This is a genomic window from Flavobacterium frigidum, from assembly GCF_048286795.2.
Window position 1 is genome coordinate 1 of record NZ_JBLVPT020000007.1, and the last position, 115,343, is coordinate 115,343.

At 35.9% G+C, this 115,343-nt stretch carries 91 protein-coding genes (1 of these 91 running past the window's edge); 55 read left to right on the plus strand and 36 right to left on the minus strand.

All coding sequences use genetic code 11. The features are described from left to right. Positions 1–57 precede the first annotated feature (57 nt). Together ACNQGB_RS09010 and ACNQGB_RS09015 are read left to right on the plus strand one after the other, a co-directional pair. The gene (locus tag ACNQGB_RS09010) at positions 58–1,896 is read left to right on the plus strand and encodes a DUF1800 domain-containing protein (RefSeq protein WP_417945329.1); all 1,839 of its coding nucleotides are present in this window, start codon (positions 58–60) and stop codon (positions 1,894–1,896) included. 12 nt (positions 1,897–1,908) lie between these two features. Next, positions 1,909–3,516: a DUF1501 domain-containing protein gene (locus tag ACNQGB_RS09015; protein ID WP_417945327.1), complete on the plus strand. Its 1,608-nt coding sequence runs from the start codon at positions 1,909–1,911 to the stop codon at positions 3,514–3,516. Between the two features lie 120 nt (positions 3,517–3,636). Here the strand turns inward: ACNQGB_RS09015 and ACNQGB_RS09020 are convergent, their stop codons facing one another. Next, positions 3,637–4,176: a DMP19 family protein gene (locus ACNQGB_RS09020; protein WP_417945326.1), complete on the minus strand. Its 540-nt coding sequence runs from the start codon at positions 4,174–4,176 to the stop codon at positions 3,637–3,639. Positions 4,177–4,580: 404 nt separating this feature from the next. Here ACNQGB_RS09020 and ACNQGB_RS09025 point away from each other — a divergent pair, with 404 nt between their 5' ends. Then, positions 4,581–4,910, plus strand: a complete 330-nt coding sequence (locus tag ACNQGB_RS09025; protein ID WP_417945324.1) for a nucleotidyltransferase family protein — start codon at positions 4,581–4,583, stop codon at positions 4,908–4,910. Next, positions 4,879–5,217, plus strand: coding sequence for a HepT-like ribonuclease domain-containing protein (locus tag ACNQGB_RS09030; protein WP_417945322.1), 339 nt, complete (start codon positions 4,879–4,881; stop codon positions 5,215–5,217). Before ACNQGB_RS09025 ends, ACNQGB_RS09030 begins: the two co-directional genes overlap by 32 nt. Positions 5,218–5,319: 102 nt before the next feature. On the opposite strand, the gene ACNQGB_RS09035 is transcribed toward ACNQGB_RS09030, so the two are convergent. Then, positions 5,320–5,490, minus strand: coding sequence for a hypothetical protein (locus ACNQGB_RS09035; RefSeq protein ID WP_417945321.1), 171 nt, complete (start codon positions 5,488–5,490; stop codon positions 5,320–5,322). 211 nt (positions 5,491–5,701) lie between these two features. Between ACNQGB_RS09035 and metG the strand changes: the two genes are divergently transcribed. The 5 genes from metG to ACNQGB_RS09060 all read left to right on the plus strand — a co-directional run bounded on the left by metG (position 5,702) and on the right by ACNQGB_RS09060 (position 11,912). Continuing rightward, a complete protein-coding gene (gene metG / locus ACNQGB_RS09040; protein WP_417945319.1) occupies positions 5,702–7,774 on the plus strand; it encodes a methionine--tRNA ligase in 2,073 nt (690 codons plus the stop codon). Positions 7,775–7,899: 125 nt separating this feature from the next. Continuing rightward, positions 7,900–8,544, plus strand: a complete 645-nt coding sequence (locus ACNQGB_RS09045; RefSeq protein WP_417945331.1) for an HAD family hydrolase — start codon at positions 7,900–7,902, stop codon at positions 8,542–8,544. Between the two features lie 312 nt (positions 8,545–8,856). Further along, a complete protein-coding gene (locus tag ACNQGB_RS09050) occupies positions 8,857–10,125 on the plus strand; it encodes an OmpA family protein (protein ID WP_417945317.1) in 1,269 nt (422 codons plus the stop codon). Positions 10,126–10,302: 177 nt separating this feature from the next. Then, positions 10,303–10,932 carry a CatA-like O-acetyltransferase gene (locus tag ACNQGB_RS09055; protein WP_417945315.1) on the plus strand — a complete coding sequence of 210 codons (630 nt, stop codon included), beginning with the start codon at positions 10,303–10,305 and terminating at the stop codon, positions 10,930–10,932. An 80-nt stretch (positions 10,933–11,012) separates the two neighbouring features. After that, the gene (locus ACNQGB_RS09060) at positions 11,013–11,912 is read left to right on the plus strand and encodes a histone deacetylase family protein (protein WP_417945314.1); all 900 of its coding nucleotides are present in this window, start codon (positions 11,013–11,015) and stop codon (positions 11,910–11,912) included. Between the two features lie 111 nt (positions 11,913–12,023). Here the strand turns inward: ACNQGB_RS09060 and ACNQGB_RS09065 are convergent, their stop codons facing one another. Then, the gene (locus tag ACNQGB_RS09065; RefSeq protein WP_417945312.1) at positions 12,024–12,347 is read right to left on the minus strand and encodes a single-stranded DNA-binding protein; all 324 of its coding nucleotides are present in this window, start codon (positions 12,345–12,347) and stop codon (positions 12,024–12,026) included. Positions 12,348–12,533: 186 nt separating this feature from the next. On the opposite strand from ACNQGB_RS09065, the gene ACNQGB_RS09070 reads away from it, so the two are divergent. Genes ACNQGB_RS09070 through ACNQGB_RS09095 form a run of 6 tightly spaced genes read left to right on the plus strand, consistent with a single transcriptional unit; the run spans position 12,534 to position 20,547 of the window. After that, positions 12,534–14,063 (plus strand): GNAT family N-acetyltransferase, encoded by a 1,530-nt coding sequence (locus ACNQGB_RS09070; RefSeq protein WP_417945311.1) that lies wholly within the window; start codon positions 12,534–12,536, stop codon positions 14,061–14,063. Beyond that, positions 14,060–14,410: a hypothetical protein gene (locus ACNQGB_RS09075; RefSeq protein WP_309757735.1), complete on the plus strand. Its 351-nt coding sequence runs from the start codon at positions 14,060–14,062 to the stop codon at positions 14,408–14,410. Before ACNQGB_RS09070 ends, ACNQGB_RS09075 begins: the two co-directional genes overlap by 4 nt. Before the next feature lie 30 nt (positions 14,411–14,440). Beyond that, positions 14,441–16,831, plus strand: a complete 2,391-nt coding sequence (locus ACNQGB_RS09080; protein WP_417945309.1) for a M28 family peptidase — start codon at positions 14,441–14,443, stop codon at positions 16,829–16,831. A 10-nt stretch (positions 16,832–16,841) separates the two neighbouring features. Continuing rightward, a complete protein-coding gene (locus ACNQGB_RS09085; protein ID WP_417945307.1) occupies positions 16,842–17,645 on the plus strand; it encodes an SDR family oxidoreductase in 804 nt (267 codons plus the stop codon). A gap of 1 nt (position 17,646) precedes the next feature. Then, complete coding sequence (locus ACNQGB_RS09090) at positions 17,647–18,570, plus strand: DMT family transporter (RefSeq protein WP_417945305.1); 924 nt, start codon at positions 17,647–17,649, stop codon at positions 18,568–18,570. 30 nt (positions 18,571–18,600) lie between these two features. Further along, a complete protein-coding gene (locus ACNQGB_RS09095; RefSeq protein WP_417945303.1) occupies positions 18,601–20,547 on the plus strand; it encodes a S9 family peptidase in 1,947 nt (648 codons plus the stop codon). A gap of 105 nt (positions 20,548–20,652) precedes the next feature. Here the strand turns inward: ACNQGB_RS09095 and ACNQGB_RS09100 are convergent, their stop codons facing one another. Then, positions 20,653–22,716 (minus strand): M13 family metallopeptidase, encoded by a 2,064-nt coding sequence (locus tag ACNQGB_RS09100; RefSeq protein ID WP_417945301.1) that lies wholly within the window; start codon positions 22,714–22,716, stop codon positions 20,653–20,655. Positions 22,717–22,944: 228 nt separating this feature from the next. On the opposite strand from ACNQGB_RS09100, the gene ACNQGB_RS09105 reads away from it, so the two are divergent. From ACNQGB_RS09105 to ACNQGB_RS09125, 5 genes are all read left to right on the plus strand, one after another. Then, a complete protein-coding gene (locus ACNQGB_RS09105; protein WP_417945299.1) occupies positions 22,945–23,610 on the plus strand; it encodes an SCO family protein in 666 nt (221 codons plus the stop codon). 168 nt (positions 23,611–23,778) lie between these two features. Continuing rightward, positions 23,779–24,018: a FeoA family protein gene (locus ACNQGB_RS09110; RefSeq protein ID WP_417945297.1), complete on the plus strand. Its 240-nt coding sequence runs from the start codon at positions 23,779–23,781 to the stop codon at positions 24,016–24,018. After that, positions 24,018–26,117, plus strand: coding sequence for a ferrous iron transport protein B (feoB, locus tag ACNQGB_RS09115; protein ID WP_417945295.1), 2,100 nt, complete (start codon positions 24,018–24,020; stop codon positions 26,115–26,117). Before ACNQGB_RS09110 ends, feoB begins: the two co-directional genes overlap by 1 nt. Positions 26,118–26,238: 121 nt before the next feature. After that, entirely contained in the window at positions 26,239–28,497 is a 2,259-nt protein-coding gene (locus tag ACNQGB_RS09120) for a TonB-dependent receptor family protein (RefSeq protein ID WP_417945293.1), read from the plus strand. A gap of 127 nt (positions 28,498–28,624) precedes the next feature. After that, complete coding sequence (locus tag ACNQGB_RS09125; RefSeq protein ID WP_472777100.1) at positions 28,625–28,753, plus strand: FeoB-associated Cys-rich membrane protein; 129 nt, start codon at positions 28,625–28,627, stop codon at positions 28,751–28,753. A gap of 2 nt (positions 28,754–28,755) precedes the next feature. On the opposite strand, the gene ACNQGB_RS09130 is transcribed toward ACNQGB_RS09125, so the two are convergent. From ACNQGB_RS09130 to ACNQGB_RS09145, 4 genes are all read right to left on the minus strand, one after another. After that, the gene (locus tag ACNQGB_RS09130; RefSeq protein WP_417945291.1) at positions 28,756–29,169 is read right to left on the minus strand and encodes a hypothetical protein; all 414 of its coding nucleotides are present in this window, start codon (positions 29,167–29,169) and stop codon (positions 28,756–28,758) included. A gap of 44 nt (positions 29,170–29,213) precedes the next feature. Next, positions 29,214–29,867 (minus strand): metal-dependent transcriptional regulator, encoded by a 654-nt coding sequence (locus ACNQGB_RS09135; protein WP_417945289.1) that lies wholly within the window; start codon positions 29,865–29,867, stop codon positions 29,214–29,216. A 149-nt stretch (positions 29,868–30,016) separates the two neighbouring features. Continuing rightward, a complete protein-coding gene (locus tag ACNQGB_RS09140) occupies positions 30,017–31,888 on the minus strand; it encodes an Nramp family divalent metal transporter (RefSeq protein WP_417945287.1) in 1,872 nt (623 codons plus the stop codon). A gap of 77 nt (positions 31,889–31,965) precedes the next feature. Next, entirely contained in the window at positions 31,966–32,349 is a 384-nt protein-coding gene (locus ACNQGB_RS09145) for a Fur family transcriptional regulator (RefSeq protein WP_309759629.1), read from the minus strand. Between the two features lie 89 nt (positions 32,350–32,438). Between ACNQGB_RS09145 and ACNQGB_RS09150 the strand changes: the two genes are divergently transcribed. The 15 genes from ACNQGB_RS09150 to ACNQGB_RS09220 all read left to right on the plus strand — a co-directional run bounded on the left by ACNQGB_RS09150 (position 32,439) and on the right by ACNQGB_RS09220 (position 50,888). Next, positions 32,439–32,792: a MerC family mercury resistance protein gene (locus tag ACNQGB_RS09150; RefSeq protein WP_417945285.1), complete on the plus strand. Its 354-nt coding sequence runs from the start codon at positions 32,439–32,441 to the stop codon at positions 32,790–32,792. Continuing rightward, entirely contained in the window at positions 32,789–34,024 is a 1,236-nt protein-coding gene (locus ACNQGB_RS09155) for a GTP-binding protein (RefSeq protein ID WP_417945283.1), read from the plus strand. Before ACNQGB_RS09150 ends, ACNQGB_RS09155 begins: the two co-directional genes overlap by 4 nt. Before the next feature lie 146 nt (positions 34,025–34,170). Beyond that, on the plus strand, positions 34,171–36,447 hold the full coding sequence (locus tag ACNQGB_RS09160) for a TonB-dependent receptor (RefSeq protein ID WP_417945281.1): 2,277 nt from the start codon (positions 34,171–34,173) through the stop codon (positions 36,445–36,447). Next, positions 36,447–36,914: a thioredoxin family protein gene (locus ACNQGB_RS09165; RefSeq protein ID WP_417945280.1), complete on the plus strand. Its 468-nt coding sequence runs from the start codon at positions 36,447–36,449 to the stop codon at positions 36,912–36,914. The genes ACNQGB_RS09160 and ACNQGB_RS09165 overlap by 1 nt, the downstream gene beginning before the upstream one ends. A 35-nt stretch (positions 36,915–36,949) precedes the next feature. Continuing rightward, positions 36,950–38,101 carry a lycopene cyclase family protein gene (locus ACNQGB_RS09170; protein ID WP_417945278.1) on the plus strand — a complete coding sequence of 384 codons (1,152 nt, stop codon included), beginning with the start codon at positions 36,950–36,952 and terminating at the stop codon, positions 38,099–38,101. 101 nt (positions 38,102–38,202) lie between these two features. After that, the gene (locus tag ACNQGB_RS09175; RefSeq protein WP_131907898.1) at positions 38,203–38,613 is read left to right on the plus strand and encodes a BrxA/BrxB family bacilliredoxin; all 411 of its coding nucleotides are present in this window, start codon (positions 38,203–38,205) and stop codon (positions 38,611–38,613) included. A 226-nt stretch (positions 38,614–38,839) separates the two neighbouring features. Next, positions 38,840–39,319 (plus strand): hypothetical protein, encoded by a 480-nt coding sequence (locus ACNQGB_RS09180; RefSeq protein ID WP_417945275.1) that lies wholly within the window; start codon positions 38,840–38,842, stop codon positions 39,317–39,319. 722 nt (positions 39,320–40,041) lie between these two features. After that, positions 40,042–40,392: a hypothetical protein gene (locus ACNQGB_RS09185; RefSeq protein ID WP_417945274.1), complete on the plus strand. Its 351-nt coding sequence runs from the start codon at positions 40,042–40,044 to the stop codon at positions 40,390–40,392. Between the two features lie 344 nt (positions 40,393–40,736). Continuing rightward, entirely contained in the window at positions 40,737–42,104 is a 1,368-nt protein-coding gene (trhO, locus tag ACNQGB_RS09190; RefSeq protein WP_417945272.1) for an oxygen-dependent tRNA uridine(34) hydroxylase TrhO, read from the plus strand. 185 nt (positions 42,105–42,289) lie between these two features. Next, positions 42,290–43,555 carry a PSP1 domain-containing protein gene (locus tag ACNQGB_RS09195; protein ID WP_417945270.1) on the plus strand — a complete coding sequence of 422 codons (1,266 nt, stop codon included), beginning with the start codon at positions 42,290–42,292 and terminating at the stop codon, positions 43,553–43,555. Next, positions 43,539–44,018, plus strand: coding sequence for a gliding motility lipoprotein GldH (locus ACNQGB_RS09200; RefSeq protein WP_417945268.1), 480 nt, complete (start codon positions 43,539–43,541; stop codon positions 44,016–44,018). The genes ACNQGB_RS09195 and ACNQGB_RS09200 overlap by 17 nt, the downstream gene beginning before the upstream one ends. Positions 44,019–44,027: 9 nt before the next feature. Beyond that, a complete protein-coding gene (locus tag ACNQGB_RS09205; RefSeq protein ID WP_417945266.1) occupies positions 44,028–46,337 on the plus strand; it encodes a penicillin-binding protein 1A in 2,310 nt (769 codons plus the stop codon). 175 nt (positions 46,338–46,512) lie between these two features. Then, positions 46,513–47,214, plus strand: coding sequence for a CoA transferase subunit A (locus tag ACNQGB_RS09210; protein ID WP_417945264.1), 702 nt, complete (start codon positions 46,513–46,515; stop codon positions 47,212–47,214). Between the two features lie 2 nt (positions 47,215–47,216). Further along, the gene (locus ACNQGB_RS09215; protein WP_417945263.1) at positions 47,217–47,876 is read left to right on the plus strand and encodes a CoA transferase subunit B; all 660 of its coding nucleotides are present in this window, start codon (positions 47,217–47,219) and stop codon (positions 47,874–47,876) included. A 252-nt stretch (positions 47,877–48,128) separates the two neighbouring features. Next, positions 48,129–50,888 (plus strand): M4 family metallopeptidase, encoded by a 2,760-nt coding sequence (locus ACNQGB_RS09220; RefSeq protein ID WP_417945261.1) that lies wholly within the window; start codon positions 48,129–48,131, stop codon positions 50,886–50,888. A 397-nt stretch (positions 50,889–51,285) separates the two neighbouring features. On the opposite strand, the gene ACNQGB_RS09225 is transcribed toward ACNQGB_RS09220, so the two are convergent. From ACNQGB_RS09225 to hemA, 13 genes are all read right to left on the minus strand, one after another. Next, the gene (locus tag ACNQGB_RS09225) at positions 51,286–52,725 is read right to left on the minus strand and encodes a nucleoside recognition domain-containing protein (RefSeq protein ID WP_417945260.1); all 1,440 of its coding nucleotides are present in this window, start codon (positions 52,723–52,725) and stop codon (positions 51,286–51,288) included. Positions 52,726–52,851: 126 nt separating this feature from the next. Next, the gene (locus ACNQGB_RS09230) at positions 52,852–53,565 is read right to left on the minus strand and encodes a 3'-5' exonuclease (RefSeq protein WP_417946381.1); all 714 of its coding nucleotides are present in this window, start codon (positions 53,563–53,565) and stop codon (positions 52,852–52,854) included. A gap of 81 nt (positions 53,566–53,646) precedes the next feature. Beyond that, positions 53,647–54,117: a methylated-DNA--[protein]-cysteine S-methyltransferase gene (locus tag ACNQGB_RS09235; protein ID WP_417946379.1), complete on the minus strand. Its 471-nt coding sequence runs from the start codon at positions 54,115–54,117 to the stop codon at positions 53,647–53,649. Between the two features lie 187 nt (positions 54,118–54,304). Further along, positions 54,305–54,691 (minus strand): c-type cytochrome, encoded by a 387-nt coding sequence (locus ACNQGB_RS09240; RefSeq protein ID WP_417946377.1) that lies wholly within the window; start codon positions 54,689–54,691, stop codon positions 54,305–54,307. Beyond that, a complete protein-coding gene (gene hemB / locus ACNQGB_RS09245) occupies positions 54,691–55,689 on the minus strand; it encodes a porphobilinogen synthase (RefSeq protein ID WP_417946375.1) in 999 nt (332 codons plus the stop codon). The genes ACNQGB_RS09240 and hemB overlap by 1 nt, the downstream gene beginning before the upstream one ends. 95 nt (positions 55,690–55,784) lie before the next feature. Then, the gene (tnpA, locus tag ACNQGB_RS09250; protein WP_417946373.1) at positions 55,785–56,246 is read right to left on the minus strand and encodes an IS200/IS605 family transposase; all 462 of its coding nucleotides are present in this window, start codon (positions 56,244–56,246) and stop codon (positions 55,785–55,787) included. A 292-nt stretch (positions 56,247–56,538) separates the two neighbouring features. After that, on the minus strand, positions 56,539–57,444 hold the full coding sequence (gene hemF / locus ACNQGB_RS09255) for an oxygen-dependent coproporphyrinogen oxidase (RefSeq protein WP_417946371.1): 906 nt from the start codon (positions 57,442–57,444) through the stop codon (positions 56,539–56,541). Beyond that, positions 57,434–57,967, minus strand: a complete 534-nt coding sequence (locus tag ACNQGB_RS09260) for a GNAT family N-acetyltransferase (RefSeq protein WP_417946369.1) — start codon at positions 57,965–57,967, stop codon at positions 57,434–57,436. The genes hemF and ACNQGB_RS09260 overlap by 11 nt, the downstream gene beginning before the upstream one ends. A 1-nt stretch (position 57,968) precedes the next feature. Continuing rightward, entirely contained in the window at positions 57,969–58,994 is a 1,026-nt protein-coding gene (gene hemE / locus ACNQGB_RS09265; RefSeq protein ID WP_417946367.1) for a uroporphyrinogen decarboxylase, read from the minus strand. A 22-nt stretch (positions 58,995–59,016) separates the two neighbouring features. Beyond that, positions 59,017–59,700, minus strand: coding sequence for a uroporphyrinogen-III synthase (locus ACNQGB_RS09270; protein ID WP_417946365.1), 684 nt, complete (start codon positions 59,698–59,700; stop codon positions 59,017–59,019). Beyond that, the gene (gene hemC, locus ACNQGB_RS09275; RefSeq protein ID WP_417946363.1) at positions 59,700–60,620 is read right to left on the minus strand and encodes a hydroxymethylbilane synthase; all 921 of its coding nucleotides are present in this window, start codon (positions 60,618–60,620) and stop codon (positions 59,700–59,702) included. Before hemC ends, ACNQGB_RS09270 begins: the two co-directional genes overlap by 1 nt. A gap of 91 nt (positions 60,621–60,711) precedes the next feature. Continuing rightward, complete coding sequence (locus ACNQGB_RS09280; RefSeq protein WP_417946361.1) at positions 60,712–61,119, minus strand: GxxExxY protein; 408 nt, start codon at positions 61,117–61,119, stop codon at positions 60,712–60,714. Positions 61,120–61,178: 59 nt separating this feature from the next. Beyond that, positions 61,179–62,435: a glutamyl-tRNA reductase gene (hemA, locus tag ACNQGB_RS09285; protein ID WP_417946359.1), complete on the minus strand. Its 1,257-nt coding sequence runs from the start codon at positions 62,433–62,435 to the stop codon at positions 61,179–61,181. 228 nt (positions 62,436–62,663) lie between these two features. Between hemA and ACNQGB_RS09290 the strand changes: the two genes are divergently transcribed. From ACNQGB_RS09290 to ACNQGB_RS09325, 8 genes are all read left to right on the plus strand, one after another. Further along, the gene (locus ACNQGB_RS09290) at positions 62,664–63,539 is read left to right on the plus strand and encodes an AraC family transcriptional regulator (protein WP_417946357.1); all 876 of its coding nucleotides are present in this window, start codon (positions 62,664–62,666) and stop codon (positions 63,537–63,539) included. A 99-nt stretch (positions 63,540–63,638) separates the two neighbouring features. Then, on the plus strand, positions 63,639–64,694 hold the full coding sequence (hemH, locus tag ACNQGB_RS09295; RefSeq protein WP_417946355.1) for a ferrochelatase: 1,056 nt from the start codon (positions 63,639–63,641) through the stop codon (positions 64,692–64,694). Continuing rightward, positions 64,695–66,050, plus strand: coding sequence for an MATE family efflux transporter (locus tag ACNQGB_RS09300; protein WP_417946354.1), 1,356 nt, complete (start codon positions 64,695–64,697; stop codon positions 66,048–66,050). Continuing rightward, entirely contained in the window at positions 66,037–66,591 is a 555-nt protein-coding gene (locus tag ACNQGB_RS09305) for a CopD family protein (RefSeq protein WP_417946353.1), read from the plus strand. The genes ACNQGB_RS09300 and ACNQGB_RS09305 overlap by 14 nt, the downstream gene beginning before the upstream one ends. Position 66,592: 1 nt before the next feature. After that, the gene (locus ACNQGB_RS09310; RefSeq protein ID WP_417946351.1) at positions 66,593–68,065 is read left to right on the plus strand and encodes a sensor histidine kinase; all 1,473 of its coding nucleotides are present in this window, start codon (positions 66,593–66,595) and stop codon (positions 68,063–68,065) included. 10 nt (positions 68,066–68,075) lie between these two features. Next, positions 68,076–68,858, plus strand: a complete 783-nt coding sequence (locus ACNQGB_RS09315) for an enoyl-CoA hydratase/isomerase family protein (protein ID WP_417946349.1) — start codon at positions 68,076–68,078, stop codon at positions 68,856–68,858. 9 nt (positions 68,859–68,867) lie between these two features. Beyond that, complete coding sequence (locus tag ACNQGB_RS09320; RefSeq protein ID WP_417946347.1) at positions 68,868–70,529, plus strand: hypothetical protein; 1,662 nt, start codon at positions 68,868–68,870, stop codon at positions 70,527–70,529. Between the two features lie 69 nt (positions 70,530–70,598). Continuing rightward, a complete protein-coding gene (locus tag ACNQGB_RS09325) occupies positions 70,599–71,003 on the plus strand; it encodes a hypothetical protein (protein ID WP_417946345.1) in 405 nt (134 codons plus the stop codon). Between the two features lie 121 nt (positions 71,004–71,124). On the opposite strand, the gene ACNQGB_RS09330 is transcribed toward ACNQGB_RS09325, so the two are convergent. From ACNQGB_RS09330 to ACNQGB_RS09345, 4 genes are all read right to left on the minus strand, one after another. Beyond that, entirely contained in the window at positions 71,125–71,436 is a 312-nt protein-coding gene (locus tag ACNQGB_RS09330; RefSeq protein WP_417946343.1) for a GIY-YIG nuclease family protein, read from the minus strand. Between the two features lie 301 nt (positions 71,437–71,737). Then, positions 71,738–72,391 (minus strand): HD domain-containing protein, encoded by a 654-nt coding sequence (locus tag ACNQGB_RS09335; protein ID WP_417946341.1) that lies wholly within the window; start codon positions 72,389–72,391, stop codon positions 71,738–71,740. Between the two features lie 90 nt (positions 72,392–72,481). Further along, positions 72,482–73,471 carry an acyl-ACP desaturase gene (locus tag ACNQGB_RS09340; protein WP_417946339.1) on the minus strand — a complete coding sequence of 330 codons (990 nt, stop codon included), beginning with the start codon at positions 73,469–73,471 and terminating at the stop codon, positions 72,482–72,484. 10 nt (positions 73,472–73,481) lie between these two features. After that, positions 73,482–74,216, minus strand: a complete 735-nt coding sequence (locus tag ACNQGB_RS09345; RefSeq protein WP_417946338.1) for a lysophospholipid acyltransferase family protein — start codon at positions 74,214–74,216, stop codon at positions 73,482–73,484. Positions 74,217–74,340: 124 nt separating this feature from the next. Between ACNQGB_RS09345 and ACNQGB_RS09350 the strand changes: the two genes are divergently transcribed. From ACNQGB_RS09350 to ACNQGB_RS09360, 3 genes are read left to right on the plus strand one after another with little or no spacing between them, the layout of a single operon-like run. Beyond that, a complete protein-coding gene (locus ACNQGB_RS09350; protein ID WP_417946336.1) occupies positions 74,341–74,745 on the plus strand; it encodes a ribonuclease P protein component in 405 nt (134 codons plus the stop codon). 42 nt (positions 74,746–74,787) lie between these two features. Continuing rightward, on the plus strand, positions 74,788–75,615 hold the full coding sequence (locus ACNQGB_RS09355; RefSeq protein WP_417946334.1) for a DUF4349 domain-containing protein: 828 nt from the start codon (positions 74,788–74,790) through the stop codon (positions 75,613–75,615). Positions 75,616–75,619: 4 nt separating this feature from the next. Then, entirely contained in the window at positions 75,620–77,257 is a 1,638-nt protein-coding gene (locus ACNQGB_RS09360) for a S41 family peptidase (RefSeq protein ID WP_417946332.1), read from the plus strand. 39 nt (positions 77,258–77,296) lie between these two features. On the opposite strand, the gene ACNQGB_RS09365 is transcribed toward ACNQGB_RS09360, so the two are convergent. From ACNQGB_RS09365 to ACNQGB_RS09410, 10 genes are all read right to left on the minus strand, one after another. Beyond that, entirely contained in the window at positions 77,297–77,740 is a 444-nt protein-coding gene (locus tag ACNQGB_RS09365) for a GNAT family N-acetyltransferase (protein ID WP_417946331.1), read from the minus strand. 45 nt (positions 77,741–77,785) lie between these two features. After that, the gene (locus ACNQGB_RS09370) at positions 77,786–78,763 is read right to left on the minus strand and encodes a DUF4837 family protein (RefSeq protein ID WP_472777101.1); all 978 of its coding nucleotides are present in this window, start codon (positions 78,761–78,763) and stop codon (positions 77,786–77,788) included. Between the two features lie 48 nt (positions 78,764–78,811). Next, entirely contained in the window at positions 78,812–80,872 is a 2,061-nt protein-coding gene (locus tag ACNQGB_RS09375; RefSeq protein WP_417946429.1) for a LysM peptidoglycan-binding domain-containing protein, read from the minus strand. A 301-nt stretch (positions 80,873–81,173) separates the two neighbouring features. Next, positions 81,174–82,361, minus strand: coding sequence for a phosphoglycerate kinase (locus ACNQGB_RS09380; RefSeq protein ID WP_417946427.1), 1,188 nt, complete (start codon positions 82,359–82,361; stop codon positions 81,174–81,176). A 347-nt stretch (positions 82,362–82,708) separates the two neighbouring features. After that, positions 82,709–83,683 carry a PorP/SprF family type IX secretion system membrane protein gene (locus ACNQGB_RS09385; protein WP_417946425.1) on the minus strand — a complete coding sequence of 325 codons (975 nt, stop codon included), beginning with the start codon at positions 83,681–83,683 and terminating at the stop codon, positions 82,709–82,711. 41 nt (positions 83,684–83,724) lie between these two features. Then, positions 83,725–97,929, minus strand: coding sequence for a T9SS type B sorting domain-containing protein (locus ACNQGB_RS09390; RefSeq protein WP_472777102.1), 14,205 nt, complete (start codon positions 97,927–97,929; stop codon positions 83,725–83,727). Between the two features lie 141 nt (positions 97,930–98,070). After that, positions 98,071–101,991 (minus strand): PorP/SprF family type IX secretion system membrane protein, encoded by a 3,921-nt coding sequence (locus ACNQGB_RS09395; RefSeq protein ID WP_417946422.1) that lies wholly within the window; start codon positions 101,989–101,991, stop codon positions 98,071–98,073. A gap of 1 nt (position 101,992) precedes the next feature. Beyond that, on the minus strand, positions 101,993–103,447 hold the full coding sequence (locus ACNQGB_RS09400; RefSeq protein ID WP_472777103.1) for a T9SS type B sorting domain-containing protein: 1,455 nt from the start codon (positions 103,445–103,447) through the stop codon (positions 101,993–101,995). A 57-nt stretch (positions 103,448–103,504) separates the two neighbouring features. After that, positions 103,505–104,800, minus strand: a complete 1,296-nt coding sequence (locus tag ACNQGB_RS09405; protein WP_417947365.1) for a hypothetical protein — start codon at positions 104,798–104,800, stop codon at positions 103,505–103,507. Positions 104,801–104,858: 58 nt separating this feature from the next. Beyond that, the gene (locus ACNQGB_RS09410) at positions 104,859–105,299 is read right to left on the minus strand and encodes a hypothetical protein (RefSeq protein WP_417947367.1); all 441 of its coding nucleotides are present in this window, start codon (positions 105,297–105,299) and stop codon (positions 104,859–104,861) included. A gap of 832 nt (positions 105,300–106,131) precedes the next feature. On the opposite strand from ACNQGB_RS09410, the gene ACNQGB_RS09415 reads away from it, so the two are divergent. The 7 genes from ACNQGB_RS09415 (at position 106,132) to ACNQGB_RS09445 (ending at position 111,931) form a co-directional block, all read left to right on the plus strand. Next, the gene (locus tag ACNQGB_RS09415) at positions 106,132–107,280 is read left to right on the plus strand and encodes a DNA polymerase III subunit (protein WP_417947368.1); all 1,149 of its coding nucleotides are present in this window, start codon (positions 106,132–106,134) and stop codon (positions 107,278–107,280) included. Positions 107,281–107,284: 4 nt separating this feature from the next. Beyond that, complete coding sequence (locus ACNQGB_RS09420) at positions 107,285–107,668, plus strand: DoxX family membrane protein (RefSeq protein WP_417947369.1); 384 nt, start codon at positions 107,285–107,287, stop codon at positions 107,666–107,668. Positions 107,669–107,713: 45 nt separating this feature from the next. Next, complete coding sequence (locus tag ACNQGB_RS09425; RefSeq protein ID WP_417968288.1) at positions 107,714–108,223, plus strand: acyl-CoA thioesterase; 510 nt, start codon at positions 107,714–107,716, stop codon at positions 108,221–108,223. A 189-nt stretch (positions 108,224–108,412) separates the two neighbouring features. Then, on the plus strand, positions 108,413–109,420 hold the full coding sequence (gene recA, locus ACNQGB_RS09430) for a recombinase RecA (protein WP_035674074.1): 1,008 nt from the start codon (positions 108,413–108,415) through the stop codon (positions 109,418–109,420). A 131-nt stretch (positions 109,421–109,551) separates the two neighbouring features. Further along, positions 109,552–109,962, plus strand: coding sequence for a hypothetical protein (locus ACNQGB_RS09435; protein ID WP_417947294.1), 411 nt, complete (start codon positions 109,552–109,554; stop codon positions 109,960–109,962). A gap of 17 nt (positions 109,963–109,979) precedes the next feature. After that, positions 109,980–110,522 (plus strand): RNA polymerase sigma factor, encoded by a 543-nt coding sequence (locus ACNQGB_RS09440; RefSeq protein ID WP_417947295.1) that lies wholly within the window; start codon positions 109,980–109,982, stop codon positions 110,520–110,522. Next, positions 110,519–111,931 carry a hypothetical protein gene (locus tag ACNQGB_RS09445; protein WP_417947297.1) on the plus strand — a complete coding sequence of 471 codons (1,413 nt, stop codon included), beginning with the start codon at positions 110,519–110,521 and terminating at the stop codon, positions 111,929–111,931. The genes ACNQGB_RS09440 and ACNQGB_RS09445 overlap by 4 nt, the downstream gene beginning before the upstream one ends. On the opposite strand, the gene ACNQGB_RS09450 is transcribed toward ACNQGB_RS09445, so the two are convergent. Further along, positions 111,915–112,676: a lysophospholipid acyltransferase family protein gene (locus ACNQGB_RS09450; protein ID WP_417947298.1), complete on the minus strand. Its 762-nt coding sequence runs from the start codon at positions 112,674–112,676 to the stop codon at positions 111,915–111,917. The genes ACNQGB_RS09445 and ACNQGB_RS09450 overlap by 17 nt on opposite strands. A gap of 137 nt (positions 112,677–112,813) precedes the next feature. On the opposite strand from ACNQGB_RS09450, the gene trpS reads away from it, so the two are divergent. Both trpS and ACNQGB_RS09460 read left to right on the plus strand, forming a co-directional pair. After that, entirely contained in the window at positions 112,814–113,788 is a 975-nt protein-coding gene (gene trpS, locus ACNQGB_RS09455) for a tryptophan--tRNA ligase (protein ID WP_417978234.1), read from the plus strand. 638 nt (positions 113,789–114,426) lie between these two features. Then, positions 114,427–115,343, plus strand: partial view of an ice-binding family protein gene (locus tag ACNQGB_RS09460; RefSeq protein ID WP_417946306.1) — the 5' portion only. 148 nt of this gene lie beyond the right edge of the window; the window shows 917 of its 1,065 coding nt (coding positions 1–917); it begins with the start codon at positions 114,427–114,429; the stop codon falls past the right edge of the window.

Sequence of the window (115,343 nt, forward strand, 5' to 3'; positions counted from 1 at the left end):
TACTCGAAAAAACATCTATAAATGAACTACTTATGAAATCAGATTACAATAATGTCAATGAACATAATACTAACCAGCTGGTTTTCAACTTATTTTAATTGGACACTAGTGTTAATATTTAGTAAATTAAAAATAAATCAGGACCCTAAAGATCCATTATTTGAAAAATATTCCCGAAAAATATTCACAGGCAGAAGATATCAAAGCGTTAAAAGCGCTACAAAATCTGGCTTTACTGATAGAGTAGTTCCTGTTAACAGTGGATTAAATCCCTACAGCGGTAGTTGGGGCAAGCAAGAGGTACTGCATTTACTAAAACGTACTGGTTATGGTTTTAAAAAAAATGATGTAGATGCATTACTAGCTTTAAATATGACAAACGCAGTCAATGCTGTGTTGAACATCAGTACTACTGCGCCTTCGCCTCCCGTAAATTCATACAATAATTATTCGCCAGATGAGAGCAACTTGCCCTACGGTGCTGACTGGACAAATGACCCATTACCTGCCGGAACCAATACCACTAACTCGAGAAGAATAGATTCATTAACACAGTGGAATTTTGGTTTAGCTTGTGATCAAAATGTGACTATTAAGGAAAAAATGACTTGGTTTTGGTATCATTTTATTCCAGTAGATTTCGACACCGTGCGTAGTGCACCATTTTCATATGCGGGCAGTAATTCAAGTCGCATATTGTACTCCTACATGAAAATGTTTCGAGATAATCCGCTTGGAAATTACAAAACACTGATTAGAAAAATGGCTACACAGCCCGCCATGATGTACTATTTAAACAATCAAGCCAATACAAAAACATCTCCAGATGAGAATTTTGCACGAGAGCTTATGGAGCTTTTTACTTTAGGAAAAGACCCATTAAGCCAGTATTCTGAAGTTGATGTGATACAAGCAGCAAAAGTTTTAACAGGATGGAGAGTGGTCAACTTAAATACTGCAACACCCAGCACTAATTTTGATATCAATTTTCATGACACGAGCAATAAGCAGTTTTCCTCGTTTTTTAACAATACCGTCATTAACAGCGCTGGTGCTTCAGAGTTAGATGCTTTGATTGATATGATTTTCACAAAATCACAAGTAGTTTCAGAATATATTTGCCGCCGATTATACCGCTATTTTATCTATTATGATATTGATGCTACTATAGAGACAAACATCATTAGGCCATTAGCACAAACATTTGTGGCTAACAACTGGGAAATCGCACCGGTACTAAACCAACTTTTCAAAAGCCAACATTTTTATGATATGGCCAATAGAGGCGTTTACATTAAATCGCCTTTTGATCTGGTCATTGGTAGTTTGCGGACTTTTAAATTGAATTATACGGTTACAGACGCAACTAATTTTGAAGCGCAATACAGAGTTTGGAATTACTTCAACAATACTGTTTTAAGCGGTTTAGAACAAACAATGGGGGAAATTCCAAATGTTTCCGGTTGGGTTGCTTTTTATCAAAATCCATCTTTTCATGAATATTGGATCAATTCCAGTACCACACAAAAAAGATTCGATTTCTTAAATAGACTTTTTAACGGTTACAATCTTACTTACAACTCGCTCACAACTCGTATCGAAGTAGATCTGATAGGTTTTATTCAACAATTTGATCCTGCTATTTGCGCTGACCCCGATTTACTTGTCTCGGAATGCATAAAATTTTTATTACCAATTGATATTAGTAGTACTCAAAAGGAACAAATAAAAATACAATCACTGCTTTCCAATCAAACAACGAATAATTACTGGACTTCAGTTTGGTCACTTTATCTCAGTGATACTTCAAACACTACCAACAAAAATAGTGTAAAAACAAGATTGAAATCTTTGCTAGTTACACTTACTCAACTTGCTGAATACCAATTAATGTAACCTTTTGAAGTTATGAAAAGAAGAAGTTTTATAAAAACAAGTGCGTTAGCATCGATCCCTTTAGCTTTGAATGGAATTCCAGTAATGGCATCAGCTTCGATTGAAAGTAACGCATTAGATGTTTTGGCAAACGCAGCGGTAAATTGCGGAAAAATTTTAGTTATCATTCAAATGAATGGGGGCAACGATGGGTTAAATACCGTTTTCCCTTTAGATAAATGGACAAATTTAAATAACGCACGTTCAAATATATTGATGAACCAAAGTTCTGTTCTGCCATTGGCTAATAATGCAACTACTGGCCTACATCCTGCAATGTCTGAAATGAAAAATTTGCATGATAATGGCAAATTAATGATTGTTCAAGGGGTGTCCTATCCCAATCCGAGTTTCAGTCATTTTAGAGCAACTGATATTTGGTTTACAGCTTCTAATAGCAATCAAACTCTTGATAGTGGCTGGCTAGGACGATCGCTAGACACCATATATCCTAATTTTCCTATTGGTTATCCTAATAGCGCCATGCCGGATCCATTGGCTATTCAAATAGGTTCTACTTTGCCTTTTTCGTTGCAAGGACCTACTATTAATATGGGATATAATGCTCCAGATCCAAATGCACTTTTGAACGTTATTAATCAAATTACAGATCCCGCACCTAATTCTGATTACGGTACGGAGCTGACTTTTTTACGTTTAATGAAAGACCAAAGCAATGTATATCGCACTGCAATACAAGCTGCTTTTAATACTGCTCAGTCACAAACCGCAACATATCCCAGCGCTAATAAATTAGGAGATCAATTAAAAATTGTTGCCAAATTAATTAACGGCGGCTTACAAACTCCTATTTACATTGTCAATCATCCTAATACATCTGATTTACACAGTGGTCAAGTAGATGCTGCCGATAAGACCAAAGGCGCTCATGCTACTAACCTCAGTATTTTATCGCAGGCAATTCATGCATTTCAACAAGATTTAGAACTTATGGGGAAGTCAGATTTAGTAACAGGAATGACTTTTAGTGAATTTGGTCGAAGAATTAAAAGTAATGGAAGTCTTGGTACCGATCATGGAGCTGGAGCGCCTGTGATTTTCTTCGGAGCCGCCTTGAATACAGGATCTAGTTCTATAACAGCTCAAAATCCAGTTTCAGGTATGATCGGCAGTTCACCAAACATACCATTGAACGCAACAGTTTCTGACCAAATTGCTATGCAGTTTGACTTTAGACAAATTTATTCCTCGATTATGCAAGATTGGTTGTGTATGAGTGAAGCACAAACTGCGGAAGTTTTGGGTGGCACTTTTACAAAATTAGCCCTGTTCAAAACTGCAACTTTAGATACTGTTTCTTATGAAAATGAACACTTTTTTGTTGTTTATCCAAATCCAATTACAAACAATACTATCAATATTAATTTTAAAGATAGTTTAAGTGATTACGTAAATGTGCAGTTGTTTACGATTCAAGGAACAAAAGTCTTCCAGAAATCGTTCAAAGTGTATGGAAATACTTTAACATTTTCGCCAGATAATACCTTGGCATCTGGAATCTACATATTAGAAATAGAATACAACAACTATAAATTCCACACCAAAGCGATTGTGTCTTGATAAATTAAGAATGGCAATTTTTAACGTACTTCATAAATAAAACAAGCTAAAACACAGGGATTCTCTAAGGTACACTTTAACTCTCTCCGCGTTAATTTGTACTTTTTCTATGTAAAATAACTACTCCCTTTTAATCTCATGACCTACAAACTCTTCTAAAACTTCAAACATTTCATCTACAGTAAGCACTTCTAAATCGGGATGGGTTTTTAAGAAATTAGCGTTCAAAGCAACTATATTTTCTTCTATTTCAAAAAAAGTGTCGTTATTCAGCAAATCTCTAATTGGGTTTACGCCTTCCAGTTTTCCTTTTAAGAATTTATTGAGTTTTACACTACTCATTAATTTTACTTTTTTGGATTGTTGTTGAAACAATTCCAAATGCTTTTCAGCACCAATCAAAGTCAAACCTTCTTCTATCAACTCGTTTAATTCTTTATTCCAACCCGAATTGTAGACAAATTGCGCAAAATTACCTTCAGTGTATTGGGAAGTGTAATAATCTAAATAATAACTCATCAGCGCGTCTTCATGAATTAAATCATCATCTATTTTTTCCTCGCGCATCAGGTTAATTACTGAAATATTAGAGTGGATGACATCTTGTGGATTTTCGCTGTTTGAGGCGGTTTCTGAGATAATTATTCTACCGAATTCCATAGATTTTGTGTTAGACTGTTTGGTACAAATTTCGGGTAAAATACTGAGGAATCGAAATGTTTTTTTTTAGCCACAGATTACAATGATTAACACAGATTTAAATACGCTACAGATTAAATCTCATCAGATTTGTCACTACTCTTTTTCTGATTCATTTTTGTAACCAATGCCTTCAAGCGTAATACTTTTGCTGCTTTTCCTTCTTGAAGTTTAGTCTTTTTCCGATTAAGCAATTTGGCGTGTAACGCCTTGTTTTTGGTGTTTTTTTTCGGGTCCTTTGGGCATAAATCATACTACTCTTAATTACTTTTACAAAGATAAAAAAGCACCTCTCTTTCTGGATGTGTTATCTATAAAAACAGAAACTATCTTTTAAAAAAATAAGTTATCTTAGCAATATGAAAATGAAAGAGTCCATACAAATAAAGTTAGCTGAATTTTTGACATTATGCAAAAGCCATAATGTTAAAAATATTTATGCTTTTGGTTCTGCTGTGACTGAAAATTTCAATGATGAATCCAGTGATATTGATTTATTAATCGAAATTGATACTGAAGACCCTATCGAACGTGGGGAAAATTTGATGGATATTTGGGACAAACTAGAAGAATTTTTTCAAAGAAAAGTTGATTTATTGACCATTTCATCCATTAAAAATCCAATTCTTAGAAAAAATATAGACGCTACAAAAATTTTACTTTATGACGGAAAAGAGCAAAAAGTATCTTTCTGATGTCTTAATGGCGATAACATTAATTCGCGAATTTACTTTTGAGATTACCGATTTCAATATGTATGACAAAGACAGAAAAACTCAAAGTGCCGTTGAAAGGCAGCTGGTAATTATTGGGGAAGCATTAAATAAATTAAGACAGACTGAAAATATTTTTATAATTGAAAATGGCAATCAAATTATTGGTTTCCGTAATCGTTTGGTTCACGCTTATGACAGCATTGACAATTCAATAGTTTGGGCAATTCTTAATCGTCACTTAGAAAAATTAAAATTAGAGATTGAGAATTTAGAAAACTACAAGTAGCATCCACTTGATCCATTTAAAGCAAAATGTAGACAGCTCTTGTTCCAGACAAAAAATAGCCACAAATTACAATGATTAACACAGATTTAAATACGCTACAGATTAAATATCATCAGATTTGTCACTACTCTTTTTCTGATTCATTTTTGTAACCAATGCCTTCAAGCGTAATGCTTTTGCTGCTTTCTCTTCTTGAAGCTTAGCCTTTTTCCGATTGAGCAATTTGGTATGTAAAGCCTTATTTTTGGTGTTTTTTTCGGGTCCTTTGGGCATGGTTTACAGTCTTCATTAATTACAGTTACAAATGTAGATAATCATTTTATGTTATCCCAAAAAACGTCTTTCACCAATAAATCCCTAGCCCCGATAGCAGTGAAAATCCTTATTGTTTTTTCTTTAAAAACAATAAGATTGCAACGTATAGCGGGAAATAGCTTCAAATAAAAATTCTATTGCTTATTTTTGCATTCAATAAAATTGAATCATGATACAGAATCCAAAAAGATATACGATTACCGCGGCATTGCCGTATACGAACGGACCGATTCATATTGGGCATTTGGCGGGTGTTTACGTGCCATCGGACATTTATTCCAGATATTTAAGATTGCAAGGAAGAGACGTTTTGTTTGTTTGCGGAAGCGACGAACACGGTGTGGCGATCTCTATGAAAGCCAAAAAAGAAGGTATTACGCCACAGGAAGTAATCGATAAATATGATGGTATTATCCGTAAATCGTTCTCTGATTTTGGAATTTCGTTTGATAATTATTCCAGAACTTCGGCTAAAATTCATCATGATACGGCTTCGGAATTTTTTAGAAAACTGTACGAACAAGGTGATTTTATTGAAGAAGTAACCGAGCAATTGTATGATGCAAAAGCAGATCAATTCTTGGCAGACCGTTTTGTGGTGGGAACTTGCCCAAAATGTGGTAACGAAGAAGCCTACGGTGACCAATGCGAAAAATGTGGTTCTACGCTGAATGCTACGGATTTAATTAATCCAAAATCTACAATTACAGGAGAAACTCCAATCATGAAAGCGACGAAACACTGGTTTTTGCCTTTGGATCGTTATGAAGATTTCTTGAAAGAATGGATTCTCGTTGGACATAAAAATGACTGGAAACCAAATGTATACGGTCAAGTAAAATCATGGATTGACGGCGGATTAGAGCCTCGTGCGGTAACTCGCGACTTAGATTGGGGAATTGATGTTCCAGTTGAAGGTGCTGAAGGAAAGAAATTATACGTGTGGTTTGATGCACCGATTGGCTATATTTCGGCTACGAAAGAATGGGCTTTGCGCGAAGGAAAAGATTGGGAACCATACTGGAAAGATCAAGAAACAAAACTGGTACATTTCATTGGGAAGGACAATATTGTTTTTCATTGCGTGATTTTTCCAGCGATGTTGAAAGCCGAAGGAAGTTATATTTTGCCTGATAATGTTCCTGCCAATGAGTTTTTGAACTTAGAAGGAAATAAATTGTCTACGTCTAAAAACTGGGCGGTTTGGTTGCACGAATACTTGGAAGAATTCCCGAATCAGCAGGATGTTTTGCGTTATGCTTTAACATCGAATGCTCCGGAAACTAAGGATAATGATTTTACCTGGAAAGATTTTCAAGCGAGAAATAATAATGAATTAGTTGCGATTTATGGTAATTTCATTAATCGCGTCGTGGTTTTGACTAATAAATATTACAACGGAATTGTACCTCATTCGAATGAATTTTCAGCTGTCGATGAAGCAACTTTAACCGAATTGAAAGCCTATCCAGCTGTGATTTCAAGTTCACTGGAGCGTTACAGATTTCGTGAAGCGTTGAGCGAATTAATGAATGTGGCTCGTTTAGGAAATAAATATCTGGCAGATGAAGAGCCTTGGAAAGTTATCAAAGACAATCCAGAGCGCGTACAAACTCAAATGTATGTGGCGTTGCAAATTGCAGCTGCTTTGAGCTCCCTTTGCGAACCATTCTTGCCCTTTACCGCTAAAAAATTATCAAGAATTTTAAAAATAGAAAGTCCGTTGAACTGGAATACTATTGCTCAAAATTCTGATTTGATTCCGGCTGGTCACCAAATTGGAGAACCGGAATTGTTGTTTGCCAAAATTGAAGATGAAGAAATTCAAAAACAAATAGACAAACTGGAAGCAACTAAAACGGCTAATAAGGAAGAGATTGCTTCGTCCCTCGCAATGACTGAACCACAAAAAGAAGCGATTCAATTTGAGGATTTTGCTAAAATGGATATTCGTACAGGAACTATCTTGGAAGCCGAAAAAATGCCGAAAGCCAACAAACTTTTGATTTTGAAAGTAGACACCGGAATTGATGTTCGCACCATAGTTTCAGGAATTGCAGAGAGTTTTAAACCTGAAGAAATTATAGGTAAAAAAGTTACTGTCTTAGTGAATTTGGCTCCAAGAAACCTTCGCGGCGTAGAAAGTCAAGGCATGATTTTGATGACAACGAATGCCGAAGGAAAACTGGTTTTTGTAAATCCGGATACGGATGGAGTTGCCAATGGAGAGACGATAAATTAAGAAAAATCAACCACGAATTCGCTAATTAATATATACTCCTATTATATTAATTAGCGAATTCGCGGTAAAATAAATCAGATATGAACCTTAAAGTAATTGCTTTCGATGCCGATGATACCTTATAGATCAACGAAACGTATTTTGATGAAACCGAGCAAAAATTCTGTGGTTTGATGGAAGACTATTTGTCCCACCAAGGCATTTCTAAAGAATTATTTAAAGTCGAAATTGACAATTTAAAATTGTACGGCTACGGAATCAAAGGCTATATTCTTTCTATGATAGAGGCGGCGATGACCATTTCGAACAATACCATTCCGATTGAAATCATCGAAAAAATTATCCAATACGGAAAAGAATTACTAGAAAAGCCAATTGTTTTATTGGATGGTGTCGAAGAAACTTTGGAAGCTTTACACGGAAAATACAAATTAGTAGTTGCCACTAAAGGCGATTTACTAGACCAACGCAGAAAATTACACAATTCGGGTTTGGGTCATTATTTTCACCATATCGAGGTGATGTCAGATAAACAAGAAGTTGATTATTCTGATTTAATTAAACGTCTCGAAATACAACCTGAAGAATTTTTCATGATTGGAAATTCTCTAAAATCAGATGTGTTACCTGTTTTAGCCATTGGCGGACATGCTGTTCATATTCCGTTTCACACGACCTGGGCGCACGAAAAAATTGATCACAAAGTAGAACATGAAAACTTCAGTGCTTTCGAAAAAATAACCGAAGTACTAAAAAAGCTAGAACACTAAAATAGCAACAAAACACAACTCATAAAACAGGTTGATTCCTTTGTAATCGTATGCCTAAATGCGTCATGGCAAACCATTTTTCACTCTATTTATTCCCTATTTATTTATAAAAACTAAATTGCGAGCGTTATAAAAGCTCATTCAGCTTGGTTTTTTAACATTATTTATATGATACTTTTAAAAAAGTACATTGTCAAGGAACAAATTTTTACTTATTTACAAGATTATGAGGAATGTTTGTATAATTAACTGATGTGATATTTTAAACAAAAAAAGTGATGTAAATTTGCTATGAATTTAAATAAAAAAATAATGAAAAAAATCATTCTTACGTTCGTTTTTGCATCTACATTAACAACAATGAGTGCACAAACAGAGACTACACAAACTAAAGAGGTTGCTGTAGAAAATAATTACAACAAATGGTCTATTGAATTAGCTGGAGGTTTAAACAAACCGATGAGACCTATGACTGCTGGATATAGAACTGCTGTTACTAGTGCTTATGTAGCTGATTTAGGTGTGCGTTATATGTTCAATAACAAATTTGGTTTGAAAGCTGATTTTGGATATAACAGTTTTAAAGAAGGTGAAAATTCAATAGGATTTGATTCTAAATACTACAGAGCTGACTTACAGGCAGTTGCTAACTTAGGAAGAATCATGAGCTTTGAAACTTGGACAAACACTCTTGGTTTATTAGGTCATGCTGGTTTTGGATTAGGTTTTGGTGAATCTGATAACTTTTCAGGAACTGATAGAATTGGTAATTTTATTGCTGGTGTTACTGGTCAAATCAAATTATCTAATAGAATTGCATTGACTGGAGATTTTACAACAATTCTTAATGCAAAACAAAACCGTACTTTTGATGGTGCAAGCACAATAGGATCTCCTGGTTTTGGTGGTGTACTTTTTAATGGTACAGTAGGTTTAACTGTTTACTTAGGAGGTAATGAAAAACATGTTGACTGGGTAATTGATAATTATAGCGAAATCGAAAACTTGAGACAACGTATTGCTGATATTGAAACATCAATGTTGGATACTGACAAAGATGGTGTTGCTGATTACCTAGATCAAGAGCCTAACACTATCGGTGGTGTAATGGTTGACTCAAAAGGTAAATCTATTGATTTGAACAACAATAATGTTCCTGACGAATTAGAAAGCTATTTGCTTAAGACTTACGGACAAAATTCTGATAAATCATCTATCGTAAACAATAGTACATTAATCAAAAACTTAATCAACGAAGGGTATGTAAGTACTTATTTTGATTTCAATAAATCTACTCCAACTAATGTATCTACTGAAGGAATCGATTTTATCTTGACTTATTTAAGAAACAATCCTTCTGCATCAGTTGATATTATTGGTCATGCTGACGAATTAGGAAGATCAGAGTACAATGATAAATTGTCAACTGCAAGAGCAAACAGTGTGAAAGAAACTTTAATTAAAGCAAATATTAGTGCTTCAAGATTAAACGTTATAGCAGCTGGTGAAGATTCTTCAGTTGAAAAAGATTCAGATGCAGCTAGAAAATTAGTAAGAAGAGTTACTTTCAGAATAAAATAAGCTCCTTATTTCATACTACAAAGCCCTAAAAGAAATTTCTTTTAGGGCTTTTTTTATGTCTTTTTAATTTTAGTCTACTGCAATTTTAATCGCTTAGATTTAATAAAAGTTCCTTTAAATTGAATTTTAGATTTCAAAGATTAGAAGTACTTTTGAAAAAAATAAAATCATCCCATTTTGAAAACCCTTTTAGACATTGAAAACTGGTCCAGAAAAGAACATTTTCATTTTTTTAGACAATTTAAAGAACCATTTTTTGGTGCAACTGTAGAGATCGATTGCACGCAAGCTTATGCTACTGCAAAATCACTAAACACTTCATTTTTCATCTATTATTTACACAATACATTAGTAGCGGTTAATGCTACTGAATCTTTTCGCTATAGAATTTCGGGAGATCAAATATTTGTTTGTAAACAAATTAATGCATCGGCAACAATAAGTCGTAGTGACGGTAGTTTTGGGTTTTCTTTAATCGAATTTAACCCTGATTTTGAAATTTTTACTGCAAATGCATTAGCAGAAATAGAAAGAATACAAACTACAACCGGGTTATTTACCCGAACTTTTGAGGATGATAATGTGATCCATTTTTCGGCTATTCCCTGGCTCGATTTCACTTCCTTGTCACATGCCAGAAGCTATACTTTTCCCGATAGTTGTCCTAAAATCTCTTTTGGAAAAATGAAAATTAATGAAAACGGAAAAAGAACCATGCCCATGTCAATTCACGTGCATCATGGACTAGTCGATGGCTTGCATTTGGGACAATTTGTCGATTATTTTCAAGAAATAATGAATCAATAAAACATTAGACTCTTTCAGAATAACATTTCGCTTTATTTATCTTCTACTTCTGCTGAAGAACCACTAGCTCAAAAATATTTATGTTTCCAATAGCATTTCATCCTATTTATCAGCATCCGTTGCCCGAGGGACATCGCTTTCCTATGCTGAAATATGAATTGCTCCCCCAGCAATTAGTTCATGAAGGAACTGCCTCTGCAGCTGATTTTTTCGAACCTGAAATGTGTGATTTAGCTCCCGTTTTGGCTATTCATACCACTGAATATGTGAATGATTTACTGCAACTCACATTAGATACAAAAGCAGCTCGAAAAATTGGTTTTCCGCTTTCAAAAGAATTGGTAGAACGAGAATTGATAATTGCGCAAGGAACCATTACAGGAGCACAAAAATCATTCGATACCAAAGTGTCGTTTAATATTGCAGGCGGCACACATCATGCCTTTACAGATCACGGAGAAGCTTTTTGCTTGTTGAATGATCAAGCCATTGCTGCTCAATTTTTATTGAATCATAAACTGGCTAAAAAAATAGTAATCATCGATTTAGACGTGCATCAAGGGAATGGAACGGCTGAAATTTTTCAAAACAATCCAAATGTGTTCACATTTTCTACGCATGGCAAAACCAATTATCCGTTCAAAAAAGAAACTTCTGATTTAGACATCGCCTTTGATGATGGAACAACTGATGATGTGTTTCTAAAAACTATTGGCGCTATAATTCCAAAATTAATCGAAACACAAAAACCTGATTTCATCTTTTATTTAGCAGGTGTTGATATTTTAGCTTCAGACAAATTAGGAAAATTAAGTTGCTCGCTGGATGGTTGTAAAAAAAGAGATGAATTGGTTTTTAAGCTTTGTGCAAAACATCAAATTCCGGTACAAGTTTCTATGGGTGGTGGGTACTCGCCTAATATCAAAACAATTATCGAGGCGCATGCCAATACGTACAGAGTTGCAAAAAGTATTTTCTAAATTATTTTAATACTTGGATACTTGCGCTCAAATTCACGACTGCTTCTTGCTGTGCAATAAAAAAAAGCACGAACTCCTAATGAAGAATTTCGTGCCTTTATAATCTCATTATTATTTACTTAAAAGCAATACTTCATTTGCAACAATTTCGGTCACATAGCGCTTTTCACCGTTTTTATCGTCGTAACTTCTGTGTGTTAGCTTGCCTTCTATTCCTATCTCTTTTCCTTTGACAACATATTTTTCAATAATATCAGCAGTTTTTCCCCAAGCCGTAACGCGGTGCCATTCCGTTTGCTCCACTTTATCACCGTTCTCTTTGTAATAGACATCATTTGTGGCGATGCTTACGGTGGCTAATTTTTTGCCTCCTTCTAATGTTTTTACTTCTGGATCTTGACCTACTCTTCCAATTAATTGTACTCTGTTTTTCATGGCGTGTAAATTTAAATATTAGTGTTTATAGTTACCTTGTTAAATCGTTCATTCGAATCAACAGGGCAAAGATGCGACAGGTTCAAAACTGTATGCGGTTACTAACTACTTACTTTCGGTTGTAACTATTTGTAACCGTTTGTAAATGGCTAAAAAATAATTATATTTGTTGAAAATCAAATTATTATGCAAGCCAAAATAAACAAAGTAGAACTACGAAATCTAGAGTTTGACGACTACAAAGAACTTAAAAACTCAATGGTAGAGTCATATCCTGAAATGGTAGGTTCTTACTGGAGAGAACATCATATCGAAAAATTACTTAGCCTTTTTCCTGAAGGTCAATTGGTAATTTTAGTAGATGGAAAAGTTGTTGGCTCTGCATTATCGCTAATTGTTGATGAAAGTTTAGTAGATAAAAATCATAATTACTCAGATATTACTGGGAAATATACCTTTTCGACCCACAATCAAAAAGGAGATGTCTTGTACGGAATTGATATTTTTATACACCCCAATTACCGTGGACTGCGCTTAGGCCGCCGATTGTATGATGCTCGAAAAGAGTTGTGTGAACAATTAAATCTTAAAGCCATTGTTTTTGCAGGAAGGATCCCTAATTACGGCAAGCACTCTGCTGCGCTAACTCCAAAAAATTATATCGAAAAAGTAAAAAGAAAAGAGTTGCATGACTCTGTTCTTTCTTTTCAGTTGAGTAACGATTTCCACGTCATCCGAGTAATGAAAAATTACTTAGAAGGCGATATGGATTCAAAAGAATTTGCTGTTTTATTGGAATGGAATAATATTTATTACGACGAAAGTCCAAAATTAATTAACCTCGCAAAAAGTGTTATTCGATTGGGACTAGTCCAGTGGCAAATGCGTCAATTGAATAATCTAGATGCTTTATTTGAACAATGCGAGTTTTTTATTGATGTAGTTTCCGGTTACGGATGTGATTTTGCCTTATTTCCAGAGCTTTTCACTGCTCCGCTTATGGCTGATTACAACCATTTATCTGAAGCTGAGGCAATCCGAGAACTGGCACGACATACAGACCCTATTCACAAACGATTTAAGGAATTAGCCATTTCTTACAACATCAATATCATTACAGGAAGTATGCCTTTCCTAGAAAATGGTACGTTATACAATGTGGGTTTCTTGTGTAAAAGAGATGGAACTTCAGAGATGTATGCTAAAATTCACGTTACTCCAAACGAAGTGCAACATTGGGGAATGACGGGTGGATCGCAAATTAAAACATTTGATACCGATTGTGGAAAAATAGGAATTATGATTTGTTATGACGTCGAATTTCCAGAACTATCTCGATTATTAGCAGATGAAGGCATGAATATATTATTTGTACCTTTCCTAACAGATACACAAAACGCCTATACTAGAGTAAAGCATTGCGCGCAAGCTAGAGCCATCGAAAACGAATGTTATGTGGCTATTGCGGGTTGTGTGGGGAATCTTCCTAAGGTAAACAATATGGATATTCAATACGCACAATCAGCTGTGTTTACTCCATCAGATTTTGCTTTTCCTAGTAACGGAATCAAAGCCGAAGCCACTCCAAATACTGAAATGACGCTCATTGTAGATGTCGATTTAGACTTACTAAAAGAATTGCATGAGCACGGAAGTGTTCGCATCCTTAAAGATCGTAGAACTGATTTGTACGATATCAAAAAAATAAATCCATGAATAAAACCTGTTTAGAATGTGGAGAAAAAATTGTAGGTCGTGAGGACAAAAAATTCTGTAGTGACGGCTGTCGCAACGCTTACAACAATAAAATAAATAAAGATAGTACTAATTTTATGCGCAACATCAACAATAAGTTGCGCAAAAATTACCGCATTCTATCCGAACTAAATGTAGAAGGAAAATCTAAAACCACTCGGGCTAAACTCCTAAGCAAAGGTTTTGATTTTGATTTTTTTACCAATATTTTAAAAACCAAAACAGGAAATACCTATTATTTCCTCTACGACCAGGGCTACATGGTTTTAGATAATGATTACTATATGCTAGTCAAAAAAGACATTTAAATACCACAACCCCAAAACTAACCAACCAAAATGAAAAAAGATTATTCCCCAATTTTTTCAAGCCTATTCATCCTAGTAATTTTAGGATTAATTTACTTTACTATGATGCCCCATTGGACCTCAGATGAGGCTGCTCCTCCTGCAGAATTTTCTACCAAACGTGCCTTAATGCAAGTGGAAGCAATTTCAAAAAAACCACATTATGTAGGTTCACAAGAACACGAAGTAGTGGCTGATTATCTTATAAAAGAACTGAATAAATTAGGCTTGGAGACCGCAGTTCAGCAGGGTTATACGCTAAGCAATTGGGGAAATCTCGTGCAATCAAAAAATATTCTGGCACGAATAAAAGGAACTAATACTGCAAAATCCTTATTGCTGCTTTCGCATTATGATAGTGCACCACATTCCTTTTCTAAAGGAGCGAGTGATGCAGGTTCTGGTGTTGCCACTATTCTAGAGAGTGTTCGGGCTTTTTTATATGCTAAAACACCGCATAAAAACGATATTATAATTCTGTTTTCGGATGCTGAAGAACTAGGATTAAATGGAGCTGCACTTTTTGTAACGCAACATCAGTGGGCGAAAGAAGTAGGTTTAGTGCTAAACTTTGAGGCGCGAGGTTCTTCTGGACCCAGCTATATGCTGATGGAAACCAATGCAGGCAATGCAGGATTAGTAAAAGAATTTGCTGCTGCTAATGCCACTTTTCCAGTATCAAACTCCTTGATGTACAGCATTTATAAAATGCTACCTAACGATACTGACTTGACTGTTTTTAGAGAGCAAGCAAATATTCAAGGCTACAATTTTGCTTTTATTGACGATCATTACAATTACCACACGGCACAAGATGACAGCAACCATTTAGATAAAAATACACTAGCACATCAAGGTTCTTATTTGATGCCATTATTAAAATATTTCTCAAATGCTGATTTAAGCACAACTAAAGCTAACGAAGATTACATCTATTTCACCATACCTTTTACGTTCATCAGTTATCCTTTTAGTTGGATTTTACCCATGATGGCAGTTGCAATAGTACTGTTTATCTTTCTTTTATTTTTAGGAAGAGCCAAGCGAATTTTATCATTCCGCGAAATTCTGACCGGTTTTATACCGTTTATAGGAGCTTTACTAGTTGCTGGATCACTTACCTTTTTCGGTTGGAAAGGACTATTGGCCGTTTATCCGCAATACAACGATTTACTTAATGGATTTACATACAATGGGCACGCTTACATCGCTGCATTTGTGTTGCTCTCTTTAGCGATTTGTTTTCTCTTTTACAATCGATTCTCAGCAAATAAAGTTACTATGAATCACTATGTAGCACCATTGTTTTTGTGGATACTGATTAATGGAGCTATTGCTTTTCGTTTGCAAGGAGCAGGATTTTTAATTATTCCCGTTTTCTTAGCCCTATTTATTTTTGGTGTTTTTATTGTAACTCAACGATCCAATAAAATCCTAAATCTCATTTGTAGTATTCCTGCTTTGATTATCATCGTTCCGTTTATCCAAATGTTTCCAGTAGGATTGGGATTAAAAGTACTGTTTGGAAGTGCTATTCTCACTGTTTTGACTTTCGGATTATTGTTGCCAGTTTTTGGGGCTTTCGCCAAAAAGGGAATGTGGTCGGTACTATTTTTTGTATTAGCTATTTGCTTCTTTGCAAAAACACATTCAGAATCCGGTTATGAGTATGGAAAAGCCAAATCCAACAGTTTATTGTATCTCTACAACGCTGACACAGGCAAAGCCAATTGGGCAACCTATGACAAAAATCTCGATTCGTGGACCAAAGCTTATTTGGGTAAAAATCCAAAAGATGCTGCGGCTTTAAATGAATATCCACTGTTTAGTAAATATAATTCTGGATTTACCTATGCAACCCCAGCGCCGAAAAAAAATCTTGCAACACCAACCATAACATTTCTTGAAGATCGTATAGAAGGAAATAAAAGATATTTGAAAATAAAAATTACCCCAAATCGAACCGTAAATAGATACGATATTTTTGCCAATGAAAAAATGGCTATCCACGATTTTATTGCTAATGGTGTGACTACATTAAGTCAAAAAAATTCTTTGTACGAACGCAAGGGCAAAAAAATAGTAAGTTATTATGTGGTGAATAATGCTCCTTTAGAAATACAATTTAACATCAATATTGCTACCGTTTTGGATATGGAATTAATGGAAAGTTCATTCGATTTAATGACAAATCCATTGTTTAAAATAGAGAAAAGAGAAAACTGGATGATGCCAACTCCTTTTGTATTAAACGATGCAGTGGTCATTAGACAAAAAATTAAAGCAAGTCCTGTTGTTGTTCTAGTAGTAGAAAAATGGATCCCAAACCAAGTTCAAAAATTCCAAAAAACGACAATAGCTGACAGCTTAAAAACCGAATAACAAACTCATAATGACAAAAATTAGCATTTTAGGTTGTGGTTGGTTGGGCTTGCCTTTGTCGAAAGCCTTAGTGAAAAATGAGTATTTAGTCTCCGGATCGACTACTTCTATAGAGAAAATAGCGGTATTAGAAAATGCAGGAATCGAACCTTTTTTAATTGTACTTTCAGAAAATAAGACCATTGGAAACCTAACTGAATTTCTCGCTGATTCTGAGATTCTTATTATCGATGTACCACCAAAACTTCGTGGCTCAGAAACGGAAAACTTTGTTTCTAAGATTAAAAATATCATTCCGTTTATAGAAAAATCAGCTGTTCAAAAAGTGCTTTTCATCAGTTCAACCTCAGTTTATAATGATGACGATGCATTTGTTACTGAAGAAACAATTGCCAGACCTGCTACTGAAAGCGGCAAACAATTACTGGAAACGGAACAACTATTGCAAAATAACATCAATTTTAAAACGACAATACTTCGTTTTGGTGGGCTAATTGGCGAGGATCGTCATCCCGTAAAATTCCTAGCAGGTCGCGAAAATCTAGAAAATCCTAATGCGCCCATAAACTTAATTCATCAAGAAGATTGCATAGGAATAATAAACGCTATTTTGTCTCAACAGGTTTGGGGCGAAACTTTAAATGCAGTTACAACGTATCATCCTACTAGAGCGGAATATTACACTCAAAAGGCTGTCGAATTGAATTTGGCTTTGCCCAAATTCACCACTGATAGCAATTCTAATCGAAAAATAATTTTAAGCGATTATTTAGAAACCGTTTTAAAGTATACTTTTACACAACCAAATTTGTAATGTGAGAACTAAAATTAAAAATGCCATTTCGTCAAGAATTAGTGCAATTGGACTGCCTATTTTGGCTTTGTGCTGGATTAGTTTTTTTTGGGGAACTACCTGGATTGCTTCAAAGGAAGGCGTAAAACACATGCCTGCTCTACAACTGGCAGCTATTAGACAATTTATCGGTGGTTTTATTTATATTGCCTTTTTCTTATTCAAAAAAACACCTTGGCCCAAAGGGAAACAATGGAAAACCATATTTATTTTGAGTATCGTTAATTTTGTTTTAAGCAACGGCCTCAGTACTTGGGGCGTAAAATACATCAGTAGTGGGCTGGGAGCAATTATTGGTGCTATTGTACCTTTGTGGATCGTTATTATTACTTTTTTCAGAGGAGAGCGATTGGCGCGATTAACGGTTATGGGTTTAATTGTCAGTTTTGGAGGTATATGTGTGATTTTTTACGATCATTTGAGTGATTTCATGATTCCTGATTTTAGATTCGGAATTATTTTATCCTTAATAGCCACACTAACTTGGGCATTTGGTTCTTTATACACCAAGAAAAAAGCGGCTAGTTTTAATCCCTATTTTAGTTTGGGATTACAAATGTTTATATCTAGTATTTTACTTTTTGCCTATAATGGTGCAACAGGAACCTCGGTGAGTTTAACTGCGATTCCAGCAATTTCCTGGTGGTCGATAGCGTATTTAGTTGTTTTTGGTTCTGTACTTACTTTTATTGCCTTTATTTATGCACTTCAAAATCTTCCTGCCGAAATTAGTAGTGTTTATGCGTATATTAATCCCATTATTGCGGTTTTACTCGGTGCAGCAATCTTTGGCGAAACATTAAATGCTGCTATAGCCATTGGTGGTGGAGTCACCTTATTTGGATTGTACTTGGTGAATTATTCGTTGCGAAAAGGACGGAAATGATATAATATCAACCTAATAAAATTAAAAACTATGAAGCTAAAAATTATTTTTTTAATGACAACCGTTCTTGCTCAATTTGCCGTTCACGGGCAACGCAAGAAAGATACTGTGGTTCCAAATGAAAATTTGATTACGGAAAATATTGCAGAAATACCCAAAGAACTTGCCAATGAGGTGAAAAAGTATTCGGAATCAAGAAGTGCTTCTTTGGCAGAAATCCATCCTACAAAAAATGACATTATCATTAACACCCGGTTTGGTTCAACTTCACAATTACACCGCGTTACCCAGCCTATGGGAGCCAGAACTCAAATTACTTTTTTTGACGAACCTGTGAGTGGTGCCACTTACGAACCTACAAAAGGGGAATACTTAATTTATTCTAAAGACATTGGAGGGAATGAATTTGGTCAATTATTCAAACTTGATTTAAAAACACTCCAATCTACGCTATTAACGGATGGGAGAAGATCCCAAAATGGAGACGTAACTTGGCGAAAAGACGGGAAAGGATTCTATTATTCTTCCACCAAAAAAAATGGAGGAGATAGAGATATTTATTATATGGATCCAAACAATCCTAAATCTGAAAAGTTAATTTTTCAGGTAAAAGGTGGCGGATGGAGCATACAGGACATTTCATCAGATAATAAAAAACTACTTATCGGCGAATTTATTTCTATAAACGAATCGTATATCTGGTTATTAGATATTGAAACCGGTAAATTAACCGAAGTTACTGATAGAAATATAAAAAGTGTAACACAAACTGGTGCTGGTTTTTCAAATATTAATAATGAGATTTGGTTCATAACCGACAAGGATAACGAATTTCAGCGACTGGCCACAATTAATTTAGACACCAAAAAAGTATCTTATTACACCTCGAATATCCCATGGAACATAGAGATTTATACTTTATCCGAAGATAAAAAATCAATCGTTTTTGTCAGTAACGAAGCAGGATTAAACAAAATGTATTTAATGAATGCCAATACAAAATCGTACAAAGAGGTGAAAAATATTCCCGTAGGACTAATAGGCGGAGCTAGTTTTACAAAGGACAATCAGCATGTTTTCTTCACACAATCTACAGCCCAATCTGCATCTGATGTTTATAAATTAATTACAAAAACGGGCAAAATAGAACGTTGGACAGAAAGTGAACTTGGTGAAATGCAACAATCGGACATGTCAGTTCCGAAATTCATTGAATGGAAAAGTTTCGATGATTTAAAAATTTCTGGTTTTTACTATCCCGCTTCTCCAAAATTCAAAGGAAAAAGACCTGTCATAATTATGATTCATGGCGGTCCTGAAGCGCAATCTTTGGCTTCATTCTTAGGTTCGAATAATTTTTACACTAGTGAAATGGGTGTTTCTTTGCTGTATCCCAACGTAAGAGGTTCTTCTGGTTTTGGGAAAACTTTTTTAACTAAAGATAACGGTTTTCTGAGAGAGGATTCCGTAAAGGATATTGGCGCTTTATTGGATTGGATTGGGCAACAACCTGAATTAGATAAAGACAGAGTTATGATTATGGGCGGAAGTTATGGTGGTTATATGACTTTGGCCACAGCGTTCCATTATGCGGATAAGATAAAATGTTCCGTTGATATTGTAGGTATTTCAAATTTCAATACCTTTTTGAAAAACACCGAAGAATACAGAAGAGATTTAAGAAGAGCGGAATATGGTGATGAAAGAGAGGCGGAAATGGCTGCTTTTTTCGAAAAAATGGCTCCTCTAAACAATATTGAGAAGATTAAAAAACCATTGTTTATCATTCAAGGAACTAATGACCCCAGAGTTCCTGTGACTGAAGCAACTCAGATGCGAGATAAACTAAAAGCTCAGGGCAACACGGTTTGGTATCTTGAAGCAAAAGATGAAGGACATGGATTTAAAAAGAAACCAAATATCGATTTTCAACGCTTGGCTGTAATTCGATTCATGCAGGAATATTTAGTAAAATAAACAATAAAAAAAATCCCATTCAGATAACTAGACTGCACCCAAAAAGTTAGACACTATTTGGGCGCAGTTCAAAGCGAATGGGATTTTTTTATGCTATAATGATTCTTACCAGATTCTCACACGTTTTTCAGGTGCAATGAACATCCCGTCATTTTCTTTGATATCAAAAGCTTGATAAAAAGTATCAATGTTTTGCAAAGTCACGTATGCACGATACATTCCTGGTGAGTGTGGATCTGTTTTTACTTGGTTTTTCAAGGCCTCATCACGCATTTTTGAACGCCAGATCGTTGACCAAGAAATGAAAAAACGCTGCTCAGGCGTGTATCCGTCAATCAAGCCAGGATTTCCGTTCTCTTTCAAATACAATTGTAAACCGTCATAAGCTGCATTTACACCACCTAAATCACCAATGTTTTCACCTAGTGTAAATTTACCATCTACAAAAGTCCCAGGCAATGGCTCTAATGCGCTGTATTGTGCGGCAAGAGCTCCTGTTAAAGCCGAGAATTGTTTCAAATCTTCGGCATTCCACCAGTCTACTAAATTTCCGTCAGCATTATAACGCGATCCTGAATCGTCAAAACCGTGTGAAATTTCGTGACCGATAACGCCACCAATTCCGCCATAATTTACAGCTTCATCAGCTTGATAGTTGTAAAAAGGTGGTTGTAGGATAGCTGCTGGGAATACAATCTCATTGTTTGATGGGTTGTAATAGGCATTTACTGTTTGTGGTGACATGCCCCAACGTTCTTTATCAACTGGTTTGTTCAACTCAGCAATATTTTCTTCAAAACGCCATTTGGCCATGCTCAAAGCATTTGTAAAATAGCTTCCTCCTTCTTGTGGACTTTTGATAGTCAAGGCAGAATAGTCTTTCCACTTGTCAGGATACCCAATTTTTATTCTGGATTTGTTCAATTTAGCCAATGCGCTTACCTTAGTTTCAGCAGACATCCACGACAAATTGTTAATTCTATTTTCGAAAGCTAAGAAGATATTTTTGATCATTTTTTCTGCTTTTGCTTTGGCCTCAGCCGGAAATTTTTTCTCTACGTATAATTTTCCTAAAGCTTCTCCAACCGTTCCATTGATCGTTTGAAGTGCTCTTTCGTCACGAGGTCTTTGGCTTACCGCACCCGTTAAGGTTTTTCCGTAAAATTCAAAGTTTGCATTTTCAATATCTGTAGACAATTGGCTTGATGCTCTGTTCAATAAACTCCAACGCATGTAAGCTTTCCACTGGTCAACTTTGTTTTCTTTCAACATAGTTTCAAGCGCCACCATGTATTTAGGTTGTGATACAATTACAGTATCTACTTTCGCCAAACCAATTTTAGTAAAATAGGTGTTCCAGTTGATCGATGGTGTTAATTTACTCAACTCAGCCAAAGTCATTGGGTTGTAAGACTTACGACGGTCTCTGCGCTCTACTCTGTCTAATCTTGGTTTAGACATTGCAATTTCAAGGGCTAAAATTTTCTCAGCATTTGCTTGTGCTACGGCTGGCTTATCACCAAGATATTGTAGCATTTTCGCAACGTGAAGTACATATTTCGCACGTTTTTCTTTAGAATCAGCATCTTCAGAAACGTAATAATCTCTGTCTGGCAAACCTGCGCCTCCGGGACCTACATTAATTACATTTCGGCTGCTGTTTTTAGCATCAGTACCTACGCCAGCACCCATAAATCCAATTCCGCCAATAGGTTCCATTTCGATCAATAATGCTTCAAGATCTTTAGCATTCTTAACTGCATCAATTTTTTTAAGGAAAGGTTTCAATGGCGCAATTCCCATTTTGTTACGACCAACTGTGTCCAAAATCGACTTGTATAAATTGATCGCTTTTCCTTGATCTGTATTTGATTTGTAAGTTGGGTTTGTAGCCGCCTTTTTTAAAATAGCAAGCGCATCAGCATCTGTTCTTTGACGCAATTCATCAAAACTTCCCCAACGGGTTCTATCAGCAGGAATAGCGGTGTTGTCTAACCAAGTTCCGTTTACATAACGAAAGAAATCGTTGCTTGGTTTTACATTTTTATCCATGTAATTTACATTTATTCCCGGTTCTTTAGCTGCCGAAGCATTCTGAGCTTGACTCACTGCAAAAGCCATCATTGCAGGAATCACAAAAAGCAGTTGCTTATTGTTGTTTTTTTTCATTTTTTTTAGTTTTTTAGTTATCTTAACAAAGCTATTAATAAATAATTTGATTTTAGTTAAAATCTATTTTTTAGGAATACCCTCTTTTAGACTAAAAAACTTCCTAAAGGTTTAATGTTAAATGTTACAATCACGAGCTACTTATTTCAAGGAGTTTGGTACACTAAGTTTGTGTTAATTTGAATAATAACAAAACCCGATTTCGTATTTTTGCATCAAAATAACACTATGTCCGATTTTCTAAAAAAATACCGTCTCTTTTTTGGAGTTTTTATTGTGCTTTCAGCAATCATATTAACTTTATTTTACTCGGCTTTAAAGCCAAAAAAAACACTGCTTATTTACAATCCAGCAGATGTAAACCCAGAATTAGTGGATAGCACCGTGCAATACATCAGTAAATACCACACGATTGCTGATTTTTCATTTACCAATCAAAACGGGAAAACCATCACCCAGAAAGATTACGAAGGCAAAATATATGTTGCTGATTTTTTCTTTACTACTTGTGGTTCTATTTGTCCAAAAATGACAACCAATCTATCCGATATTCAAAAAGCGTTCGCCAATAATCCAAAAGTGAAATTACTGTCTTTTACCGTTTTTCCAGAGACTGATAGTGTTCCCGTTTTGAAGGCTTATGCCAAAAAAAATCAGGTAAATGATGCCAAATGGAATTTAGTAACTGGAGACAAAAAGGAAATTTACACGCTGGCCAGAAAATCCTACTTGGCTGTCAAGTTGGGCAAGCCAAGTGAATTATACGATATGGTGCATACCGAAAATTTTGTTTTGGTCGATACCAAAAAAAGAGTTCGTGGTTTTTATGACGGGACTAACAAAGACGATATCAAGCGACTTATCGAAGACATTACTTTTTTAAGTACAAATTAGAAACTTGAAATGACTTTTAAGTCTCTTACAATCTGATTGAAAATCGCAGCTGAACAAACAATTAACCATTCTTAAAATTCATCCAAAAAGAATCAAAAATTATCAATTATGATTTTTTTTAGGGGATTAATATGTATTTTTGCAATCTTAATTCAATCTAAATAAGACTTGCAAACAACGATACATTCTCTAAAAAAAGGTGAAAAGGCCATTATCAAAGATTTTGATATTGATATTGTTCCGTTGAAATTACTAGAAATGGGTTGTTTGCCTGGAAATAGAGTCGAACTCCTTCAAGTTGCTCCCTTTGGCGATCCTTTATACCTTAACATTAATGGCTCACACGTTGCAATACGAGTAGAAACTGCTCGTGAGATCGAAGTTGAAATTTTAAAAACCAATATATAATGACCAATCAAAACATCAATGTTGCTTTAATTGGGAATCCTAACACGGGCAAAACCTCAGTTTTTAATCAATTGACAGGATTGAATCAGCAAGTGGGGAATTATCCCGGAATTACGGTTGAAAAAAAGATTGGATTTTGCAAATTACCCAATAATGCCAAAGCTAATATTCTGGACTTACCCGGAACATACAGCTTAAATGCCAGCTCGATTGATGAAAATGTAGTTATTGAATTGCTACTTAACAAAAATGACAAGTTATACCCAGACGTTGCGCTTGTTGTTACAGATGTAGAAAACTTAAAACGAAACTTACTGCTTTTTACGCAAATAAAAGACCTTGAAATTCCCACTATATTAGTCATCAATATGGCTGATAGAATGAAATTTAAGGGAATTACCTTAGACATTCCATACCTTGAAGAGCATTTAAAAACAAAAATTGCACTAATCAGTTCTAGGAAAGGTTTTGGAATCGATGAATTAAAAAAACTGATTGTCAGTTACAAAACCATTTCAAGCGAACCTTGTTTGAATGCATCTGTGATTGATCCAGATTATTTTAACGGATTGCGCAAAGCGTTTCCCAACCAGTTGTTGTATAAATTATGGTTGGTCATCACGCAAGATGTTAACTTCCTAAATTTAGATCGAAATGAAATTCGCAACTCGTTTACAAAATCGCATTCCGATTTAAAACGATTGCAACAAAAAGAGACCATCAAACGCTATCAGTTTATCAATGATGTGCTCAAAGTAGGATTGAATATAGACACCACAATAGCTAAAGATTACCGCAGCAAACTGGATCGCGTTCTTACTCATAAAGTATGGGGATACGTCATTTTCTTTTTGATATTATTTATCATTTTCCAATCCATATTTGAATGGTCTAAAATTCCGATGGACTTTATCGATGCGTCTTTTGCCTCATTAAGCACATTGGCTGCCGAAAACCTGCCTGCTGGCGTACTGACCAACTTGATCTCTCAGGGAATCATTCCTGGAATTGGTGGAATTTTGATCTTTATTCCGCAAATCGCTTTCTTATTTATGTTTATTTCCATTCTAGAAGAAAGTGGCTATATGAGCCGAGTGGTTTTCTTGATGGATAAAATCATGCGAAAATTTGGTTTATCGGGCAAAAGTGTGGTGCCGCTTATTTCTGGAACTGCCTGTGCTATTCCTGCTATAATGGCCACAAGAAACATCGAAAACTGGAAGGAACGACTGATAACAATTTTAGTAACTCCGTTCACGACTTGTTCCGCTCGACTGCCTGTTTACGCAATTATTATTGCACTTGTTATTCCTGACGAACGCTTGTTTGGTTTTCTAAACATGCAAGGAATGACATTAATGTTGTTGTACTTATTGGGCTTTGGTATGGCAATTTTCTCAGCATATATTTTGAATAAAATTCTAAAAATAAAAGGAAAAACATATTTTGTTGTCGAAATGCCCAATTATAAATTGCCGCTTTTCAAGAACGTTGGCATCAATGTTATCGAAAAAACCAAAGCTTTTATTTTTGGTGCGGGTAAAATTATTCTCGCTATATCAATAGTTCTATGGTTTTTAGCTTCTTACGGACCCGGAGAAAAATTCAATAACGCAGAAAAAATTATCACTGAAAAAACAATAAACAATCCGTTGCCACAATCCGAATTTGAAAATGCTGTCGCTTCACAAAAACTAGAAAACTCCTATATCGGAATCATGGGAAAAGCCATCGAACCTGCTATTTCTCCGTTGGGTTACGACTGGAAAATAGGAATTGCCATTATTAGTTCGTTTGCTGCGAGAGAAGTTTTTGTGGGAACCTTAGCTACCATTTACAGCGTAGGTGGAAGCGATAACGAAGTAACTATTAAGAATAAAATGGCAGCCGAAATTAATCCCGTAACAGGAGAGAAAATATTCAATTTTGCCTCTGGAATTTCGTTGTTGTTGTTTTATGCTTTTGCCATGCAATGCGCCAGTACTTTAGCGGTAACTAAAAAAGAAACCAATTCTTGGAAATGGCCTGTAGGACAATTGATCTTCATGTCCGGCTTTGCCTATGTAGTCGCGTTAATCACCTATCAAATGCTAAAATAGCGGACCTCAACACCTTGCAACTAAAATAAACAAACGTTAATTCTTAAAAATTTTTTATTTTTAATTTGTCTAAATAACATTAGTGTATTACTTTTGCGCCGTAGAATCAATCTAAATAAAAATGAAAAATAATTTACTTGCCGCAACTTTACTACTTACATCCATTATTTTTGCACAAGAAAAGGAACTAACGCAAGCCCAAAAAGACAGTATTAAAAGTCGAAATGAGGCAGCGGTCACTCTTAAAAATGTTGTTGTAACACCAATACAACAAAGTCCAGAAAGACAACCTGAAATAAAAGGAACTGTTCTTTTTTCGGGTAAAAAAAATGAAGTTTTAAAATTATCCAGCATCACTGCCAATTTAACTACGAATAATGCTCGCGAAGTATTTTCAAGAGTTCCGGGAGTTACAGTTTGGGAAAATGACGGATCTGGAATTCAAATTAATATTGGAGTTCGCGGATTAAGTCCTAACAGAAGCTGGGAATTAAACACCAGACAAAACGGGTATGATATTTCATCTGACGTTTTTGGCTATCCTGAAGCGTATTACAATCCGCCATTAGAAGCTGTTGAAACAATTGAACTTGTTCGTGGAGGCGCATCTTTACAATTTGGCCCACAGTTTGGAGGGATGGTAAATTATGTACTAAAACGTGAAGACAAAAAAGCATTCACATTTGAAACGCAAAATACGGTAGGGAGCTACAACTTAATGAGCAGCTACAATGCCATTGGAGGAAAAATCAATAAATTTACATACTATGCCTACAATCACTCTAGAAGCGCTGATGGATGGAGAGATAACAGCAAGTACAAAGTAAGAAACTCGCACGTATTCTTAGAATATGCTTTCACAGAAAACACTAAGTTGTCTGCTGAATACACCAATATGGATTACGCCATGCAACAATCAGGCGGTTTGACTGACGATCAGTTTAAAGCTAATGCAAGACAATCGTTTCGCGAGAGAAACTGGTTGGGAACGCCATGGAATTTAGTAGCATTGAACTTTGATACTAAAATCAGTGAACGTTTACGTTCAAACACCAAAGTTTTTGGATTGTTAGGGGAAAGAAATAGTGTTGGTTTTGTTAAAACTCCTAATAATGCAGATGCTATTATTACTGCAACTAATGATTACGAAAACAGGAGAGTAGACCGAGATTTTTATAAAAACTATGGTATTGAAAACAGAAATATTTATCAATATAACATCGGGAAAACTCAAAATAATGTAGCTTTTGGTGCTCGTTATTATACTGCTGAAACACAAAGACAGCAACAAGGTAAAGGCACAACAAGATCTGATTTCGATTTATCAATTGAAGGTAAATACCAGAGAGACCTTACTTTCACCACTGAGAACATCGCATTATTCGTTGAAAATCAATTTAAAATAACTCCAAAATTTAGTGTAACGCCTGGAGTTCGATATGAATATATTTCCTCAAACGGAAGCGGAAGATTTGGTGTAAAAGATGGCGCAGACGTACCTTTTGAAAACAAAACCATTACGCGCAACCAACCGTTATTTGGAATTGGAATGGAATATAAAATGGGAACCACAAATGTATACGCCAATATAACGCAAGCCTACAGGCCTGTATTGTTCTCTGATATTACTCCACCAGCAGTTACTGTTGTAATTGATCCAAACTTAAAAGACGCTAGCGGATACAATGCTGATTTAGGATATAGAGGAACATTTAAAAACTACTTGAACTTTGATTTTAGCTTATTTTATCTTAGTTACAACAACAGGATTGGTGATATCAGTCAATTTAGAAATGACGATCCAAGTGAAGTTACCTTTATTTACAGAACCAATTTAGGCGAGACCGTTAATAAAGGAATAGAAGGTTTTGTTAATCTAAATGTAACCCGTTTATTTGATGTTGATGCTTTGTATGGTAATGTAGACGTTTTTGCAACGGTAAGTTTCATTGACTCAAGATATACCGATTTCAAATTTAATTCACCATCAGGAACAAAACCAGACATAAAAATTACAGAAAATAATTTAGCTGGAAAACGAGTTGAAAACGCACCGCGATACATTCATAATTTTGGTATCAGCTGGAGCAAAAACCAATTTTCTACGACATTACAATACAAAACATCAGGAAAAATTTATACCGATGCCAATAATACAACTACACCATCAGCAACCGGAGTAATAGGTTTGTTAGAAGGGTATACTGTAATGGATTTATCAGCTGAATATAAATTCCTAAAAAATTACAATCTTAGATCTGGAATTAATAACCTAACTGATGAAACCTACGCAACTAGAAGAGCTGGAGGTTACCCAGGTCCAGGTATTTTACCAGGCGAAGGAAGAACATTCTTTATATCTGTTGGAGCAAAATTCTAACGATGTAACGAACTCATCTTATAACAAAATAGGATAAAAGCAATTTACAAGAAATACAGGTAAAAATTGTATTTCCTTTAACTCAAAGAAGCAACCTTAATCGGTTGCTTTTTGTTATTTTTACAGTATGGATTTTCAAGAAATTTTAGCTTTTAGTGCCCTTGCCATAGCATTGGGTTTTCTCATTAAAAAATTCTTTTTTAAAAAGAAAAAATCTGATGGGGATTGCGGTAATGGAGATTGTGGTTGTAGTTAATTCTATTTCAAATACGAAACTTTAATAAAGTATTTTTTCTTATCGATTGGCTCATCTTTACTCGGGTAAGGCAAAACTTGAACACTTTTTAGATTTTTTTGATTGTCAGGCAAATATTTACAAAACCATAATTTATTCTCTTCTTGATTTTTCGTCGAAAAAACCATGGTATTATCCTCCACTAATTTTGAATCTTTATATACCGAAAGTAATACTGTAACTTCTCCTGCCCAGATGCAGTTTAGTCCCTCAGGACATCGAGAATCCGATACAACTTCTTTTAAAACTAAAGTAAATCCCTTTTTCTTGAAACACTTTTTTTGAGTAATTTTTGCAATAGAAACTTTCTCTGCGGCTATTTGTGAAAAACTAAATGTACAAAACAATAAAAATGATAACAATACTATATTTTTCATAACCAACTATTTTAAATGATTCACTCAAAGATAGGCCAAATATACTATGTTACCTTCACAAAAAGATTACTGGCAATTTTATTCGAAATGGACAAATCCCGCATATCAACTTGAATTTTCAATGACAAATCGAAACTTTCCTTTCCTATGATTTCAATTTTAGAACCCAAGGCGATGCCTTGTTTGTCTAAGTATTTTAAAAATTCGGATGAAGTGTCTTTAACGCCAACACAAATTCCTGCTTGGTTTTCGTGCAATTCAGAGAGCAATTGCTTTTCGATTTTAACAATTTGACCGTTTGCATCCGGAATAGGATCTCCATGCGGATCTTCGGTAGGATTTCCCAGAAAATCATCCAGTTTGTTGATGAGTTTTTCTGATTTGATATGTTCCAGTTGTTCTGCAATATCATGAACCTCATCCCAAGAAAAATCAAGCTTATCAACTAAAAAAACTTCCCAAAGACGGTGCTTTCTAACAATCATTTTTGCCGCTATTTTACCGTGATCTGTCAAGGAAACGCCTTGGTATTTTTTATAATTCACTAAGTCTTTTTCGGCTAATTTCTTGAGCATATCAGTCACTGACGAAGCTTTGGTTTCCATTTTTTCGGCAATCGCATTCGTACTTATTTCTGAATCTGAAATAATAGTAAGATGGTATATGGTTTTAAGATAGTTCTCTTCTGAAAATGTCATTTGATTTGAGATTGATGAATAGTGTTTTTGATTCCAAATGTCCTAGCCCTGATAGAAGCGGTATCCTTTTCCTGCTTTTTTAAGCAGGAAAAGATATAGCGAATAGCAGGAAATAGCTCCTGATACTGAAACAGATTCAGCACAGGAATTTAATTTTTAACAATCAGTAACGGAATAGAAATTTTGTGGCGCAGTTTGTTTACCGTAGTTCCAAAAATCAAATCCTTGAATCCAGTGTGACCGTGCGTTCCCATTACTAAAATATCAAACTTTCCAGCATTAATAAGTTCTGGAATTACTCGATTTGGTTTTCCAAAACCTAACTTCGTTTCCACTTGAAAGCCTTTTTCGGTCAATATTACTTTGTATTCTTCTAATAATTTTTCGTCAATCAGCGTTTCATGGTCATCGATATTTTCCCCGTAAATCATAGCTCCTACGGTTTCTACCACGTGAATCAAGGTGTATTTTGCTTCTATTCCGCCCAGTTCAAAAGCATTATTTAAAGCTACTTCGTCTGCACTAGAAAAATCAACTGCAACAGCAATATTCTTTTTTGTATAACTTCCCGATTTAGAAAATTGCAGTTTTAAACTATGCGGCGAATGATTTTGTATGTCTATTTTAGCTTTGGCAATAAAAGGTTTGAAAACGATGTACAGCAACAAAATCAAAAAACCAAAAGCCAAAGGAACCACCGTTAACCATAACAATAGTGGATTTTCGGAGGTTTCTAGCCAGCCTGTTATTTCGTCAAAAACCAATTTAGCGTTTAATGAAACAATAATTGTTGCAATAATCCAAGAAGCGATTTGCGTCGCTTTTCCAATATGAAATCCTTTCATTTTAGATTTATCGCTTACAAAATGAATCAACGGAATAATGGCAAAACCCAGTTGCAAACTCAAGATAACCTGACTCAAAATCAATAATTTTCCTGTAACACTTTCCCCATAAATAGTAATTACAATAACTGCAGGAACAATGGCAATTAATCTTGTGATGATTCGTCTAACCCATGGCTGAATGCGTAAATTAAGATAGCCTTCCATTACAATTTGTCCGGCAAGAGTTCCCGTAATTGTAGAACTTTGTCCCGCAGCAATCAAGGCTACCGCAAATAGTATGGGAGCCAGTTTACTTCCTAAAAGCGGCTCTAAAAAACGATGTGCATCCTGAATCTCGGCCACTTCAAACATTCCGTTTCTATAAAATGTGGCTGCAGCCAAAATTAAAATCGCTGCATTCACTAGAAAAGCTAAATTTAATGCAATGGTAGAATCGATGAAATTGTATTTCAAAGCCTGCTTGATTCCAGCCGTAGTTCTTTCGAATTTTCTGGTTTGTACCAAAGAGGAATGTAAGTATAAGTTGTGGGGCATAACCGTAGCTCCAATAATTCCAATAGCAATGTACAATGCCGCTTCATTAGGCATCGAAGGAATTAATCCAAACAATACTTTATCCAGTTCTGGTTGAGCAAATATCATTTCGAATATAAAGGAAAAGCCAATGATAGCAACCAATACAATGATAAAAGCTTCCATTTTTCGGATGCCTTTATTGATTAAGAACAATAACAAAAAAGTATCTAAAACCGTAATTAGCACCCCTTCAATCAGCGGAATGTCAAACAATAAATTGATACCGATTGCCATACCTAAAACCTCGGCAAGATCACAGGCTGCGATGGCAATTTCGGCAAGAAAATACAATATATAATTGATAAATGGCGAATAGGTTTCTCTTGACGCTTGCGCCAAGTCACGTTGTGTAACAATTCCAAGTCGGGCGCTCAAGCTTTGCAACAACAAAGCCATAATGTTACTCATCAATAAAACCCAAAGCAAGGCATACCCAAACTGGCTTCCGCCTGCAATGTCTGTTGCCCAGTTTCCGGGATCCATATAACCAACGCTAATTAAATAAGCTGGGCCAAAAAAAGCAAGGATTTTTCGGAATACTGATTTCTTATTTAATGTAGAAACGGATTGATTTACTTCTTCTAAAGATTTAGTCATGACAAAAAAGGTTTGTTCAAATATACTATAAATAGTGTTTGCAAAATATATTTTTTAGTCTTGTCTAAATACTTGATTTAGGAACATGAAGGACAAAAGCCACTAATGGTAAAATTTACTTCCTTAATCTGATAATTTGCTGGTAAAATAAAGGTAGGCTCCACATTATCTAAGCAGGTTAACAAATTGCATTTCAGGCAACTAAAATGGATATGATTGTGCGTGTGAACTGCATGATCCTTCTTATGATGACACGTTGCATATTTTATAGTACCGTCTAAGTTTACAATTTTGTGTACGAGATCATCTGTAACCAAACGATCTAAAATCCTGTAAATGGTCACTCGGTCACAAATATTATCGCTCAGTGTTTGAATTTCGCTATGAGAAAGCGCCACTTCTGCATTTTTAAGTACGTCTAGAATAGCCGTTTTAGCTACTGTATTGCGTGATGTTTTCATATTTCAAAAAAAATTAAACGCAACTATATTGCATTAACGAAATTAATTATATATTTGCAACAGAATTGCATTAAGCAAATATACAAGAAATGAAGAAAACAACCTTATTTAACATGGATATTTTAGGGATATCATCTGCAAGTTTGTGTCTTATTCATTGTTTGCTTTTGCCTTTACTAACTGTTTTACCTATAGGTTTAACCCACAATCCTTATATCGATTTATTATTTGCATGCGTCGGTCTATGGGCTGTACAAAATAGTATTAAAAACGCTAAACTATTGGTAATGTTATTACTAATAATTTCTAGTACATTAATCTTGTTGAGCGTACTTATTGAAATTTTTCTAGACATTCATACTAATATACTACTAGTTGATGGCGCAGGAATGATCCTAGGACATTTGATAAACTACAGTAATCATAAAAACACGCACAAATGAGAAAATTACCCGTAACCGTATTATCAGGCTTTCTTGGAGCAGGAAAAACAACATTGTTGAATCATATCCTGCACAATAAAGAAGGTTTAAAGGTAGCCGTAATTGTAAATGATATGAGCGAGGTTAACATTGATGCCAATTTGATAATAGCCGAAAACACATTGTCACGTACAGAAGAGCGACTAGTCGAAATGAGTAACGGATGTATTTGCTGCACACTTCGAGAAGATTTAATGATTGAGGTTGAAAAACTAGCTAAAGAAAATCGCTTTGACTACCTATTAATTGAAAGCTCAGGAATTAGTGAGCCTATTCCCGTAGCGCAAACATTTTCATTTGTTAATGAAGAGGAAAACATTGATCTTTCTCAGTTTAGTTTTATTGATACGATGGTCACCGTAGTCGATGCCTTTAACTTTTTTAAAGATTTTGGCTCAGCCCAAACTTTACAAGAGAGGAAAGCATCGGATATTGATAACGATACTCGAACAATTGTAAACCTTCTGGTGGATCAAGTAGAGTTTGCCAATGTTATTATATTGAACAAAACCGACTTGGTGACTCTAAAAGAATTGGAAATCTTGAAAGCTTCAATCCAAAAATTGAATCCTGTGGCAACAATAATCACTTCGGTTTTAGGAGAAGTACCAACAAGCGCAATTCTAAACACTGGATTATTCAATTATGAAGAAGCAGAATCATCAGCTGGTTGGATACAAGAACTTGAAGGAATTCATACGCCTGAAACCGAAGAATATGGAATTTCATCTTTTGTTTTCAGAGATGAACGCCCTTTTCATCCTCAACGTTTTTGGCACTACCTAACCGTCGATTTTCCGCAGAACGTTTTAAGAAGTAAAGGACTTTGCTGGATTGCGTCCAGACCCGAACAAGCCATCAACTGGAGTCAAGCGGGCGGATCTATGAAAGCAGAAAGTGCTGGTGTATGGTGGGCGAGCATGCCACTAAGCGAGCGCATGACTTTTAGCAATTTCGTGGAATACCAAGACATTATTGAAGAACGATGGACTGCTAATTTTGGCGACCGTCTAAACGAAATCGTATTTATAGGCATTGACATAAATGAAATTGAAATTCGGAAACAACTCGAAAAATGCCTTTGCAATGCCAATGAAATTATAGATCTGCAAGACGGATGTTTCCCACGCAAAGATGATTTTCCTATCCCTAGCACATATCAAATTAATACTGAAAAAATACTAGTAAACTAGTTATAAATCCCGATCGTTTTGGTTAATTATTGGGTGCTAATGCGGTTCATTGTCATGATGAACCGCTTTTTTTATTTATATATCAGTAAATATTTTTATTATATCAAATATAATTTTTAGCTTTGTCTAAATTTAAATTAAGTACAGTGAAAAAAACATTCGTGTTGTTTATAATCTTACTAGTCCATTTTGGCTACAGCCAAGAAAAAACAAGCCTATCCGGAATAATTTCATCTGATAAAAAACGGGTTGCAGAAGCTCGTGTTTTTTTAATTGGAACAAAATACGCCACCCAAACAGATAGTTTAGGAAAGTATAGTATCGATAATATTGATGATGGAAATTATAAAATACAAATTATAGCAGTAGGTTTTCAAAGTTTAAAGAAGAGCATAACGGTCAAAAATAATGAAAACAACATTCTGGATTTTGAACTTTCAAGTACAGAAAACCAACTTAACGAAGTCGTTGTTTCGGGAACATTAAAAGCAGTAAAACGATTAGAAAGTGCGGTTCCAGTAGAAGTGTATTCTCCAGTATTTTTCAAGAAAAACCCAACAGCTAGCATTTATGAAGCCTTACAAAACGTAAATGGCGTACGACCGCAACTGAATTGTGGCGTTTGTAATACGGGTGACATCCATATTAATGGTTTGGAAGGCCCATATACTTTGGTTTTAATCGACGGAATGCCCATCGTGAGCAGTTTATCTACAGTGTACGGATTATCTGGAATTCCAAATTCACTAGTAGAACGAATTGAAATCGTAAAAGGTCCCGCTTCCTCTTTGTACGGCAGCGAAGCCGTGGGCGGTTTGATCAATATTATTACCAAAAATCCAACAAATGCTCCCCTATTCTCTGCTGATGTGTTTTCTACTTCTTGGTTGGAAACTAATCTTGATTTAGGCGTAAAACTCAATGTTGGCAAGAAAGCCACGGCACTTTTAGGTTTAAATTATTTCAGATACAATCAAAAAATTGATAACGACGGAGATAACTTTACTGATGTTACTCTTTCTGACCGAATTTCCCTTTTTCAAAAATGGACTTTCGACAGAAAAGAAAATCGCTTGTTCACCATTGCCGCGCGTGGCGTTTATGAAGATCGTTTTGGTGGCGATGTGCGTTGGGAGAAAAAACATCGTGGCGGTGACGAAATCTATGGCGAAAGCATTTATACCAAACGAGCAGAATTAATAGGAAGTTACCAATTGCCGTTTCAGGAAAAACTGATGCTGTCTTTTTCAGGAAACGTACATTTTCAGGACAGCCGATACGGCACAACAAGTTATATTGCGAATCAAAAAATTGGTTTTCTACAATTGACTTGGGACAAAAAAATAGGAAATCATGACTTCCTTACCGGAATTGCCACACGATACAATTATTACGATGACAATACGCCGGCAACTTCAAAACTAGGAACCAATAATCCGGAGAAAACGTGGTTACCGGGAATTTTTATTCAAGACGAAATTACATTCACCGAAAAACAAAAGCTATTACTGGGAATGCGTTATGATTACAACTCAATTCACGGAAGCATTATAACGCCAAGAATCGCTTACAAATGGAAATTGAACGACAATAATATCATTCGTTTGAATGCTGGAACGGGTTTTAGAGTGGTGAATTTATTTACCGAAGATCATGCAGCGTTGACTGGCGCACGTGAAATAGTAATCGCTAATAACCTGAAACCAGAACAATCTATTAATGCCAATTTGAATTTCATCAAGAAAATAAATTTCGAAAACGGCACCTTTATTGGCATTGAAACTTCGTTTTTTCATACGCGATTCAGCAATAAAATTGTATCGGATTACGATACAAATCCCAACCAAATTATCTATAACAACATCAATGGCTACGCGATAAGTCAAGGAATCAGTACGAATATTGATTTTAATTTTCCAAATGGTCTAAAGATTATTACAGGTGCTTCTTTGTTAGACAATAAAAACCTGGAAAACGGCAAAAAAGAAACACCATTTCTAACCGAAAAATTTACGGCAACTTGGAGTGTTTCGTATAAAATTCAAGCTATCGATTTGAATATTGACTACACCAGCAATGTGTACAGCCCGATGCAATTACCACTTTTAAGCGCTTTAGATCCTCGTGCTCCAGAATCGCCTTGGTACAGTTTGCAAAACATTCAATTTACGTATTCTGGCTTGCAACACTTTGAATTTTATGCCGGAATTAAAAACCTGTTGAACTTTTTGCCTAAACAAAATAACCCCTTTTTAATTGCAAGAACCAATGATCCTTTTGATAAAAATGTGATTTATGATACGAACGGTCAAGTACTGGCAACGCCCGAAAACCCGTATGGATTAACATTTGATACGACGTATGTCTATGGACCGAACCAAGGAATCAGAAGCTTTTTTGGACTGCGTTATAATTTAAAATAATGAATAAAAATCTCTTATTAGTGTTGTTATTATGCTTTGCGATTCATCCAGGATTTGCGCAGTTGCAGTCTATTTCATTCGAAGAAATCGACAGTTTACAACGTATCGAAAAGAGAAAAACGATTGTTTTCATTCAAACTGATTGGTGCCAATTTTGCCAAGCGATGAAAAACACCACTTTCAAAAACGAAGAAATTATCGAAGAACTCAACAACGCTTTCTATTTTATTGATTTCAATGCCGAAGAAAAGCGAACTATTATTTTCAATAAAACCACTTTTCAATTCAAACCCACGGGAAATACTTCTGGAACACATGAACTGGCCATTGCACTAGGAACAATAAATAAGCAATTGCACTTTCCTGTTTTGTGCGTTTTGAATAGTGAAAACGAGATTATTTTTCAGCATAGCGGCTACTTAAAACCAAAAGAATTTAAGCTGATTTTAGCCAAACTAAAAGAATAAAATTGTTTATTTTTGGGGAAATGTCAAATTCCCAAATGAAACACTACGATTATATTTTTACCGGCGCAGGATTATCGGCTTTAATGACGGTTTACAAAATGGTGCAATCAGGATCTTTTACGGATAAAAGTATTTTGTTATTAGATGAAAATACTAAAAAAACCAACGACAGAACTTGGTGTTTCTGGAAAACCAACGATTCACTTTGGGAACAATCTATTTCCAAAAAATGGGATTCGGCTTTGTTTGCCAACGAAAACTTTCGCAGGGATTTAGACTTGCAACCATATCAATACAATATGGTGAAAGGACTTGATTTTTACAACCAAGTATTCGATTTGCTTTCGAAACAAGAAAACATCACTTTCATCAATGAGAAAGTACTGGAAATCGAAGAATCCGAAACTATAATTTTGGTACAAACGGAAAGCGAAACCTTTTCGTGCTCCAAATTATTCAATAGTATTTACCACAAACAAAAAACGGAAAACCAAACTAAATATCCTGTTTTGCAACAGCATTTTATAGGTTGGTTTATCAAAAGTGAGCAAGCTGTATTCAATATTGAGCAAGCCACGTTTATGGATTTTTCGGTAGAACAAAAAGGAAATACCCGTTTTATGTACGTGTTGCCTACCTCAAAAACGGAAGCATTACTAGAATACACCTTGTTTTCGCATCAGCATTTAAAAAAAGAAGAGTACGAAAACGAAATTCAGCAATACATTCAAAAATTGGGGATTACGAACTATGAAATCGTCGAAAAAGAGCAAGGCAGCATCCCGATGACGTGTTATCCTTTTTGGAAAGCGAATACTAAAAACGTGATCAACATTGGTACTTCTGGCGGTTGGACCAAAGCGAGTACGGGTTACACTTTCAAAAATTCTGATAAAAAATCAAGTGAATTGGTTGCCTTTCTACAAAGAGAAACCGACTTCACTAAATTTCATAAAAAGACCAAATTCTGGTTTTATGATTTGCTATTATTAGACATTTTAGATCGAAAAAACGAACTGGGTTCCCACATTTTTTCTTCGATATTCAAAAAAGGAAATCCTATGGTTATTTTTAAATTTCTAGACGAGGAAACCGTTTTTATTGAAGACATGCAAGTTATTTTAAAATGTCCGAAAATGTTGTTTATCAAAGCCATTTTTAACGTGGCGGCCAAAGCCCTAAAATAACAATCAAACTATAACAAAACTTTATAATTGAACACTTATTCTTGATTGTAAACTTTGTAACTTTGCAGAACAGAATTAATTTTGATTTAAAATAAAAAGATATGTATCCAGAAGAAATGGTAAAACCAATGCAAGCCGAATTAACGACTGCAGGTTTTCAAGATTTACATAGTGCTGAAGCAGTAGAAAACGCAATGAAACTAGAAGGAACAACGCTTGTTGTTGTAAATTCGGTTTGTGGTTGTGCTGCTAGAAACGCACGCCCAGGAGCAAAAATGAGTTTAGATGGCGCTAAAAAACCAGACCATTTAATCACTGTTTTTGCAGGAGTTGACAAAGATGCAGTTGATGCTGCAAGACAACACATGTTCCCTTTTCCTCCATCATCGCCAAGTATGGCTTTGTTCAAAAACGGAGAATTAGTGCACATGTTAGAGCGTCACCACATTGAAGGTCGCCCAGCAGAACTAATTGCTGAAAACTTGAAAGACGCTTTCAACGAGTATTGCTAATACCTGATAAAGTATAGATTTTAAAACCACGTTTCGGCGTGGTTTTTTTATTTGGAGCTACTTCCAGCTATTCGTTTCAATCTTTTTATAGCTTCCAGCCTTTTGAAGGCTGGAAGCTATAAAAAGGATTTCCACTGCTATCTGGGCTAGAAGATATTTTGTGCGAAAAAGATGTGTATATTTGAAAGTTGTTGCCAATAAAAAGAAATTTATACCTTTAAATCCTATGAAACAATATTTTACATTAATTTTTTTGCTCTCCCTAGCATCTTGTAATTCTATAGCAAAAGATACATCCCAGAAAATAAGTCTTAAGAATTATGCAGAAGAAGCCATGAAGGATTCGTTAATTGGAGCTAGCCCAATAGTAGTCATCTCAAAAGTATCGGTCAAATTCTATTCAAAATTAGATCCAAATCATTATGTATTCTCAAAACTAAACAGAAAAGGTTTAGTCATTATTCCAAAAAATTCAGATGTGATTGAAGAAATTTTAGGAGCCGAAAGCAAATTAAATGGAGTAATCGTCTTTATGGAAGCACACGAAGTAAAACCAGATTTTAATAAATTACGATATGTGCTAAATGGAAAAGAAATTGGAAAATCTGTATCAGATACGATTAACATGAAAAACATAAAAAGTTTTGTAGTAATTAAAAAACGAAACACCAATCAATGTGTTGCTTTTTTAAGTACTAGATACTAAAATAATACTTTGGAATTTAGCTAAAAAAACGACTACCATTCTTAATGAGAATTAATAATTTAAAGAAAACAATAAACAACTAATCATAAGTACAATCAAAATGTTAGTTTGAGCTTGAAATCAAAAAGAGAACATTAGGATAAAATCAAAATATTTCAACGTCTGAACAATTAGAGATTGCTCTGTCAATTCACTAACGCTCGGGTCTTCGTTCCTCAGCATGAAAAACTAAACCTAGGATAATCAACCCAAAATTGTCACTCTGACAAAGGAAGAATCTCTATTAATTTTAAAGCTTCCAGCCTTTTGAAGGCTGGAAGCTTCAAAAAGGATTTCTCCCGAAGATTCGGGACTATCTAGGCTAGAAGATATACCTAAAAAGCAAGCCCGTCAAATAATTTGTATATATTTGATTTAAATAACTGACAGTATTCTATTTCAACAAATACAAAACCTTAATAAACACGAATGAAACTTAGCGAAATTGTACAAAGAACGCTCCCATTTGGCTACTTATTCTTAGTCGTTCTTGGAATAATCAAAGAAAGCATCTATTATTATCAAGTAGGAATAAACATCTTAAAATATTCCAATATCATGGATGTATTAATTAGCCCAATTGCTGACTTAACTTCGACACCTATTATTCTTTTCGGCTTTACTATTTTAATTCTTATCTTATCCTTAGCTAGTTTACTTATTTCAAAAAACTTTAATAAGGATTGGTTAAAGAAAAAATTAGTTCTACAAAACCGCTATCAGATATTACCGAAAAAGATGTAAGTGCTCATTTTGGCAAATATTTTATCTCCATGTTTGCGTTTTGTCTGTTATGCTTTTTTTTAGGATTAGGACTAGGAAGCGGAAGCAAAGTTGCGAGTAAAATTTCTAAAAATGAATTGAAGTATGATTACGAAATAACTTTTGGTGATGATCAAACAAAAGAAATTTATTTAATTGGCTCAAACAGTTCTTACTATTTTTATGTAGAAAAAGGAAATAAAAATGTAAAAATAGCTCCGGTAGGCGCAATCAAATCAGTGGAGATAACTAATAATAAAGTGCTGCATTAAAGGATTCATTAAAGTTGCTCACCAATCAGAGATTGCTCCGCCAGTTCGCTAGCGCTCGCGTCTTCGTTTTTCAGAATGCCAAAATAATTGCAAAACACCTCCTATTACCAAAACTCCCCTAGCCCAGATTGGAGCGGTATCCTCTTGTTGTAGCGATAGCGAAAACAAGAGATATAGCGGAAAGCTGGAAATAGCTCCTAAAAAAACAAACCATTAAGACATTAAGGAAAATTAAGCACCCGTTGTTAATGATTGCGAACCTTAGTTCCTGTAATACTTTGCGCCTCTGAACCTTTTTGCCTACTTTTGCAAAAATTATATTTCTCACTTAAACTGTTTATAGCATGCAACTGTACAACACCTTAAGCGCAGAGGAAAGAGCCGTCATGATTGATGATGCCGGAAAACAAAGACTCACTTTGTCGTTCTATGCTTATGCGCAAATTCAAGATCCCACTCAATTTCGTAATGACTTGTTCCGTGCTTGGGATCCTTTAGTAGTTCTAGGCCGAATTTATGTCGCCAAAGAGGGTATCAATGCGCAATTATCATTGCCTGCCGATAATTTTTATGCCTTCAAGGACACGCTTGAGAAATATGATTTTATGAAAGGGATGCGTTTAAATATTGCCGTGGAGCATGACGATCACTCGTTTTTGAAACTAACTATTAAGGTGCGTGACAAAATTGTTGCCGACGGTTTGAACGATGAAACCTTTGATGTGACCAACATAGGTGTACACCTAAAAGCGAAGGAATTCAACGAAATTCTAGACGATCCCAACACGATTGTAGTCGATTTTAGAAACCATTATGAGAGTGAAATTGGCTATTTTAAAGGCGCCATCACTCCTGATGTAGATACGTTTAGGGAATCCTTGCCTATTATCAACGAGCAATTAAAAGACTTTAAGGAAGACAAAAACCTTGTCATGTATTGTACGGGAGGAATTCGTTGCGAAAAAGCATCGGCTTACTTTAAACACCAAGGTTTTAAAAATGTTTTTCAGCTGGAAGGCGGTATTATTAATTACGCCAAACAAATAAAAGAAGAAAATCTAGAAAGCAAATTTATAGGTAAAAACTTTGTTTTTGATCACCGCTTGGGCGAACGAATTACTGACGATGTTGTTTCGCAATGCCATCAATGCGGCACCGCTTGTGATGTGCATACGAATTGCGTGAACGAAGGTTGTCATTTGCTTTTTATTCAGTGTGATGCTTGCAAAGAAAAAATGTACGGCTGCTGTTCTACAGAATGTGCTACCATTATTCACTTGCCCGAAGAAGAGCAAAAAGCCATTCGCAGAGGGATTAAAAACGGAAATAAGATTTTCAAAAAAGGGAAATCTGACAAGCTACTTTTCAAAAATAATGCAGATCCTTTGGCAGCTATTCCCGACTTAACTGAGCTTGCAAAACGCAAACCTGTTGCAAAAAAAGCGGTGAAAATTAAAAAAGAATACCTTGGTAAAGGCGCTCACTTTTTCCCGAAGTCAAATGTTGGACAGTTTTTAATTGAAGAAAATGAGTTAACAATTGGCGATACTGTATTGATAAAAGGGAGCACTACCGGAGAACAAATTTTAAAAATCGAGAAAATGATGGTCAATGACACCGCGCAACAAAAAGCCGTTGCTGGCGATACGTGCACGTTTCAACTCCCATTCCGAATTCGATTATCCGATAAATTATACCGTGTTTTAGAGTAAATCTGAAACGCTACATGAACAATTACCAACCCATTACAATTTAAATTGTAATGGGTTTTTTTGTATAAATTTATGAATTATTGCTCTAAATTGGCGTTGTTCCATAAAATTAAAAAATACTATCTTTACACATTAAACGTTTTAAGAACTTAAGTTGTGCTCGTCACAACACTACATATAAGATTATGGCATGTACAAGTTGTTCAACTTCTGATGGTGGCGCACCAAAGGGTTGTAAAAATAATGGGACTTGCGGCACCGATAGCTGCAATAAATTAACGGTTTTTGATTGGCTTTCGAATATGAGTTTGCCCAATGGCGACGCCCCTTTTGATTGTGTTGAAGTACGTTTCAAAAACGGCCGAAAAGAATTTTACCGCAATACCGAGAAATTAACCTTAAGTATGGGCGACATCGTTGCTACGGTAGCTTCACCTGGTCATGACATTGGAATTGTAACACTTACAGGAGAATTGGTTCGCATCCAAATGAAGAAAAAAGGAGCCAATCCTTTGAGCAATGAAATTCCTAAAATTTATAGAAAAGCTTCTCAAAAAGACATTGACATTTGGTCTACTGCTCGCGATAAAGAAGAGCCTATGAAGGTTCGTGCACGAGAACTGGCGATTGCTCAAAAACTGGAAATGAAAATTTCGGATATCGAATTTCAAGGAGATGGATCTAAGGCTACTTTTTACTACACCGCAAATGATCGAATTGACTTTAGAGCTTTAATAAAAGATTTTGCTAAAGAATTCAGCACTCGTATTGAGATGAAACAGGTTGGTTTCCGTCAGGAAGCAGCTCGTTTGGGTGGAATAGGTTCTTGCGGAAGAGAATTGTGTTGTTCTACTTGGCTGACTGATTTTAGAAGTGTAAATACCTCAGCTGCACGTTACCAACAACTGTCCTTGAATCCACAAAAACTAGCGGGACAATGCGGTAAATTAAAATGCTGCTTGAACTATGAACTAGACACCTACATGGATGCCTTAAAGCATTTCCCAGATTTCGAAACTAAGTTAGTTACTGAAAAAGGAGATGCCATTTGCCAAAAACAAGACATCTTTAAAGGCTTGATGTGGTTTGCATACACGAATAATTTTGCCAATTGGCATGTGTTGAAAATTGAACAAGTACAAGAAATTGTTGCCGAAAATAAACTTAAGAACAAAGTTTCTTCATTGGAGGATTATGCTATTGAGATTGTTGTTGAGCCTGAGAAAAACTTCAACAATGCCATGGGTCAAGAAAGTTTAACGCGATTTGACCAACCTAAACCAAAGAAAAAACAGCATAAAAAACGCAAAGCTGGTGGGGAAAATGTGATTGTAGCCAATAGCAGTAAACCTGTCAATAAAAACAATAATAATCGTCAGCAACAAGGTGATAAAAAACCTGCAGAGCCAAGAAAACCAATAATTATTACCAAAAATGTGGATAAAAAATAGCGCTTTACTCCTTTTAGTGATCATTATCTTTTCTTCATGTGACAAGAAAAGAGTTTTTGATGAATACAAATCGGTAGGTAGTGCGTGGCACAAAGACAGTATTGTTACCTTCAATTTACCAGAATTGGACTCTACAAAACGCTATGATTTGTTTATTAATGTTAGAGACAATAACGATTATCAATTCAACAATTTGTTTTTAATTGTGGCGTTGGAATTACCAAATGGATTTACAAAAGTAGATACACTTGAATACCAAATGGCAGAGCCAGACGGCACATTATTAGGCAATGGTTTTTCAGACTTAAAAGAAAGTAAACTTTTTTACAAGGAAAATGTACGATTCAGGTCGAAATACAAAGTCTACATCAAGCAAGCGGTTCGTGAAAACGGTAAGGTTCTCGGAGTAAAAGCATTAGACGGTATTACAGAAGTAGGTTTTAGAATAGAAAAAAAAGAATAAAATAGTATTATGGCTATCAAAAAAAATAACAATCAGGCGCAAAACAGCGATAAGAACATTGCTTACTATCAAAAGAAATTTTGGAAAATTTTTTTCTATGGAATGGGTGCTGTTGGTTTGTTTTTCTTATTCGCTTCATGGGGACTTTTTGGTTCGATGCCTTCTTTTGAAGATCTAGAAAATCCAGACTCTAACCTTGCAACCGAAATCATTTCGGCAGATGGTGTGGTTTTAGGAAAGTATTTCGAAAAAAACAGGTCTCAATTGCGTTATGCTGATTTACCAAAAAATTTAGTACAAGCACTAATTGCTACCGAAGATGCTCGTTTTTATGAGCATTCTGGTATTGATGGTAGAGGAACCTTGAGAGCCATTTCCAGTTTAGGAACCAGCGGTGGAGCGAGTACATTGACTCAGCAATTAGCCAAACAACTTTTTCACGGAGAAGGATCTAAATTCCTGCCTTTTAGAATTGTGCAAAAAATAAAAGAGTGGATTATCGCTATTCGATTAGAAAGACAATATACAAAAAATGAAATCATCGCCATGTACTGCAACGTATATGATTTTGGAAACAATTCTGTTGGGGTAAGTTCCGCAGCAAAAACGTATTTTTCTAAAGAACCTAAGGATTTAACCATTAGCGAATCGGCAATATTAGTAGGGATGTTTAAGAATTCTGGTTTATACAATCCGATACGAAACCCAGAAGGTGTGACAAACCGCAGAAATGTGGTGCTTTCGCAAATGGCAAAAGGAAAAATCATCACCAAAGAGGAAAAAGAAAAACTACAAAGTTTACCGATTAAATTAAATTTCAAATTAGAAACCCACAAAGACGGAACGGCTACGTATTTTAGAGAATACCTGCGTGATTACATGAAAAAGTGGGCTGAAGAAAATAAAAAACCAGATGGATCAGATTATGACATCTACAAAGATGGTCTAAAAATCTACACTACTATTGATTCCAGAATGCAATTGCATGCTGAGGCAGCAGTTTCTGCACACATGGCCAACCTACAAGAAGAATTTTTCAATCAATCAAAGGATAATAAAAACGCTCCATTTGTCAACATTTCCTCTGTAGAAACTCAAAAGATTCTAAATCAAGCTATGAAATCATCAAACCGATGGGCTGTGATGAAATCATTAGATAAAAGCGAAGAAGAAATTATAAAATCGTTCAGCGAAAAAACAAAAATGACTGTATTTTCTTGGAAAGGAGAAAAAGATACCATCATGACCCCATTAGACTCCATTAGGTATTACAAGCACTTTTTACAATCGGGATTGATGGCAATGGAACCACAAACCGGTGAAATAAAGGCTTGGGTAGGTGGTATCAATTACAAATATTTTCAATACGACCACGTAGGTCAAGGTGCAAGACAAGTAGGATCTACCTTTAAACCTTTTGTATACGCAACCGCAATTGAACAATTGAACATGTCTCCGTGTGACTCTATTGTTGATGGTCCGTTTATGATTCGTAAAGGACGTCATAATGTAACCGAAGATTGGGAACCTAAAAACTCCGATAATAAATACCGAGGCATGGTTACTCTGAAAAGGGGTTTAGCCAATTCTATAAATACAATTTCGGCTAAATTAATTGATAAAGTAGGACCTGAAGCCGTAATTGATTTAACTCATAAATTAGGAGTGAAATCCGAAATTGTAAATCAACCTTCTATTGCGCTTGGAGCTGTCGAAATAACCGTAGAAGATATGGTTGCCGCGTACAGCACATTTGCAAATCAAGGTGTTTATATGAAACCCCAATTTATATCAAAAATTGAAGATAAAAGTGGCGTGATCATTTACGAACCCATTCCTGAATCGCACGATGTTTTAAACAAAGACATCGCTTATGCAGTCATCAAATTACTGGAAGGTGTAACCGAAGGTGGTTCTGGCGACCGTTTGCGCACCACTGGTGGTGGTAATGGCGACAACCGCTGGACTGGATATCCCTATTCCTTTAGAAATCCAATTGCAGGAAAAACAGGAACCACACAAAACCAATCTGATGGTTGGTTCATGGGAATGGTTCCTAATCTTGTAACTGGAGTTTGGGTAGGTTGCGAGGACCGTTCTGCCCGTTTCAAGAGCATTACCTACGGACAAGGAGCTACTGCAGCACTACCAGTTTGGGGATATTTCATGAAATTATGTTACGAAGATCCTGCTCTAAAAGTATCCAAAGAACCATTTGAAAGACCTTCTAATCTATCTATAAAAGTAGATTGTTACGTTCCTAAAAAAGTTGTAGATACTACCGCTGTAGAACAAGATACAGAGGAGTTTGAACTATAAAAGTCATTGTAAGGAACGAAGCAATCGCATCTCGAAAGTAACAAATGGATTGCTTCGTTCCTAGCAAAGAAAAGATTTTCACTCCATCTGGACTAGAGTTTTCTACTACTGTAAACGAACGATACTCCTAAGAATATTTAAAAAATTATAATTACATCAATAGCACCTTATTTTTATGATTAACAAAAAAGTAAATAACGTTCAAGATGCCCTTCAAGGAATTGAAAACGATATGACTATCATGCTTGGCGGTTTCGGATTATGTGGTATTCCAGAAAATTCTATCGCCGAATTAGTAAAAAAAGAAACGACAAATTTAACCTGTATTTCAAATAACGCAGGAGTTGATGATTTTGGCCTAGGCTTGCTTTTGCAAAAACGTCAAATTAAAAAGATGATTTCATCTTATGTTGGAGAAAATGCCGAATTTGAACGCCAAATGCTATCTGGAGAACTCGAAGTTGATCTTATTCCACAAGGGACTTTAGCAGAACGCTGCCGCGCAGCACAGGCTGGAATTCCTGCTTTTTTTACACCAGCCGGTTATGGAACTGAAGTAGCCGAAGGTAAAGAAGTTCGTGAATTTAATGGGAAAATGCATATTATGGAACACGCTTTTCAAGCTGATTTTGCGATTGTAAAAGCATGGAAAGGGGACAAAGCCGGAAATCTAGTTTTCAAAGGAACGGCTAGAAACTTCAATCCATGTATGGCTGGAGCAGCAAAAATCACCATTGCAGAAGTTGAAGAACTATTGCCCGCTGGGAGTTTAGATCCAAATGAAATTCATATTCCAGGAATACTTGTAAATAGAATTTTTCAAGGCGAGAAATACGAGAAAAGAATTGAACAACTTACAGTAAGAAAAATTTTCTAATCATGGCTTTAGATAAAAACCAAATTGCAAAACGCATCGCAAAAGAATTGAAACACAACTATTATGTGAATCTTGGAATAGGAATACCAACACTGGTAGCGAACTATATTCCAGAAGGTATTGATGTTGAGTTTCAAAGTGAAAATGGCGTACTTGGAATGGGACCTTTCCCATTTGAAGGAGACGAAGATGCCGATTTAATCAACGCAGGAAAACAAACCATAACAACATTACCAGGCGCCAGTTTCTTTGATTCTGGATTTAGTTTTGGCATGATTCGTGGCCAACATGTTGACTTAACAATTCTTGGTGCTATGGAAGTTTCTGAAAATGGTGATATAGCCAACTGGAAAATACCAGGGAAAATGGTCAAAGGAATGGGTGGCGCAATGGATTTAGTCGCTTCGGCAGAAAATATTATTGTAGCCATGATGCATGTAAATAAGGCTGGAGAATCTAAAATTCTTAAAAAATGTACGTTGCCTTTAACTGGTGTAGGATGCGTTAAAAAAGTTGTTACTGAACTTGCTGTACTGGAAATAACATCACAAGGATTCAAGCTACTAGAACGCGCACCTGGCGTAACCATAGAACACATTGTTGCTTCAACCGAAGCAACATTAATTATTGATGGTGAAATTCCAGAAATGATTCTCGATTAAGACTGTCTTCACCCAAATACAATACAACAAAAAATACATCCTATAGACGGATGTATTTTTTTTGATACTGTTTTGTAGTATTTATATTCGGCATCAAATCATAAAAAAATATAAAAACAGCCCTATTTTCTCTATTAGAACAGCAACACTAAAATATATTTTAACAAAAAATTAATATTATATATATTTTTTGTTAAATTAGCTATCATATTTAATTTGATATTTTAAATAATTAACCAAAACCCCAAACCTATGAAAACAAAATTACTCGGTAAAATTGCCTTGTTTGCTTCCGTTTCTTTTTTTGCAATAGAAGCACAAGCACAAGATGCAACCAAATATGTAAAACAAAAAATTACGGATGAAAAAGGAAAACCTTCTTTGATCGTTTTTAATGAAAAGTCTACTTACAAATCCTCCGATGCTCAACAAGCATTCACTGAACAGTTAGGATTAAAAACCAATTCTAATTTTACTAAAACTAAATCCGAAACAGATAAATTGGGAATTTCTCACGACAAATTCCAATTGTATCACCAAGGCTTAAAAGTAGAATTTTCAACGTACACGTTGCACTCCAAAGCTGGGAAATTAGAATCAATGAGTGGAGAATTTTATAAATTGGATAATGTAAATACTAATCCAAAATTAACCAAAGATCAAGCATTTGTTCGTGCCTTGAAACAAATAGGAGCCAAACAATACCTTTGGGAATCAACAGAGAACTCTAAAGCAATGAACTACCAAAAACCTACTGGAGAGTTGGTTTTACTTCCTGTTTTAGATGGTGCAACTTCAAAACAAAAAGACAATAATTTACGGTTGGCATATAAATTCGATATTTATGCTACAAACCCGGTTAGTCGTGGTGATTTATATATAGATGCAGTTTCTGGAGAACCGTTGTTTTATAATGCTACCATAAAACACCTTGGAGAATACAGCAATGGGCACAAAAACGATGGGTCTAAAACCTCAAAAGGACTAATAAATGCTGTCGCCTTTGTTGCAGCAAACGCAGCCACACGTTACAGTGGTACACAATCCATTCAAACTACTTTAAGCGGTTCATCATATATTTTAGCAGATGCAACACGAGGTTTGGGGATAAACACTTTCAATATGAAAAAAGGAACCAATTATACTACTGCGGTGAATTTTACCGATGTGGATAATAACTGGACCGCAGCTGAATTTGACAATACTAATAAAGACAATGGTGCCCTTGATGCGCATTGGGGTGCAGAGAAAACATATGACTACTTTTCAACTAAACACACGAGAAACAGTTATGACAACGCTGGCGCTGTTATAAAAAGCTACGTGCACTATGGTGTTGCTTACGACAATGCGTACTGGAATGGTAGTGTTATGACCTACGGCGATGGTAGTGGAACAAATTTTGACGTGCTTACTTCTTTAGACGTAGCGGCACACGAGATTGGACATGCAATTTGTGAAAAAACAGCCAATCTAGCTTACCAAAGAGAATCAGGAGCCATGAATGAGGGATTTTCTGATATATGGGGTGCGTGTGTGGAATATTTTGCGGCTCCTACAAAATCAACATGGTTAATAGGAGAAGACATCGAAAGAAGAGCTGGAAAAACGGCTTTACGTTCCATGAGTAATCCAAAATTAGAAGGACAGCCAGACACCTATGGCGGAACAAATTGGAAAGTCATTAATTGTGGCACTCCAACACAGACCAATGATTATTGTGGTGTTCATACCAATAGCGGTGTATTAAACCACTGGTTCTATATTTTATCTGTAGGTAAATCAGGAACAAATGACATAGGTAGTTCTTATAATGTAACTGGAATTACAATTGACAAAGCTGCAAAAATTGCTTACCGATTAGAAAGCGTGTATCTATCAGCAAATTCAACTTTTGCAAATGCAAGAACTTACGGAATTCAGTCAGCAACAGATCTCTACGGAGCGGGTTCTGCTGAAGTGATCGCTACTACAAACGCATTTTATGCTGTAGGAGTTGGTGCTGCTTATGCTGGCACAGCTGATACTACTGCACCGTCTACTCCTGCAAGCTTAACTGCATCAGGAACAACTTCAACAACAACAAACTTATCTTGGACAGCCGCTACTGATAATGTTGCAGTAACCGGGTACAATGTATATCGAGGTAGCAGTTTATTAGCCACAGTTACTGGGACAACGTATGCCGTTACAGGATTAACTGCTGCAACAGCCTATACTTTCACAGTAAAAGCAAAAGATGCTGCAGGAAATTTATCTGCTGCTAGTAATGTAGCAAGCGTTACCACATCTGGAACTACAGTAACGTACTGCATCTCTAAAGGAAGTAATGCAACATCTGAATACATTGACTATGTAGCTTTGGGTGGAATTGCCAACACAACTGGTGCCAATGCAGGATACGGAAACTTTACAGCCTTGACAGGAAATGTACCTTATGGATCAAATACAATCTTGTTTAGCGCAGGTTTTAGTGGTTCCGCGTATACTGAATACTGGAAAATATGGATTGATTATAATAAAAATGGTGTTTTTGAAACAACGGAGCAAGTTGTTTCCGGTTCTTCGTCAAGTAGTGCAAACTTAACAGCTACTTTTACGGTTCCTACGACAGCCTTATCTGGACCTACACGTATGAGGGTATCCATGAAATACAATGCTGCTCAAACTGCTTGTGAAACTTTTTCATATGGAGAAGTAGAAGACTACACCGTAAACATTGGTGGAGCAGCAATAGCAGGTTTTACAACAAGTTTTGCAGATGGTTTAGGTGATGAAAATAATATATTTGAATATACTATGTCTCCAAACCCTACTTCTGACTTCTTGAATATTAAAATGGCAGATAATCGCAATGCTACTTTCAGCATTTTTAATTTCCTAGGTCAAAAAATAGAGACGGGGAAAATATCTGAAAATGCAATTAATGTAAGTAAACTAGCTTCTGGAGTATATCTCTTAGAGGTAAATGATGGTCAGAAAAACATCACTAAAAAATTCATTAAAGAGTAATATTTTTTTTAAATTTATTAAAAGGGGGCAGTTCATATAACTGCTCCCTTTTTTATTTATAACCCTAACGCATTAAAAAATTTAAGATTTATGGTAAAAAAGTAAGCTATTAGATACCTTACAATTCAGTTGGCTTTAAAACACTACATGACAGAGAACTGAAGTCTAACATAATGGTAGTTTAGTAAGTAAAGGCGTTGATTATCAAGTTCAACAATAGTGTCGAAACTATAGTAAAAGTAATCAACAAGGTGTCAATTAGTTCTAGTTTTAAATCAAAAAAAAGCCTCACAGTACTCTGTAAGGCTTAATTTTTATACAGTAAAATAATTTCAATTTGAATTTCATGATCGCTGTTAGAATCTTTTCACGTCTGAAATCTTAGTTTTTAATTCATTCAAAAGAACCACGTAGCAACAAAAATAGCAGTAACTACACAAATCACATCAACAATAAGCATGGTACCTAAAGCGTAACGTGTGTTTTTGATGTTTACCGAACCAAAGTATACCGCAATTACATAAAACGTACTTTCGGCGCTACATTGAAAAATACTAGCCAATCTAGCAGTTAGTGAGTCGGCACCAAAAGTATTCATAGAATCGATCAAAAACCCTCTAGATCCTGCAGAACTAAATGGACGTAGCAACGCAACTGGCAATGCATCTGTAATTTCTTTGCTTACTCCCATATTAGAAAAAATAAAAGCAATCCAGTTGCTAATTATTTCGAATAGACCGCTGTTTCTAAACAAGGAAATAGCAACTAACATTCCTAGAACATAAGGAAAAATTGTGACTCCTGTTTTGACACCATTGTTAGCTCCTACCACAAACGTCTCAAAAACAGTAGTTGATGCTTCTGTAAATTTCTTTTCATTTACAAAGGAAAAGATAAGCGTAAAAGCGATAATCGCTATTAATATTAAAGCCGATAGATTTGATGTAAAGTAGTTTTTACCAATTAAGTCCAACTGGTTCACGTACATCAACAAACCTATTATAGCTGCGATTAACGCAATTAAAACCAATACTAAAGAAGCACTCTTGAAATTGATTTTCTGTTTGATTCCAACAATTAAAAAGGCGGCAATCGTCCCTATGAACGACGTAATGATACATGGCAACATCACATCAGCAGGATTACTGGCATTGGCAGCAGCTCTATACCCAATAATAGAGGTAGCAATCAACGTAAGTCCGGAGGCATGTAAACACATGAACATGATTTGAGCATCGCTAGCTTTGTCTTTTTCAGGATTTATTTCTTGCAGGCTCTCCATCGCTTTTAATCCAAAAGGAGTTGCAGCCGAATCTAGCCCTAAGAAATTAGCGGCAAAATTCAAAGTCATATACGAAATCGATGGGTGATTTTTTGGGATACTCGGAAATACTTTGACAAAAACGGGACTTAAGGCTTTGGCCAATTTTCCCGAAGCACCAGAAATGATTAAAAGTTCCATCAACCCACAGAAAAAAGCCAAATACGCCATCAATGGCAATACTAAATCCAGCAAAGTACTTTTACAGGTAGGCAACAATCCATCAGATTTTTGCACGCCACTGTAGATTTTTACGGTTTTATTTTTGAAAACATACGTCGTGTCTGCATTGAGCGAATCCCGATTAATGATCATAGTTTGGTCTACCGCTGTTTTAATACTGTCTTTTATATAAGCAGGAAGCTGCTCTACATATCTTTCCGAGATAAGAATTGGATCGTCTTTCTTTCCGTTCAAAACGTGATCAATGGTATAATTGTCTCCTGCAAATAAACTAAATACTACAAATACAATTGCCGATATAAAAATGACCAACCAAAATCTGCTTAATACCATAACTTATAATTTTTGTAAATGTAATAAATCAATATTCAATGTCAATTGCAATGTCAATTTCAATAATAGAATTTTAAAATTGTATTTCCCATAGAATTTTGATATTAATATTGCCATTGAAGTTTCTTACACATGAATAATCTCCTCCTCTATCAACAATTCTTCACGCCTTAATCGAAGGAAAATCTGTGCTACAGCAATCGTATCTTTTTCACAATACGTTACAATACGGTCAATGTTTTTTTCTACATAAAACACATGACCGACTTGGCTACCATCGATATCGCCTTTTGAAGAAGGAATTCCGAGTACTTTACACATTAATTTCAAGGACGTAAAATGCTTGTAATCGCCAAATTTCCATAATTCTAGGGTATCCAAATGCGGAATTTCCCAAGGTTTTTTTCCAAATAAATTCAGCTTGTCTGGAATTGCAATGTTATTGATAATCATTCGCCGGGCGAGAAAAGGAATGTCAAACTCTTTGGCGTTGTGTCCGCATAAAACATGCTGTGGTTGATTGAAGTGATTGTTGAGTAAATTATTAAAGTCGGAAAGGATTTTTTTCTCCTCGCCAAAGAAACTCGTTACTCGAAAATTACGAATGTCCCCTTTGATGGTAAAATAACCTACCGAAATACACACAATTTTACCAAACTCAGCCCAAATTCCTGCACGGTCGTAAAATTCTTCTGCAGTAAAATCATCTTTGCGTTGGTATAGCGTTTTATGTTCCCAAAGCGCTTGCATTTCGTCGTCTAGCAAATTAAAATCTGCTGTTTCTGGAACAGTTTCGATGTCTAAGAAAAGAATGTTGTTGAGATTTATTTTTTCAATCATGGTATGGCACGCAGATGACGCGGATTTAACAGATTTGCACGGATATTCTTAAACGAATATAAAAAAATTATTCATAAATAACTAAAACAAACTATGTTGCGGGGAAGGATTTTCATGTTCTAACAACCATTTTTTGCGCCATAATCCTCCTGCATACCCCGTTAAAGAACCATCACTACCAATGACTCTGTGACAGGGAACCACAATCCAAAGTGGGTTTTTCCCATTTGCGGAAGCCACAGCCCGAATGGCTTTTGGGTCGCCGAGAAATTTAGATTGTTCTAGATACGTTCTTGTTTTCCCAAACGGAATATCGAGTAATGCGTTCCACACTTTTTGTTGAAAATCAGTTCCTTTTGGGTTGAGTTTAAAGGTAAAATCAGTTCTTTGAGAATTGAAATATTCTTGAAGTTGCTGCACTGCATCTCGCAAAAAAACCGGGATTTGAGCAGACACTTCACCCTCATCTAACACTGTTATTTCAGAAACACCATGTACATCACCTGTAATGGCTGCAATTCCTAAAGGAGTTTTGATATAAACTGTTTCCATTTTTTAAAGGTAAAAAAATAATCTGTGCGTACTGAATGTAGTCACAAAAAAACCATTCGTACTTGTGAATGGTCTTTGTTTTTAGCCCTGATAGAAGCGGCATCCTCTTGTGGTAGCGCTAGCGAACGCAAGAGATACAGCGGATAGCAGGAAATAGCTCCAGATACTGAAACAAGTTCAGTATGAATTATTTTACATGCGAATATACATAGGCCTCAAGCGCTTTTAATTCTTCATCGGACATGGCTTTTGTGATCGTAAAGTTTGTTTTCATGACCTCGTACTGACTTGGATCTACAATAGGCTCGCCCTCTCCTTTTAAAAAAGCAACCATATCTGCATTTTTACTTTTGTAAATGGCCGCAATGTCTTGTAAGCTGGGACCGATTACCTTTTCTGCAGCTTGATGACAAGCGACACAGTTTCCTTTACCCTCAAAAATTTCCTTTCCAAGTTCAACAGGGGATTGGGCTATTTCTACAGTAGTGGTTGGGTAGAGTGATTCTTTCTTTGTTTCTTCTTTCTTGCAAGATAGAAACCAACATACGACTACTAAGCAAAGGATCTTTTTCATTATTTTTTATTTAAAAGTATTGCGGCTTCTTTGGCAAAATAAGTCGAAATTAAACTGGCACCCGCGCGTTTGATACACATTAACTGCTCCATCATGGTTTGGTCGTGATCTAGCCAACCTCGTTCTGAAGCGGCTTTAATCATAGCATACTCACCGGACACATGGTATACGGTTACGGGCACATGAACCGCATTTTTTACTTCGCGAACAATATCTAAGTATGCAATTCCGGGTTTTACCATAACCATATCGGCACCTTCCTCTACATCCCAAAGGGCTTCTTTGATGGCTTCCAGGCGATTGGCATAATCCATTTGGTAAGTTTTTTTGTCTTTTGGCACTACTACATCTGCTTGTTTTGGAGCAGAGTCTAAAGCATCACGGAAAGGACCATAAAACGCTGAAGCATATTTAGCGGAGTAACTCATGATGCCCACGTTATGATACCCTGCAGCATCTAAACCTTGGCGCAAGCGTAGTACACGACCATCCATCATATCGCTTGGTGCTACAAAGTCGGCACCTGCTTGAGCGTGAGATACGGCCATTTTTACCAAAGCATCATTGGTAGAATCATTTTCTACATCGCCATTTCCTATGATTCCGTCATGACCATAAATTGAATAAGGGTCTAAAGCCACATCAGGCATGACAATCATTTCCGGGCAAGCGGCTTTGATGGCACGAATAGCATTTTGCATGAGTCCGTTAGGGCTCCAGGCTTCTTTTCCGCTATTATCTTTTAAACTTTCGTCGACTTTTACGTAGATGTTGACCGCCCGAATTCCCAATGCAAATATTTCTTTGACCTCTTCGACGTTTAAATCAATCGAACGGCGAAATATTCCTGGCATAGATGGAATTTCTACTTGTACGTTTTCGCCTTCGGCAATAAACATGGGAAACATAAAATCACTTGGACTTAATGTAGTTTCACGAACTAATGAGCGAATGGATTCGTTTACTCTTAACCGACGACCTCTGTGTAATGGGAACATATCTTTAGTTTTTCCAGCTCCGGAGGAGCGTAATGTTTATAGTAATTTATTTTATCATGCTATTTTTAAGCCCGGTAAGGGCGACATATTTATCTCTAATTAACATCATCAAAAAGATATTCATTTTTAAAATCTACATTAAATAATTTTAAAAATTCTACATATTCTTCTTTGAATGTTTTTGTTTTGTGATGTACTTCTTGATTTTGTATATAATTGATAACATTAGTCAATTGCGAATGGCTGTAGGTGAATGCTCCAAATCCCGTTTGCCACTCAAATTTACCATTTATCCATGCTTTTTCATTAATGAATCTTGATGAATTGGCTTTTATATCTCTCACCAAATCTGACAAGGCTTTATTTGGCTTTAAGCCAATTAGAATATGAACGTGGTCTGGCATTCCATTAATCGCAATTAATTTTTGACCTTCATTTGTAACGATATCAGTGATATATTTGAATAATTCGTCTTTCCATTTACTAAAAATCAGATTTTGTCTGCCCTTGACGGCAAAGACAATTTGGATGTATATTTGAGAATAGGTATTTGCCATTATAAATTGATGTTGGTTAAATATGTCATCCCTACGGGATTCAATTTCAATTACATAAATTATTTTATATAGATATATCGCACCGATGGTTGCTATAAATATAGCGCTCCTCCGGAGCTAAAATGAATACAAATAATTCACTATAAATATACCGCACCGATGGTTGCTATAAAAATACCGCACCGATGGTGCTCCGTCAAAACAATACAATCTCCTATACATATTACGCTCCTACGGAGCTAAAATGAATCGAAATAATATTATTTGCTATACATCTAGCGCTCCTCTGGAGCTAAACTAACCACTCAACAGGATTCTCCAGCACTTTCAGTAATTTTTCTTCTTCGCTTCCTACCTCTGGATGATGGTCGTACACCCATTGCACATGTGGCGGCAAACTCATCAGAATTGACTCAATTCTTCCGTTGGTTTTTAAGCCAAATAAAGTGCCTTTGTCGTGTACTAAATTGAACTCCACGTAACGACCTCTTCGGATTTCCTGCCACGTTCTTTGTTCTGCAGTATAAGGTAAATTTTTTCGCCGTTCTAATATTGGAATATAAGCGGTTAAAAATGAATTTCCAACTTCAGTTACAAAGTTAAACCAGTTTTCCATTGACATTTGCTCGGTTGCTTTGCAATAATCGAAAAACAATCCACCTAGTCCACGTGCTTCATTGCGGTGAGCGTTCCAGAAATAGGCATCGCATTGTTTCTTATATTTTGGATAAAACTCCGGATTGTGTTTGTCGCAAGCAGTTTTGCAGGTTTGATGAAAATGAATTGCATCTTCTTCAAATAAATAATAGGGCGTTAAATCCTGTCCGCCACCAAACCATTGTTGAATCACATTTCCGTTGTCATCGTACATTTCGAAATAACGCCAATTCGCGTGAACGGTTGGCACCATTGGGTTTTTAGGATGGATGACCAAACTCAGTCCGCAGGCAAAAAAATCAGCTTCGCCTACATTGAACATCTTTTGCATGGCTTCAGGTAATTTTCCATGCACTGCTGAAATATTGACACCGCCTTTTTCGATAACATTTCCATTTTCAATTACGCGTGTTCTTCCTCCGCCACCTTCTGGACGTTCCCAAAGGTCTTCCTTGAATTTGGCATAACCTTCAACAGCTTCTAAGCCAGCAACAGTTTGGTCTTGAAGGTTTTGTATGTATTGGTAAAATTTATTTTTCATTATACAATTCATATAATTCCATGTCTAATGGAGTTCCATTGATTGGAGTAAATTCATTTTGTAAGGTGCCTTGCCAAATAAAACCATTATTTTCAGCTACTTTAACACTTCCTAAATTGGTTTTATGAGCTATAATCTGAAGTGTTTTTAAACCTAAATCCTCAAAAGCAAAATTTGTCATTTCTTTTACCGCAAATGAAGTCAAACCATTTCCTTCAAATTCGGAACCAATGCAGTAGGCAAATTCTCCTTGCTTTTTTTCCCAATCAAGTTTTTTAATAATAATTAAACCTACAATTTGTTGGATATTTATATCTCGAACAACAAAAGTAAAATTTGTCTTCTCTGCTATTTCTTTATTCTTAATTGAAATATAGGCTTGCGTCTTTTCTAAAGAACTATTCATTTCCAATGTTAGTGGAAAAAACAAATTCAATCGTTCCTTATTATCCAACATGAACTGATACAATTGATTGGAATCAATTGGTTTCAACTTGTCTACTATATAATTTTCAAATTTCAATTTACTGACCATACTCCTTCACGGCATCAATAAAGGCCTTAGCGTGATCCACGGGAATATTTGGTAAAATTCCGTGACCTAAGTTTACGATGTATTTGTCTTTTCCGAATTCGTCAATCATTTCGTTTACCATTTTCTTGATCACAGGAATTGGAGATAATAATCTTGATGGATCAAAATTTCCTTGTAAAGTGATATTTCCTCCAGACAAGTATCTGGCATTTCTTGGAGAGCACGTCCAATCTACTCCTAGTGCCGATGCTCTACTTTTTCCCATTTCGTTCAAAGCAAACCAACATCCTTTTCCAAAAACAATTACGGGTGTTACATCTGCCAACGCTTCGATAATTTGGTTGATGTATTTCCATGAGAATTCTTGATAATCCACTGGAGATAACATTCCGCCCCAAGAGTCAAAAATTTGCACGGCGTTTACTCCCGCTTTTACTTTCTCTTTGAGGTATGCAATTGTAGTATCCGTAATTTTTTGCAATAAAACATGCGCTGCCTCTGGATGTTGGAAACAAAATCCTTTGGCCATATCAAAACTTTTAGAACCTTTTCCTTCTACTGCATAACACATAATTGTCCAAGGAGAACCTGCGAAGCCAATTAATGGCACCTCATCATTCAGCATTTCCTTGGTCAATTTTATAGCATCAAAAACGTATCCTAATGTTTCATTTACATCTGGAACGATTACTTTCTCCACATCCTGAATGGTACGAATTGGATTTGGTAAATACGGACCAAAATTAGGTTTCATCTCCACTTCAATTCCCATGGCTTGTGGAATAACCAATATGTCCGAGAATAAAATCGCTGCATCAGGAGCAATTCTTCTTATCGGTTGAACTGTAATTTCCGCAGCTAATTCCGGCGTTTGACAACGCGTGAAAAAATCATATTTATCACGCAAAGCGATGAATTCCGGTAAATATCTTCCGGCTTGACGCATCATCCATACTGGCGGGCGTTGTACTGTTTCTCCTTTTAGTGCTCTTAAAAATAGGTCGTTCTTAATCATGTATTTAAATTTTTGCAGATTGCTAGATGCTTTCCGTTTTATAATATTCAATAACTTCCTCAATCACCTCTTCGATAATTGGTGTTGCAGCAATTACTATGTTTTTAATTTTCTTTGTTTCTAAAGCTGATGCCGTCGTTTTACCTACGCAAAAGCAAACTTCGTTTTTGATCTTATTATTTGTTAAATAACTTTCGACCGCAGAGGGGCTAAAAAACAATATACCATCAAATTTCTCTTGATCAGATATTTTAAATGGGGCCAACTTGGTTTGATACACTTCAATTTCATTGAAAGTTATTCCTGCACTTTTTAATGCTTCTGGCAACGTTTCTTTACGCAAATTTCCACTCAAAAAAGTATAACTTTCTTTGTTGTAAATCAAAGTGATTATTTCAGCTAATTCAGATGCGTAATCCAAATAAACATCAACGGTAAAACCATGCGATTCTAATAACTCCTTGGTTTTAATCCCAACACAAAAAACAGGTTTGGTTTTTAAAACTTCCCAGCCGTTTTGTTCGATCAAACTTAAAACGGCATTTTGACTACTAAAGATTAAGTTATTGTTAATTGTTTTGAGTTCAAAAAGGTTGTTTTTTATTTCAATAAAATCTTGCTCCAAAAGATCCAGATTAGCATCAAGAAGTACTTTCCTTTGCTCGTCAGTCAATGTTTTGGTAGATAAAATACTTGTTTGACTCATTATTTCTTCAAATTAATTTTAATTGTTGTCATCAATTCTGCTCCGCCATTTTCTAAAATTTCTTGGGCACAATAAAAACCTAATTTTTTCCATTCTTGCATCGGAACAGTTTTTTCAACTTCTATTTTTTGTTTTCCATCTAATGAAAAAAGGACCCCTTTGAACACGATGTCATCTTCTACAAAGACTGCTAAACCGCCAATTGGTGCCGTACAACCGCCTTCAAGTGTTTTTAAAAACTGTCTTTCGATGTGTGTGCAAACTTCGGTATCAATATCGTTAAGTTCGTTTAGCGCTTGTCTACAAAATTCATCATTTGCCATGGCAACAACTACCATAGCGCCTTGAGCTGGTGCTGGAATCATCCAATCCAAATCAATATAATCGGTAGGCTTTAAGATTATTCTTTCTAATCCAGCTGCCGCAAAAATAGCGCCGCTCCAGTCGCTTTCGTGTAACTTTTGCATTCTCGTATTGACGTTTCCGCGCAAATCTACTACGTTGTGATTGGGATATTTATTTAACCATTGCGCCTGACGACGCAAACTTCCTGTGGCAATTGTTCCTTCGCCAGTAAGAAAATCAAGGTTTCCTTTATGCACTAAAATATCCAACGTATTTGCTCTTTCTAGAACGGCGGCTTGCACAATTCCTATAGGTAATGCCGTAGGAACATCCTTCATGGAATGCACCGCAATATCTACATCGCCATTGATCATAGCAACATCAAGTGTTTTAGTAAATATTCCAGTAATACCAAGCTCGTATAATGGCTTGTCTAAAATTATATCTCCAGTAGATTTAACGGCTAAAATTTCGGTTTTATACCCTAAATCGTTTAGCTTTTTCTGGACAGTGTGGGCTTGCCAAAGCGCAAGTTCGCTATCGCGGGTTCCTATGCGTATCGTTTTATTTATCATTTTTATTTTTCCAAACCATTAAGAAATTAAGTTTCATTAAGATCTGATTTAAATCATATTACTATTATTTTTAAACTTCAATTTTTTGAAATTAGAATTCATCGAGCATCGAAAAATATTTGTTTACAAATGGCTTTAAAGACTTTGTGATGTTCGTTGTATTAAAATTAATTAACAATCCTTGAGGTTTTTCCAGTAATGTCATATAAGTTAATAATTGTGCTTCATGAATTGGTAAAACATTTTCAACTGCTTTTAATTCAACAACAATCGAATCATTAACTAGCAAATCTATCCTTAAATTAGATTCTAATACTAACTCATCATATTCGATTTTAACAATTAATTGCTGTTTTACATCGTACCCATTTTTTTCTAATTCATACTTTAGACATTGTTCATAAACACTTTCCAAAAGTCCAGGACCCAATTTTTTATGCACTTTTATTGCTAAACCTGTTATTTCAAAAGATAACTTTGTAATTTCTTTTTTTGTCATTTAAAAAGTTATTATTTTCAAAAGTCTAAATGAAACTTAATTTCTTAATGGTGAAAATTTTATTTTGCAGTAGCACCAATCTTGAACACTTTCTCAATCCATTCGATACTTTCATCGACCATTGTATCATCATCTTTTAAGTGATTGGCAAAATGCGTTGTAATTTTTTGGATGATTCTGTTACTGATTATCTCCGCTTGCTCTTCATTGAAGTTGGAAATTTTCTTGCTTTGAAAATCCAGTTCCGATGCTTTTATCGCATTTAACTTGGCTTTCAACGCGTGAATGGTTGGGGCAAATTTTCGTCCTTTGGTCCACGTAATGAATTCATCTTTGATTTCCTCAATAATAGCTTCAGCTGCAGGAATGTGCTTTTTTCTGTTTTCTAAAGTCTCGTCTGTTAGTTGTGACAAATAGTCCATGTGGATCAAGGTAACACCTTCAATTTCTTCCACATTTTCATTTACATTTTTCGGAATTGATAAATCCAATATCAACATTGGTTTTTTCAAATTCAGAATAGCTTTATCAATGGTTGGATTTTGAGCACCCGTAGCTACCACAACAACATCTGCTTTTTGAAGTTCCAAATGCAGTTCAGAGTAATCTTTTACGATTAAGTTTAATTTTCCAGCTAATTTTTCGGCCTTTTCTTTGGTTCTATTAATTAGCGTAATGTGCTCGTTTTTTGTATGTTTCACTAGATTTTCGCACGTATTTCTACCAATTTTTCCAGTACCAAACAAGAGAATGTTTTTGTTCCCAATGTCTTGTACATTGTTGATAATATAACGAACTGCGGCAAAAGAAACCGAAGTAGCACCAGAGCTAATTTCTGTATCTGTTTTTATTTTTTTACTGGCTTGGATAACAGCATTCACTAGTCTTTCCATAAAAGCATTGGCTAAACCCAACGATTTTGACTGTGAAAAGGAATTTCTTATTTGTGCGATAATCTCAAAATCACCCAGAATCTGACTGTCTAAACCAGTTCCTACACGAAACATGTGGCTGATGGCTTCTTGATTTTTATAGACAAAGCCTACCTTTTGAAATGCTTCAACGGAGCCTTGGCTGTTCTCACAAATTAATTTGATTAATTGAAACGGATGTTCTGCATATCCATAGATTTCAGTACGATTGCAGGTAGAAGTGACTATTAAACTCTCTATTCCTTCATTTTTAGCTTGTTCCAGCAACCGCACTTTTGCAGCAGCATCCAAACTAAATATTCCTCTAATCTCAGCATCTGCTTTTTTATAGCTTAGTCCAACGGCGTAAAAATAATGATGCTTCGATGTATTATTGTTTTCCATATTTGCACTTTTCCAAAAAGTGAGACAAAATTATCACTATAGTATTTATAAAAGTAACGCTAGAAGTTCTTTTTGTATCGCTTCGTGATTTTTTAATTCCAATGTCTTATTTTATGGTAAAAAAATCTATTTTTGTAATGAATTCAAGTCCTTTGAATTAAACTATTTAGAGTTGTTCTAAATAAAAAGGTTTGATAATTATGATTTTCATATTAAAAAAATATCGCTATGGGTTCTCAGGAAATTATAAAAATTGAAGATGACTTTACGCTTATCCGTTTTCAAAATGACGGGATCGAAAATTTTAACGTCCAACGTGAAGTCAGCAGTGGCCTGATTCAATTTCATTTTGGACTAAAGGGAAGCGCCAAATTTATCTTCAACCAAGGGAATTACGCTTTGGAACTAAAAGAAGAAAAATCATTGCTTTTGTACAATCCACAAAAAGAATTGCCTTTAAATCTAGAATTAGCGCCGAATTCTTGGGTGATTTCGGTGATTATTTCCATCAAAAAATTCCACGCATTGTTCTCGAGCGAGGCAGATTATATTACTTTTTTAAGCGCAGATAATAAAGACAAAAAATATTATAACGAAGGCAATATCAGTCCATCAATGGCAATTGTATTGTCGCAATTGTTTCATTATAGTTTGCACCCATCTATTAAAAACTTGTATTACAAAGGAAAAGGGTACGAATTGCTGAGTTTGTATTTCAACCGAACCGAAGACCCAAATGCAGAACAATGTCCGTTTTTAATCGATGAAGACAATGTGATCAAAATAAAAAGAGCCAAAGAAATTATTATTGCAAATATGGCTGAACCGCCAGGTTTGCAAGAGTTAGCGGATGAAATAGGATTGAATTTGAAGAAGCTAAAAATGGGTTTCAAACAAATTTATGGGGATACCGTTTATGGGTTTTTATTTGATTACAAAATGGATTTTGCTCGAAAATTACTCGACAGCGGTTCCTATAATGTAAATGAAGTAGGACTCAAAATTGGATACAGCACGGGAAGCCACTTTATAGCGGCATTCAAAAAGAAATTTGCTACAACGCCAAAAAAATATTTAATGTCCATCAATCCAAATATGGCGTAATCCATTGATTTCATATATTAAACAATAAATAAAAAATAGTTAAGCACAATTTTTAAAAAAGTAAGTTTAGGTACTTTTGTAATAATAAAAAACAACAACATGAAAGGTGTATTATTAGTAAATTTAGGTTCTCCAGAAAGTCCAACTCCAAAAGATGTAAAACCGTATTTAGATGAATTTTTAATGGACAAATACGTAATTGATGTTCCGTTTTTGTTGCGAGCTTTATTAGTTCGTGGAATTATTTTGCAAACCAGACCTAAAAAATCAGCTGCTGCTTATGCAAAAATATGGTGGGACGAAGGTTCGCCGCTTGTAGTTATCTCGAAAAGAATGCACGAAAAGGTACAAAAACTAGTTGATGTACCAGTATCACTTGCGATGCGTTACGGAAATCCGTCCTTGCTTTCTGGATTACAAGAATTGCATGATAAAGGCGTGAACGAGGTGCTGCTTTTTCCTTTATATCCGCAACATGCCATGGCTTCTACTACTACAATCTTAGAACTGGCTGAAGAACATCGTAAAAAATATTTCCCAGAAATGAAATTTACTATTGTTCCTGCTTTTTATAACAAACCTGATTACTTGCAAAACCTTGCTGATTCTATCAAGGGACATTTAGAAGGTTTTGACTACGATCATTTATTATTTTCTTACCACGGTATTCCAGAGCGCCACATTCGCAAAACAGATATTACCAAGTCACATTGTGAAATAGACGGTTCTTGTTGCAACACGCCTTCGCCAGCGCATGAATTTTGCTACCGTCACCAATGTTACGAAACCACGAAACAAGTGGTAAAATTACTAGGTATCCCAGAAGGAAAATACAGTCAAACTTTTCAATCGCGTTTAGCAGGAGATAAATGGTTGACTCCATACACTGACGTGGAAGTGAATAAAATGCCAAAAAAAGGAATTAAAAACCTTGCCGTTGTAACACCTGCTTTTGTATCTGATTGCTTAGAAACATTAGAAGAAATTGCTATGGAAGCCGGTCACGAATTTAAAGAAAATGGTGGTGAAGAATTTTTAGCTATTCCTTGTTTAAATGATGGAGACGATTGGTGTGCAACGGTAGGAAACTGGATCACAAAATGGTCAAATGTTTCGGCACCAATTAAGGCTGACGCTGAAAAAATAACAGCGTAAATGACTGTTACCGCTGATGAGTTAGGTACTCAGGACATTAAAAAACTCTTGATCAAACAAGCCGTCCCCTCCTCTATTGGAATTTTATTCATGTCGATTAATATTTTAATTGACACCATTTTTGTTGGGCAATGGATTGGTTCATTAGCTATTGCAGCGGTAACCGTAGTTTTACCCATCACCTTTTTGATTTCCTCTTTAGGAATGGCAATTGGCGTGGGCGGAGGCTCCGTACTTTCTAGAGCTTTAGGCGCTAATGACCGAGAGAAAGCTCTGCTAACTTTTGGCAATCAGATCAAGATGACTTTTTTATTGGCTTCTATTTTTGTGCTATTTGGACTTGTCTACAGCGATGAAATGCTATTGCTTTTTGGTGCCAAAGGAGCAATTATGCAACCCGCTAAAGAATTTTTTATCCCCATAATAATCAGCGTACCGTTTCTAGCTCTTTGTATGATGGGAAATAATGTGATTCGGGCCGAAGGCAAAGCTAAATTTGCTATGATGGCGATGATTATCCCCGCTTTTGTCAATATTGGATTGGATATTCTTTTTATAAGATATATGAGTTTGGGAATGTTTGGCGCTGCTTTGGCGACAGCCATATCTTATTTTACCTGTTTCTTATTTGTACTTTGGTTTTTTGTTTTCAAAAGCGAACTACAATTAAAAATAAAGCATTTCAAATTTAAAATGCCCATTGTCAAAGAAATTACCGAATTGAGTTTCGTTACTTTTTCACGACAAGGAGTAGTGAGCATTTTGGCGATAATCTTGAACCATACTTTATACACTTACGGCGGCGAACATTCTGTGGCGATTTATGGAATTATCAGCCGAATGCTGATGTTTGCTTTGTTTCCAATACTGGGTATTACACAAGGGTTTTTGCCTATTGCTGGTTTTAATTATGGCGCACAAAATCACGCCAGAGTAAAAGACACCGTACTGCTTTCAATTAAATATTCCGCTTTACTAGCTACAATAATTTTTGTTGTTATTTTAATTTTCGCCAAACCTATTGTTGCCATTTTTACAACTGATCCACACGTAATTGATCAAACTCCGGAAGCTTTGCGCTGGGTGTTTGCGGCTTCGCCAATTATTGCCGTTCAACTTATTGGTGCGGCCTATTTTCAGGCAGCAGGAAAAGCACAAAAAGCGTTGCTTTTGACGTTAAGCAAACAAGGATTCTTCCTAATTCCGTTAGTGCTGATTCTACCAAATTTTTTAGGTATTTTTGGCGTGTGGATTGCATTCCCAATCGCAGATATTTTATCAACGATATTAACTGGCTATTTTCTAAAAAAAGAAATGAATACCAAACTGATTCAAACCAACTATGGAATACTATAATTACCTGAAATCCCTGCACCTCATCTTTGTAATTACATGGTTTGTAGGTCTATTTAATATTGTTCGCTTATTTGTTTACCAAATAGAGGCGGCTGATAAACCATCGCCCGAAAAAGAAATTTTACAAAAACAATTCAAAATAATGACCTATCGCATGTGGTATATTATCACTTGGCCTTCGGCTATATTAGCGAGCATTTTTGCTTTCTGGATGTTGTTTTTTACTGATTTAGGTAACGCTTGGTTAAAAATGCCTTGGATGCACGTAAAACTTGGCTTTGTATTTGCGCTGTACTTATACCATGCAAAATGCCATCAAATATTCAAGCAATTGCAGAATAATCAAGTCAATTACACTTCTAACTTCATGCGTTTGTGGAACGAAGGCGCAACAATTATCCTTTTTGCAGTGGTTTTTTTAGTTATTCTAAAAAATGCAGTAAATTGGATTTATGGTGTTATAGGAATAATTTTGTTTTCCGTTTTAATCATGCTTGGATTTAAATTTTACAAAAAAATTAGAGAAAGAAATCAATCTTAAAATGTTTAAAAGCTTCAAAATAGCAATGCTTTCGTTACGAATTAGGATTTTCCTTTCGATGATTGTATTGATCATAATGGCTTCTGTAATATTAGCGTCCATATCTATTTTCCAATTTAAAAATGAGGCCAAAGAATACCACCAAGAGCGCTTGGAACGAAATGAAAATGCAGTAAAACAACACATTAACTTCATTCTTTCCACCACTACCTATCCGTTGACTTCTGGCAATTTAGATTTAATTTTTAAAGATAAAATTCACGAATTAGCCCACATTCACAACATAGAAATCAATATTTATAGTCTGGACGGGAAATTGCTTAAATCGTCTAAAGAATCTTTTTCGGTAGACAAAGTGGCTCCACCAATTCCCAAATACATTTTGAAACTGGTTCGCTCTTCCATCGAAAAAAGGTATGTAGATATCAAAACTATTGACGGCAAAAAAAATCGTTCGGCATTTAGCCAAATCAAGGATGATAAATTCAAACCGCTTGGGATTTTAAATTTACCTTACGTAGAAGACGATGGTTATTATGAAAACGAACTCAAAAGTTTCTTAATTCGCCTAGGTCAAGTGTATACGTTCATGCTATTGATGGCATTCGCTTTTGCTTATTTTTTGTCCTCGTACATTACAAAATCCTTGAAAACCATTTCAGATAAACTGAGTGAAACGAGCTTGAACCAAAAAAATGAGAAAATCGTATTGGAGGCCAACAGTAATGAAATCAATTTATTGATCAAAGCCTACAACGGAATGGTGGATGAATTGGAAAAAAGTGCCATCAAATTAGCGCAAAGCGAGCGAGAAGAAGCTTGGCGCGAAATGGCGAAACAAGTGGCGCACGAAATCAAGAATCCGCTTACGCCAATGCGCTTAACGGTACAAAGTTTTCAGCGAAAATTTGACCCAACAGATCCCAATGTAAAACAAAAAATGAACGATTACTCCGAGACGCTTATTCAACAAATAGATACGATGAGCGCGGTAGCTTCGGCTTTTTCGAATTTTGCTTCGATGCCGGCGCAACAAAATGAAACACTTAATGTTGTAGAAGTAGTTGAACTAGCGATGGATATTTTCAATGAGGAGTATATTGAATTCCTGAGTGATTCTCCCGAAATTATTTCGAAAATTGACCGTACCCAACTCATCCGGATTATCACTAATCTAGCGAAGAATGCCATTCAGTCCATTCCAGAACAACAAGTAGAAAAATCTGTACTAGTTCGCATTCGCAAAGAAAATAATAATGTCTTGATCACTGTTACTGATAATGGAATTGGCATTCAACGCAAAGACATAGACCGAATATTCGAACCTAAATTTACCACGAAGAGTAGCGGAATGGGTCTAGGCTTAGGAATTATAAAAAACATCATCGAAAATTATAAAGGAACAATTACCTTTGAAACTGAATTTGGAAAAGGAACTACTTTTATTGTTTCGCTTCCAATAATTAACACCTAAAAATACAATTATGAACTACGAAAATATTTTAATTACTACCGAAAATAACATCGCAACGATTACCATCAATCGTCCTACAAAATTGAATGCGTTGAACGTCGCCACAATTTCTGATTTGAACAAAGCTTTCAAAATATTAGCAGCAAATGACGAAGTTCGTGTTATTGTTTTAACGGGAAGTGGTGAAAAAGCATTTGTCGCAGGTGCTGATATTTCTGAATTTGCGCACTTTAGTATCGCAGAAGGAGCGCAATTAGCCGCCGAAGGACAAGAGAAATTATTTGATTTTGTAGAAAATCTAAAAACGCCCGTTATTGCAGCCGTGAACGGATTTGCATTGGGTGGCGGATTAGAATTAGCAATGGCGTGTCATTTTAGAGTAGCATCAGAAAATGCTAAAATGGGATTGCCAGAAGTTTCATTGGGAGTAATTCCGGGTTACGGAGGAACACAACGTTTACCACAACTGATAGGGAAAGGACGTGCCATGGAAATGATTATGACCGCAGGAATGGTAACGGCACAAGACGCATACCGAACTGGATTAGTGAATCACGTTGTGCCAGAAGGTGAACTTCTTGACTATTGTATAAGTCTAGCCAATAAAATAATAAAGAATTCTCCGTATGCAATTGGCAAAGCCATCAAAGCAGTTAATGCCAACTTCAAAGAAGGTAAAAACGGGTATGAAACCGAAATAAAAGCGTTTGGAAAATGTTTTGGAACTCAAGATTTTAAAGAAGGAACAACGGCTTTCTTAGAGAAAAGAAAAGCAGTTTTTACTGGGAAATAATTAAATTATATGAGAAAATTATATGTTTATTTAATTTTTGCTTTCTTACCAAGCCAATTATTTTGTCAAAACATCCCTTTTAAACTCGAAAAGAGTGAAGAGTTTAACGATGACATCAAAAAATCAAATATTGTTTTGACTGAAACTAATAAGGAAGGAAATACCTTAATAGTTCGATCCTATAATGATAATGGATTATCAAATTACAGCGGCTTTTATATAGAACATATAGATTCACATTTAAAAATCCAAAAGACGTTTAATTTCGAAATGAAACATCCAAATTATCAAAAAAACAATATCGTTTTGGGTATTTATTCTCTTAAAAATGAAGTTAAGATTATCGAGTTTTATTATAATTTGAATGACAAATCATATGTTTGTCAAGCAAATATAGTCACAAATGATTTTCAAACCTCTAAAAAAGAATTGTTTAGAATCCCTAAGGAAAAGATGAAAGAAACAGGAACCATTTCTTTAGAGAAAGAGTTTTTTAATCGTACAAAAGGAAACTGGTCAAATGATAATTCAGGTGAAATAAAATCGGAAAATGATATTTCAAAAAACTCAAGTTTTTTTGAAATATCATTGGGTGGAAAATCAGAAATATCAAAAGATCAAAAAGGCTCTGATATTGTAATGACTGTAAATGAAACCAAAAGTGCTTTTGCCATCGCAATAGATTATAAAAGTGAGGATAAAGAATTTGTCAAATTATATTTATTTGACAATGAGTTGAACAAGAAAATCGACACCGATTTTAACAGAGAAATTAAGGATACAAATTATAAGCTCGAGAACATTCAAGTTTCACCGGATGGAAAAGTCATAAGCTTATTGGCAAAAAATTATTTAGAAACCCAAAAAGAAAAGAAAGAAGGTGGAAATTACCTATTTGAAATCACAAAAATAACAGCTGAATCTCAAAAATCGAAATTCATAGATACTCATGAAAATTTTGTTGGCTCTTTAAAATCTGTTTTTCATAATAATGAAATTATTTGTTTGGGTTTTTATTCTGACATAAAAGACTACAGGTTTAAAGGAATTTATTATTACAAATTAGATTTCAATTCTTTAGAAATTTTACAAGCAAAATACAATCTATTTACAGAACAATTTATGGTAGACAAATATGGGGAAGGCAAAGACAAAGCGCTAAAGTTTTTAACATTCAAAAAAATATTTTTCACTAACAACAATGATTTAATTATAAATGCACAAGAGGAATACACCACCTCAGATTACAATAATAATAGAACTTATTTTAGTTACGATGACATTGTAGCTGCAAAATTAGATCCTGAAGGAAATCTTTTGTGGGCAAGAAATATTAATAAAAGTCAAGCAACTCCATCATACGAAGACGAATCATTTATTTCATATACTTCATTTATAAATGATAATTTCAGTTATTTCTTTATTAACACGGGTGAAAAAATTAAAAAAATTAAAAATGATAGAATTGAATTCGGTCAAATCAGAAAAAACAAATCTAATTTGAATGTAATTAGAATCAATGAGGATGGAGACTTTGATTATGAAGAAATTCTTGACGATGAAAATAGCTCCGTTCCGTTTATGGTTTCAAAAGGAGCAATCATTAATAATTCTGTTTTGTTTTTAGGTAGAAAAGGAACAAAAAAGCAATTACTGAAAGTTAATTTGTAAACTACAGACATCAAATTATTATACTTTTGAAAACTCATTTCTGAAAACAATCTATAAAAAAATCAACTTATGTCCTTCCAACCAGTATTTGCCCAGTTTTGGGAAAAGGTAAAAGAAAGCATCGAAAACCATACCTACGCTAAACTAACACTTGCCAAAACTATTGGTGATACGGAACTGAAAAACATTTATGTGCGTCCTGTTTTACAAGAAAATGACGTGTTTAGTCTTTCGGTTATAGCGCGCTACAAAACCGAAGAAGTAGAGAGTTTTCATACGCTAGACGAAGCTTTTATTATATTAGCTCCCTACATGAATAACCCATTTTTGACTGCTTTGCTGTTTACTACCGAGAATGACATCACCTTTAAACTCAATAAAAAAAGAGTAGGAAGTATTGTGGAACAAGCACCAACTTTTAAAAATGCTTCGGATGTTATTTTAGAAATGCAAGCGAAAGGGATTTCGATTTAAGATTTTTGATTTAAAAATTAGTAGGCAATTAATCGTTTCTAGCGTGCCAAGCTAAGCAGAAAAAACCAGTAAAATTTAAATACAAAAATTGTCCATGTCATTTGTCATTCCGAAGGAATCCCTACTCAAAATGAGAGTCTAAAAATTTCATTTCTGGATTAAAAGCTGTGATCAAATTTAACTTTAATTCTCTTCGCATGTCTTTGATTTCTTTTTCTCTGGCAATGGCAAGTTGAATCCAACCGAAATGTTCATAATAAATCAAAAACTCAACATTGTAGCGGGCAGTAAAACTTTTGGTGTTAATGTGATTTTTATGCTCGGCAAGCCTTCGTTTTAAATTATTGGTGACGCCCGTATACAAAACGGTTCTATTTTTATTGGTTAAAATGTAAACATAAAAGTTGTAGATTCCTTCGGTATATTCAATCATTTTTTTAACTTAAAAATAGAGAATATTTTTTAAACATAAGATTTTTATTCTTCTTTTTGTAGCGTAACATATTCCTATACTAGTTTGCTTTTACTTTAAAGCCGGCGATGAGACGCTTCCAGCGTGACAAACTAGACGCAAAAAAATGGGAAATTTTAAGCACTAAATTATCCATTTAATTTCTTATTCTGAAGGAAACCCTATTCTGGCTTGATTTTTCTTTAATAAAAAGTACCTAGACACTTCCAACGTCAACAAACTGAATACTAATCCCGAAGCTTGGGGACTGAACACTGCTTACTCACTTCTCCCCTTCCCATTCCGCATAAAACTGCGCTAGAAAACCTTCCATATAAAGATGTCTTTCTTGTGAAATTTGTTTTCCTGTGGCTGTATTCATCTTGTCTTTTAAGAGCAATAATTTCTCGTAGAAATGATTGATCGTTGGAGAATCGTTCTTCTTGTATTCTTCCTTAGTCATACTCGAATTTGGTGCGATTTCAGGATCGTAGAGTGTTCTATTTTTAAATCCCCCATAATTGAACGTTCTCGCAATTCCAATCGCTCCAATCGCGTCTAAACGATCTGCATCCTGAACAATACTCAATTCTATCGAAGTAAATTTTTTCTCGAAATTACCGCCTTTGAAGGATATGTTTTCAATGATATTCACCACATGCGTGATAATCTCCTCATCAACCTTTTCTGACTCTAAAAATTCCCGCGCTATTCGTGGACCAATAGATTCGTCACCATTATGAAACTTACTATCAGCAATATCGTGCAGCAAAGCACCCAGTTGAACAATAGTGGTGTCACAAACTTCATTTTTCGAAATCAAAACAGCATTTTTATACACTCTTTCGATATGAAACCAGTCGTGTCCGCCTTCGGCATCGTTGAGTTTTTCTTTAACAAATAGAATTGTTTTAGCAATTAAATCAGGGTTTGTCATTGTTTATTATATTTTAAAAAAAATGTTGAATTTTAAAGTTATCCAACTTCAAAATCCAACATTTATATTCTTTATTTAGAATTCAGAAATCTATCGTATCAAAGCTGGCTCTACCCATTTGAAAATATGTGACTCTTGTGGAATCACTAATCTTTCAGATATTTTTGCCATTCTTCCTGGTAATTTCATTAAATAATCACGTGCTTTTTCGGCCTCATCTGTCAAACCAGAAATCTTGTCAATTTCCCATTTGTCAATTAATTTCTGCATGATATCAACATAATCGGCTGCAGTGTATACACCAATTCGTTGTGCCGAATCAGAAAATTGTTCAAATGCGGTACTGATTTTTTCACCTGATTCTCTCAAGAAATGCGCTGGCATAACGATTTTTGCTTTCATCATGTATTGAAAAGCAAGCATCATTTCGCTAGGATCAATCTGGAAAATTCGGTTTACAAATTCGCTATATGCATGATGATGGCGCATCTCGTCACCAGCAATCATTTTACACATTTTAGATAATTTGTTATCTCCGTATTTCTTGGCCATTTGCGCCACTCTATTGTGAGAAACGTAGGTAGCCAATTCTTGAAAACTAGTGTAAATAAAATTTTTATATGGATCTCTTCCAGTCCCAATATCAAAACCATCGTTGATCAAGTGCTGTGTTGTCATTTCGACTTCGCGCATGTTCACTCGACCGGATAAATACAAATATTTGTTCAGCAAATCGCCATGACGATTTTCTTCACCTGTCCATTGTCTGATCCATTTAGACCAACCGTTTCTTTCTACGTTATCAATTCCCTCTACGTCCATTAACCAAGATTCATACGTTGGCAATGCCTCTTCAGTAATGGTATCACCTACTAAAGTTACCCAAAAATCGTATGGTAATTCTTTTGCAATTTCACGTAATTCTTTGACCTCATCAAAAAAAGTATCGCTCTGAGAATTTGGCAAAAAATCTGTAGGTTGCCATATTTTTTCTACTGGAATTAGATACTGATCGACAAAGCTATCTACGTTTTTTTCCAAAAACTGCATTACTTCTAATCGAATGTTTTTTATTGACATTATATATAAATTAAATTTTTATTCCTTGAACTACTGCTGCTTCTGTTTTTTCTATCAAATCAGCAAAATCATACTCGCTTACCGCTAAAGGTTTATGCACTACAAAGGTAAGGCGATTTCCTAAACCTAATGGAAAAAATCCGTATTTAACTATTTTCCAAGAATTGTTTATACTTACTGGAACCACGTATGCCGAGGGAGCGTTTTTGCATAAAATTTTCAATCCCGTTTGAGAGAACGCTTTGGGTACGCCCGTTTTACTTCGTGTTCCTTCGGGAAAAATAACTGCTGAACGATTGTGCTTCTCTATATATTCAGCTAATCCCTTAATAGCTGGTATGGCTTGTTTGGGATCTTTTCGATCAATAAGAACTGAACCTCCGTGACGCAAATTATACGAAACACTTGGAATACCTTTTCCCAACTCCTTCTTGCTGACAAATTTACAATGAGATCGGCGAAAAAACCAAATCATAGCAATAATATCATACATACTTTGATGGTTCGACACAAAAATTATTGGAACATTTTCTGGAATGCTTTCCCTATTTTCAAATTTATAAGTTGTTCCTAAAAGATTGGTGCACCTCAACAAGAAAAAATTCAAATAATCGACGCTTATCTTATGCGCTTGGTAACCAAAAACATTGAGACAAACCCACTGTATTGGATGAAAAATTACCAAAGTTAAGCCAAAACACAAATAATAAATAACAGAAATGGGATATGAAATCAGTTTTTGCATGCTTTAAAATTTTGGTACAAAAGTAAGAAATATATTTTTAGCGGTATTTGCATCCAAAACAATACATAGGCTACTCGTTAAATCGTAACTTTGCGACTTTAAATAGTCTCTTTTTTCTATTACAATGAATTTCACATACCCAAAAACCGAAAAACTAAAAAGCAAAATCACGATTGGATTATTGTTTACCGAAGGGAAATCTGTATCTAAATATCCGTTGCGATTGGTCTATAAATCAAGTGACTATAACAATCCCGAATCCCGAAACTTCGGGATGGGAGAAAAAATTAAAATGGGCGTTTCGGTTTCCAAAAAGAATTTCAAGAAAGCCGTCGATCGCAATTACTTCAAACGAGTGTTGCGCGAAACCTATCGTTTAAACAAACACCTACTTATTGACAATCTAGACCAACCGTATTCTTTTATGTTTTTTTACCAAACGAAGGACCGCTTATCCTACGAGGAAATCAACACTAAAACCATTCAATTGTTTGAGAAGTTTTTGCTTCAAATAAAAAAAGAAGAGTAACAATTCTATTTTTTGTATTTTTAGCATTAAAATGACCTATTTATGAAGTCAATACTTTTATTTCTTCTTGTACTCCTTTGTTTTTCCAATTGTAAAAAAGCTGATACTGATTTAGATATGAAAATCTCAGCTATTAAACTTCCCGCAAAAAGAGAATCTGAACCAAATGGTATCTACAGCGCTGATAAAATGGACTCTCCCGTAAAAGAAAAGACGGAACAAAAAATCATCAAAACAGGCAATCTTCGTTTTGAAGCAAATGATTTAGTCGCAACCTATACCCAAATACAAAATGCAGTAAAAAACAGTAAAGCAACTATTCAAAACGATAGTGAAGGCAAAGATTATGAATCCGTATTTAGAAGATTAATCATTCGGGTTCCAAGCCAAAATTTTGATTTGTTTTTGAAAGATATTTCAAAAGGAGTTGCTTATTTTGATACTAAAGAAATTACTTCACAAGACGTCACTGCTGAGTTTATCGATCTTGATGCCCGATTAAAAGCAAAAAAAGTATTGGAAAATCGGTATCTTGAACTTTTGAAAAAAGCAAACAAGGTCACCGAAATGCTAGAAATAGAAAAACAACTTTCGGCTATTCGAGAAGAAATTGAAGCAAAAGAAGGTCAGTTGAACTACATGCAAAACCAAGTTTCCTACAGCACCATCACTATAGAATTTTACAAATCTATTGCCGAAGCTAGTGGCGCTACGGAATCATATGGAACAAAAATTTGGACTGCTATCAAATCAGGATTCAATAGTCTTTCGAGTTTATTCATAAATCTACTGAGCATTTGGCCTTTTATCCTCATTTTGATTGCAATAGGTTACTTTATTAGAAAACGTTTTAAGACAAAAAAAATATAAATCAATGTATTCTTTCTTCAAAAAAAAATTTATACTCCCTGTTGTCGCCTCAGCATTTCTTTTTATTGGTGCTAGTTTCAAAGATGATTTTTTTGAAATTGCCAAGCAAATCGAGATATTCACTACTCTTTTCAAGGAATTAAACCGCAATTATGTAGATGAAACAAATCCTGGTGATTTAATGGACAAAGCGATTAAGGGAATGCTCGCCAACCTTGATCCTTACACCGTTTATTTTAACGAGCAAGACGTGGTGCGATTCAAAATCAACAATACGGGAGAATATACCGGTATAGGCGCATTATTAACTCGAAAAGAGGACAAATTAATTGTCAAAGAAGCCTATAAAAATTTCCCTGCCGATAAAGCAGGATTGAAAGCAGGCGACGAAATTATACAAATTGGAGACGTTGTTTTGGCTGATTTTAAAGAGGATGCTTCCCAGCTTTTTAAAGGTGCAAAAAATACTAAAATCGATATCAAATACATCCGACAAGGAAAAACCAATGCGACTCAAATTGTTTTGGATGAAGTCGAAATTAAATCGGTTCCCTTTTATGCAAAAATAGACGATAAAACAGGCTATATTGTTTTGTCACATTTTAATAAAAAAGCATCCAACGAAACCAAAGAGGCGCTGGAAGAACTAAAAAAACAAGGTGCAGAACGCATTATACTTGACGTTAGAGATAATCCAGGAGGATTATTGAATGAAGCCGTAAATATTTGCAATTTATTCGTTCCCAAAAACGAGACTATTGTTACTACAAAATCAAAAATTGAGAAGCACAACAGTACCTATAAAACAACTAAAGATCCTGTAGATACTGAAATTCCATTGATTATTCTTGTCAATGGTCGCAGTGCTTCTGCCTCCGAAATCGTGGCTGGCGCGTTACAAGATTTAGATCGTGCTGTAGTGGTAGGAAGTCGTAGTTTTGGAAAAGGACTGGTACAAAGACCGGTTGATTTAACCTTTGGAACACAACTCAAAGTTACCATTTCCCGTTATTACACGCCATCCGGAAGATGCATTCAAGCACTGGATTACTCTAAAAAAGACAAAAATGGTAAAGCCATAAAAACCGAAGAGAAAAACTTTAACGCCTTTAAAACCCGAAAAGGAAGAACCGTATATGACGGTGGCGGAATTCAACCAGATATTGAACTAGAGGATACTAAATCTAGCCCAATCACTGATGCTTTAATCAAAAACGATGGGATTTTTAATTATGTAACCAGTTATTATTATAAAAATCCTGATCTAGGAAACCGCATACCTACACTTTCTGATGCCGATTTTATAGATTTTAAACAGTTTTTAAAGACCCAAAAATTCTCTTTTGATACCGAAACTGAGCTTGCATTAAAAAACACTTTGGCTGTAGCCAAAAAAGAAAAAATAGACGATTCAATTCTTGCAGAATACCAACAATTGCTGACCGCGCTTCAAAAAAGTGAGAATGCTTTATTGGACAAAAACCAAAAAGAAATTAAAAATCTTATTTTGGATGAAATTATAAAACGATATCAATACCAAGAAGGATTGTATCAGTATTACATTAAAAATAATACAGAGATTAAAAAAGCGATGAGTATTTTGAACAATACTACTGAATACAAAACGATACTTAAGATATAATGAAAGCGATATAGCCTTTTATAGAGTATACAAATTTAGTTAGGTTCTTTTCATTTCAATATGCGGAATATCATCTTCTAAATACATTTCACTTGTTTGCACAAATCCGTGGCTTTCATAGAATTTTTTCAGGTACAATTGTGCTCCAATAGTGATGTTGCTTTCGCCAAAATGCAACGCAATTCCAGCTATTGATTCCCTCATTAATTCATGTCCCCATTTTCGATCGCGGTATTTAGGCGAAACGGTAACTCTCCCAATCGATGCGTAATCAAAACTTATTCCGGGTTGAAACAATCTAGAATGTGCTACAATTTCTCCCTCAAACTCACCTATGAGGTGCAAGGCAACTTTGTCTTTTCCGTCAAGATCAAGATAAACGCAATTTTGTTCTACCACAAAGATCTCGCTTCGTAATTGCAATACATCATATAGTTCGTGAACCGTAAGTGCGTCAAACGCTTTGATTTTCCAATGTACCATCGTCCTTTTTTGTTTTTTTAGACTACAAAGAAATGAAAATAAATACTATTTTTTTTGTACTTCAACAGATTTAATAATCGATTCGAGCTCGTGCATGAGATCCCGCTTTTCCTTAGAAGGGGCATAACAAAAACCTTCTAAAACTAAAATGCGATTGTATTGCGTATCGATTATGGCATAATTAATGAAAGGACCCGACATGAAATCATTGTTTAATTCCCACGTTCCCTTCGTTTCAAAAGTGTCTTTTGCATCAAAAGTAATCTTAGAAAGATACGGCGCATACGCTTCTTCGGTGATCATATTCGTATTGGGTTCAGTTCCTGTAATGTATAATTTCCCAATAGAATCGCGTATTCTTATGATATTACTAATAACATCTTTGTCTTTCTTTATCGCACTCAAAGGCACTTGATAAATTAAAAGACTGGTGTTGCCCCCAATAATCTCTTTTTTCAACCACATAAAATTGCTTTTTTGAAGCACATAGGCATAACCAGAAGGAACTTGTAAATTGATGTGGAATTTATTTGAAATAACAGTCGGATTAATGTGAGATAACCCGTTAATTTTTTGGCTTTCCGCTATTTCTGCATCTTTGATTAGCTGAATCATCTGAGGAGCATGTTTCTCAAGGCTAGCAATTATATCTACACTTGTTTTACCCGAAATATGAAACACATTCTGAGGTGAAGCGTATTGATCTTTGACAATCTTAAATTTATTTAATTCGCCTTTCTTAACTACAATTATTGCTCGAGTGTCCGTCATAAAACCCTCCAATAATTTCACTGGATATTGGTTGATGTTAAACAAGGGTTCTTCTTGTGGCAAACCTATGACTGGGGAAGCAAACTTATTTCTAATGCTGTCACCAACATCCGCATTCCATAATTGATCCTCAATAATAACCGAAATCGTATTGATTTTCCCAGCTGTTTTTCGCAGCATGGATTGCTTGTCATTTTTACAGGAAAAAAACAGCAAGGAAAGGAAAGGAAATAAAAAATAGGCTTTATACATTGTGATTCAATTATAAAATAAAACCCAAATTTATAGAAGTTAATTGTATTATCCGTTTATTTTTAACTTCATTCCGGGCTTGATATCTTCACCGCGAATACCGTTCCATTTTTTTAGATCAGCAATCGTTACTCCAGGATATTTTTGTGATATGCTATACAAAGAGTCTCCTTTTTTTACATAATAATCAAGTGCTTCTTTTTTGGATGGCAACCCGTTGTTTGCTTTTTTCTTAAATGAACTAACCGTTGCTTTGTTCGTATTAATGACAATCTCGTCCTTGGCAACAATCAAAGTGGCTCCCACGCCTATGCTATTGTCTGGTAGATTATTCCATTGTTTTAAATCCGTTATAGAAGCTCCAAATTTCTTCCCGATAGTTCCAAGATTGTCGCCTTGTAAAACAATATATTCAATGTCTTTTCGCTCTTGAACTACTGTTAATTCTGTTTTACGGTTCAACTCATTTTTGGCAACCTGCAACGTAGCTCCTATTTGTACATTGTTATTAGAAAGGTGATTCCACTCTTGAATATCGGCAACTGTAACCTCATATTTCTTAGCAATCATGCCTAGGTTGTCTCCTTTTTGTACTACGTACTGTTGTGATGCATTAGTGACAATTGGCACTGCTGCTACTCCTTTCTTAATTTCATTCTCTTTGTTGCCTTTTATTTCGTCAGCATCAACTTTTTGATTGCTTCCTTTTTTATCGCTTAAAGCCAAAGCAACTCTAGTATCTTTAAGAGCACTACTCGAATCCGTACCAATGACTATTTTTAAACTCTTACCAGATGCCAGACTACTACTAGTTAACTTATTCCAATGTTTTATATCGGAAACAGCAACATTATATTTTACAGCGATGCTTTTTAAATTATCTCCCTTTTTTACTTTGTAATACTTAAATTCTGGAACTTTACCCGCTACTACAGTTGCATTTACCGTATCCTTTACTACCAATGCTTTTTGCATTTCAAAAGGTCTCTCGCGTTTATCCAATTCATGTTGAACATAGGCGTATATTTGAGCTTCATTAGATACAAAAACAGCAATTTTTTCTTGAGGTAATCTCAAATAATGGTTTTCATTTTGGTAAAACGGAATCGCGTTGAGCTTGTAGGACGGATTCAAAACCTGCAATTGTGCCACAGGAACATCCAATAAATCAGATATTTGCTTGAAAGACATTTGTTGTTTGATTGCAATTGTATCCGTGGCAAAATGTTTTACTACGGCTCTATTTGGGACAATTCCGTGTTCCTTATGGTACTCGTAAATGTACATCGTTGCCAGAAAAGCGGGGACATATCCTTGCGTTTCTCTCGGAAGATTTTTTCTGATGTTCCAATAATTTTGCTGCCCACCCGAACGTCTGATGGCTTTGGTTACATTACCTGGACCAGAATTATAGGACGCCAAAACCAAATCCCAATCGCCAAACATTTTATACATATTGGTCATGTACTGCGCCGCTGCATCACTCGCTCGCAATGGGTCGCTTCGTTCATCAATATAAGAATCAATTTTTAATCCATATTGTTTTCCTGTTTGATACATAAATTGCCACAGTCCTGTTGCACCCATTTTAGAAACTGCTTTAGGATTTAAAGCAGATTCTACAATCGCCAAATATTTTATTTCTAAAGGGACATTTTGCTTGGCCAAAGCCTCTTCAAAAATTGGAAAATAATATTCTGAAGAGCCCATTAACCGTTCAAATGACTTTTTTCGATACTTTAAGAATGATTTGATGATGTTTTCTAGTCCTACATTGTACTCAATATTAAATGGAGACTTGGCATCCATAGCCGCTAATCGCTCTTTCAAAAGCGCTGTAGGCAACTCATAATCTACTGTTTGATCGATATTAATGGTTTTAATATCCGCACTAAGATTATTGTACAAATCAAGATTGGTTAACTCCTTCATCCACAAACTGTCTACTCGAGAAGCTACTGCGCTTTTTACGAAAGAATTCTTTATCGAATCTAAATAGGATTGTTTTGTTTCTATTTTGGTAAACTCTTTATTTACAACTGTTTCTTGCGAAAATAAATGTACCGATGCTAACAGAAAAAACGATACTGTGGTGTTTTTTATATTCATATTTTTACGATCAAAGACCTATATTTCAAATGATTACAAAGCGTGTTATTTACAAACTTAGCAGGTTTATTGTAAAAATTTAGTTAAAAAGTGTTAAAAATGCAGTTTTAGCCTTGTTTTGAAACATTTTTATACAATTTTTACAGTAAAACCTTTATAAAAAAATCAGTGAATTATATAAATAAATGACTAAACTATATAAAAAAAACCTCGATGACATTTTGTATCACCAAGGTTTCCTGTACAGTATAGCGTAATCTTGTCACGCTATGAATCAATTAAATTTTAGTCTTTGCTCTAATTAATCTAAAATTGCAGCAATTCCCGGTAAAGTGCGCCCTTCCAGCATTTCCAGCATGGCACCACCACCCGTAGACACGTAGCTCATTTTATCTTCAAGTCCAAATTGTTTTACTGCTGCCACAGAATCTCCGCCTCCCACCAGTGAGAATGCTCCGTTTGCAGTTGATTCTGCAATAAAATTTCCTAGCGCAATAGTTCCATGTGCAAAATTCTCCATTTCAAACACGCCTAATGGTCCGTTCCACAAGATTGTTTTAGAATCCATAATTACTTTTTTGAACTGCTCCAATGATTTTGGACCTGCGTCCAGACCTTGCCAACCATCTGGAATTTCATTGACATCTACGGTTTGTGTATTGGCTGTATTCGAAAAACTATCTGCTGCAATCACATCAACTGGGATGTGAATTTGGACGCCTTTTTCTTTAGCCAATCTTAAAATTTCCAGAGCCAACTCCTGTTTGTCATCTTCACAAATAGAATTCCCTATTTTACCGCCTAATGCTTTTACAAAAGTAAAGGTCATCCCGCCACCAATAATCATGTGGTCTACTTTATCTAAAATATTCTCAATAACCGTAATTTTAGACGAAACCTTAGACCCACCCAAAACGGCAGTTACTGGTTTTTCACTATTTTTCAATACTTTGTTTAAACTTTCTATTTCTTTAGCTAACAACAATCCAAAACATTTTGCTGTTGGAAAAAATTGTGCAATAATAGTTGTTGAAGCGTGAGCTCTGTGTGCGGTACCAAAAGCATCATTGACATAAATAGCTCCTAGTGACGCTAATTCTTTGGCGAAAGCCACATCTCCTGCTTCCTCTTCACTATGGAAACGCAAGTTTTCTAAAAGTAAAACTTCGCCTGCTTGCAGTTTTTCAGCTGCCTCTTTAGCCTCTGCACCGATACAGTTAGATGTAAATTGAACCGGAACGCCCAAGACTTCGGCAGTTGTATTCAGGATGTGTTTTAATGAAAATTGTGCGTCAACTCCCTTTGGTCTGCCTAAATGTGACATCAAAATTACACTTCCACCTTGTTTCAGTATCGCATCAATTGTAGGTTTTGCAGCTTCGATACGAGTCGCATCAGTTACGTTGAAATTTTCATCCAAAGGAACATTAAAATCTACTCGGATTATTGCTTTTTTATTTTTGAAATCGAAATCATTTAAAGTTTTCATCAGTCTGTTTTTAGTTAATTTTCATCATAGAGTAACAAATATAGCACTTTTAGAGTAGCAATGAATACCTCAATAAACGATTGAATCGTTTTTTAGCTACGAAAACGTTGTAATTTTTAAATGGATTAAACGACACTTTAAAGTCAAACAACAAGGCTTTGGAGCATAATAGAAATGCTACTTTTATAATCAAGTATTGCAAGACGAAAGTCGACTGTTTATGTAAATTCGATCACATTTTACTATTTCCAAATCGAGCGCAGATGAAATTCTTAACACTGAACACAAATCACAAAAAAATCCGACTCTTTTACGAAGTCGGATTTAGTATCTAACAAAATTGTGTTTTAATCGTGAACAGGACCTTGCGTACACGGACAATCGCTGATGCCTTGTAAAAAGTCAAATCCTAAAGTAATCATATGCGTTCCAGAATTGAAGGAGGACAGTTCGTTAAACGTTAGTTGATAGGAGTATCCAAAATAAAATTTAGACTTTTGAAAACCCAGCATTGGACCTAAATTAAGTGGTTTTCCCGGCTGGTCATTCAAGAAACGATACGAAGCCCCTATCCAATAATAATCGTCATAGTTGTTAAACCTTCTGTATTTAAAGTTAACATCGGTACTTGACCTTTTATCACTGGCAAAATATTGAAAATAGACGCTCGGTTCAAACTCCTCTTGGTTTGTGGCTCCTTTAATGACCATCCCACTATACACTTGATAATTTCGAAGCAATACAGGCTCAATTCCTGAAAACTTATCGGTATTCTTGTCTAATAGATTACTGGCGTTAAAAGCAGCGTAAAAACCTTTATTACGGTATAGTAAACTTACATCAAAGTTATTGTTAGACGTGAATCGATTGTCGGTAATGCTTGGATCTAAAACTGGATTTTCAAAATCAGGGTTAAACTCATCTATATCAATTTTAAAATTGTTGTAATTATACGATATTCCAAAAGACAAGTACTGCTTGGAGTAATAATCTAAAATAATATGGTGTGCAAAGGAAACTTTGGCACCTGTTTGTCTCGTGTACCCATTTTTATCATTGTAAATTGAAATCCCCACACCCGATCGATCTGCGATCCTAAAATCAGCATAAAGAGATTGGTTATCCGGGGCGTCTTTTATCCCTACCCATTGCGTTAAACCATTGATTCTAACCCTAAAGTTGTCTCCAATTCCCGCATATGCTGGTGACAGAACAAAGGGATTATCAGCAAGATACTGCGTAAAAACGGGCAAATTTAACTCCTGACTGGACGACGAAAGCGTCACAGTCAGTAGTAAAAAAGATATAAATGTTTTTTTCATGATACTATTTTTTAGCAGACAACATCAATTTATCGTTTTCGTTATCTATACAAAGTAAAGTGACCTACAAACTCACGATCGTCTTTATTATTGTTCAATTTTAATGTATACCAATAATCTCCCGAAGGTAATTCCTCGCCTTTGTACTTACCGTTCCATTTTTGACCTATTCTGTATTTGGCAATTAAACGTCCGTAACGATCAAAAATTGAGAAGGATAGATCTGGATAATTGTTCGTACATCCCGGAGCCCAGTCGTCTAAATTACCATCACCGTTTGGAGTAAAGTAATTCGGAATACAGATGTCAATATATGTGAAATCACGCTTTGCATTAGCTGTACAACCGTTTTTATCTCTAACAATTACGCTATAATTTGCTGATTGGTAGTAGGCGTAAGTACTTTGAGAGGTGAAATCTTCTCCATTAAAACTGTACTCATATATTCCTGATCCACCGGTAGCAGTTGCTTTAATTTGATTTAAATCTCCGTCAGCAATAACTATCACTAATGGATCTACCTGATCAACAGTAATATTTTGCGTACGTTGAATACACCCATTTGTATGTCTCACAGTAATAAAATGCTGACCTGGCACTACATTATCGAACGTATTACTCGCTTGGTAATTCCCTAATCCGTCCAAAGCAAAATCTAAGTCTGCTGGATCATTGCTTGCATCATAAGAAACAACTACTCGGTTTGCTTGTGTATTGTTTACACAGTCATACGTAGCAACAGCCGTTGGGTTGATTACAACCGCATTTGGCATGATTACTTCTAATTCTGATGTACAGTTACTCGCATCTTTAATGTACACTTTATGCGCACCACCTGAAAGATTGGTGAAATCAAAATCCGTTTGACCCGCTACACCTTGTGTATAAATCCCTTTGATTGCATCTAGACTTACGCTATACGGATTAACACCGCCAGCAACCGTAATACTAAAAGCTCCATCTTTGTCACCCGCACATATTTCTGGCATTAATGAATTTGGCTGCAGCGTACCGAATAACAACGGTGGTTCATCAATTTTAAAATTAAAAGGTTCATAACAACCGTTTTCATCTTGAATAATGACTTTATAACTTCCTGGCGCCAAATTCTCAAAAATACCATCATCAAAAAACTGGTCAGAACGATCCGATATTGAATACATTATTTTACCAGTTCCACCAGTACCCGAAACATCAATTCTACCGTTGTTTTGACCATTACAAGTTACGTCTGTTTTATTTACGGTATAGGTAACTCCTAGTAGAGGCTCTTTAATTTCAATAACAGCAGAAACTTCATTACAATCGCCACTAACTACTCGTACCTGATAGAAACCTACCCCTAACTTTGTAAAACGACCTGGGGTAATTTGCTCAGGTGTAGGGACAATAACTACTCCAGAACCATTTAATAAAGTATAATTGTAATTTCCAAGGCCTCCTGTAGCCTTGGCTACAATAACCCCTGTGAAATCTCCTCTGCAGAAAATTTTGGCATTGGTTAAATCTACATTGACTACTAATTTCTCTAAAGGCAGGATCTCGATATCATTTGAAACCTTTGACACACATCCATTAAAATCTTTAACGAAATAATGGTATGTACCTACTGGAACATTAATAGAAATGGAACTTGCAAATGGAGTTGTTGAATAGGTTGTATAATCAGCGCTATAGGTGTAAGGTGGTGTTCCTCCTGCTGCGGTTAGTGTCAATTGGCTTGATGTCAAACACGTTTGTGAACGCGACAACACCAAATCAGCTTTGACCTCTGTAGGTCCATTTACAACTACCGTTGCTGATGTAGCACTACAACCCCAACCATCTGTAACTGTAATCGAATAGCTTCCTGCTCCTAAATTGTTGAATACCGCCGAAGCTTGTGGTCCAGAGGAAGAAGCCGGTGTAAACGATACATAATTTAAAGTATATAAGTAATTGGTACCTTGACCACCACTTACTCCAGTCGCCTGTATGCTTGCTGTTTTATCTCCAAAACACGTTAGCAGTTGCGTTGCTGGTGTGGCTGTAATGCTTATTGGAGTCGGATTTACTAAAGTAACGGTTGCCGTATCTCTACATCCTTTGCTGTCTTTTACATTAAGCGTATATACTCCTGCAGTTAAGTTCGTATAATTGGTCACGTCGCTGTAAGCGCTAAATGGCGCACCATCTTTAAGCACTTCAAACACATAGCCACCAGACCATCCTCCTGTTGCACTTACTGAAATCGAACCATCATTATTACCTGCTACGCAAGTGATTTCTGTATGGGTTTCGGTGATGTCAAGCGCTGCACTTGGTGCTCCTATTGTAAAGTTTTTAGTTACTTCACAATTTGGTGATTGAGACAACTTAGCAGTTATAGTGTAGGTTCCTGCAGCTAAACCTGTAATAGTAATTGGTCCAGCATTAACGGAACTTCCTCCCGGAACAGGGTTACCCAACGCATCTTGTAAAGTATACGTAAATGCACCTGCATCATCTCCGTTTGGTGGTGTCGTTGTAATCAATCGATCCACAAAGGTTATAGTTGCAGTTCCATTAGTATCATTCAAACACGTTATATCTGTCGTCGCGTTTACAACAAGATCAAATGTATTTGGTTCATTTACATAGTGCACTCCTTGTATTTCACAATTGGTATCTAAGTTTCTCACCGTGATTAAATAATCAGCAACTGGTAGATTCGTAAATACACCCGTTGTATTGGTTTGACTTGGATAAAAAGTACCCGTTGTATTGGTAGTGGCATTGATATCTACGAGCGTATATTCTAGATTAGGTGCTGGCCCACCAACCGTAGTTGCTGTAACGGTGATATTTTCTAGATTAGAACACGTTATTGCTTGATCTACTTTCACATTTACTTTATCGAGCGCAACATACGATGCAATTGTAATTGGCGCAGTCGTAGTGCCTACACAACCTTTACTGTCGTATACGTTTACAAGGTATGAACCTCCTAGAAGATTTCCTTCTGTGTACACATTACTAGCGCTAAACTGTACTTGTGTATTTGTAGTACCTACTACTTTGATAAACTCATAATTCAAATATGGAGTGGTACCACCCATAACTCCTGTCACTGTTATCGTAGCGAGGTTTCCTGTGTTACCAGATGTACAACCAAATTGTACAATTGTTGGCGCAGGCACAACAAGTACTCCTGGCTCGAGTACATCTATAGTTTGAGTAGCTGTACATGCTCTACTTGAAGTAACCACTACAGTATAGGTTCCAGCGGCTAAACCACTAAATAATTGTGAGTCTTGAGACAGTCTGCTTACTGCTACTCCGCCTACTGTTATTCCGTTTAGCGTGTACCTGTACACTGGATTATCGTTTATGCCTGGTGCAGGTGTGGCTAAAGTCGCCGTAATTGTTCCATCGCTTCCGCCACTGCACGTTACATCGGTTTTAGCCAAAGCAAATCCCGTAATATCTGTAGCCGCTTGCAAGTTTACATCTACAAATACCTCACATAAAGTCGTCGTGTCACGAACACCGATAGTATGGTTTCCTGCCGCAACCGCGTTAAACACTGTTACCGCTGCAAAACCGCCACCATCAATATTGTACACATAATTTCCTGAACCACCTAAAGCACTTACGGATATTTGTCCGTCTCCTTTAGCACAAGATACTGGTTTGGTCACCACTGGTGTTAAAATCAAAGGATCCACTATAGAAACAACAGTTGCTACTGAGATACATCCATTTGCATCGCGTACCGTAATAGGATAGTTTCCTGGCGCATTGACTGTAATTACATTTCCAGTTTGGAAATTACCTCCACCCGCACTATATTCCAGCGCTGAACTAAAGCCCGAAGCTGTTACTGTAATGGTATACGTTCCTGTAGGACTCGGACACTGCGTGGCTACTGCTGATGTAACGACTGGACTCGCGTCTAATGCAATCGTTTGTGGTTTGTTAATTGAACAACCCTTAGCGTCCATTACGTACACATCCCACAACATATTGGTTCCTCCATTAGTATCTACCACAAGTGTATTACTAGATCCGTAATCAGTTGCTAGCGGTGTTGAACCTGCAATCACTGCAGCATATTTATAATTTAAGGTTCCACCTGATGCCACAACTATAATAGTTGCCGTATCCGTAGTGCAATACGTATTTGTTGCCGTGCTGTTAAAGTCAAGTGCTGCAGCAGGCTGATTTATAGTAACGTTTACCGTACTGGAACAACCTGTAATTTGATCAGTTACTACAAGCGTATGTGTAGTTGGTGTTAAACCACTGAAAGTTAATTGTGCACTATTTACACCTGGAACTGCGCTACCGCCATCAAAAGTATAGCTGTATGTTCCTCCGAAATTAGCAATGTCGAATGTAGCAGTACCATTAGCAAAACCAAAACAAGTTACATCAGTCGTTGCTTTTGCTGCTGCTGTTATGTTTGTTACACTAGCAACAGACTTTAATTCTTGGTACGAACAACCGTTTGCATCCGTTACTTGAAACATATAATCGCCTGGTGGCAGTCCTGCAAAACTAGTTGCAACATTTTTACCTTTTGCTGTTTGCGTAGGATATAAAGGTGGAGCAGCTCCATTGAAGGTTATAATAGTAAAGTTTAATGCTCCATAACCACTTGTAGCATATACTTCTACCGTTGCTGTAGCAGCAGGACAGGTCGGCGCTGTTGTAATTTTAAAAACTAAATCCGTAGGTGGCAATAATTCAGGGGTAGGAACTGCTACCAAATCAAAAGTACAACCATTAGCATCTTTCACACTAATTGTTGTAGATGCAGCACTAGTGGTGTTATTTATCGTGAAGGTATTGTCACTGCTATATCCTAAACCATTAAAGTTATAGGTGTAGCCTGATCCCGTTCCTGTTTTAGTTCCTCCATTTGCAGTTACCGTAATTACAGTAGTGTTGCTACACTTGCTGTTTACATCCGCTACTGCTGTAGCGTTAAGAGCATTAGGCTCCGTAATTGTTATTAAAGTTGAAGCCTGTAAACAACCTCTAGCATTACGAACTGTAACCGTATAGTTCCCTATTGGTAAATCGGTATAAACTCCCGAAGCATCTCCAGAAGCGTTTGTAGTTGGGCCCGAAAGCGAATACGTATAAGGCCCTTCACCTGAAGTTACTGTAACCGAAATGGTTCCGTTGCTTTCACCATTGCAAATTACGTTAGTCACTACAGGAGTAGCAATAACAGTAGCTGGAATTGGATCAAGAATTATAGTTGCTATTGCTTGACAAAGTGTAGGATTGTTAGCATCAGTTACTCTAAACTCGTAAGTGCCTGGAGCAGCGGCTGAATAAGGAGTAGTAGCGGCTACAAAACCACCAGAGTTAAAGTTAACTTCGTACGTATAATTTGGGGCTGGTGTTGTGTTTCCACCGATGGTATTCAATGCGATGGTTGCATTTGGTGTTCCAGAACAATCTAATGGTTTCGTTAAAGTTGGCGTCAACTGCAATTGAGGATAAACAATATAATCTACATCGTCAGTACAACCATTACCATCTCTAATCACTAGATTGTACGTTCCTGCTGCATTAAAAGTAAAACTTGATGAGTTTTGGAACGCACTTCCATTTACACTATAAGTAGGAGCTCCTACAATTGCAGGATCAATATTTCCTGAAAAAGTAATTGTAAATGGATTTCCGTCATAACAAATTGGTGCAACTGGCGCTGTAACTGCAGGTGCAGCATCTGCGTCTAAAGTTACAGGAGCTGATTTAATACAACCATACGCATCTTTTACATAAACAATGTAGTTACCTTCAACACTTGTAGCAAATGTTGTATTTGTGATCCAACCTGCTGAAGTTGCAATTGGCGCAGGAAGAACAGTGTCTAATAAATATTGGTACGTATAAGGAGATGTTCCATCTTTTGCGAAAGCAGCAATAATACCATCTTCATTACAATTGATTTTTTTAATCTTTTGTGCTGTTATTGATAAATCGATAGCTGATTCAGTAATGTTAAATGGCGCTGATGAAATACTACATCCTGCGTTTGTAGCTCCAACATCTTCGGTAACCAAAACAAAATAATTACCAAATGGCAATACACCAAAATTAGAAACCGCTAGTGTTCCACTAGGAGGAAGCATTCCCGAGCCAACAAGACCCACTGGAGTTACCGATTGTGCATTGTAAATTTGGTAAGTTACTGGCGTGGCTACAAGATATGGATTATTTATTGTGAACGTAACACTACCATTGGCCGCTCCTTTACATGTAATATTATTAGCTGTTAAGGGATTGACTGTTATAGTAGAATTCGTTGGTATTGGAGATGCGGCAGTTTCGTAGTAATAACAACCAGTACCTGTTCCGCCATGGACGGCATCAGCATCATAGACCACAAATGTATATAATACTCCAGGTATCAAATTATTAAAAATCGCTTTTTTACTGTTTGGAGCGTCCTCTGGTAACCAAGTTCCAGCTGGATAAGCTGGAGCTAATCCAGTGTACAAACTAAAATAAAATGGACCAGTACCTGTAATTGAGGCCTTAGGACCAGTACCGATTGCAACCTCAGCAGAACCCAAACCTGTACAAGTCGCTGCTGCTAAAGTAACATCAATATCTAGATCATCTGGTGGTGAAGCAACTAGAATATCATTCTCAAAAACAGTACAACCATTTGCATCTGTTATGATTATTTGATACAATCCAAAATCAACCACATCAAAAACAGCTGTTGTTCCTGTTTGATTTATAAATTTTTTATCATACCCATTTACACCTGTTACGTGGTAAATATAATTTGGTGTTCCACCAGAAACAGTGTTGATAGTTATTGATCCTAATGAAACCCCTGTTAAAGTATTACATGTGATTGGTGTAACCGTTCTAGTAAAACTAATTATTGTTGGCTCACCAATAGTTATCGTTTCTGTATCCGTACAACCTTTAGCGTCAGTAACAGTAATCAAATAATCTCCCGCAGATAAACCTGAAGTCTGCGTACCATAGTTTTGAGCTGTTGGTGCTGTTCTTTGCACATTAAATACAAATGGAGATTGTCCTTTTGTGTTGTCAATAGTGATTGTTATAGCAGCGGTATCGTCTCCATTACATTTGATAAAAGCTGTTTGATTAACTATAGTGATTATTGGATCGATTGGAGTGGTTGCCACAATAGCGGTAGTTGTAACGGCCTGACATCCTGTTACTGTATCTATTACTTTAAATGTATAGCTGCCTGGTGTACTAGTATTGAATACGTTGCCAGGCATCGGAACATATGTGCCAGCAGATTCTCTAGACTCGTAAGTAAATGATCCCGAACCACCTGTAGGTGTCAATGTAATTTGAGCAGGAGCAGGTGCGCTACACGTAATATCTTTGTTTAATACTGCTGTTAAGGTTAATTGAGGGTTTACGGTCACAACTGCAGCAGTTGCAATACAACCGTTGCCATCTCGCATTCTGATGGTATAATCACCAGCTGCTGCGATGGTAAAGGCATCCCCTGTTTGAAATGCACCTCCATTTAAACTATAAGTAATAGGATTTATAATTCCTGCTACTGGTGTAGTATTATTTGCTGTAATAGTATAACCGCCCGGAGTTCCTAAACATCCTGATCCCGAAGCAGTAACCGTTGGTGTTGGGTCTTTTGCCAAAATTAATGTCAAAGTAACCGTACAACCGTTGGCATCTTTTACATGAGCATACCACGTTAAACTTGGATCTAAATTCCCAACATTAGAGCTTGTATACGTTCCAGCTAAACTGCCACTAGTATTAAACAAATAAGTATACGATGGCGTTCCACCACTTGCAGTAACCGTAACTTTAGAAGTCGTTACAAAACAATTTGCATTTACAGTTGTATAAGTTGCAGATAATGCAACCGCTGGTTGATTTATAGTTATAGACGTTGGAGCAATACATCCTGTAGTATTATCTGTAAATTCCACATTATAGATTCCAGCTGGTCTACCACTTAAGTTAAACGTACTTGCTGTTTGTCCTGTTACTGGAGATCCACCATTAATAGTATAGCTGTAGTTTGTTGAAAAACCGCTCACATTGTAACGAATAGAACCTGTAGTGTTTCCAAAACAATCTACATCACTCAACTTAGTAGCGGTAACGGCAATTGATATAAGTGCAGGTACGGTATGAGATTTGCTGGCAAAACAACCATTGGCATCGGTTACTTTAAATACATAAGTACCGGCTGTTAATCCTGTAAAGATTCCTGTGGTAGCTCCAGTGGTGTTTGTTGCAGCAGCTGCTGGTGAAGTTATAGCATATGTAATAGTTCCTACTCCTGTTCCAGCAGTTACCGGTACCGTTACATCACTAGTTGTACTTGATGCAGGTACACAATAAATTGGCGTATTGGTAATGGTAGCAATAGTTGGTGGGTTAAGTCTATTCAAAGTTATACTACCTGTAGTAACACAATTACTACCATCTCTTACTGCGTAATTAATGGTTTGATCGGATCCATTATCATTTACGACAAGTGTATTGGTGTTAGTGAAACTACCTCCATTGAAACTGTATTTATAAGGCGATGTTCCTGTTGTAGGCAAATCAATAGTCACCGTTGCGGATTGTTTGGTATTAGTAGTACTACAAGTAAAAGCAGTTGCCGAAGCCGAAACTACTAAGGCTGTAGGATTGACAATCGTAACTTGAACTATTAAGGAAGAACAGCCCTTGCTATCGATCACATTGATATCATACGTACCTGCAGCTAAACTGGTAAACTGATTGGTAGTTTGTGTGGTAAATGTGGTAGCCGTACTTAATTTTATGGCGTAGGTATACGTTGTGGTAAAACCACCAGAAGGAGTTACGGTAATGGTTCCGTTATTGAGCCCGTTGCACGTAATATCGGTTTTTACGGTTGTGTGCGTAGGAGTTGTTTTTGGTGTTACAGTGATCGTGTTGCTAGTAGCAGGACATCCTTTAGCATCAGATACGGTAAATACATAGGTTCCAGGAACTGTAGCGGTATATGGGAATGAGGTCACTGCTGTTGGAGTTGTTGTATTATACGAAACTGTATACGTATATGGAGCGCCATAACCACCAGTAATTATTGGGTTCCCAATTGAGGCGTCATCTAAACAGGTTAAGTCTTGCAATAAAGATAGGTTGAATGCTACTGCAGGTGCTATAACGATGTTCGAAATAGTCGAAGTACAATTGTTGCTATCGGTCACCAGAATAGTGTGCGTTCCTGGAGTAACATTAGCAAATGAAAGGGTCGTCAATGCTGAACTAATTGAGCCACTGCTGTCTAATTTATACGTAAATGGTCCTACACCGCCGCTTACATTGACAACCAGAGTCGCTGGATTTGCTCCCGTATAGCAATAATCTGTTGAAGCATCTAGTGTTGCGGTTACCGATGGCGGAGCGTTTACCTTAATTGCAATTCCTGTTGGATTGGTACAGCCGTTAGCATCTCGCACAAATACGGTGTAATCACCTGCTGGTACATTAGTAAAATCTCTGTTGTTATTGAAAGCGGTAACTACAGTTGTTCCGTTTGCCGCACGCAATTCATATTGGTACGCTGGTGTCCCTCCGCCGCCCACGGCGCGAATAGTCGCTCCCGTACTACAAGTAGCTTGTAATATAATAGAGGCTGACGAAGTAACGGCAGTAGGTGCTGTGATAGGTTGTGAAAACGTTTTGGTACAAGCGGCTGCAGAAGTTGAATTTGGTCGTACAAGAACAGCATAGGTCGCCGCTGCTAAACCAGTTAATGTTACTGGAGAAGTTGTTGTGGTTACCCAATTTGCGCCATTATCTTTAGAATATTGGAAACCTTTTGATGCATCAAAGTTTTGAGCAGCTATGGTGATTTCGCCATTAGTTAAACCAAAGCAAGTAACATTTTTAGATCCTGTAATTTGTGCTGTAAAAGCTTTTCCTGTAGGAACTATAACTGTAAAATCTTTAGTAGTAATACACGATTTAGGAAGTTGGAACACATTAATGTCATCAATAAGAACGTCATTACCATTTATTACGGTACTATTAGATCGCACCAAGAATGTTAAATCTGTATTGTTACCAGGATTGATACTTAGTACATAATTCTCCCATTTCTCACTTTTAGGAATACTTCCTGTATTAACACTGACACCAACTTGTACCGCTGTAGGCAATCCGTAATCTTTCCATAACTGAATCGTTAAATCGGGGTCGCCTAGACCAGGAGATGTCTTTTTAATTAAATTCTCGGCCCAGATAGACACTTTTACATCTTGATTAGGAATCACATTTTTGATGGCTTTACTGTATAAAACGCCACCTACTCCGGCAGAACCTCCCACATTTACGCATAAAAATCTGCCTAAAGGATCAGTAGGTAAGGTATGATCCTTAGCTTTGATCCAAACACCAAAAGTGGTTTTTATAGAACTTGCAACGGCATATTCACCGTCATTTATAAATTGATCTTTGTTGCATTTATAAGTAGCGTCGTGTATTGTTGTTTCATTCTCAAAACAATAGGCTGGATTAATTCCAGGGCTAGTAGTGTACCCGCCTTTTCCAAAATCTTCAAATAATAAATTACTAAAAGTAGTAACAGAATTTAATTTATACTCTACAGTAACCTTATGAGTTCCAGGCAACACATTCAAAAATACATTACTTGGGGTATTGGTGTTTTTTATACCATCCATATAGTAATCATATGTATAGGTTACGCCACCCGGATTGTTAATTGTTACGGTACTTGTTGCTGTACCATCACAATTAAAATCTACTGGTGTGTCTACATTTATTATAGGGGAAGCAGGTTCAGGATCTACCGTTACCGAAGCTTGAAAAATACATTTGTTAATGTCTCGTACATACAATATGTAAGTGCCTGGTAATTTTAAAGCATTATTTACTGTAGTCCAACTAGCTTGATTGTCAAAACTAAATTCATACGGTGCCACTCCTCCTTGCGGGTTAGTAATACGCACTCTACCTTCGCCAGATGGCCCGCAACCAGCTAATTCAGAAACTCCAGCAGACGCTGTTACGGCCTCTAATGGTTGGGCGATAGTGATGATTTTCATAGTATCAAAACAATCTACACCATTTAATGAATATTTTAATATGGTATTATAAGTTCCTGCTGCAAGATTTGAAAAAGTAGCAGTAGGTAAGTAAGTAGTACCATTATCGATGCTATACGCTAATGTGTAACCATTAGCATTAGTCACATTAAAATTAATTACCCCTACTTTATCTCCATAACATTTTACATCTGTTTGAGTTACGGTATATACGGGTTTAGGAATTTCGGATACGGTAATAGAAGTTGCCGTAGAGCAATTGTTCGCATCAACCACAGTAATGTTGTAAACACCTCCTGCTGGCAATGGCTTGGACACCACAATTTGAGGTACTGTTAGAGAAACTGTAGTACTATTTACAAAATATTTATAAGGTGGCGTTCCACCCACAGGATAAACAGTTATTTCCCCATTGGCACAAGTTAATGGTTTTGTCAATGCCGATGTAGCTGTTAATTTAGCTGGATCAATTATATCAATACTTCCTTTTTCGATACAGCCATCGTCAGTTCGTACTTCGTAGGCATAAGTTCCTGCTGCTAAATTTGAAAAAGTAGCTTCATTTGTTAAAATAGGACCCACACTATTAACTGGTGTTCCTCCCTTACTGATACTGAAATAATATTGAGAACGAACATCATCTGCTACTAATCTAATTGCCCCTAAATTACCGTTACAAAGCGGTTGTGTTCGAATTTTTTGAACAGTAAAATTTCTTAATCTGATTAATATATTTTTTACTTCAAAAATACAAGGATTGGTAGTTACACCTACTTGTCTGATGTATACAGTATAGGTACCTGCTGTATTTATGGTAAAAATATTAGAGGCTTGATATGTAACCTTGTCCAAACTGTACTCGTATCCAGACGGAACACCACCAACTGTTATAGTACCTTTGGTAGTACAAATAATATCATTGGTAGTTACGGTTGGGTTTAGCGTATTTTTATAAACATTAAAATAAAAGATACTTTGGCAACCTCCTGGATATTTTAATACCACTCTAAATTGTCCTGCCGTATCTGCTGAGTAATTTTGACCTGTTGCTATAGTATTCCAACACGAATCGGCAAAATTTTCATTGGCACAATTAGCAATAGCCGTAGACGGACAAGTGGCTTCATTTAGTTTTTGCCATTCTATTGAAGATGCATCTGTTATATTGGTCTGGATCAGTCGCGTTGCAGTTGCTCCACAAAGAAAAATATTAGGCAAGTCCTTTCCATTATTAGGACATTTCGGTACTACATCTGCATATGGTGAAACAGGATTGGTAATTGTGTTTCCAAAAGGAATTAAGTTAATTTCTTCTTTGATAGAAGTACATCCAGTTGTAGAAGTAGAACTAACATAATAGGTTCCGGTTGAAGATGCAGTATAGGTTTGACTCGTACTTATAACAGGAGTTCCAGTAGGGCTTGTGGACCAGGAATAAGAATTGTACCCATTTGATGCCGAAAGGATTGCTGTTGCACCACACAAAACTTGAGTTCTTTTAAAAGTTCGACCATTGATATCAACTAAAAAATTAGTTGAAGTTGGGGAACCAAAATTACAACTTACAGATGCAAAGCTTCCTTCACCTACAACAGGAGTAGCGTTTACAATACCTCTATAATTTGCGAAAGCTTGATTCTTGATTTCATTTGAACATGCAGTACTCAATTGATTATAATCGGATATTACTTTTACATGCAAACGAATGGTGTTGATGGGGTCACCAATTTTTACAATACCATCCGGAATAGTAAATACTAATCTTCTGGTAGCGGCATTATAGGTAACATTTGATAGTGTCATGCCAAGTGGCAAGGAAGTAACATCTGCAGGAAAATTAAAAATGACATTATTTGGTAATACATCCTCTAAAGTAAATGCCGTGATCTGATCATTTCCTATATTTTGGAAATCAATTTTATAATATAAATCTTGACCTAAGTTTACTGTTGTATTACCAACATCTTTTCCCGCAATATCCTCTACAACTTTAGTCAATGAAATGTCTGGCGCCACTACATTGATCAAAAATGAATTGAAAAAACTAAAAAGCGTATTAGCTTGCCCTCTTGGCACCTGTAAACTGATAACTGCGTTGATCGCATTATTACCAATTTTGGTAGCATTTTTCTCCTCTACTATTCCTGTATCATACCCTAAGGTATTGGTACTATTAGGAGTTCTCCCTGCAAGGTATCCGTTCTGATCAGTTATCGAACTGTTAAAGAAGTTATTAGAAGGTCTTTCGGTAGTAGTAACTGGATCTCCATTTGAACCTCCATTTCCTACTTCAAATTTATTTTTTGAGGTTTTATCGCCATTCAAAGTGGCAAAGCCAAATTTTACATTAACCAGTCCTGATGGTGGTGTTATAAATCCTGAAACAGGTATATCAAGTTGACCATCGTCAAAAAGAGCACTAAATCCATCAAAAGTTGTAATTGATTTTGTAGTTGTAGTTGGATCTTCATACACCACAACTAGAGTCCATCCTGCAGCTAAACCTGTTATACCATTTGAACCTACACTGGAGCTTACATCGGCCACAGTATAAACTCCTTGAGGATTGGTTAAGGTCGATAATAAACCGGTTACATCTGCATAACAAGCATAAGGACGGTTTGCATCTGGTACAATAGCATTAGCTGCCGGTGTATCATAAATTGGTATTCCTGTAATGGGTGTGTACGTCGTACTACCCGGCAATTTCAATTTTACATTAGTAATAGTGGCTCTACTATCAGAACCTTTAATTAGAGCTCCCCAATACAACCCAGCATAAGCAATCCTGAAACAAGTAGTCGCTGGAGGAACAGCTAGCGTGGCACTACTTGAAGAAAAGGTTGATGCATCAGAATCAATATCAATAAATTGCATCACGGTATTCTCGTTTACACTATTGTCATTTAAAAGAGCATTGCTTTTTCCTAAAGTATTGTTTCCAATAACCAACATATCACCTTTTACTTGCTGATTAAATCTTTTCGTAAAAGGCACAATGTTTTGACCATAAGAACCCATTTGGAACATGATTATTCCAATAAAAAAACCAAATTTTATTAGTTTGCGTTTCTTAATCCTGCAATCGTTTAGAACTAGCACAGGTAGCAAAGTATTATCCATTTTTTTGAAGGGTATGTTAACGCTTCGAAATAAGAATAAAATAATATTGAGTAGGTAGTTTTCTATTTTCATTGGAGCTATGTTTATAATGCCTACAACTTAAATTCAAAAAACCATTTTTGGGGAATGTTTTTTTGAATTTAGGTTGGAAAGCATTTATTCTTTTAGATAATATGAATGTTGTTTTTATCCATTTCTGGTAAAAATATATAATTAATTTTCTACTTTAATAATGACCATTTTACCATTATACGGTTTTGTGCCACGAGATTCAAGAGTTGTTGTAGCTTGTTGTAAATTATCAAATTTCTCTGTGTAAATGTAATAATTTGTTGATTTTACATCATAGAAAAAATTAACATTTTTCTCTCCAGTCGACACTGTTTTAGTAACGAAAGTATCTCTTTTTGCTACATCAGCATGAACAGCAAGAACAATATAATATCCAGTTTCAACATTTTTAATATTCTTAATAATTTGCATGTTCACCTGCTCGTTACCAAAATCAAAATCTTCTGGTTTGGCTTTTACTGTACTAGTAAATGTTGTTGCTTTTATTCGTTTTAATGTTTCTTGATCTTTTAAATAACGGGTATCTTCATTTTCAAAATTAGCACGCTTTATTCTACGTTTCTTCTCTATTTGAGTCTCTACATTGATTTTTTCTAAAGCTGCTAGCAAATTGGTATTAGAAAGTTCTGCTTTAGCTTGCTCTGCTTTCAACTCATTTATTGTTTTCAAATAACTTTGTGTAAGCGAATCATTTAGGTTTGGAACTTTCTTAGTACGCTCCTCATATAAATTCTTAAAGGTAGTCAATAATTGATTTTGATTTGCATTGATTATTTGAATTTCTGATTTTAAAGATTCCAAGGCACTGGCTTCAGCCGAGATGCTTTTATATTCTTTTGGCGCACTTGCTATTCCTTGGTCATTTAAATCATTTTCATCTTTCAATTCTTTTAACTCCTTTTGTTTTTGACTTACTTTTTCATTTAATTGAGTCAGTAATTGTTGCTGTGTTCTTCTATCTTTCTCTAATGCGTTCGCTACATTATCCATCGTTTTTGCATTTTCATCTTTCACTCTTGTACTGGCTAGCAATAAAGCATCGGCTTCCGCTTTAGCTTTCGCTTCTGCATCAAGTTTTGCTTTAGCATCTGCAGCTAGTTTCGCATCAGCGTCTGCTTTGGCTTTTGCTTCTGAATCAGCTTTTGCTTTCGCGTCTGCAGCTAGTTTAGCTTTGGCGTCAGCTTCTAATTTAGCTTTAGCTTCCGCATCAGCTTCCAATTTAGCTTTCGCTTCTGCATCAGCTTTTGCTTTGGCTTTAGCTTCTGAATCAGCTTTTGCTTTCGCATCTGCAGCTAGTTTCGCTTTGGCGTCAGCTTCTAATTTAGCTTTGGCATCTGCATCGGCTTTTGCTTTCGCATCTGCAGCTAGTTTCGCTTTGGCGTCAGCTTCTAATTTGGCTTTCGCTTCTGAATCAGCTTTTGCTTTCGCATCTGCAGCTAGTTTTGCTTTGGCGTCTGCTTCTAATTTGGCTTTCGCTTCTGCATCGGCTTTAGCTTTTGCATCTGCAGCTAGTTTCGCTTTTAAGTCGGCATCAGCTTTTGCTTTCGCTTCTGCATCGGCTTTGGCTTTTGCATCTGCAGCAAGTTTCGCTTTGGCGTCAGCATCCAATTTAGCTTTTGCTTCTGCATCAGCTTTTGCTTTTGCATCTGCAGCCTGTTTCGCTTTGGCGTCGGCATCGGCTTTAACTTTTGCATCTGCTGCTAGTTTCGCATCAACGTCTGCTTTGGCTTTCGCTTCTGAATCAGCTTTTGCTTTCGCATCTGAAGCTAGTTTTACTTTGGCGTCAGCTTCCAATTTAGCTTTGGCATCAGCATCGGCTTTTGCTTTTGCATCTGCAGCTAGTTTCGCTTGAGCATCAGCATCTGCTTTGGCTTTTGCATCTGCAGCTAGTTTTGCTTTAGCGTCTGCTTTGGCTTTAGCTTCTGAATCAGCTTTTGCTTTTGCATCTGCCGCTAGTTTCGCTTTGGCGTCTGCTTCTAATTTAGCTTGCGCATCAGCGTCTGCTTTGGCTTTGGCGTCAGCATCGGCTTTCGCTTTGGCGTCAGCATCGGCTTTCGCTTTGGCGTCAGCTTCTAATTTTGATTTCGCATCAGCGTCTGCTTTAGCTTTTGCATCTGCAGCAAGTTTCGTTTTAGCGTCTGCTTCTAATTTAGCTTTCGCATCAGAGTCTGCTTTAACTTTGGCGTCAGCATCAGCTTTTGCTTTGGCCTCTTCCGATAATTTTGCACGAGCGTCTGCTTCTAATTTAGCTTTCGCATCAGCATCGGCTTTCGCTTTGGCATCAGCATCGGCTTTAGCTTTTGCATCTGCGGCAAGTTTCGCTTTGGCGTCTGCTTCTAATTTAGCTTGCGCATCAGCGTCTGCTTTGGCTTTGGCGTCAGCATCAGCTTTTGCTTTGGCCTCTTCCGATAATTTTGCACGAGCTTCTGCATCGGCTTTTGCTTTGGCGTCTGCTTCTAATTTAGCTTTCGCATCAGCGTCTGCTTTGACTTTTGCATCTGCAACAAGTTTCGCTTTGGCCTCTTCCGATAATTTTGCGCGAGCATCAGCATCTGCTTTGGCTTTTGCATCTGCAGCCAGTTTCGCTTTGGCGTCTGCTTCTAATTTTGCTTTGGCATCAGTATCTGCTTTGACTTTTGCATCTGCTGCCAATTTCGCGTCAGCATCGGCTTTAGCTTTTGCTCCTGCAGCTAGTCTAGCTTTTGCATCAGCATCTGCCTTAGCTTTGGCAGCTGCGGCTAATTTGGCTTTGGCTGCAGCATCGGCTTTTACTTTTGCATCAGCTATTGCTTTTGCATCTGGTATAACTGCCACAGGTGGTTTTGCAACAACTGGTGCTGGTGTTGGTTTCACTTTAGCATCGGCGATTGCCTTCGCTTTGGCAGCAGCATCAGCAGCAATTTTTTCTCTTTTTAATCGATTTTCTTCGAACAATGCTTTGGCCTTAGCAGCATTCTCTAACCTCGTTTGTGCAAGTGCATCAGCCGTAGCTCTTGCATCTTCTATTGCTTTTTGTCGGGCTACTTTTAGCTCATTCTCTCTCTGAATATCCGCATCTGATTTAACCGTAGGTTTAACAACAGCTTTTGAAGGTGCAGCTCTCCTATCTTCAGCAGCTGGTATTAAGGCACCTTCATCTTCGTCATCATCGCTATAATCACTTTTGAATTTGTAAGCCAAAACTAATTCATGAGAAGGCCCAAACTGCGAAAAGTTACCCAATGCTTTTTCGTAATTATATTCTAATGCTATTCTAGGAGTTACATTTATTCCAATTCCTCCTGAAACTCCATGAAAACTGTTGTAACCAGCTTGTGCCCAGATCCCTTTTGGAATACTAAACATTACTAATCCCGAAACAATAGTCTGCTCTTTTTTACTTTCAGCACGAATCAGTCCTGAAAATTTACTTTTGTCAAAAAAGCCATAACTATCAATAAATCCAGTATACATTAAATGCGCTTGTATGCTGCGAGATGGATCGTCTTGAACTAAATTGGAACTCTGAAGATTAAATAGAACTGCATTTTTTACGGCCAATCCAAAATCAAAAAAAGCATTTCCATAATTGATCCCCGGGCTTAAAGTAAACAGAGAATTAGAAGGTATAGTTTCTAAAGTTGGATCTGGATAATTGGTAATAACCTTTCCGGTATTAATGCCACTTTTATAAAAACCTAAATTAACACCAAAAGTAAGGTTGCTGTCTTGGTCCAAATACACATTTTGTGCAAAATTGGCTACTCCACCAAAAGTCGTGAGTACCCCATAATTTTGTTGAAAAACGCCCAATGAAACCCCTTGATTTTCTCTAAAACGACCCGAATAACTTACTAAATACGTTTGCGGAGCATTGTCAAACTGTACCCATTCTCTTTTGTTGAAAAGTGTAATATATGAGTTTTGCTCTCTAGCAAAACTAAAGGCAGGATTTAATAAGAATTTATTAAACCTCATCGAATTTCTAACGGGTATGTCAAATGAAGCTACTCCCCCTTCTTGAGAGTAGAGCGCCTGTAGTGAACAGAAAAAAAAAACAAAAATTAAAAACCTACTTTTCATACTACTTGACTACGGTGATAGAACCTTTTTTTACTTTATTGTCTGTTGTTGTAATTATGTAATAATAAATAGGATTCACAGACTTAAAATCAAGTTCGTTCTCCGGCCAATTATTCTGATAATTATTTGTTTGTAAAGCAACTTCGCCTCTTGAATTTAATAACACAATTTCTGTGTTTGATCCGCTCACATATTCTTGTGGTAAAATCCAAGTATCGTTTACGCCATCATTATTTGGGCTTATATAATTTGGAATCAAAACGACGTTAGGGTCAACAAACGGAAATTTGATTTCAAAGGGGAGTGTTTTTTGGGAAACACAACCTGATGTTTGTTTTACAACAACAGTATAATTACCTTCTTGCGTAACATCCAAAGTATTGGTGGTTGCTCCCGCAATTATAGTACTGTTTCGATACCATTCAAAAACAGGATTAATCGCGTTAGTAGTAGCGATAACCGTTTTTGTTTCGCCTTCATTTATAATAGTTGTGGCAGAAACGTTTAAAGAACTGGTAAATGGTACGTCTTCTAGAGTTATAGTAGGTGTCGAACTACAGCTACCAAAATCAACCTTTACAGCGTATTGCCCCGCTGTACTTGTTTGATATTGTTGACTTATTGCACCTGAAATAGCTGCGCCATCTTTAAACCATTGGTACGAATTTCCTGTTTGAGTGCTCAACGTTGTAGGGCCAGTTGAAGGACAAAAAGGGTTTCCTTTACTTGAAGTTATAGTTGCTGTAACTCCCGTAGCTTCAGAAACTGTAACTCTGTTTGAGTAGGAATCAGAAGTACATGTTCCGTAATTAGTCTCAACGTAATAACGTCCAGGTTGGTTTACTGTTAAACTTGCTGTAGTAGCTATTGGAACTAAACTCGGTTCTTTAAACCATTTAAAAGTAAGTGAAGGATATTTTAATGGAGAATCGTTTGTTCCTGTACCTGGATTGTCTATCCTTAAAACCAATGAGCCTCCAGTACAATAAGTTGCAGTTCCATTGAAATTATTGATAGTAAATTGTGAATCTTGAATTTTATAGTACGCAGCAAAAATATTAGATAATTGACTTATAGAAGCTGGAGCTGTACTTTTAACACGTAATTGATAGAGTTCGCCAGCCGTATTGGTAGGAACTGAAAAAACAAACGTTCTAGATGTTGGGGTAGCTGTTAGCGGCTTCTCAGTATAATTAAGCGCTATGGGAGTTCCAAAATTTCCAGCAGGGTCTGAAAGTTCTAAAAAAAATTGATTCGTTGGGCTTAAAGATCCCGCAGGTGAGAATGAGAAACTAACTTCAAAAGTATTAAAACTAGGATTAGCACAAATTTGGCTAAACCCAAGTGTGGGTTTGCCAATTGCTACTTGTGCACATAATGAGGCAGTCGATGGAAAAACCACCAAAATAAAAAAAATAATATATTTATTTAAAATGGCGGTGGAGCTACATTTCATATCTTATTATAAAATCAATATTTATGATGCTTACTAATCAAATTATTACCATCCAATCTATTTTGATGCTGTAATTTTTGATAATTGTAAGCGGAAATCTGGTCTTTTCTCGTTAGAAAAATCAATAAATGTCTCCGAGTTATTTCCACTTGAGTAAACAATATTGAAAGCAGATTGTCCATAATGGTTTTCCAAATCATCGTTATTAGAGTTGTCAACTGTAAAAATGTTGCCTTTACAATTATTAATATACAGCGATTCGAATTTAATCTTATTAAGATTTTCTGAATTAATTTGTATGCTACTATCTAATAAGATTGCCGGTTTAAATCCTGAAATCACTGTTTTTTTACATTGTAAAGTTGTATTTTCAGCCACATAGATGGCCTCTTTTACCAAACCTGACTCAATATCCGCAACAATACTTGTGCTATTGTTCACCAACGTTAAATTGGTGGCTACAACAAACGTTTGTTTCTTAGCGAAATCAACTTCTTCTTTTTTATCATAGGATGCTACGTCTAAACATCTTGAACCTAATTTACTGGATAAAAATGAGGAACGAATTGCTAAAGAATTAGTAATTCGGCATTGTGCTCCATAATTAAATCTGTAATCATCATTACTCGATTTAAAAGAGATCATTTGGCTCAAATTAAGATCACCTCCGTATACTTCAACTGAGTTTCCACCAGAAAAACTAACCATTACATTTTCAATAACAGTTTTGTTTCCAGCTCCAGCTATTAATAATGAATTTAGATTTCCACCACCGTTGGCTAATTTAGCTCCACCAAACTCAATTCTCATGTATCGTAATATACCCGATGAGCTAGACGCATTCAATCCGCCATAAGCAGTTAACAACGGATTTAAATAAGAGTTTGCAGGATTAACCGATGCTACTCCTCCCCATTTGTTGATTGGCGCATCTCCTAAAATTATTATTCCGCCCCAATCCCCTGCTTTTTTTAAACTTCTATTTGAAGTAAAAACGATAGGATCTGTTTCTAAACCATCTGCTATCATTGAAGCTCCTTTAGTTATTACCAAAGTACCTTTTGTTTCAAAGTCTCCAATAATTACAGTTCCTGGCTCAATAGTTAAAACGGCATTGTTAGTTACATAAACATTACCTTGAATTAAGTATATGTTTCTCTTTAACAACTTAGTATTGACTGAAATGTTTCCAGCTAGTATTTGATTCGCCTCACCATACTCCACCTTGTTAGGCTTGAATTCGGTCCAGTTATTCAACCAATTGTTTAAACCTGTGATCCCTTTTTCTTGTTGTGCATTCGCACTGAAAAACACCAAAAGAAACATTGCTATTGTTTGAGTAATTTTTTTCATTGGATGTAAAAATTAAATTAATAAATTATTTATTGAATTAAAAGCTTGGACCTTGAGTCTACAAACCTTCAAATTCATGTAATGCTTTTAATGTGCTTTCATAAAATAAAATTGCTGATATCAAGGTATTTTTATCTGAATAAGGCAACATTTTTCTTTGAAAATCTTCTGTTTGTGTTATAAAACCCGCAGTACTTAGTGCTTGCGCTTCCATCGTTTTCTTGTTTTCGGAGTTATTTGGAATGCCTAGATCTGCAATTGTGACTCCAGGAGTTTTTGCCAAAGCGATATTTGGTAAAATTTTTGTCAAAACTTTAAAACGCTCCGTATACAATTCTAAAAGTTGCCCTTTTTGCATTGCTTTTAATTCATCTAACTCGTGGTAATTTCTAATGGAAGCATCTCTGCTTATAATACTCTGAACAACAACTTTATTTTGAGAAAACCCTACGCTTGCGGTACTTAAAAAAATACTTAAAAAAACAATATTTGCCTTCATAATCTGAACTTTATAATTAGTAGTATGCTCCAAAACTAAGCAATAAAACCAAAATAAAAAACATTTACTGTTAATTATTTTAACTAAAAAAACGTTGCAAATGGAAAAATTAAAGTAAATGATCGGCAAAAGAAGCAGTTAGTCGGATATTTATATTTTTATTTAAAATAAAAAAAATAAAAAAATGTAAGATTTATTGGCGTATAAAACATTAATAAAAAACAGTGTAAATTCCAAATTATTAACATAAAGTCCTGTTAATAAATTATTTACGGAAATTGATTTTGGTTTTTTTTCATACAAAAAAAAGGACAAAAAAAATTAAGGAAAAATAAGGTATTTCTTTATAAAGTTAAAATTTTGGTGTTGAAAAAAAACATGGAAATTAGTTGTTTAGCAACATTAAATCGTAGCTATAAACTTATGTTTTTAAAGATTTTAGATTGATTTTAACGATTTTTTTTCAATTTAATTCGCTTACTCGCTCGACACATTACAAAAATAAATGCAGAAAACATCATTCTTTTTACTAATTATTCACTATTTTATTCAACTCTTTTCAACAAAAAAAACAGCGTTTAAAAACTATATTATTGATGTCTAAATCTACCATAATTTGTCAAATCGGTACTTAAATTGTTACTTATCAATAACTAAAATTTAGGTAGCCGTTCACACTCGTTTTTACTTCTATAAAACACTAATTTATTGCAATCCAGAAAAAAATGAAAGCAATTCCCATAAATTAAAGCAGACATTTTATAAGCTGTTTGTCCATAAACTTTGCCCTATAAAAATTTTAGACTAAACCATTTTCTTCTATCTTTGCTTCATGCTATTTTCAGAAATTTTAGGACAAGAACATATTAAAAGTCATTTGACAAAAAGTGCTGATCTAGGAAGAATTCCACATGCACAATTGTTTATCGGACCCGAAGGAAGTGGCACTTTACCCATGGCTATAGCCTATGCGCAATATATTATTTGCAGCAATCAAAATACAGAAAACGATAGTTCTAACCCTGCTTGCAACATCAAATTCCTAAAAACAGCGCACCCCGATTTGCATTTTATTTACCCCACCGTAAGTACCGAAGATGTAAAAACGAAACCAAAAAGCATCGATTTCATTAGAGAATGGCGCGAATTTCTGGAGCAAAATCCGTATGCTAGTTTATTTGATTGGTATCAGATATTAGGTGTGAAAAATAAACAAGGAGAGATCCGGGTAGATGATGCGCAAGAAATTTTAAAATCACTGGCTTTAAAATCCTATGAAGGTGGGTATAAAGTAATGATTATCTGGATGGCAGATAAATTGAATACCGCTGCTGCCAATAAACTATTAAAATTATTAGAAGAACCCACAGAGAGAACAGTTTTCATTCTTATTTCGGAAAACGAGGAAGATATCATTCAAACCATTCGCTCTCGATGTCAAGTACTTCATTTCAATGGATTACCCGAAGCCAATATCGCCGAAGCATTAGTTTCGAAAAAAAATATTGATCCAAAAATAGCCTTGAAAATAGCACATCAAGCACAGGGAAATTTCAACAAAGCATTGCAATTACTGCAACCCGATAGCGAATCCGTTTTTTTTGAAAAATGGTTTGTAGATTGGGTACGAGCGGCATTTAGAGCAAAAGGAAATGCGGCAGCAATTCAAGATTTGATTCTGTGGAGTGAGCAAATAGCGGGTTTAGGAAGAGAAACACAAAAGAAATTTCTACATTTTTGTATCGAAATGTTTCGTCAAGCGCTTTTGTTGAATTACCAAATACCAAGCTTAGTCTACATGGAACCTCAAGTGGAGAAATTTGAACTTGGGAAATTTGCTCCATTTGTAAATAGCAACAATATCAATGCTATTTTTACAGAACTTTCGGAGGCTATGTATCACATTGAGCGCAACGGAAACGCCAAAATTATTTTAACCGATTTATCTATAAAACTCACTCGATTAATTCATAAAAAATAAAAAAATGAACAATATTACCTCTATCTTAATCTTAATTTTCTTGGCCATTACTTTTTTACAATCTGGATACGACAAACTATTTTATTGGAAAGACAATATCGATTGGTTGAAAGGCCACTTTGCGAAGACACCTTTAAAAAATCAAGTCCCATTAGCTTTGGCTAATATTTTAATTCTAGAATTGATTTCCGGAATTTTATGTGTGGTCGGTTGTATCGAACTATTAATCAATAACGGAAGGGTTTTTGGTTTCTACGGCGCCGTTTTTTCTTGTGTTACCTTATTGATGTTACTATTTGGCCAGCGCCTTGCCAAAGATTATGATGGTGCAAGAACCATTGTGATTTATTTTATCCCCGCAATACTAGCTGTGTATTGGTTGAACTAAACTCATTATCTTAAATAATAATATCTTACTTTTTATTTTAAAAATATGAATCCAAAATATCCATCTGAATCCTTAACAATACTCACTGATTTAGTTTTACCAAGTGAAACAAACCCTTTGAATAATCTTTTTGGCGGAGAATTATTAGCCCGAATGGATCGCGCGGCAAGTATTGCAGCAAGAAGACATTCCCGAAGAATAGTTGTAACAGCATCTGTAAATCACGTAGCATTTAACAGAGCCATTCCACTAGGAAGTGTCGTTACGGTCGAAGCCAAAGTTTCCCGCTCTTTCAAAAGTTCGATGGAAATCTATATTGATATTTGGGTAGAAGACCGTGAATCTGGAAACAAAACTAAAGCCAACGAAGCTATTTATACTTTTGTCGCAGTGGATGATACGGGAAGACCTGTTGAAGTACCGCAAATAATACCTGAAACTGAACTAGAAAAACAACGTTTTGAAGCAGCCTTGAGACGCAAACAATTGAGTTTAGTGCTTGCCGGGAAACTCAACCCTCATGATGCAACGGAACTGAAAGCTTTGTTCACTTAAATCGCATTATTGACTTGTAATTTTTAATTTAAAATATTATTGAAAGAGAAAATTTTGATTAAAAAAAGAAGTATTTTTACGTAAATAAATGATGTTACACAATTGACATTTTAGGACAACTAGTCCTACTGTCAGTTTCTTAGAGTTATAAAACAATACAAATAGATGAAAGAAAAGGTAAAAGAGAAGATGAGTACAGAAAAAGAATCCAAATTAAAAGCGCTACAACTCACGCTTGACAAACTCGACAAAACCTACGGGAAAGGAACAGTTATGAAAATGGGTGACAAAGCCATTGAAGAAGTAGAAACTATTTCATCGGGATCTTTAGGGATTGATTTAGCCCTTGGAGTTGGTGGATATCCACGTGGACGAATCATTGAAATATACGGTCCGGAATCTTCTGGAAAAACAACCTTAACACTTCACGCGATTGCCGAGGCACAAAAAGCAGGAGGAATTGCAGCTTTTATTGATGCAGAACACGCATTTGATAGAAATTATGCTGAAAAATTAGGTGTAGATATAGAGAACTTGATTATTTCGCAACCTGATAATGGAGAACAAGCCCTTGAAATCGCAGAAAATTTAATTCGTTCTGGAGCCATAGACATTGTAGTTATTGACTCGGTTGCAGCTTTGACTCCTAAAAGTGAAATTGAGGGAGAAATGGGAGATTCTAAAATGGGTCTTCACGCGCGTTTGATGTCACAAGCCTTGCGTAAATTAACTGGAACCATAAGTAAAACACATTGTACGGTATTCTTCATTAACCAATTAAGAGAAAAAATTGGGGTTATGTTTGGAAATCCAGAAACAACAACAGGAGGAAATGCATTGAAATTTTATGCCTCAGTTCGTTTAGATATTCGTCGTTCTACTCAAATTAAAGATGGTGACAACGTACTTGGAAACAGAACTAAAGTAAAAGTCGTAAAAAACAAAGTAGCTCCACCATTTAAAATTGCTGAATTTGACATCATGTATGGTGAAGGAATTTCAAAAACAGGAGAGATTTTAGATCTTGCTGTAGAATTTGAAATCATCAAAAAAGCAGGATCTTGGTTCAGTTATGGCGAAACCAAATTAGGACAAGGCCGAGATGCTGTTAAATCATTGATCAAAGACAATCCGGAATTGGCAGATGAATTAGAAGAAAAAATTAAAGCTAGAATAAAAGAATTAGCTGAAGCATAACCCTTAAAACCCGATATTCTCGGGTTTTTTTTATGAACAACGCAACCTTTTTTATTATTAGTCATCCAATAATAAAATTGTTTTTAGTTCTTAAAACGAACCGAATACTGATAACTTTAAAACTAGTACAAATGAAAAAATTAATTTTACTCACTTTTATTTTATTGACTTTAATAAGTTGTAGCGCAGACAATGACCAACCCAATTACAGCTTTGAAGTCAATCCAATAGACAGCTTCATCATTCCTACCACTTTTAAATTAGGAGAAACGTACGAAATCACATTAAAATTTACAAGACCTACAGAATGCCACTTCTATCAAGGAATTTATTACAGTAAAGACTTGAATACAAGAACCATCGCTATTCAAACTGCCGTTGATAAAGATCAAGCATGCGTACAGACTGTACCAGCACAATCCGAAGTTACTTTTAATTTTTATGTAACCAATACCGGTTCGTATATTTTTAAATTTTATAAAGGAAAGGACGCCAATGGTGTCAACCAATTTGAAGAAGTAGAAGTGCCCGTTACCAACTAACAAATAGGCCAATATCTGTGGGATTAGATCAAATAATTGCTGATTGTAAAAAAAAATGCCCTAAGGCACAAGAGCAACTTTACCATCTATTTTCTAAGAAATTATTTGGTGTTTGCTTAAAATACTCTAGCAATTATGCCGATGCCCAAGACAATCTGCAAGATGGATTTATACTTATTTTTGACAAAATCGAACAGTTTACTTTTAAAGGTTCTTTTGAAGGTTGGGCAAAGAAAGTAATGATTAATAATGCACTTCAAAAATTCAGAGGTGTTCGCTACATGGAGGTCATCAACCAGGCTATTATTGAGGAAAATGTCGAAATTGAAGACGAAAACATATCAATTGATTATCTACTGCAAATTATTCAAGAGTTACCAGATCAATATAGACTAGTATTCAGCCTTTATGTGCTAGACGGTTATTCTCACAAGGAAGTTGGCCAAATGTTACAAATTACTACTGGAACAACAAAATCAAATCTCGCTAGAGCCCGAGCTATTTTGAAAGAAAAAATAGACTATCACACTAAAATTAAAACAAATTCACAGGCACAATGAACGACAAGAAAAACATAGATCGGTTGTTTCAAGAACGCTTCAAAGATTTTGAATCAGAGCCGAGCGAACAGGTATGGGTGAACATTCAATTGGCTTTAAAAGAAAAAGATAAAGACAAAAAACGTATTCCTTTTTGGATAAAAACGTCCGGTATTGCGGCCACTTTCCTTCTAGGCGTCTTTGCATTGTACACCAATACTACAAATGACATGCAAAAAAATGTGGTTATAGAAACTAAAGTGATCAAAAATTCGTTCGATAGCAAGGATTCTGCCACTCGTTCAACAAAAAAAGAGCGCAATGCTTTAGAAATAAATAGAATTCCTCAAGTTATAGTGAACACCATTAAAAACGCGAAAAAAAATGAAAAAAATAATACATCGCCTGACCAATTTAAAATCAATTCACACCAAGAAAAGAATCAAAAATCTGTTGTCGTTTATTTCCAAAAAAATCATTCACCGATAAATCAAACTAATTCAATAGCAGGGGACAACAACCGTTTACAAAATAATCAAGTACTAGAAAATAACACTCAAAATCTGCCTTTCGGCAAAAGTGACGCTGCAGATATCCCGCGCATATCGATTGCAGCACTTGATGAAACCCATCAATCTGAGCTGTCCTTAAAAACCCCAAACGAACTAGAAGAAATTCTTAAAAACAAATCTGAGTCCGAAAAGGAAATTGTCGCGCTTAACCCAAATAAAAAATGGCACATTACACCCAATGTTGCGGCGGTGTATTTAAATCCAAATTCGGGGGGTTCTGCTATTGATCCTCAATTTTTAGAAAATCAAAAAACAGCCGAAAACAGCTTAAGTTTTGGAATTGGACTAACGTATGCTATTTCAAAAAAAGTAGCCTTACGAAGCGGATTTAACAGGTTGGCGTTAGGGTACAACACGAATAACGTTGTGTATACAACGGGACTGGTCAATAACAACCTTAGCAATATTCGGTATTCATCAAAAGCCTTGATTGAAATCAAAAATGCAGCATCGCTTACTTCGCTAACACCTTTTGAAAAGGACCTACAAAAAACAAATACGGGTGCTATCAATCAAAAAATGGGATATTATGAAATCCCATTGGAAGTTTCCTATGCCTTATTGGACAAAAAATTTGGCATTAACCTAATCGGTGGTTTTAGTACTTTATTCTTGAGTCAAAATAAAATAGCGTTAGTTTCCTCAGAAACAAACGTGAATTTAGGTGAAGCAAACAATTTAAATCCGATTCATTTTAGTACGAATATAGGACTTGGATTTAGATACAAAATACTAGAATCATTTCAAATCAATGTAGAACCGATGCTAAAGTACCAAGTGAATACATTTTCAAATAATTCAGGAGGCTTTACTCCGTTATTTATTGGACTATATTCTGGGGTTAGTTATAGCTTTTAATTGGATTTGAATCGAAAGCAACTAGCTGATTGTAAATTATGTCGCGTACTTCCTCTCGAATATCTTTGCGATCAACGCCTGTTTTGCCCAAAGTTTCGATATGATCATGCATTTTGACACGCATAATTCCAGGGCTTCCGCTGAAAAAAGTATAAGAAAATCGCTTTTTATTATCGGCAAACGTGATGGGAACAATCGGAATTTGATGTTCAATCGCTAAGCGGAATGAACCATCTTTAAAAGTATCTAACAGTATCGATTCATCATCAGGAACTCCGCCTTCTGGAAAAATACAAATGCTTAACCCTTGATTGATTCTTTTTTGCGCCCGATCAAAAACTTCCATTCTGCTTTTTGTAGACCCTCTGTCAACCAAGATGCAGGTTCTTTTGTAGAAAAACCCAAACAAAGGAATTTTTGAAAGCTCCTTTTTGCCTACAAAAACAAAAGGATTTCTAGTTATAGCAAGCATCAACATAATATCAGCCATTGAAGTATGATTGGCCACAATCATGTAGCTTTTTTGGTACTGCATTTCTTGATCTTTATCTATTTTATAGTAAAATCCCATACCAAAAAGAATGATTTTTGCCCAAATACGAGCCATCTTAAAAAAATAAGGATAGCCGCTTTCCGTCAATATAGACAGCACCAAAAAAGGAAACATAACCAATATGGGAATGGCCATTAAAATATAAAACCACACGCGCCACAGTACCCAAAAAATAATTTTTAATCCTTTCATAGGTTCAAAAGTAAGAAATCGAAGGCGAATAATAATAAAAGAATTTGCTTTGGAAATCTACCTATTAGAAAAACTTTACAATCGTTGCGAACTTTGCGAAAATCTTTGCGAACTTTGCGGTTAAGAAAAAAGAAATAATGGCAAAAATACTTACCGGCGTTCAAAGTACCGGAACACCACATTTAGGAAACCTACTTGGCGCAATTATCCCCGCAATAGCATTATCCAATAAACCCGAAAACGAATCCTTTCTTTTCATTGCTGATTTACACTCTATCACCCAGATCAAAAACGGTGAAACCCTACGAACCAATACTTACAGCACTGCCGCAGCTTGGTTGGCTTGTGGCTTAGATGTAAATAAAGTGGTTTTCTATAGACAATCTGATGTGCCACAAACAGCAGAATTGTCGTGGTATTTGAGTTGTTTTTTCCCTTTTCAACGCTTAACCTTGGCGCATTCGTTTAAAGATAAAGCCGATAGACTGGAAGATGTAAACGCTGGACTGTTTTCGTATCCAATGTTAATGGCGGCCGATATTTTATTATACGATGCCGAGTTTGTTCCTGTAGGTAAAGACCAGTTGCAACACCTTGAAATCACTCGCGATGTTGCAGCACGTTTTAACCACCAAATGGGGGAAACCTTTGTACTTCCCGAAGCTAAAATTCAGGAAGACAGCATGCTGATTCCAGGTACCAATGGTGGAAAGATGAGCAAATCAGCCAATAATATTATTAATATATTCCTAGATGATAAATCCTTGCGCAAACAAGTCATGAGTATTGAAACCGACAGCACGCCACTGGAAGATCCTAAAAATCCCGATACTTGTAATGCGTTTGCTATTTATTCTTTATTGGCTACAGAGGAACAAATTGCAGCTATGAAAGCACTTTACCTTGGCGGAAATTACGGTTACGGTCACGCTAAGCAAGCCTTGTATGAATTAATTTGTGAAACTTTCAAAACCGAAAGAGAGAAATACAAGTATTACATGAACAACCTTCCTGAAGTAGATGACTTATTGAAAATAGGTGCTGGAAAAGCTTCGGCTATTGCCAATGGAGTGTTGGGTAGAGTACGCGAAAAATTGGGTTTTGAAATATAATTACCTTTCTAAAATAACCGCTGATTCGCAGATTATAGTATTTTTTAATCAGCGAATCTGCGCTGCAATACAATATAAAATGTCGCGAAGTCACAGACGTTCGCGCAGCAACCCGTAGTTTTTAAGAACGTTTTTTTAGAATACTTCGAGCAGCTGGAGTAATTTACTAGAATTGTATAACGAATTAGACCTAACAGGTTTTAAAAACCTGTTAGGTCTAAAAAAAGCGTATCGCTTGCAAAACGGATAATTCAACCAGAAGCATTACAAAACGATAGTCCTGTTTTTTTACTAAAAACAAAACGTTCTCACCTAGCCCCAATGGTAGTGAAAATCCTCTTGCGTCGGGATTTGGCATAAGAGATTGTAACGTACAGCGGGTTAATTAAAAACTTAAATTTGAAAGAAATAAAGGGTAGAAAAAGAAACTCATTCACTTAATATACCTCTTTTACTTTGGGTGCAACATCTAAAAATAGTGTGAATTATACAACTCCCTCATAATATTATGTAACTTGTATAGATTAGAGGTGTTCATCTTTGCTAAGTGAAAATTATTCACAACTGTCCGCCAGTAGCGAAAATTAATAAGACGCAAAATGATTAAATTACAAAACAAAATTATTAAAATAAAAAAAATGTTTTCAGCAGTTACGCTGGCAGCAGTTGTGCTAGTTGTAGGATGTGAAAACAATGACTCTCTTACACCGACCTCTCAGCCCATTCCAACAATTACAGCAAAAAGTCCAGATAGCAATGCAACTAATGTAGCACTCAATAAAGTAATATCAATTACATTTAGTGAGACTATGGACCCTTCAACAATTAATACTACTACTTTTTCCTTAAAGCAAGGCACTAAAACGGTTTTGGGTACTGTTGGCTATTCAGGAACTACAGCCACATTTACACCTTCAGTTTCTTTTACTGCAGGTATGATGTATTCAGCTACTATAACTTCAGGTGCTAAAAGTGCTGCAGGTATTTCGCTTGCCGTTAATACCACATGGAACTTTACAACAGGAATTAATTCACAAGGTCTTTCGGCTGTTGACTTAGGAGCAGCGGGTAATTATGTTATCCTTGCAAAAACCGCCATCAACAATAACCCTACTTCCGCTATTACAGGTGATTTAGGATTAAGTCCCGCAGCTACCTCGTATATCACAGGGCTTTCTATAACAAATGCCACTGGATACGCAACTTCTGCACAGGTAACAGGAAAAATATTTGCCGCAGATATGGTAAGCCCAACATCGTCAAACCTTACAACGGCAGTAAGTAATATGATAACGGCTTATAATGATGCAGCAGGGCGCCCTTCACCTGATTTCTCTGAACTTGGTACTGGAAATATTGGCGGAAAAACACTTACAGAGGGTCTTTATAAATGGACAAATACGGTTACTGCGCCTACAAACTTGATAATTTCAGGAAGCGCAACGGATGTTTGGATATTCCAGATAGCAGGAAATCTTACGGTAAGCCCAGGAGTAAAAATTACGCTAAGCGGAGGAGCACTAGCCAAAAATATTTTCTGGCAGGTTGCAGGCAC

Bases quoted from the DNA above. Each gene is read 5' to 3' on its own strand.
- ACNQGB_RS09425 (WP_417968288.1), top strand. From the start codon at position 107,714: ATGAATCCAAAATATCCATCTGAATCCTTAACAATACTCACTGATTTA.
- ACNQGB_RS09365 (WP_417946331.1), bottom strand. From the start codon at position 77,740: ATGGTACATTGGAAAATCAAAGCGTTTGACGCACTTACGGTTCACGAA.
- hemB (WP_417946375.1), bottom strand. From the start codon at position 55,689: ATGTTCCCATTACACAGAGGTCGTCGGTTAAGAGTAAACGAATCCATT.
- ACNQGB_RS09320 (WP_417946347.1), top strand. From the start codon at position 68,868: ATGAGAAAATTATATGTTTATTTAATTTTTGCTTTCTTACCAAGCCAA.
- ACNQGB_RS09140 (WP_417945287.1), bottom strand. From the start codon at position 31,888: ATGACTAAATCTTTAGAAGAAGTAAATCAATCCGTTTCTACATTAAAT.
- ACNQGB_RS09450 (WP_417947298.1), bottom strand. From the start codon at position 112,676: ATGAAAGGATTAAAAATTATTTTTTGGGTACTGTGGCGCGTGTGGTTT.
- ACNQGB_RS09205 (WP_417945266.1), top strand. From the start codon at position 44,028: ATGGCTATCAAAAAAAATAACAATCAGGCGCAAAACAGCGATAAGAAC.
- ACNQGB_RS09270 (WP_417946365.1), bottom strand. From the start codon at position 59,700: ATGAGTCAAACAAGTATTTTATCTACCAAAACATTGACTGACGAGCAA.
- ACNQGB_RS09080 (WP_417945309.1), top strand. From the start codon at position 14,441: ATGAAAAAAGATTATTCCCCAATTTTTTCAAGCCTATTCATCCTAGTA.
- ACNQGB_RS09375 (WP_417946429.1), bottom strand. From the start codon at position 80,872: ATGAATATAAAAAACACCACAGTATCGTTTTTTCTGTTAGCATCGGTA.
- hemF (WP_417946371.1), bottom strand. From the start codon at position 57,444: ATGAAAAATAAATTTTACCAATACATACAAAACCTTCAAGACCAAACT.
- ACNQGB_RS09310 (WP_417946351.1), top strand. From the start codon at position 66,593: ATGTTTAAAAGCTTCAAAATAGCAATGCTTTCGTTACGAATTAGGATT.
- metG (WP_417945319.1), top strand. From the start codon at position 5,702: ATGATACAGAATCCAAAAAGATATACGATTACCGCGGCATTGCCGTAT.
- ACNQGB_RS09180 (WP_417945275.1), top strand. From the start codon at position 38,840: ATGAAACAATATTTTACATTAATTTTTTTGCTCTCCCTAGCATCTTGT.
- ACNQGB_RS09380 (WP_417946427.1), bottom strand. From the start codon at position 82,361: ATGAAAACTTTAAATGATTTCGATTTCAAAAATAAAAAAGCAATAATC.
- ACNQGB_RS09150 (WP_417945285.1), top strand. From the start codon at position 32,439: ATGAAGAAAACAACCTTATTTAACATGGATATTTTAGGGATATCATCT.
- ACNQGB_RS09130 (WP_417945291.1), bottom strand. From the start codon at position 29,169: ATGAAAAATATAGTATTGTTATCATTTTTATTGTTTTGTACATTTAGT.
- ACNQGB_RS09215 (WP_417945263.1), top strand. From the start codon at position 47,217: ATGGCTTTAGATAAAAACCAAATTGCAAAACGCATCGCAAAAGAATTG.
- hemA (WP_417946359.1), bottom strand. From the start codon at position 62,435: ATGGAAAACAATAATACATCGAAGCATCATTATTTTTACGCCGTTGGA.
- hemC (WP_417946363.1), bottom strand. From the start codon at position 60,620: ATGATAAATAAAACGATACGCATAGGAACCCGCGATAGCGAACTTGCG.
- ACNQGB_RS09135 (WP_417945289.1), bottom strand. From the start codon at position 29,867: ATGACATTTTCAGAAGAGAACTATCTTAAAACCATATACCATCTTACT.
- ACNQGB_RS09220 (WP_417945261.1), top strand. From the start codon at position 48,129: ATGAAAACAAAATTACTCGGTAAAATTGCCTTGTTTGCTTCCGTTTCT.
- ACNQGB_RS09420 (WP_417947369.1), top strand. From the start codon at position 107,285: ATGAACAATATTACCTCTATCTTAATCTTAATTTTCTTGGCCATTACT.
- ACNQGB_RS09155 (WP_417945283.1), top strand. From the start codon at position 32,789: ATGAGAAAATTACCCGTAACCGTATTATCAGGCTTTCTTGGAGCAGGA.
- ACNQGB_RS09145 (WP_309759629.1), bottom strand. From the start codon at position 32,349: ATGAAAACATCACGCAATACAGTAGCTAAAACGGCTATTCTAGACGTA.
- ACNQGB_RS09290 (WP_417946357.1), top strand. From the start codon at position 62,664: ATGGGTTCTCAGGAAATTATAAAAATTGAAGATGACTTTACGCTTATC.
- ACNQGB_RS09010 (WP_417945329.1), top strand. From the start codon at position 58: ATGAACATAATACTAACCAGCTGGTTTTCAACTTATTTTAATTGGACA.
- ACNQGB_RS09065 (WP_417945312.1), bottom strand. From the start codon at position 12,347: ATGAAAAACAGAGTACAATTAATTGGAAGAGTAGGTCAAGATCCAGAA.
- recA (WP_035674074.1), top strand. From the start codon at position 108,413: ATGAGTACAGAAAAAGAATCCAAATTAAAAGCGCTACAACTCACGCTT.
- trhO (WP_417945272.1), top strand. From the start codon at position 40,737: ATGCAACTGTACAACACCTTAAGCGCAGAGGAAAGAGCCGTCATGATT.
- ACNQGB_RS09095 (WP_417945303.1), top strand. From the start codon at position 18,601: ATGAAGCTAAAAATTATTTTTTTAATGACAACCGTTCTTGCTCAATTT.
- ACNQGB_RS09235 (WP_417946379.1), bottom strand. From the start codon at position 54,117: ATGGAAACAGTTTATATCAAAACTCCTTTAGGAATTGCAGCCATTACA.
- ACNQGB_RS09345 (WP_417946338.1), bottom strand. From the start codon at position 74,216: ATGCAAAAACTGATTTCATATCCCATTTCTGTTATTTATTATTTGTGT.
- ACNQGB_RS09210 (WP_417945264.1), top strand. From the start codon at position 46,513: ATGATTAACAAAAAAGTAAATAACGTTCAAGATGCCCTTCAAGGAATT.
- ACNQGB_RS09070 (WP_417945311.1), top strand. From the start codon at position 12,534: ATGCAAGCCAAAATAAACAAAGTAGAACTACGAAATCTAGAGTTTGAC.
- ACNQGB_RS09020 (WP_417945326.1), bottom strand. From the start codon at position 4,176: ATGGAATTCGGTAGAATAATTATCTCAGAAACCGCCTCAAACAGCGAA.
- ACNQGB_RS09300 (WP_417946354.1), top strand. From the start codon at position 64,695: ATGACTGTTACCGCTGATGAGTTAGGTACTCAGGACATTAAAAAACTC.
- ACNQGB_RS09225 (WP_417945260.1), bottom strand. From the start codon at position 52,725: ATGGTATTAAGCAGATTTTGGTTGGTCATTTTTATATCGGCAATTGTA.
- ACNQGB_RS09200 (WP_417945268.1), top strand. From the start codon at position 43,539: ATGTGGATAAAAAATAGCGCTTTACTCCTTTTAGTGATCATTATCTTT.
- ACNQGB_RS09050 (WP_417945317.1), top strand. From the start codon at position 8,857: ATGAAAAAAATCATTCTTACGTTCGTTTTTGCATCTACATTAACAACA.
- ACNQGB_RS09355 (WP_417946334.1), top strand. From the start codon at position 74,788: ATGAAGTCAATACTTTTATTTCTTCTTGTACTCCTTTGTTTTTCCAAT.
- ACNQGB_RS09085 (WP_417945307.1), top strand. From the start codon at position 16,842: ATGACAAAAATTAGCATTTTAGGTTGTGGTTGGTTGGGCTTGCCTTTG.
- ACNQGB_RS09015 (WP_417945327.1), top strand. From the start codon at position 1,909: ATGAAAAGAAGAAGTTTTATAAAAACAAGTGCGTTAGCATCGATCCCT.
- ACNQGB_RS09240 (WP_417946377.1), bottom strand. From the start codon at position 54,691: ATGAAAAAGATCCTTTGCTTAGTAGTCGTATGTTGGTTTCTATCTTGC.
- ACNQGB_RS09415 (WP_417947368.1), top strand. From the start codon at position 106,132: ATGCTATTTTCAGAAATTTTAGGACAAGAACATATTAAAAGTCATTTG.
- ACNQGB_RS09405 (WP_417947365.1), bottom strand. From the start codon at position 104,800: ATGAAAAAAATTACTCAAACAATAGCAATGTTTCTTTTGGTGTTTTTC.
- ACNQGB_RS09100 (WP_417945301.1), bottom strand. From the start codon at position 22,716: ATGAAAAAAAACAACAATAAGCAACTGCTTTTTGTGATTCCTGCAATG.
- tnpA (WP_417946373.1), bottom strand. From the start codon at position 56,246: ATGGCAAATACCTATTCTCAAATATACATCCAAATTGTCTTTGCCGTC.
- ACNQGB_RS09170 (WP_417945278.1), top strand. From the start codon at position 36,950: ATGAAACACTACGATTATATTTTTACCGGCGCAGGATTATCGGCTTTA.
- ACNQGB_RS09060 (WP_417945314.1), top strand. From the start codon at position 11,013: ATGTTTCCAATAGCATTTCATCCTATTTATCAGCATCCGTTGCCCGAG.
- ACNQGB_RS09360 (WP_417946332.1), top strand. From the start codon at position 75,620: ATGTATTCTTTCTTCAAAAAAAAATTTATACTCCCTGTTGTCGCCTCA.
- ACNQGB_RS09395 (WP_417946422.1), bottom strand. From the start codon at position 101,991: ATGAAAAGTAGGTTTTTAATTTTTGTTTTTTTTTTCTGTTCACTACAG.
- ACNQGB_RS09370 (WP_472777101.1), bottom strand. From the start codon at position 78,763: ATGTATAAAGCCTATTTTTTATTTCCTTTCCTTTCCTTGCTGTTTTTT.
- ACNQGB_RS09230 (WP_417946381.1), bottom strand. From the start codon at position 53,565: ATGATTGAAAAAATAAATCTCAACAACATTCTTTTCTTAGACATCGAA.
- ACNQGB_RS09035 (WP_417945321.1), bottom strand. From the start codon at position 5,490: ATGCCCAAAGGACCCGAAAAAAACACCAAAAATAAGGCTTTACATACC.
- ACNQGB_RS09435 (WP_417947294.1), top strand. From the start codon at position 109,552: ATGAAAAAATTAATTTTACTCACTTTTATTTTATTGACTTTAATAAGT.
- ACNQGB_RS09325 (WP_417946345.1), top strand. From the start codon at position 70,599: ATGTCCTTCCAACCAGTATTTGCCCAGTTTTGGGAAAAGGTAAAAGAA.
- ACNQGB_RS09350 (WP_417946336.1), top strand. From the start codon at position 74,341: ATGAATTTCACATACCCAAAAACCGAAAAACTAAAAAGCAAAATCACG.
- ACNQGB_RS09340 (WP_417946339.1), bottom strand. From the start codon at position 73,471: ATGTCAATAAAAAACATTCGATTAGAAGTAATGCAGTTTTTGGAAAAA.
- ACNQGB_RS09410 (WP_417947367.1), bottom strand. From the start codon at position 105,299: ATGAAGGCAAATATTGTTTTTTTAAGTATTTTTTTAAGTACCGCAAGC.
- ACNQGB_RS09305 (WP_417946353.1), top strand. From the start codon at position 66,037: ATGGAATACTATAATTACCTGAAATCCCTGCACCTCATCTTTGTAATT.
- ACNQGB_RS09025 (WP_417945324.1), top strand. From the start codon at position 4,581: ATGAAAGAGTCCATACAAATAAAGTTAGCTGAATTTTTGACATTATGC.
- hemH (WP_417946355.1), top strand. From the start codon at position 63,639: ATGAAAGGTGTATTATTAGTAAATTTAGGTTCTCCAGAAAGTCCAACT.
- ACNQGB_RS09335 (WP_417946341.1), bottom strand. From the start codon at position 72,391: ATGACAAACCCTGATTTAATTGCTAAAACAATTCTATTTGTTAAAGAA.
- ACNQGB_RS09105 (WP_417945299.1), top strand. From the start codon at position 22,945: ATGTCCGATTTTCTAAAAAAATACCGTCTCTTTTTTGGAGTTTTTATT.
- ACNQGB_RS09385 (WP_417946425.1), bottom strand. From the start codon at position 83,683: ATGAAAAAAACATTTATATCTTTTTTACTACTGACTGTGACGCTTTCG.
- ACNQGB_RS09125 (WP_472777100.1), top strand. From the start codon at position 28,625: ATGGATTTTCAAGAAATTTTAGCTTTTAGTGCCCTTGCCATAGCATTG.
- ACNQGB_RS09075 (WP_309757735.1), top strand. From the start codon at position 14,060: ATGAATAAAACCTGTTTAGAATGTGGAGAAAAAATTGTAGGTCGTGAG.
- ACNQGB_RS09030 (WP_417945322.1), top strand. From the start codon at position 4,879: ATGACGGAAAAGAGCAAAAAGTATCTTTCTGATGTCTTAATGGCGATA.
- ACNQGB_RS09165 (WP_417945280.1), top strand. From the start codon at position 36,447: ATGAATAAAAATCTCTTATTAGTGTTGTTATTATGCTTTGCGATTCAT.
- ACNQGB_RS09400 (WP_472777103.1), bottom strand. From the start codon at position 103,447: ATGAAATGTAGCTCCACCGCCATTTTAAATAAATATATTATTTTTTTT.
- ACNQGB_RS09390 (WP_472777102.1), bottom strand. From the start codon at position 97,929: ATGAAAATAGAAAACTACCTACTCAATATTATTTTATTCTTATTTCGA.
- feoB (WP_417945295.1), top strand. From the start codon at position 24,018: ATGACCAATCAAAACATCAATGTTGCTTTAATTGGGAATCCTAACACG.
- ACNQGB_RS09195 (WP_417945270.1), top strand. From the start codon at position 42,290: ATGGCATGTACAAGTTGTTCAACTTCTGATGGTGGCGCACCAAAGGGT.
- ACNQGB_RS09315 (WP_417946349.1), top strand. From the start codon at position 68,076: ATGAACTACGAAAATATTTTAATTACTACCGAAAATAACATCGCAACG.
- ACNQGB_RS09330 (WP_417946343.1), bottom strand. From the start codon at position 71,436: ATGATTGAATATACCGAAGGAATCTACAACTTTTATGTTTACATTTTA.
- ACNQGB_RS09280 (WP_417946361.1), bottom strand. From the start codon at position 61,119: ATGACAAAAAAAGAAATTACAAAGTTATCTTTTGAAATAACAGGTTTA.
- ACNQGB_RS09445 (WP_417947297.1), top strand. From the start codon at position 110,519: ATGAACGACAAGAAAAACATAGATCGGTTGTTTCAAGAACGCTTCAAA.
- ACNQGB_RS09175 (WP_131907898.1), top strand. From the start codon at position 38,203: ATGTATCCAGAAGAAATGGTAAAACCAATGCAAGCCGAATTAACGACT.
- ACNQGB_RS09120 (WP_417945293.1), top strand. From the start codon at position 26,239: ATGAAAAATAATTTACTTGCCGCAACTTTACTACTTACATCCATTATT.
- trpS (WP_417978234.1), top strand. From the start codon at position 112,814: ATGGCAAAAATACTTACCGGCGTTCAAAGTACCGGAACACCACATTTA.
- hemE (WP_417946367.1), bottom strand. From the start codon at position 58,994: ATGATTAAGAACGACCTATTTTTAAGAGCACTAAAAGGAGAAACAGTA.